Raw genomic sequence first — 115,343 nt, 5'->3', positions numbered from 1 at the left:
CTTCTGTATTATAGTCATATACTGTATATCTTTGATTAAAATTATATTCTTTTTTAGCTTTCTTTTTACTTATCTTTACCTTCGTATCATAAGAATGAATTGGACGTTTACCACATTCTTTTAAATTTAATGCTTTCTTGTGTTTATTCTCATTAGAGTATTTATTAAACCATTCTTTTTCTTTAATCTCTAATTCCGATTCAAGACAATATTCTAAAACTCTAAAATCAAAGTCATATCCGGCATTATATACATTCTGCATATAATCATTACGATGTATAAGGTTAATAAGTTCATACCAATGTCTTTCTTCTCTTTTATCTAATTGTTTGCTACATCCTATATAAAAATGGTATTTTGTCTCAAATACATAAATTCCTGAATTATTCATCTTCTTTTTCTCCATCCTGATTATCATATTTAATATTTTTCTCCTTCTTTCTCATTTCGCTATTTTCTTTACTATTTCTTCATTTGATTGTTTTAAAGGTTTTATCAAATAGCTTTAATATTGTTTCTTCGGTCGGATTAGAGAGATCAGAACAGACTTTTATAAGTGCATTATGAAATATATCTTCATCATTCTGATAGAATATATCTGTAGTTAGATTCTTTACATATTCAGCGTGTAATTTGTTATAATTCTTTTCTACAAAATCCGATATTACTGGATTGAGATATTCTACTTTTGCATTTCTATTTAAACAGGGTTTATTTCAATCTTCAGTTACTTTATCTGATATAACTTTATTTAATTCTATTCTTGTTATTTTTAATAACTCTGCTGCTTTATCTACTCCATAATCATAGATGTATTGTAAAGCTATTTCTTTAGTTAAATCTTTTTTCATAGGTCATATATTAATGTTCTTACTATTACACTTTTATCTTTTTTGTATTTCTTGGATAGGTCTTCTAACATTTGTCATTCATCTGCATTTAGTCTCATTCCTCACCTTTTGTCTCTTAGTTGTTCCATAGATTATAATTTTAAATAGTTATAGTTACCACACAATTCATTATTTAGTGTACGTACATTATCACTGGCTCTATCGTAGAGAGGATAATAATTGTAGAAATTCAATCAAATATATAGAAACACGTTTTAAATGATTTACTGGAAAATAATACAGTTATAATACTTTAGGTGTGTTTTTGATGATAAAAAATCATTGCTTAATTTGATAATACAAAGATAGTGAATCGCTGAAATTAAAAGTATAAACTATTGATAATCTTTATATAACACACCAGAGACACTATTAAACCAGATAATCAAAATATAAAAACACAAAATACAAATATTTAAAGGGAAATGGAATATACAATGAGTAAAGGTCTAACACACCGTACCAGAGACTTTATGAAAAGCGTTTTAGAACAAGTACAGGGATTGGAAGGTATAGATTCCGGTGCGCTAAGTATGTTAGAATATAACTATGACGTATTTATAAGACAATCTGATATTTTGAAAGATGAAGATATGGTTATCACTAATGTACAGGGTAACTTAAATCCAAACCCACGAATTAAAATTATCAAAGATGCTCAAATACAATGCTTATCTATACTTAAAGAATTTGGATTAACACTAAAATCCAGAACATCGGTAAAAGCAAAAACAAAAGATTCAGAAGATTCACCATTAGAGGAATTTATTAAAGGTAAAAAGGAAACAAGATAATGAGTATTATTAACAGTATAAACGGAAAAGATTATTATAATTATGCTGTTGATGTTATTAGTGGTAAAATAGTAGCTGGTAAATTAATAAAGTTAGCAGCACAAAGATTTTTAGATGATCTTAATGATGATAGATTTTATTTTGATTATCAAAAAGTAGATGAAGCTATTGAATTTATTCAGATATTCAAACATTATACCGGATCACATAATGGAAAACCATTTGTATTATTATCGTGACAAAGTTTTATTACTGCTAATTTAATTGGCTTTTATTGGACTAAAGATAATAGGAGAAGGTTTACCAATGCTTACATACAAGTAGCAAGAAAGAACGGAAAGAGTTTTTGGGCGGGTGCGCTTAGTTTGTATTTTTTAATAGCGGACGGAGAACCAGCAGCGGAAGTTTTATTATTGGCAAATTCGAGAGAACAGGCTAAAGAGGTTGATTTTAAAATATGTGATACTCTTACAAAACAAATTGATCCTAAATCTAAAAACCTTAAAGTATATAGAGATTCAATACTATTAAATCTAACTAATTCAAAGTTAAAGGTATTATCCAGTGAATCTAAAACCGGTGACGGATATAACTGCTCTTTTGGACTGATAGATGAGTTCCACGAAGCACCAGACAATAAAATGAAGGATCTTATAGCTTCATCACAAGGTATGAGGGATAACCCGTTATTGGTAGTTATAACAACATCCGGTTTTAATAAGTCTTATCCCTGTTACAAATTACGTGAAGTAGGTGTAGAAATTCTGAATAAACTAAAAGAAGATGATTCATTCTTTATTTCAATCTATGAATTAGATGAAAATGACGAATGGGATAATGAAAATAACTGGATTAAAGCAAATCCATCATTAGATATTACCGTATCGAGAAAATTCCTTAAAGAACAGATTCAAAAAGCAAAGAATAATCCGTCTGAAGAGGTAGGCGTAAAAACAAAGAACCTTAATATCTGGTGTGATTCTTCAGAAGTATGGATACCGGATTTTTACATAATAGAAGCTACTGAATCAATAAACATAGATGATTATAAAAATCATTCTTGTTATTTGGGTGTTGACTTAGGGGCAACTTCAGACCTTACAGCCTTATCTATCTTAATACCACAAGAGGATAAATTATTATTAAAGGTACATTATTATTTACCAGAATCGGCATTAGTAGAAAAATCACTTAAAGAGACATATAAACTCTGGAAAAGATTAGGCTGTTTAACCATAACACCGGGGAATGTAACGGATTATGACTATATAACTAATGATATTATGAGTATTAAAAAAACACTTAATATTCAAAAGATATTTTATGATCCATACAATTCTACACAGTGGGCAATAGATTGTACAGCTAAAGGACTACCATTAGAACCTTATGCACAAAATATAGCCAATTTCAATAGACCTACTAAAGAATTGGAAAGATTAATATTGTCAAAGAAGTGTACAATTGATAATAATGAAATAACCAGATTTTGCTTTAGCAATGTTACCATTAAATCCGATCATAACGGAAATCTTAAACCAGTAAAGTATTTAGATAGTAAAAAGATAGATGGTGTAATATCTATATTAATGGCTTTAGGTGGTTATTTAACAATACCAAAATATTCAAACACAATTTAAAATGAGTAAATGAAGAGATTTTTTCAGGTCTTATAAACCTGAAGAAGATAAACAAATACCTGAAGTACCGGAAACAAGGAACTATGATACCGCTACTGTATCATTAAATTATTTAGGCTCTAATAACAACGGGAATCAGGCACTAAAATTAAGTACAGTATATAGGTGTGTAGAAGTAATCAGTTCTTCAGTAGCACAATTACCTATAGAATTATATTCTGTAGATGAAGAAGGATTTAGAACTAAGAACAGGGATCATCAAGTTGCAATATTATTAGGAACAGAACCTAATGAGTATATGACAAGATATACCTTTTTTAAAGTGATAATTGCTTTAATATTATTAAAAGGTAATGCTTTTGTCAAGATAATAAGAGATAAGAACACACAATTACCTATTAAGTTAGAATTAATAGATAATGATGATGTTACAATAAAATCAGGAAAGTATTATATAGATGATAAACCAATTAATTCATATAATATATTACATTTCTTAAATTATTCTACTGATGGTGTAAATGGCATATCAGTACTTAAACACGCTGCTAATACTATTTCATTATCAGCTAATTCTGAAAAACACGCTTCAGGATTTTTTAAAAATGGTGCTAATCTATCTGGAATATTAAAAGTAGATACAGCCTTAACTGATAAACAGAAAAAGGATATAAAGAATAGCTGGCAAGATACATTTGACCCGATTACTGGTACACCTAATGGAATAGCGGTATTAGAGGGTAATATGGATTTTCAACCGATAACTATTAATCCAGCGGATGCACAATTATTAGAAACAAGGCAATTCAATGTAGTTGATATTTGTAGATTCTTTGGAGTATCGCCTATTAAAGTATTTGATCTTACTAAAGCTAATTATTCAACTGTTGAAGCTACACAATTAGCTTTCTTAACTGATACCTTATCACCACTATTAGAGAACTTAGAACTGGAATTAGAGCGTAAATTATTGTTGCCATCTGAAAGAATGAAGTATGATATTCAATTTAATGAAACAAGTTTATTGAGAGTTGATAAAAACAGTTTAGCTGAATATTACAATAAACTATTTAATGTTGGAGCAATAACAATCAATGAGATCAGAAAAGAATTAAATCTACCAAAACTGGAAAACGGAGATAACAACTTTATTCAAGTAAATACAAGTACGGTAGATAATATTATTAATCTAAAAACAAATGAATAAAGAAAAGAGAAGTATAACATCTGATATTAGTGTATCAACTGATAGTAGATTAGTTGAAGGTTATGCGATTTTGTGAAATACCTATTCTAAAGATTTAGGGGGTTTTATAGAAACTATAGAACCTCATTCATTAACAGGTGTAATAGAAAGATCAGATGTTTTTTGCTACTTAGATCACAATGAAGATAGAGGTGTTTTAGGTAGAAGTAAATACGGTAAAGGATCTTTAGTTTTAGCTGTTGATGATATAGGATTAAGATACTTATTTGAAGCACCTAAAACTGCATTAGGAGATGAACTATTAGAATATCTAAGGAGAGAAGATATTACCGGAAGTTCATTTGCTTTTACAGTTCAGGATGATGAATGAAAACCATTAGATGATGGAATGTATTTAAGGACAATTAAACAGTTTAATCTATTGTTTGATGTTAGTCCTGTATTTAATCCTGCTTATGATGAGACTACTGTAGCTCAAAGATCATTAAAAGCAATTGAAGAATCTAAAGAATTAGCACTTAAAAAAGAGTTAGATAATTATTTTATTAACCTTAGAAATCAAATACAATAATGGAACAATCTTTATTACAGGTTATAGATCAGCGAAATCAAGTGCAGGAAAAACTTAATAATCTTATTAATTCTGCTGAAAAAGAACAAAGGAAATTAACCGAAAAAGAAGATACAGATTTTAAAACACTAACAGATGAATTGAGAAATCTAAATGACACAATTAATCAACTTAATAAAGAAACAAAACAAACAATTATGGAAAAATTTTCATTAATTAAAACTATTAACAACGTAGTTAATAAAAGAAATCAAGATGAGGCTGTAGAAGAAGTTATAAATCTTGGTAAGGAAGAATTAAGAAAAGCAGGACAACCAGTAAACGGGGATGTAGTTATTCCTATGGAATTAAGAGCAGATATTACTGCTGCTTCCGGTGCTGGAATTGAAAAAAATACTGTTGATCTTGTTACAGCATTAAAATCTAACTTGGTTCTGGTAAATGCCGGTGCTACTTATATGGGTGGTTTAGCCGGTAATGTTGGAATCCCCACTTATTCAGGAACTAATGTAGCTTGGGCTGGTGAAACTGCTTCTGCTGCTGATGGTGCTGGATCGTTAGCTGAAGTTATCCTTAAACCTAAAAGATTAACGGCTTATGTAGATGTATCTAAACAATTCCTTATTCAAGAATCGGCTGATGCTGAAGCTGTATTAAGAGATGATATTGCTAAAGCTATTGCCGTAAAATTGGAATCTACTATTCTTGGTTCTGTTGCCGGTTCTGACACACAACCCGCTGGTATGTTTGTAGGTGTGACACCTGAAACAGATCCTGCTGATGAAGAATTAGTAAATGGATTAGATGAAGCATTGGACGAAAAGAATGTACAAAACAAAAAATACATCTTGTCCCCTAAAGCAAAATCTGCTTTCAAAGGAATTGAAATGATTACCGGTAGAGCAGCATATCAAGATAATGAAGTAGATGGTTATCCTGCATTTGTAACAACTGCTGCTGTAAGTAAAGGTGTAATTGCTGGTGATTTTTCTGATCTTGTCATAGCACAATGAGGAGGGTTAGATATTACTGTCGATCCTTATACTGTTGCAAAAGACGGAAAAGTAAGATTAGTAGTTAACGCTTACTTTGATGCTGTAAAGAAAAGAAATTCGTTTGTAGCTAAAATATTGGCTTAATTATGTATCTATCAATTTCTGAAGTAAAACAACATCTTAACATAGATCAAGAATTTACTACAGATGATAATTATATAGAATCTTTAATTTTAGTTGCCAAAGAAGCAGTTGAACATTCAATCAATCAAAATATAGATGATTTAATAGTGGGTGGCAATCTTCCACCTGCTATTAAACATTCTATGCTGCTGCTTATCGGGAACTGGTATCTTAACAGAGAACCTGTAGCTTATTCTTCAGTTAGTAAAATACCATATACATTAGAACTATTAGTATCAATCCATAAAAATTATAATTAAATATGATAGCTGGAAAACTTAACGAGACAATAACTATAGTACGGTCTACTGTTACAAAATCCGATTCAGGAGCAACTACTACTATTTGAAGAGACTATATAACCACAAGATCATCTGTATATCAAAGCACAGGATCACGGACTGTAGAAAATAATGAGATAGTAAATAACTATACGGTTGAATTTGGAATCAGGTTTTACCATAATGTAAACGAATTTGACAGGATCAGATGGAATGATAAACTATATAGGATTGAATCGATAGTTCCAGATAGACAAAAGAATCACAAAACTATTATAGCAAGTTTAATCAATGAATAACATAACCGTAGACGATAAGCAGGTACTTGGTTTGTTTGCCGATTTAACCAGCAAGGAACAGAAGAATGTCTATAGGCAAGCATTAAGAAAAGGTTCTGCTATTCTTATCAATCAGACTAAATCAAATCTAAGGTCTATTATCAAAGGTTCTATTACTAAAAGATCTTCTAAAACGGGAAAATCTTTAGCATCTGGAATAAAAGCATCAATAGATAGGGATGCTACACAATCTACAGTTCATATTATGGGTGATTTTAGGTTGAAATTCTTTGAAAAGGGTACTAAGATAAGAAAGACAAGAAAAGGTTATAATAGGGGCGAGATCAAAGGTCGGTATTTCTTTAGGGATGCACAATATCAGACCGAAAGTCAAATATTTACTGAAATGGATAATATTATTTTAGAATCCATTGTAAGAGTAAGATTAAAACACAAATAATATGATACAAATAGGAAAGACCATATATAATTTATTGTCATCTGATACAGATGTTACTGATGTAGTTGATGATAAGATTTATCCACTGGTAGCTGATATTAATACTACATTTCCTTTTATAGTTTATAGAAAGAATAGCTATAATCCCGATTATACAAAAGATGGTATATCAAGAAAATGAGCAACTGTAGAAATAGTAATAGCTTCGGATAAATATGATGAAAGTGCTGAATTAGCAGAGAAAGCATTCAAAGCTATTTCCAAGAACAGGAATTTCAGGTTAGAAAGTAATACTGAAGATTTTATAGAAGATACATTTATTCAAAATTTAATATTTAACGTACAAAACTAATATGGCAAATAACATAGTAAAAGGAACTGATCTGATGGTGTTTCAAGATGGTAAATCATTAGCCTATGCAACCAGTTGTAGTTTAACTTTAGGGTCTACTACAAGTTCAATCAGTTCAAAAGATCACGGCAAGTGAGAAGCAACAAAACCAGTTAAATTTAATTGGGAGATGAGTTCTGATAACCTTTATACAGAAGAAGATTTTACAGTATTATTCACAGCTTGGAAAGCTGGGACAGCAGTAGATGTAGTATTTGATATTGCAAAAGAAGCACCTGTAGAAAATCCTGATGGTACAGTAGTTCCTTCTGCCGGATGGACTCCAAAAGGTGGAGCAAACGGTAAAGGTTTAAAAGGGAAAGCATATATTACTAATATTAGTGTTAATGCACCGGACGGTGATAATGCTACTTATTCTGTAACGTTCGCTGGATCTGGAGAACTTTCAAAATATACACAAGCATAATATAGAAAGGGATTAAGTTCCCTTTCTTTTTAATTTGAATATTATGATTACAATCAACAATAAAGAATATACCCTGAAATACACGATAAAAGCATTATTCATTTATGAGAGAATAACAGATAAACCATTCAAGTTTGAAGGTCTATATTCTGAATATCTTCTTTTCTATTGTGTGTTACTGGCTAATAATGAATTTAACTTATCATTTGATGAGTTTATTGATGTATGTGATGATGATCCTGCATTATTTTCAACCTTCAGGGAATGATTGGTTAAAGAGTTGAACAAACAAACCTTATTTAAAAGTGAAGAATCTGAAGATACGGATGATTCAAAAAAAAAGAATTAACCATCACGGAACTATATAAGATCGCTGTTATAGAATTAGGTATCAGTCCAGATTATTTTCTGAATAAAATGGAGTTTTACGAAATCCCTGTTATAGTTGAAGGTATAAACCGGAAGTATAAAGAAAGCTGGGAACAAACCAGATTTATTAGCTATATAACAGCACAAGTTAATTCATCAAAACAACTAAAACCCACTGATATATTAAAGTTTGCTTGGGATGTAGATACTAAGGAAACTTATATCAGCAAAGATGATATTGAAAGATTAAAAAACAAAAGCAAGGAAATTGCAAAACAATTAAAATAATATGGCTAAGAAAGGGGATTTACAAGTCACTATAAAAGCTGATAGTAAGGAATTTGACAAGACTATCAGTAATTCAACAAATCAAATTAGAAAGTTCACTAAGGACACTGAACAGACAAACAAGTCCATTCAGGGTTTTCAAAATAATATATCTTCACTGGCTGCTGGTGCTTTATCTAAATTAGCTGGTGGTATTGGTGTAGCAGTAACATCTTATGAAACTTTAATGGGTGTTATTAAAAGTACAGAAACTACACAAGATGCTTTTGAAATGGCTATTGCTAAAACACAAGGTGCTTTAGATTTTTTCTTTACCTCTATTGCTACAGCAGATTTTTCTAACTTTTGAAATGGATTATCTGAATCCATAAGGTTAGCAGAAGAATTTAAATTAGCTTTAGATACATTAGATGATAGGAGGTTAGGATTTTCAATAAAAAATACTGAATTAAGAGAACAAATAGCTGGTGCGAGGGCAACCTTATCTGATCCTAATGCTACTAAAGAACAGAAAGATTCTGCAATGGATATTTTAAAACAATCACAAGCGGAATTAAAGAGACTTACAGAAATAATAGTAAAAGATGCTACCAATGCAAGAAATAAATTAGTATCTGATGCTGCAAATCAAAGAATATCACCAGAAGCAATTGAATTAATTCCAAATGCTTTTGCTGGTGCAAGTCCTGAATTTGATAGTTATGAAAGAGAACGACAAAGATTAGAGAAAGAATCAAAAGAAACTACTTCTTTCACACAAGGAACAAATTATGGATCTGTAACGACAACAGTTAAAACAGAGGGTGCACACCAAGCAGAAAAAGAATTAGAAGCTTTAAATAAATTATATCCTACTCTTAAAGAAGTATATGATTTTAAACTTAAATCATCTGATGAAGAAAAGAAAGCATACAAAGACTTAACACAGGAAGTATCTGGTTATAATTCTTCTTTAGATGAATTAAATAGAACAATTAATAGGGAAGAGAATAAATTTAATAAATCCTCTGGTTCTGGTGGATCTAATAAAATAAAACCTGAAATTGAAATACCGGAAGGATCTATTGCTTATATTGATAAACAAATATCTGATCTTAATAAAAAAATATCATTGTCTATTGATCCTGAAGAACAAAGGAAATTATATCAACAAATAGAAGAATTGAGAAATCAAAAAATATCTATTGAAGTTCAGTATAAACATTCAAAACCGGATGATATAGGTGTAAATACAGATTTTTCTGTTAAACCCTCAATCGATATAGAAGGTGATATTGCTGGAATGAGTGATTGATTCAAGGGTTATCAGTCCAATCTGAAGAAGATGGAAGAAGAAAGTATAACAAGTGCTGATAATATCGGACTTGCATTTTCTTCAATGGCAAACGTATTTGGGACTTTAGGTAGTGTTTCAGATGATACTACTTCCAGAATGTTAGGTGGCTTCCAAACTATTTTAGGAGGTATAGCTACACTTATTCCGGCTATTCAGTCACTTGTGGTAGCAGAACAGGCTGGTGCAATTGCAAGTGCTACTTCTTCCGGAGCGAAAATGCCATATCCGTTAAACTTGGTTGCTATTGCTTCAGGTATCGCTGCTGTAATAGCCGGTTTTGCTCAAATGAGTAAAATTCCGGCTTTCGCTGATGGTGGTTTAGTCTATGGAAATACAATTGCCCAGGTCGGTGAATATCCTGGTGCATCTAATAACCCTGAAGTAATTGCACCATTAAGCAAATTAAAAAAGATCTTATCTGATTCAAATGAAGGTTCATCTTCTGTAGATTTTAGAATATCAGGTAAAGATTTAGTTGGAGTTCTAAGTAATTATCAATCTATTAAAAAGAAAAAATAATGTACAGGGAAATATATAATCTTCCGTTCAAATCGATAAATGAAAATAGTTATAAGGTTGTTATAGAAAAAGATGGATTTACTGGTTCTTCTACTGAACTTATAGGTGCTGAAAGTCCTTTTACAATAGAAACATCACTGGATAATCCTTTATCTCCTTTTCGATTGTCTACAGCTACTCTTAGAATATTTGGTGGGGATTACCTACAGAATTTATTTACATCAAATCCACAAGGTGTAAGGGTAAAGTTATTAAAGAACAATCAAATAGAATGATTAGGTTTTATAACCAATGATACATATAGTCAGGACTACAGCAATATAGAATTTGTGTATGAAATAGAACTGGTAAATCCTATATCTACTCTAAAGTATAAGAAGTTTGTGAAAGCTGGTGAAACGATCACATTCATCAATCTTATAAAGGATGCAATCAGTAATACCAATTCTGAAATCAGTAAGATTTATTTACCTACTTCTATTACAAATGCAACGAATCAAAATATATATAACCTGATTGCCATATCATCATCTAATTTCATAGATGAACAAGGTAAAGAAATGACTTACTATGAGATATTGGAAGAAATAGCTAAATATTTAAGCCTTACTGTTACAGTAGACAAAGATTCTGTTTACTTCATTGATTACATTGGAATCAAGAACGGATTCAACCAATATTATTTGTATCAGGGTAGCACAACTACTACCGTTACTTTATCAGACAGTAAGACAATTCAAAATATAGGGTATAGTGGTGACAGTTCAAGATTATCTATCAATTCAGGAAAAAACAAGGCTAAAGTAACTTGTTCATTATTTGATATTGATGAATTACTACCTGAATTTGATGATGAAAAAGCTACTTATTATAAAGATGTAGATACTACTAATTTAAATGATAATAATTATTATTTAGTTAGGTATTATAATCAACCTAAATTTAAATTTTATTATGATTTAGATAGTAAAGAAGGAGACAGAATACAAAATAATAATGATAATTTAGGATCAGTTTTTGTTAAAACTACAAATTATAATATTAATAATAAACCCTCAAAATTATCTATGGTTAATGAGATTCAAATAAAAAACTATATTAAAAATTCATACGGTTCAATTACAAATTATTTGAATAATGATAATAAAGTTATAACATTTAATTCTAATAAAGGATATACTTTTAATAACAATGTATATTTTTCTTTTAATTGTAGTATTAAGGTTTGCAGAAAAATTATAGAATATGATAATACTATTATCAATTTTGTATTAGGTGATTTTTTTATACCAATTAAATTAAAAATAGGAAATTATTATTATAATGGAACTGAATGGACTACTAGTGAAAGTAAATTTAACATACCCATATCAGTAAATGGAACTCACGATTTAAGTAAATATATTACTATTGAAAATGAAAATTCATTTGAATTAGGATTAAGTAATTTAGAGGGTTTTGTATTTAAAGCCCCTGACTTTCCAATTTCTGGTACTATTGAGTTATCTATATATAATTTTTCAAAAGTAAGTTGATATGGATATTTTAGTAATCAATATAATTATATTAAAGATATATCATTTAATTATGCTATTCCTAATCAAAATGAAATATATGGTGATTGAGTAGATGAAAAAAATGATATAACTTATGAAAATGTTATTGAAGGTGATTATGTTGAAGAAGCTGATGAAGTAGAATTAAAAATATGTACATTTCCAGATGATTATTATAAGCTATGTAATTCAACTACTTTTATAGGTAATAATCTATTATCAACATTAAAATATAAACCTTTAGATATACAACTAAAACCAGAAGAAATAATATTACATAGAACAGTAGATTATTATTCTAATCCAAAATATCAGGTATCAATTCCGGTTAATAACGTTGATTTAAAACCTTACACTTTAATCACAGATAATAATTTAAGTGATAAAACATTTATTTATGCTGGTAATGATATAGATTATGAATATGAAAAAAATAATATAACATTAATAGAAATATAATATGCAAATAATAAGTAGAATAATACCAGCAAAACCTAGAAATAAAGAACTTTATTTTGAACGTGGATATGGTAGTTCAAGTAGTGGAACTACTATAACAGGTGGTTCAGGTGGTGTTTCACATTGGGAACTAATAACTACTGATGAAGAAGGAAATATATTAGATGATCCATATTTATTAGCTGGTTATCCTATAGCTTCATATTCTGATAAAGAAGATGGAAAGAATTTTGCTATAATTGGTGATGCTTTATTATCTTATGAAGATGGAGTATTATTATTAAAGAATAAAAATGATTTAACTCCTATATCATTTGCAGCTACTGGTGAAGTTAGTGCATTTGGTCTTGGATCAGGCGGTGGTTCTGGTGGTGGATTGATTGAGACTGTTTATAAATATTCTGATCTTAGTGGTACTTTCAATGATAATAATTTAACAGATACATTTAATGCTTATACTACTAAGCAATTATATAATAGAATAGTAGCTTTAGAAAATGCAGGAGGTACAGCAGTAACTTGGGGAACAACTTCAAATAATTATTCACCACTTACAGTTAACGGAGTATCAAAAACTGTAGCTCTAAGCGGTCATACACACGATTATATTCCTTTATCTCAAAAAGGATCAAATAATGGAGTTGCAGAATTAGGATCTGATGGAAAAGTATTATCTTCTCAATTACCATCTTATGTAGATGATGTATTAGAATATTTAAGTTTATCAGCATTTCCATCAAGCGGAGAAACAGGTAAAATATATATAGCTATAGATTCAAATAAAACCTATAGATGATCCGGTACAGCCTATGTTGAAATAAGTGCAAGTTTGGCACTTGGGGAAACTTCTTCTACTGCTTATAGAGGTGATCGAGGTAAAATAGCATACGATCATTCACAGAGTTCAGGAAATCCACACGGAACAACCTTTGCGCAATTAACAGGTACAGCTTCTGTAGCACAAATACCTAATTTACCTGCAAGTAAAATAACTTCTGGTATTTTTGATATTGCCCGTATTCCTACCGGAACTACTGGTACAACGGTAGCTTTAGGTAATGACAGCAGAATTAACAACGGTCAAACCGCTTACAGTTGGGGAAATCATTCTTTAGCGGGTTATATTACTATAAATGGTACTCAAACAATTACAGGAGCGAAAACATTCACCAACAATACCAATTTCTTTGGAAATATACAGAGAAGAATGTCACAAGATACCTCCAATGCAATCAGATTATTAAGAGTTACCAATGTAGCGGAAGAAAATGAAATTGCTTATATAGGATACCATAACACAGTACAGAGAATGTTTCTTTCACCTCAGACTAATACTGATTTTTGGGTTGATACAGTAGGAAAGTATCAGTTAGTTTTAACTCCGTCCGAAAGCGGTTTAACTTGGAACACAAGAACGGTTTATCATTCAGGCAATTTAACTTTATCAACATTAGGGGGTACACCATCAACAAGAACAATAACAGCAGGTAATGGCTTATCAGGTGGTGGAACATTGGCAGCAGATAGGACAATTACACTTGGTACACCATCTACATTATCGGCATCATCTACTAATGGTGTGACAGCAAGTTCACACACTCACTCAATTACAACAACATCTACAGGTGCTGCAAATACAATTGTACAAACAAATGCGAGTGGTGGAACTACATTTACAGGTACTGTTACAGCACCCACTTTTTCAGGTGCTTTATCGGGCAATTCAACAACAGCGACAACCCTACAAACAGCCAGAACTATCAACGGAACATCATTCAACGGCTCAGCAAATATAACTACCTCAAATTGGGGAACAGCCAGAACAATAACTATAGGAGGTACAGGAAAATCAGTTAATGGCTCTGCAAATGTAAGTTGGGCGACAAGTGAAATAGCTGCTCAAAGTGCTGTTCAATTAGCTACAGCCAGAACAATTTGGGGACAATCATTTAATGGGACAGGGAATGTAACAGGGGCGTTGTCTGGAGCAACCACTGGCAATTTTAGTTCTACTTTAACCGCTCAAACATTATTATTAAATAATACAACAAATAGGGCTATAAGTTTATCATTAGCTTCATCAAATTATATTGCAGCAACAGCCACAAATGGTTATTTGGGTTTTACTGTTAATGGAACAGAATCTAATTTATCAAATGCACCGATGGTTATTCATTCAAGTGGTAATGTTAGAGTAGGTTTATCCGGTGCAGGTGCAACAGTTCCTACACAAGCTTTGCACGTATTTGGTAATGTCTTAGCAACAGGTGAACTTACTGCTTTTACTACTTCTGATGCAAGATTAAAAGAAGATATTAAGCCAATCAAATCATCTTTGGAGTTAATAAACAAACTCAATCCTGTTTCTTATAAGTGGAATGATAAAGCATTTGAATTAAATTCAGGTAAAACTAAAGATACGGATTATGGATTAATTGCGCAGGAAGTTGAAGAAATATTACCTGAAGTAGTACATAATATGTACGATGGAGAATATAAAGGTATAGATTATATTAAACTTGTTCCATTTTTAATTGGAGCAATAAAAGAACTAAAAGAAAAAATTGATAATTATGAAAAAAATAATTCTGTGATTGGCTAAAATCTTTGATGTAGATTTAGTGATAGAAAAAGTTATAATCAAAGAAGTAATTAAAGAAATTCCAGTTGAAAAGCAAGTAGCTTTATCTGGTACTATTAAAGGAGATGTGACAGTAAAAGGTGATCTTACAGTAGAAGGTTCACTTATAGTAGATGGTGAAGTAAGTTGTTTTAAAATTAAATAATATGGCACTATCAAATAGTAATATAACTGTTTCTATGGTTAAATCTGCCATAGGTTCAGGTAGTAATGATGTGGGTACTCTTTGTACTCATCAAAATATAAACAAGTGGTCGAGGTGAAAGCCAATCAGACTTAATAAAGTAACAGGTATTACCGAATCGGAATTACAAAATGCTAATTGTGGATTATTGGTTTATAATGCAACTACTAATTATAAGTTATTAATTCCTTCATCTTTAATGTGGTTTTGAATAAAACCGAGAGGTGGTTCTTTTAATGAACCTTTTAGATTAGGAGATTTTAGAAACTATAATCACGATGGTACACCGCCTGTTACATCTATGCCGGCATCTACTATAACAGTTAATAAAGCTGTTAATGGGTTGTTAACTATGCAACCAGTTTATAGAACTAAAAATACTGCTCCAATAAATGATCCCAGTATTATCAGAATTGATGATTTAAATACATCTATTGGTAATTTATACTATACCGTAGTATTTGAATGGCTTAATCAGGCTTATATTAAAACAGCACCACAACGTGTTTCAGAATATGGTAATACTGTTACTTTTAATTTCAACAATGAATATCCGCTTAGTAATATGTCACCACAATCACTTGATTTTTATAGTGTTCTTTGTGATACAAGAATAACAGACTTAACATTGTTAGATAACATTACACCGGCAGTATTATTTAGCCCTTTACCAATAGGTGATAATGATAATAATGTAAGTAGAATAATATTAAGAGATGAATCTGGTTTAAGTTTTCGTCCTACAAAAGTATCTGCAAATGATGCTGTTTTTGCAGAATGAGGACCGTTTATTGATATACCTTATTATCCATCTATGGGAACACTTGTTGCAAATAAAGGTTTACAATTTAAAGTAAGAGTAGAAAATTATACAAATCAAAATATTACAATCCCCCTACAAGGTTGGGAAATGAATGCTAATCCCACATATTGGGGAGCAAATACTAATTACTTCTCATTTGGCTTAGTTAATCCTGATACTGGTGGTGTATATATACAAGCACCCGTAGTTCCTGCAAATAACGGAGTTATTGAAATAGGTTTTAGGGTTCAAAATATTTTAGATAGAAATGGAACTAATATACAGAATGTTAATGACAAACGAACTGAAACAGTTTCTATTAACTTTAGAAATGGTATGTACGAAGGAAATACATCTGTTAACGTTACAAGTATGATATAAACGAAATAATTATTATAATGGATTGGGGAAATATAATAACAACAATCATTACTACACTTATTATTAGTGGTGGATCGATCTTTGTCTTTTTTAAATTCTTAAAGCAAAGAACACAGAAAGAAAATTCTGATGTTGTAGATAAAGATGCTTCTGCTGCTAAAAATATGTTGGAGTTTGCAGATAAATTTCAGGACTTTGCAGAAAGACAAACTAATACCTATCAAAAGAAATTAATCGAGTTAGAAATAAAAGTTGATGAACATTCTAAGAAGATCAAACACCTAACACTTCTATTAGTAGGAGAACAACGAAAAAAACAATATGCTGAAAAGCATATCTGTTTAGTTGAAGATTGTAATTTACGACAACCAGATAAGGGGACTTATAAAACTGATGACGCAATAAATAAGGATGAAACAATATAGAATAAATACCGATATTATTGATTTAGAATGAGTAATATTTAGAAAGTACGAATTACCAGAGAACTTTGATGATCCTGATATTATAAGATCAAGTATAAAGTTAGAAGCAAGGCATAGACAAAATAAAAATATAGTAATTGAATTACCTTTTGTTTATAAAGACAATAATAGATTACAGATAAAAATATTAGCCGAAGACCTGAATGTATCTGGTGAATATGATCTATTCTTACAATATCAAATTAATGATGATATAGTTAGAACTTACACAAAAGATTATTGTAAGGCTTTTGAATTGGTTGATAAAAGCTGTAAAATAATTGTTCCTGAAGATAAAGTTGTATATGAGGGAATAATGGAGGAATTAAGAGGTTTATCTGCTTATGAAATTGCTGTAAAGAATGGTTTTCAAGGAACTGAACAGGAATGATTAGATAGCTTAAAAGGTGGTGCTTCTGGTAGTGGTGATGTATCTTCAGTAAATGGAAAAAAAGGAGATGTTATATTAAATGCTACTGATGTGGGTGCTTTACCTGTTAATACTCCTTTGTTTTCCGGTAATTATAATGATTTATCCGATAAGCCAGTTATTCCTACTAAGGTATCTGAACTGGATAATGATTTTGGATATATCGTAGTAGAAAGTGATCCCACTGTTCCAGATTGGGCAAAACAATTAACAAAGCCTACTTATTCAAAGGCTGAAATAGGATTGGGGAATGTAGATAATATACAACAAGCATCTAAATCTGAATTTGATTCACATTCAAATAATAATTCTATTCACGTAACAGATTCAGATAAGAATAACTGGAATAATAAAGCTAATGTTGGTGATATTCCTTCTTCCATAAGTCAATTAGATAATGATGAAGAATTTATAAAGAACACTGTTGGTAATCTTACTAATTATTATTTAAAGTCTGAAACATATACAAGGCAAGAAGTTCAGGATTTAGTAAGTTCAGTTCAATCTGTTCAAATTCAATCCGTAGAAGTATTACCAGCAATAGGTGAATCGAATATAATTTATTTAGTACCTAAAGCGGGAGGAACAGCCAATAATGTTAAAGATGAATATATCTGAATAGATAATAATTGGGAACACATAGGTACTACAGAAATTAATTTAACCTGGGATATTGTTACAGGAAAACCCAGTTGGATTACTGAAAATAAACCATCATATAGTTATAGTGAAATAACTGGTACAAAACCACCCACCAATGCACAGAAAAACTCTGATATTACTAAAACGGAGATAGAAGCTAAGTTAACTGGTAATATTGTTAGTCATTCTCATACTGTTACAAAATCAGATATAGGATTATCTAATGTTGATAATACTTCAGATTTAAATAAACCTATTTCAACGGCTGTACAGGCAGCTTTAGATGGTAAAGCTAATACTTCCCATACTCATAGTATAGATCAAGTAACGGGATTACAGACAGCCATAAACGGTAAATTTGATATTCCTACAGGAACTACTTCTCAATATTTGAGAGGTAACGGAACTGTTGATTCATTTCCTGTTGTAATGGGTGAATCAGAAATTAATACTGGTACATCTACTACAGGTAGATTAGTATCGGCACAAAGGCTAAACAACTGGTTAAATAGTAAGAATATACCTAAACAAGTAGTAGTTTCAGAACTTCCATCTTCACCAGATCCTGATACGTTTTATTTTATAACAGAATAATTATGATATATAAGGGAAATGAAAAGATAAAAAGTATTTACTATGGGAATCAGAAAATAAAAGAAGTGTATAAAGGGAATCAATTAGTTTACAGTGATGAATCTGTAGGTTATTGAATCCATAAAGACACAGGAGTTACAACTCCTATTGGACTAAATGAGCCGTTTATTTCTGGAACTACATTTAACAGACCGTCTTGGTATATTGATGCTTTAGAGATAGAAGTTCCAGAGGGAATAGCAGTATTAAATGGATCATTTAATGGTTGTGATAACTTAAAGATAATAAGATTACCATTAACAATTACAACTATTGGTGATCTTACATTTAATCAAACTCCATACTTGGAGGGATTATATATTAAAGCTACAGTTCCTCCATTTCTTAGTTCAAATTTAGGTGCTAATATAGGTCACATAGGAAATGTGAAGATATATGTACCTGCTACATCTGTAAACGCTTATAAAACTACTCCTGTATGGTCTAATTTTTCATCAATAATATTAAGTATGTAATATGAAAAAATTTAGTGACTTTATATGAAGTGATACCGCTAAACGGTTGAAGATAGATAATAATCCTACTGATCCGGTAATAATTCAGAATATAAATAAAACTCTCCAGTTTATTAATGAATTAGAAATAGACTTTAGAATAACATCTGGATATAGATGTCCAGAACTTAATAAAGCTGTTGGTGGTGTTGATAGTTCCCATCATTTATGAGGATATGCAGCAGATATAACATCTGATAATATTCAGGGATTATTATCTGAATTAAAAGAGAGGATAAACGAAATAGATCAACTAATCTATTATCCTAAACGTAATTTTATACACGTTTCTATTCACTCAAATAATAGAAAAAAATACTTTGAGAAATAATATTTAAAAGACTGGTAATTATTTATCAGTCTTTTTTTGTTGTATAATAATATAATTATATATTTGTAATTATAATTTTTAAAACAAAATATTATGGCTAAAAGAAATCGTTATTCAGAAGAAGAGAAAAAGCAACTTATTAAAGAACATAAGAATGATTACTTAAGTAGGAATAGAGCTAAAGTTAATGGTAAAAATGCTACTGAAGAATTATTTAATAAACTACCTTTAAAAGAACAATGGAGTAGAATATATCTTTTTATAAGACGAAATAAAACAGTCGTCAATAATGAGATTAATAATACACAAATTAAAGATCCATTGAAATCTATCAAATCAATTATTGATAATTTAGATCTTGAACAAATAAAAACGCTATTAGATGAATTTGATTCTTTGAGAAATTATGCTCAAATACATTTACAAAATCAAGTAGAGGTAGAAAAGAAAAAGGTGCAAAATCAGGTTAAAGATATACTTAAAAATCTCGATTTAGAAAAAGATGCTTTTCAAAAGATAGTGGATATAATTAATAAGAAATAATGACTTACATTGATGAAAACTGGGATTTTATGGGAAAGTAGTAATCCGGTAAAAGCCTTTGATTAATTCAGAGGCTTTTATATTTAATCAGAAACACTATGATTATAGGTGAAGATGGAACTGTAGATCTGGAAAACGGGGAATTTGATAATGTTTATATTGAGAATTTCATTTATAAACTAATACCATTTAATAGAGGTACAGCAGAAACTTGGGATTTTCCACAAGTGGAATCAATAATAATTCATTTTGAATATGCAGTTGTTGAGGGTAGAATTAAATTACCTATTTCTTATGAAGACTTTTCAAAGGATCAGGAACTAATAAAGCGGGTAGATAAATTCAATCTCGTTTATAAGAAAGACTATAAATTGAGATTAGAGCCTCTTTATTATCTTACTCTGTTTGTCTATAATCTTGCTACTAATGTTACTGTAGATAGTGTTTATATTGGTGAAAAACGATTGAATCAATTAGCAGAAGCATTAGAATTAACCGAAGAATCAGATTGTGAGATCACAATTAAATCAGGAAAAGGAAAAAAAAAGATTATTGATCGGGAATTGATAAACCTGATTTTTAATATTGATAAGATTAGGGAGAGTTTAACGGATGAAGATAGAAGAATGTTGCGTTCAAGTGATGTAGACCTAAAACGAAAGTCTGATAAATTCTCTTTTACAGATAGAGCAGCCGTTTTTGTGGGTTATCTGTTTGATTACTTTGATAAGGATAATCAATCAAAGGAACTTATTTCTTATTTGACTTATATATCAGAGATCGTAACAAACGATAGTATTATAGTAAGTAATGACTATATGAACATTCTTTTGAGGAACTATAAATCAATAAGAGAGAATGACAAAAAACAATTAAATCCGCTTTTATATGTCTGATTATCAAATAGTATAATTTTTGACTTAAAACTTATACCTGATAGGATTTTAGCCTTTACCATACCTTTGTATCAGATAAACGAAGTTGTTTATCGTAAAAAATATATTATGATTACAAAAAAATTTCTTCGCGAAAGCGAAAAAGTAGAACAGATTGAGTTCTACAAAGCTACTTATCTTAGTAGCAACAGAAGAAAAAAAGTTGATGGTAAACTTATTACCGAAGCACAGTTTGATGCACTACCATTAAAAGATCAATGGAGTATTATCTACATCAACTATGTTAGAAAAGGTGTAAGGACAACCAAAGACACTTTCAGAGTTGCTACGTTGAAGAACAATCTAAAGACTTTTAAAAGTAAGATGGATGATTTGGATGATAAGGACGTAAAAGAGATAATTAATCTATTTACGGAACTTACGGAGTATCACGAAAAGAAAGCTGAACGGACTTATCAGCAGAGATTACAAGCTGCTGAAGAGAGATTAAGAGCGCAAGAAGAAGCTGCTAAAAAGGCTTCTGAAGAGTTAGAGAAGTTACAAAAAGAAGGTAAAACTATTAATAACTAATGATTATGAATCAAAATAAAAAAATTAATCCTAATGGTATTGGTTGTTATCCAGTAAACACAGCAGCAGTTGATAAAAATAGTGCAGACTTAAAAAATTTATTTAGTAAGCTTGATCCAGCGGAATGTTTAGCTTATGCCTATGAATTAAAATATACTGCTGAAAAGTATGGTTATAAATGGTTCTATGATAGAGCAAATGATATAACTGAAGAAGAAGATGAATTAGATGGAAAAGAATATCAAGCAGTATTAGATAGAGTAGATACAAACCACGCTAATATTTTAGACTACTATAATAAGGAAGCCAAAGAGATACTTAATAGAAACTTTAATTGGAATCTAAATGATGATGATAATCTTTGGGAATCTATAAATGAGAAAGCAATTTGGTAATAATATAAGTTTGAAAGTACCGGCAATAGTCGGTACTTTCTTTTTTATTATTCTTATCTGTAATTGAAAATAAAGCTATATATTTGTGGTTAAACATTAAATATATAGAGTTATGGAAGACGAAGCTAAACAGATAATATCAACACAGTTGTGGGATTTATCAAAGAATAACAAATTAGAATTTGATGATCCTTTTAAAAAGAGAGACAAAGAAAAATCTATTGGTCTAAGTGAAATTAAGGAAATAAATCAGGTTGCAATAATTAAACCTCAAGAAGAAAGTATTTATTCATTTACAGGTCGGGGAAGTATAAAATTTACAGATAAAATATCTGGTGGATATACTTATGATATATGTGATTTTTTTGGTTTAGCTAAAATAAAAACAAATATCGATAATGAAATTGAAAGTATGGAAATAGTAGATAAAATAATTCTATTATCCTGATTTATAGCTATAAAGATTTACTCCCGCTTAAATATTTTATCTATGAAAACTTTTATTCTTAACTCCATCAATCGGCTAAAGTCTTATAGTCAAAACTTAGATGCAGAAAGCACCTTATATAGTAAATCTTGGGAAGTATTTAATGAAACAGGAGATAAAGAGCTATTTATTTTCCGACCAAATAATGATTTACTTATTTCCAGAAATGGAATAGTACAGAAAGGAAAATGGGAATTATTAAATATAGCTACACTATTAATTGATATAGGTGAAAGATCATATCTTTTAAATGCTGCATATATAGAAGATCAGTTTTTAGCTTTAAACTTAGACGGAACCAATGAATTTATGGTAATGATTGAAACGGATATGAAAGATCGTTTCTCATTAAACACTATTGGATCAATAGAAAACTATCTGGAAGATCGATATAAAAGGATTGAGCAGGAAAGAATAGATAAGGAACAAGCGGAACAGAAGATATTAGAAGATGGAAGAATAAGAGAAGAACAGATAGAGAAGGAGAAAGAGAGAAAAGAATTATTTAGGTTATTTGAAGAAGAGAGAAAGAAAGAAAAGAAACAAATAGAACAAGAAAAAAAGGAGGGAGAGAACAGAACAGAGAAACTGTATTATCTTAAATATAAAATGAAAAAATATAAACAATATACAATTGGGAGTTTGATATTTTTTATTTTATCAATACTTACATTGATATTTATTGCAGTATTATTATTTACCCCAGTGAGTGATAACTATAGTTTTTTGATTTTCCTTGCGATTATTTTCATAATAATAACTATGGTATTATTAAAAAAAATGAAATCATATAGTGATGTATATGATGAATATGAAAAATTAAAATCTAAACAAAATCAATCGTAGTAATTGTTTAGGCTGTTAATCAACTTTCAATAATAATAATTTATATATAATTAACTATAAGGTTATCAGAATTTTAATTAACAAGAGGGATAGGGGGATGAAATTGTTTTTAAGAGGGTGAGTTAACCTCCCCCCTCCCGACTTTCCGCAAAATGGAAATTTTTTGAATCTGAAATGTTCTGAATATTCCTGTTCACATATTCACCAGACCGATTTTAAGGCTCTTTGTTGATTTTAAATAATTAATTGATAGCGTGTTTGAGAAGTATGAGTGTGCAAGTATTAAACATCGGTTAAAGGAAATTCATCTACATATATTTTGACGTTGCGAATACCAAATGGAGACCGGATCAGACTGCCACGCATTGTCAGCCGGTAACTTCCCGGCGAACGCTCTTCCATACGAACACCGGCTACCATATTCAACGCCGGTAAAAGTGTAGTGGTCTGTTGTGTTTCTATAAGGTTTGAAGAAACGGACTGTGCCGAAGCAGTTAATCCTAAAATAGGTTGCTGGTTGAAATAGGCAATTATTTCTACCGGTTCAAGCGTAAGTGCTTCATTTTGATATATACTGTCAGTCGTTTGTCCATAAAGCGTTGAGGAAACAGCAACGCAAAATGTAATAAGCAGAAGTATAACGATACGGGTCATGTAGTCTTATTCTTACCGGATAAATCCTTTATGGACAGGCATTGTCCGTATTTTGTATAAATAAAAAATTGAAAGAGTCTGATGAAATCGACTAATTTTAATGAAGGGTTTGTCTCTGTTTTTTATAGTTTACCTCCAATTTTCAAAGATAAGTAAAAAAGGTTTGAAATCAATCTTCGGTGATGTGAAAAATAAACTCAGTAGATTAAGCAGTGCCGTTAGTCATTATATTCCAATCACGCATGGGGTGTTTCTTTTCTTTATATTTTTCAAAAGTCTGAATGTTAAAAAGATTATTTTGTCAATGTAAATCGATTTTTATTGATAGAAATGATTTACTTTTGCACTATTATATATCAAAAAGACGATTGTTTTGGTTTTTGGAGAGAAGAAAGATATTCGTATTTTCTTTAAATCATTTAATTTAAAAAAAAGTAGAGTATGAAAAGAAAGCTAATGATGTTATTGGCCCTGTTCTTTGTTGGAGTAGGGATTGTTGTGGCTCAGACACAAGTGAGTGGTACGGTTGTAGATGAAGCAGGTGATCCTGTGATCGGTGCTACCATCCAGGTGAAGGGTACTTCACAGGGAACCGTAACCGATGTGGACGGAAATTTCAACCTGTCTGCTCCTGCCGGCGGCACTCTGGTGGTCTCTTATGTGGGAATGCGGACAGAGGAAGTGCCTGTCAGTACCAATGTGCGGGTAGTGTTGGCATCGGATACGGAGTTGCTGGATGAACTCGTGGTAACGGCATTGGGTATCTCCCGTGATAAAAAGGCGTTAGGGTATGCCGTAAGCGAGGTTGCTGGAGAGGAGATGATCAGGGCGCGTGGCGGCTTATCGAATCCGGTAAATGCTTTGCAGGGTAAAGTTGCCGGATTACAGATATCCAGCGGCTCAGGCTCTATGGGTGGATCGTCTAAGATCCTGATTCGCGGGGTAAGTTCCATTTCAGGAAATAACCAGCCGTTGTTTGTGATTGACGGTGTGCCGGTGGAAGGTACGGATTATAATTCTACCAATACGCAGCGTGGTGCTGGTGGATATGACTATGGTAATCTTGTGCAGGATATTAATCCCGATGATATTGAAAATATATCTGTATTGAAAGGGGCTGCTGCTTCGGCGCTTTACGGTTCCCGTGCAAACAACGGTGTTATTATGATCACGACCAAGAAAGGTACGAGAGAGGAGGGATTGGGCGTTTCGTTCACAAGCTCCGTCGGCTTTGAGACGGTCAACAAATTGCCGAAATTGCAAAGGCTCTATGGTGGCGGAGCCAGTTCATCATTTGAACAAGTGATCATTAATGGCAAAACATATAATTATCCGGATTATGCTACGGATGAAAGCTGGGGACCTAAGCTGGAAGGACAGGAGGTGCTTTCCTGGTACGATCTGGCAAAATGGGAAGCCGGAGGAAAAGTAGGGGATCCTACCACCTCCCGATGGGTAGCCCCCACGCATGATGTGGAAGATTTCTTTGAAACAGGGATATCCTATACGAATAATCTCTCCATTTCACAGGCTACGGACCGGGCATCTTTACGGTTGTCATTCACGAACACCGATCTAAAAGGGTATCTGCCGAACAGTTCAATGTCCAGAAACGTATTCAGTATAGCGGGAACGACAACAAGTGCCGATCAGAAACTGGAAGCCTTTACCAATGTAACTTATTTTAATTCGCGTGCTAAGGGACGTTCGGAAATAGGTTACGGCGATAATAACGTGATGGTGAAATTTGTACAATGGGGACATCGTGAACTGGATATGGCTCAGTCTAAAGATCTCTATATTATGCCTGATGGCTCGCAAGCTACATGGAACCGTGCGGCATGGGATGATCCGGCTCCCGTTTACAGCAATAACCCGTACTGGAGCCGTTACATGAACTACCAGAATGATTCGCGCAACCGTATATACGGAAATGTGGGACTTTCATACAAGATACTGCCGGAACTTAAATTCCAGTACAAGACGAATCTGGATTTCTTTGTTGACAAGCAATACGAACGGAATGCCATTGGTTCTCAGGAACAATCCCGGTATATGGAAATTTCCCGTCAGCAATATGAGTTAAACCATGAGTTTATGCTGATGTATAGCAATCATTTCGATGATTACTCATTGAATGCCAACGTAGGGGGCAACATTATGAATCGCCGCTATGAATATGTATATGGAGAAACGGAAGGCGGGCTTGCCATCCCTCTGTTTTATAATTTAAATAATTCCATCTCTCCTGCGGCCGCTTATAATCTTTTGAGCAAGAAAGGAATCCATTCCATCTTCGGGAATGTGAGCGCCGGCTGGAAAAATATGCTCTATCTCGAAGCTACGTTGCGTAACGATAAATCGTCCACGTTGCCGGTAGGGAATAATTCATATTGGTATCCCTCATTAACCGGAAGTTTCATTTTTTCTGAACTGTTGAAAGAACAGTCCGGATGGCTTTCTTTCGGAAAACTGCGTGCCGGCTGGGCAAACGTGGGGAATGACACGGATCCTTACCGGGTGCTTACCACATATACCCAATACACGAATATCGACTCATCAACACCCGGTTATCGTTTGCCGAACACTTTGAATAATTCAGAGTTGAAACCGGAATCCACCACTTCCTTCGAAGTTGGTCTGGAAACCTCTTTCTTTAATAATCGGCTGGGATTTGATGCCACCTATTATGCAACGGAAACGAAGGATCAGATTATTCCATTGTCCGTATCGGGGACGACCGGTTATATTTATCAGGTCATTAATTCGGGAATCATTACGAATAGAGGAATCGAACTGGCATTTCATGCTACCCCCGTACAGACCCGGAGCTTTAGTTGGCAGACATCGTTGATGTTGTCTTCTAATAAGAATAAAGTCAAAGAGTTGATCGATGGAGTAGATTATTACCGGATTGTTGCCGCTCCGTTCAGAGTGGAAATCGGTGCGATGAAAGGCGATGCTTACGGCGTGATTATGGGAACGAATTATGTATTTGATGATCAGGGAAACAGAATGATCGATCCGGAATCAGGATTGTATCTGGCAACAGATGGCAACGAAAATCTGGGAAGTATTTATCCCGATTTCAGCGGTGGTTGGACAAATACATTCAAGATAGGGAATGTAGATGCAAGTATCCTGCTCGATTTCTCCAGAGGTGGACATTATTTCTCCACGTCATATATGTTTGGAATGTATTCCGGGATGTTGGAAGAGACCGCTGCCAACGGTATCCGTGAAAATGGAATTATATTGGATGGCGTGATCGATGAAAATGGCACGAGAAATACAACTGTTGCCGATGCACTGGATTATGCCAGTCACTTTTATACGGGGCCGGCGGCACAATCTGTTTTCAAATCGGATTATATTAAGCTTCGTGAAATAAATGTAGGATATACTTTTCCTCTGAAGAAAGACAAGTTTGTAAAATCCCTGCGTATTTCCGCTTATGGCCGCAATCTGGCGGTGTGGGGGCCGGATACAAAACATTTTGATCCCGAAATGATCGTCACCAGCTCCGGAAATATACAAGGGATAGAGGGAGGAGCCATTCCTTCCGTAGCTAATTTTGGCGCGAGCGTAAGTTTAAAATTTTAATTGGGAGGATTAAAAATGATGAGTAAAATATATAAATTTCTGCTCTTAATAGCATTAAGTTTCTCTATTGTATCCTGTGAAGATCTGGATACATTGAATCAGGATCCGAATAACCCGGAAGAAGTGCCTTCACATATGCTGATGAACGGTGCGCAGAAATGGATCATGGATAACGTTTACGACAACTGGTTCAGTGGCCGCCAGAATCTGGTTTATGCGCAATATTGGGCACAAAGGAACTATACGGAGGAAGACCGTTATCAGATCCGTGAATCCACCAATAATAACTATTTCAATTATTTGTACATGGGAATTGCGAATCTCGAAAAGGTGGAAAAACTGAATAGCGATGAGACAACTGCATCCGAAAATGCGAAATACGGGGCGAATGTCAATCAGATAGCTGCTGCCAAAATATTGAAAGTGTGGCTTATGAATGTCATTACCGATACATGGGGAAATGTACCCTATACTGAGATTGCAGGGTTGGAAGATGGCGTATTGTACGCAAAATACGATGATCAGAGCGATATTTATGCAGGTATGTTAGATGAGTTAAGGGAAGCGGTGAATATGATCGACGAATCTCAAGTGGCTTTTGTTTCAGGGGATGTCATTTACGGAGGCGACGCATCTAAATGGAAAAAATTCGGGAACTCGTTGAAATGCCGTCTGGCCATCCATCTCTCTAAGGTTGATCCCAACTGGCATACCTATATAGAGGAGGCCGTTGCCGACGGAGTATTTACAGATAATAGTGATGCCGCTACATTCAAATACTCCACCACAGGATCGGATTATTGTCTGTTTTATTCCGGTTTCTTTGTTGACGGACGGAATGATTTTACGATCACCAAACCTTTTGTCGACCTTCTTCAGGGAACGAAAGACGATCTGAACAGTAAATCTCATCCGTGGGAAGGAGTTGTGGATCCGCGGCTGGAGATGTATACTACTGCGATAGACGGGGTTTATAGGGGAATTCCTTATGGTATCCCGAATGCGAGAACCGCAGCACTTCGTGTCGGAACCCCTAACTGGTACAACGATCCTCCGATGTTTCTGGAAAAAGACTTTGCTGTTCCGCTGATGACCTATGCCGAATTGAAGTTTATTCTGAGCGAATACAACGGTTATTCCGTCAGCGATTACAGAGAAGGGGTAGAAGCTTCCATCACTTATTGGGCTTCACAGGCAGGAGTTACGGTTTCAGGAGCGGCTCTGAATACTTATGTGGATGCCGTTTCCCAGAGCGTGGATGCCGAGGCTGTTGCCGTGCAGAAATATATCGATCTGTTTATGAACGGTACCGAAGCCTGGACGGAGATCCGCCGCACAGGTTACCCTGAACAGGTCCTCCGGCCCGGAGAGATTTCCGCAGTCGTCGACGGTACCCAAATTCCATTTACACCTTTGTCCGATGTGAAAGGAGATATTATCGCCCGGGTAAAATATCCTACCAATGAAAGTACGTTGAACGGGGCTAACTGGGAAGAAGCGGTTTCAAAATTAGATGACGGAACCAATAATTATTATACGAAAATGTATTGGGATGTGCGTACTTCCACATACGACCATCCGGCCAATCAATAATCAATCAGTACCTTTTTAATGGGTTTATCATACAATTCTGTATAAACCCGGCACTATTGAAAGGGAATGGGACAGGGAAGGGAGTTATTCTCTACCCTGTCTTTTTTTATACTGGTCAATGGGGAAATGCGATAACACAAGGAATAAACAAAGAGCACGATAAGTTGAGAATCGGAGCAAATCAAGAACAGGATAAATAAAAGCCAATATAAATTTTACATTGGATCAGGCTGTTTCTTTCTGTATGCGGACTACACGTGCAATGGCATCGTTCATTTGTGCGGTGCTTTGAAATCCGAGTGTCATGCAGTGTATATTTGATTCTGTCAGGGCGTAACGCAGCGATTGTTCACGCTCTTCATCTTTCACGCGACTGCCTTCACCGAATATTTTCATGCCGATCACACCTTTCCCGTTCTGGCGTGCTCTTTTTAATATCTCCCGTATTACTTCGGGAGTTCCGTCCATATGCGATTGGAATGGATTAATACGGGCAAGTATTACATCTACCCAGGGCGATTCGACGGCTTCCTGAAGCGCTTCAAGATTGTGTGCGGAGATACCGACCGCTTTTATAATGCCGTCTTCTTTGGCACGGGTCAACCCTTCCATAGTTCCCTGGCGGCTATTGGCCCAACCTCCTGAAGTCATGCAGTGCATCAGTATAATGTCGATATAATCTGTGCTGAGTTCCCTGCGATAGGTGTCGATCTTGGTTCGTGTGTCTTTTGCTGAAATCCCGTCGGTTTTTGCTATTTTGGTAAGAAGTGTCAGCTCTTCGCGTGGCAGACCTTTCATTGCTTCAGCAAAAAAAGGATGAGAACCGTACGATTCAGCCATCTCATAGAATTTCATTCCCCTGTCGTAGGCATTTTTCGCCAGCCTGACAAACTGCTCCATTCCCATCCGCGTCTGATTGGAAGAGTTGTTCCAACCGGAAGTGCCGGATCCCATGGCCATAAGAGATACGGTAAGTCCGGTAGATCCCAGTGCTACTTCACTATCCAGGTAGGCGTCATCATGAATGTTGTTTTTACTCTTTATGTCAAAGGATCGTGCATAACTGACATTCAGCATATCTGCACCTATCAGTGTCCCTGCTGCGATTCCGGTCTTTATAAATTTACGCCTGTCCATATTTATCTCCTCCAGTTAATACATTATTGATACAAAGATATTTTCTTTTGAATAAAAATAAAGCGATTATTATACTTTAACTTGTTGCAGGATTAATTGCCTGACGAAATAGTTCAATTTCATTAGACTATTCTTCGCCATGACATAGCTCAAGCAAGCTTGGCTCTGGGCATTTGGCTTAACAGAATAGTTCAATTTCATTATTCAAACTTATTTCACATTTAGTTATGATTTTGTAGGATCACTTCATGACGTTATATCCATACAGACATATTATTTCTTTTCAGGGACTATCCAGAGATAAACAGTACTGCCATTCACCGAAATCTGCTCGTCGGGCTTCCAGTTGCCCATGTCGAATGCATGAGAAACCACCCGGCTACCGGGTTTCATCTCAGACAAGATTTTCGGCATCAACTTTAGATTCACGTCCGGAAGAAGATATAGCGTCAGTACAGAAGCTTTACTAAAGTCAAAATTAAAAAGATCACCTTCATAGAATGTTACCTTGTCTTCTACTCCAGCCTCCCTGGCGTTCTGGCTGGCTTCTTTTATTCTTTCCGGATTGAGGTCTACACCTATTCCGGTCGCTTCGTATTTTTTCGCTGCAGTGATCACAATCCGTCCATCCCCGCAGCCGAGATCATAGACAACATCTCCTTTGCCCACGTTGGCAAGGTCGAGCATACCTTCTACCACGTTCTGCGGTGTGGGTACATAAGGTACATCCAGTGTAATTTGCTGTGCATTCAGTTGTAGTGCTCCACACAGGAATAATAAAGCAAATAAGTAATTGATTGATTTCATAGGTTCTGTAATTTAGAATTTTACATGTTTGGCGTGTTTCTGTTTTTTATTTAATATATAATTCAGTTACATAGTTATTTGTTCACTATGTTCACGTTATTTAGCTTCATTGTGATTTACGCTTTGCCTGTCAATATACAAAATTGGCCAACCTGTCTTTTTTCTTATTTGCCAGAAAACTCAAATTATTTTGCTGTGAGACTCACAGCCTCCGTTATTCGATATACGCAACGATGATCACCGGAAACAATATGCTGCACCCTTTCAATTTCAAATTCATTGCCAATCAATTGCTTAAAACTGGATAACTCTGCTCTGCAGAATTTTTGACATTCGGTAGCCGCAGCGCAGATAGGGCAGTGGTTTTCAGTAAAGTAGTATACTCCGGCTTCTTTTGTCCATTCAGCTAGATATCCTTCATCGGTCCGAATTTTACTCAATATGTTTAAACGCTCCTCCAAAGAAGAGGCATTCTTCATTTCTTTTTCATAACGCTCATAAACTTGCTTTTCCCTCTCACCTATCAGTAAATCCAATGCATTGTCTCCCAGCAGTTTTTTTATGGAACGCAATAGTTCTACTGTAACAAGCGCATGTGTATCCGGAAATTTAGACAATCCTTTTCGGGATAAAGAGTAATAGGTTATGGGTCTACCGACCCCTTCGATTTTAGTATCACTCTTTACTAGATCTTCTTCTTCTAATTTCAAAAGATGTAAACGAACCCCTTCTTTAGTTATTCCTAACTCGGTTGCTAAAGTTGCGGTGGAAATCTTGCCCCGCATTTTTAAAATCATCAAAATTCTATCAACCGTAGTTTTTTTCATTTTACAATCATTATATTGGTTTATTATCTGTCGCAAAGTTAAATAAATATATGAAACAAGCATAATATAGTTCTCATTCCAGTAAATAATTAAAAGTAAATTATTTAAATACATTTAAATCAATAATTTAATCATATGAAAACATGCTGAAAATATAGTTTAATGATTACAGAGAATGATGCTGATTTGTTAAATGAATGAAATAAAACAACAAAATAATTGTTTTATTGTTGATTGGTATATGTATTTACAGAACTATATAATAGTAAACATCTAAAAAGTAAAATTATGAGTTACACATTACCTGAACTGCCTTACGCTTATGATGCGTTAGAGCCTCACTTTGATACCGCAACGATGACTATCCATCACCAACGTCATCATCAAGCGTATGTTGACAATCTAAATAAGGCTATTGCAGGAACCGACGCAGAGTCTAAAGAGTTGAAAGAAATTCTGAAAGAGGTAAGTAAGTATGCTCCTGCTGTCAGGAATAATGGAGGTGGACATTACAATCACTCTCTTTTCTGGAAAATTTTGTCGGCAACACCAAAAACTGCTCCTGAAGGAAAATTGGCGGAAGAAATAAATAAATATTTTGGAAGCCTCGACGAACTCAAAGCGCAGATCAAGCAAGCCGGTTTAGGCCAGTTTGGATCTGGTTGGGCCTGGTTAATAGTAAAGGGGGACGGATCTCTGGCTGTTGTTGCAACTCCTAATCAGGATAATCCCTTAATGGATACCAACCCGGCTAATCAAGGCTGTCCGATCCTGGGTGTAGACGTTTGGGAACATGCGTATTACCTGAAATATCAAAACAAGCGCGCCGATTATCTCGATGCTTTCTGGTCTGTTCTCGATTGGGCGGCAGTTGAAAAGAATTACGAAGAAGCACTTTCAAAGGTGCAGTAATCTTTTGTCTCTTTTTTCAATTGGTTTCGTCTTCTCCTTAACCCAAAGGGGAAGACGAAACTGTAATTATGAGCGAAGATGATAATTTGTAAAAACAAGCACAATAATAATTAATGAAAGCATTGATATTTACAGGTGCATTGGAAAGAAGAGAAGATTCTACATCGGAACGTCTTTCCAATTATCTAAGTGAACAACTCAAAGCACTTGGAGTTGAAACCAATATATTTAAAATTGCAGATTCAGGTATACCGTTATTTGATATTACACTGAAAAATAAACCTGCTGCAGTAGAATTAATGAACATACAGTTTCTCGAAGCTGATGTCCATATCTGGCTTACACCTCTCTATCATGGAAGTATGACAGGTGTGATGAAAAACTGTTTGGACTGGTTGGAGTGTACGGCCACATTACCTAAGCCTTACCTGACCGGAAAGAAAGTCGGTCTGGTATGTTGGGCAGACGGAGTGCAGGCTATGCAAGGCATCAACGCCATGGATGCTGTCGCTAAGTCGTTAAGAGCATGGACACTTCCTTACAGTGTTCCTATCCAGCGCTTTGAGCTTTTTGATGAAAACGGGAATATAAGCGACAATTATAAAAGTCGCTTAGCAATACTTTTGCAACTTCTGGTACAGTAATTTTCACTATAAAAAATGTCGGACCGATGATTTATCAATCCGACATTTATTCGCATCTTTCAAAAAATATTGATTTCCAGGTAATTTGTTGTCTTACCAGGACTCGAACCTGGACAAACAGGACCAGAATCTGTTGTGCTACCATTACACCATAAGACAATTGGACTGCAAAGGTATAAAAAATTGTCACAACAAAAAAAGTTCTACAAAAAAATAATTTGGCTTACGTCGTTATTCATTCGCTTCGCTCACATTGTTCGGCTCCGCTGTTGTTCTCAATTTGTGCGTTGTTCACTCACTTCTTTCGTATTTTACCATTGAATAACTACCGAACAACTACCAAATAACTATCCTTTTCCTTGTAAAAATCGAGTAGGGCAGTATAGACCGGGGATTCACGCAGGACAGTGGCATTGCCGACAAGAAAAAGTTGCCGGCGTGCACGGGTAATCGCTACGTTGAGTTTCCTGTCCACCGTTCCGTCATGGTTCGGATTACAGAGAAAATCCATCTGATAGGGTTTATTTGCACAGAACGAAATCAGGATTACATCGCGCTGGCTCCCCTGATACCGTTCTACTGTATCGATCATGATTTTCTCCCAATGAGGAATTCCTGCTAATGACAGCTTGTGTTTGATTAAGGCGATCTGGTTCCGGTAGGGGGCGATAATCCCCATTGCCTGAGTGTCGAATACATTTCCATTTGCTTCATATACATTACGGATAGATGTCAGAAGTGTTATGATCAGATCTGCTTCGGTTTCATTGATCTTGTCGGACGGAGAGGCACGATTAATCTTTTCCGTCGAAAAAAAGGCGGTCCGTTTGGCGGCTATCCACCGGTCGAAGAGGTTGTCTGACGGGCTGTGCAGTTTCCACTCTTCCAATTGCCAGTCGAGTGCAGGGAAAAGGTTTCCGGAATAAAAACTGGTTGCCGGAAAAGCGGCGATATCGTTGTGCATCCGCCCCTGATGGGTGAGTTGCGCATAGGCATGATGCCATCCTTTCGCTTTGCAGAGGCGCAACAGTCGTTCAAATAAAGAATCACGGCAATCAATAAATCCCGCTTCACACAATACCGGCTCATCGATGCCTGAAAATTGACGATCCTGCAATACGATGGTAGATAGCTGATGGTGATCACCGATCATGATAAACCGGTCGAACCGGGGGAGAAGTCCGATGATCTGTGGTTCCAGTATCTGTGAAGCCTCATCAATGATGGCTACATGAAAATGTTTGAGATTGAAAAGCTCCATCCGTCCGTTGATGGAAGCGAGGGTAGAAATGTATATACGTGTCCGCTCTATCTCATGCCGTAACGACTCCCTATCTTTGGCTTTCTCCGAAATCCTTTGCAGTAATCGGTGTCGGTAGGTTTCGGTACAAGAAAGCTCCGTCCCTACCCGGATATAGGCGTCACATTCTCCCTTTTTACATCCAAAAGCAGCGTTGATGGCTTCACACAACTCGTCCACAGCACGGTTGGTATAAGCCAGTACCATGATATTTTTTCCCGGTTGTGTGTGATATTCTTCGATAAGTCGTCGGGCAAAGATCGAGGTCTTCCCGGTACCGGGAGGACCCACGATCAGGAAATAGTCCTGGGCGCTCATCGCTTTCCGAATGATATTTTCCGGATAACCTGCCTCTTGAGAAGTTTCTATTGGATGATTTTCTTCTCTACAAGCTTTACTTTCCTCCGATGCGTCATTACTTGTTCCCGGAAGTGCCAATCCCATCAGTATCTTTTTCTTTTTCGGAGATGCACCCAGAAAAGAGAAGAGACTTTTGTACATGCTGTTGTAACTGGAGTCCAGCGAATCGTGCTCTATAGCCCAGAGCCGGTTTTCTTCAAAAAAACGGCGGTTTTTCTGCTTATAGCGAAAACGCACCTCTACTGTCTCCACTGTGATCCGTGCGATAGCACCTTTCAGTATCTGCCGGTTCAGTACCGTATCATTGTCATCTTGTCTTGGATAGACAATACATATCTCACCTTCCCTGAAATTGACAATATCGTTTTCTGTATGGTTACGGGTGAATAAGATCGTCATATCATGTCCCGAATCATCTATGGTCAGGATAGTAAGATTGAAAAGTACGTCCAACGCCTCGGCCCGTTCGCTGAAAGCACTATTCCATAATGATGCCGTACCAGTCGGCGTTTCATAGGCTATATCACCGATTTTGTGATGATACAATTCCCTTGAGATAAACCGGATATAGCGATAGAAAAAGGTGAGTTCCGTTTCGCTGCAACCTGACAACAGCGTGCGTATCCGTTCAATTTTCCCGGTGAAGAATTCAGGCAGTTTTTTTTCTGTCTGGAGAAGATTGATCAGTGATTTGAACAACGCCTCCGTATCTCTATTTTCTCCACGGATCAGAATCTGCTCATTGGCCACGATCAGGTTACGGATATTCAGGATCGACTTTTCCAATTCGCCATTTACCGTCGCAGTACGAAGGTTCTCTCCCGGACGGGATCCCGTTGAATAGAGGATGGAGGCATCTATTCCCTGTACCTTCTTTCCGAAAACAGTCTCTATCATCAGACGGTACACGGCGGTCTGTACTTCATGATTAAGTGTGATTTTATTGCTGTCGGAGGAAGGGAACGGTAACCTGCCCGATTTCAATTCCACAATCCGGGCATCTGTCTCTTCGGATTGGGGTTGTAGCAGGTCGAGTCGCCCCTGGAATCCGAACCGTTCGCTAAAGAATGAAGGTTCCAGCGTACAGTAATGTAGATTGATACCCCGACCGGGGAAGTCCTCACGAATTACCCGTTTGATATTTTCAAACTGACTTTGCGCTTTTTCCATGAATGCCCGGAAATCACTGTCGGAACGGATATCTTCACAACTGGTATATTCGAAAGGCGATTGTTTAAACGATCGCAGGAATACATCCCTGAAGGAAACCTCTTCGGGATTTTCAGCAAATACCAGTTCGTCGAGGAAGAAGTTCGCTAAATTCCCCAGTAGCAGATAAGAGCGGTTTTCCTTTTCTTCAAATTTGTTGCGGAAATAGTGAAGCGGGGATATCAAATAATCCTGAAAACACTCTGCGATTGCGGAAGCATCGATCAGATAATCAGGCTCAAGGATGATATAGTTAGGGATAAGGAAACCATCCCCGTCGATAATACAATCTATCAGGTTCAGGTTGGCTCCCTCCTGAAATCTATCTACCGAACTGTCAAAAACGCTGTTCTCAGGCGAAATCCCATATCTGGCAATCAGTGCCGTACCCGGATTCTCCATGGTCATGCAGATAAGTAATTTCCTCTCACGATCAACTTTAAGTAGTTGAACACGGATAGCATCAGTGGAAATACCTGCAGGAAAAGCGGAAGATTCGGTCATACAATATCAGAAGATTTTAGGTAGAAAGATGATAATCCCCACTGCCAATGCTGCCAGAGCGGCGATCAAAACTGCTGCGGCTGAAAGGTCTTTCACTTTTTTGATAGCGGGATGGATCTCTTTGTTACAAGTATAATCAGATAATCTTTCCAGGGCGGTATTTATGGCTTCCATAGAAAACACAGCACCGATAACAATGATAATGGCAAGCCATTCGTTGTTGGATATATTGTATATGAATCCTAACGAGATCGCAATAAATGTCACTATCAAATGTATCAGCGTATTAGGCGTCTCTTTGAATAAAAAACGCAGACCACTGAAGGCATATGCAAAAGATTGGATTCGTTTTTTTATATAGGACATTTTGTTGATTGGCTGCTTTGTTGATTAGCTGATTTACTGATTGCTAATCTACAGATTAGTTGATTTACAGTCCACTTTCATATTGGAAATCTGTACTCAAATGTACAAAAAATGTCTGTTTTGGCAAAACAGTCTCATTTATTATGATGAACGGTAAAGTTTATAAGCAGATAGTTCTATACTTATAGAAATAATTTGTAACCGTCTTTCTGATTGATTATTTCTGTTTTTTGATTTTATTGTACTTATTGAAAAAAGTAGTAATATTGCGTCTGTTTTAAAATTGGTAACCGTGCTGTAAAAAACTGGACAATGAAAGGTAAAATAGTTTTACTTCTATTAATCATCGGTTTTATTGTAAGTTGTAAACCTGACAAATCCATCCCGAAAGAATTAAAAATCATACACGCAAATTCTACGCAAGTGGATATTAAAGAGGATGATGTCGTTAGAAAGAATGCATGGCGAATTGTTCCCGAAGAAAATCCTGATATTTTCAGAACGTCAGCCAAAAAGGTCACTTTCTATACAGATGTAGACTCCATTTCATTTGATATAGAGCCAAATGAACAATATGATTTTGTGATATTGCTCAATGGGAATGACTCTGCAAGGACACGAATTGTTTGGGAACTTTCGAAACTGGAGATTCTAAGGCAAGGAAAAAAATATAACTATTCGGATAATCGTCCTATTCCAACCTTTAGTTATCAATCGCAGGATGATCCGAATCTTATCAGGGTAAGAAAAGAGTTGAAATTGGACTCTATTGCCGGAAATGGAAGTGAACTTTCCCAAATTTTCAATTTAATGCATTGGATTCACAATCTGATAAGACATGACGGAAGCAGTGATAATCCAACGTCGAAAAATGCGATTGATTTGATAGAGATTTGTAAAACTGAAAATCGGGGCGTGAATTGCAGGATGTTGGCGACGATATTGAACGAATGTTATTTGTCAATAGGGATAAAATCCAGATACATAACCTGTATGCCAAGAGACACAGAATTTGATGATTGTCATGTTATCAATATGGTATATAGCAGTGAATTAGATAAATGGATTTGGATTGACCCAACCTTTGATGCTTATGTGATGGATGACAAAGGACGCATACTTGGTATTCAGGAAGTCAGAGAAAGACTTGTCAAGGGAGAACCTTTGGTGCTTAATGCAGATGCTAACTGGAATAGGACGATGTTGCAGACAAAAGAATACTATTTAGACTATTATATGGCGAAAAATCTTTACAGACTTCAAACGCAGTTAGTAAGTGAATATAATACAGAAACCCGGGAAAATGGAAAAGAGGTGATATATGTAGAGTTATTGCCGTTGGATGGCATTGAGCAAACACCTCAAAAAAGAGAATGGGGAAATGAAAAAACCGGAGTGAAATTTATTTATTACAAGACAAACAACCCTGATTTATTTTGGACAAGACCAGAATAATAGTACGACAAAGGTATTTTTAGAAGAGAATCAACCATGAGTGGAATACAGTAATGTGATAAATGGAAGAATAAAAAAATGGTGGTGTAACGTCTAAGGGTGATAGGAATTATGCCGGTTTCAAAAAATCTTGTAAATTTGTAGATAAGTAAGAGTTCCCATTAATTCTGGAAAAATATGTCTCAATCTTGTCCCCTTTGTGGAAAAACCAAGCCGGAAGAAGCGCTTTTTTGTGATGATTGTACGAGGAAGATCCATACTGAATATGAAGTAGAGATTCCGAAGGAAATTGAAGAAAAGAATACTTCTGCTGCTGAAAATTTGCTTATGCAGGAACAACTGGAGGATAGGACCGGCAATTCCGCGTTATCCCAAAAAGAAATAGTCAATCAGGATCATAACGGTTTAAATCATCCTGATGAAGAGGAAGAGCGTGAATGGGAAGTGGAATCAAAAATAGGGGCAAATGAGGAGGAAATGGAGACGGAAAAAACGCTACCGAAGAAGAAAAAGAAGGTAGGGGCGCCGGTTTTATTTGTACTGGTGACTGCTCTTCTGGCAGGAGCCTTTTTTATGTATAACGCTACCATACGGAAGAGTAACCTGGATCGCAGCGGATGGGATGCAGCTGTAAAAGTAAATTCGGTAGAGGGATATCTGGCTTATATGGAAGCACATCCGCGGGGTGCGCACTTTGACGAAGCACAGGCCGGCCTGCGCAGACTGAAATCGGAAGAAGCCGCCGCATGGGAAAAGATGAAAGAAACTGACAACGTTACCGAGTTGCGTGATTTCTTAGACAGGCATACCGATAGTCCTTACGCCCCGTTAGTAAGGACAAGACTCGATTCACTTATATGGATAGGCACTTTGCAAATGAATACGCCAGAGTCATACTCTGATTATATCATGTTGGCTGAGAACGGTGGTATTGCAGGCGATTATATTGCAGAAGCACGAAAGAGATATGATTTGCTTTCCCGGCCGCAATCGACCGATGCCGTTACATTGGATAGTATACGTGCTACAGTAGGCGGATTTTTTATAGCCCTTTCTGCCTTAGATCATAATGGTATGGTTCGCTATCTGGCACCTACTGTGTATCGCTTCTTCAATTCAGGTGCCGCTACCCGTGAAAGAATTGCCGGTGAGCTGCTTGTGACGGGTGCACAGACAGAAGGTGCCACTCTGAAATTTACTCCGGATCTGGAGTCACTACAATATGAAGTGACGAGCAGCAACCATTACAAAATCAATGTCCCACTTCGGAAATCTTATCAGAAAGATGGTGCCACGGAAGAGGTACATGGCTATATTGCCCACATTGAGCTGGATACACTGTTTCAGATTGTCAGCATATTTGAAACAAAGCCTTATCCTGAAGCGCCTTAGTGGTAATGGTTACAGGCGTTGTCCAAGACAGCAATCCCGAAAACTAAATTCAATTCTGTTTGTTAAAGAATACCTATGGATTTTCAACTTACATCAGCATATCAACCTACCGGAGATCAACCGGAAGCAATCGCGGCACTGGTAGAGGGACTCCGGCAGAAAGTCCCTTATCAGACCCTGTTAGGTGTTACCGGATCGGGTAAGACTTTTACGGTGGCCAATGTGATTGCACAGATAAATAAACCCACCTTAGTGCTGAGTCACAATAAAACACTTGCAGCACAACTTTATAGCGAGTTCAAGAGTTTCTTTCCAAATAATGCGGTGGAATATTTTGTATCCTACTACGATTATTATCAGCCGGAGGCTTATATCCCTACGACCGATACCTATATAGAAAAGGATCTTTCCATCAATGATGAGATTGAAAAACTGCGGCTCGCAGCCACCTCCTCACTGCTTTCGGGAAGAAACGATGTGATAGTGGTTTCTTCAGTTTCCTGTCTGTATGGTATCGGGAATCCCGAAGATTTTAACAAGACGACTATCGATATCCGTGAGGGGCAGGTGATGGAGCGCGACCAATTATTGCGCCTGCTGGTAAACAGTCTTTATTCACGTAACGAAACGGCCGACTTCAACCGTGGGAATTTCCGGGTGAAAGGCGATACGGTAGATGTTTTCCTGGCATACCACGATTATATCATCCGCGTTATCTTCTGGGGGGATGAGATAGAGAGTATTGAATCGGTAGATCCCCTCAGTGGGATCACCATTGAACGGTTGGATTCTTACCGGATATTTCCAGCCAACCTTTTTGTCACCACGCAGGAACGTATTAACAGGGCGATAGATGAAATACAGATCGATCTGGGAAAACAGGTGGAGTTCTTTCAGTCTATCGGAAAACCGTATGAGGCCAAGCGACTTTACGAAAGGGTGACCTATGACCTGGAGATGATCAAGGAGATAGGTTATTGTTCCGGGATAGAGAACTATTCCCGCTATTTCGACGGCCGTGCCGCCGGTACACGTCCTTTCTGTCTCCTCGACTTCTTTCCCGAAGACTATCTCACTGTTATTGACGAAAGCCATGTCACCATCCCGCAGATCCGTGCTATGTACGGGGGCGATCACTCCCGCAAGATCAATCTTGTAGAATTTGGGTTCCGGCTTCCGGCAGCGATCGATAACCGTCCGCTGAAGTTCGAAGAGTTTGAAGCGATTACCCCTGAGATTATTTTTGTGAGCGCCACCCCTGCTGATTATGAACTGGAAAAATCGGAAGGGATTGTGGTCGACCAGTTGATTCGTCCTACAGGGTTGCTCGATCCGCCTATAGATGTGCGTCCCAGCCTGAACCAGATCGACGACCTGATGGAAGAGATCCGGCAGCGCGTGGAGGTCGATGAGCGGGTATTGGTGACTACCCTCACCAAACGGATGGCCGAAGAACTGACCGATTACCTGACAAAGAATGGTGTACGGTGTAATTATATCCACTCCGATGTAGAGACATTGGAGAGGGTGAAGATCATGGATGAATTGCGTAGCGGGTTGTTCGACGTGTTGATCGGTGTGAATCTGTTGCGTGAAGGGTTGGATTTACCCGAGGTATCGCTTGTGGCAGTACTGGATGCCGACAAGGAAGGATTTCTCCGCTCCCATCGATCCCTTACCCAGACAGCCGGTCGTGCGGCACGTAACGTGAACGGAAAGGTGATTTTCTATGCCGATAAAATGACCGATAGTATGCAGATGACTATCGACGAGACCAATCGCAGGCGTGAAAAGCAGATAAAATATAATGAAGAGCATGGCATCACACCGCAGCAGATAAAGAAGGCACGCTCATCGGTATTGACCAGAGAATATAAAATAACAGCTGAAGCAAAAGCATATATAGAACCGGATTATTATGCTTTGGCGGCGGAACCGATACCTGAGTATGCTTCGACCGACGACCTGAAGAAAAAAATTGAGCAGACGAGGAAAGCAATGATGGCAGCAGCAAAAAAACTGGAATTCTTAGAGGCGGCACAATTGCGTGATCAGTTGATCATGCTGGAAGAAAAACTGAAATAAGGTGGGAAAGTGGGAAGGTGGGAAGGTGAAAACTAAAGAGGGAAGGATGATGTGATGATTTGTTAATCAGTAAATCGTTAAATCAACAAATAAGTAAATCAATTTTAGATGAAATCAGACATTCAAATTGCGAGGGAAACACCCCTGAGAAAAATTAAAGATATAGCAGAGAGTATAGGGATCGATCGCGAAGAAGTGATCGGTTTCGGAAGACATATGGCAAAGATACCTCTCCATCTTATCGATCAGGAAAAAATTAGCCGTAGTAATCTTATATTAGTGACGGCGATTACCGCTACCAAGGCGGGTATCGGTAAGACAACCGTTTCCATAGGGTTGGCGTTGGGATTGAACAAGATTGGGAAGAAAGCTATCATTGCATTACGTGAACCCTCATTAGGCCCTGTATTCGGGATGAAAGGCGGTGCTGCGGGTGGAGGATATGCCCAGGTGCTTCCTATGGAAAACATCAATCTCCATTTTACTGGTGATTTCCATGCTGTGACCACAGCCCATAATACCATTTCTGCGCTGCTCGACAACTATATCTTTCGCGTGCAAGGTACTGGCGAGGCGATCAAAGAGGTGCTCTGGAAACGGGTACTGGATGTAAACGACCGAAATCTGCGTTATATTGTTACGGGACTCGGACCGAGTAACGGGATACCTCAGGAAGGAGGTTTCGATATTACCGCTGCATCAGAGCTGATGGCTATCCTTTGCTTAGCAGAAGATGAACCCGATCTCCGCAGACGGATAGAGAATATACTCCTGGGATACAGGATCGACGGTGAACCATTCACTGTAAAAGATCTGGGCGTGGCAGGCGCTATCACCGTATTGATGAAAGATGCCATCCATCCTAACCTGGTGCAGACTACTGAAAATACAGCTGCTTTTATACACGGTGGTCCGTTCGCCAATATCGCGCATGGATGTAACTCGGTCCTGGCTACCAAAATGGCGATGTCATATGGTGATTACGTGGTGACTGAGGCAGGTTTCGGGGCTGATCTGGGTGCAGAGAAATTTTTCAATATCAAGTGCCGTAAGAGCGGATTGCGTCCCAAACTGACCGTCATTGTTGCTACAGCGCAGGGGTTGAAGATGCACGGAGGCACACCGGAGAAGATGATCAAAGAGCCCGATATGGAAGGTTTGAGAAAAGGATTGGAGAATCTGGGGAAACATCTTGAAAACCTGGCTGGTTTTGGTCAGTCGGTCGTGGTGGCATTTAATAAATATGCTTTTGATACCGCTGAAGAGATCGATATGGTACGTACCTTTTGTCATGATCGTGGAGTGTCGTTTGCTGTCAATGAGGCGTTTACCGACGGAGGTGCAGGTGCCGTGGAGTTGGCCGAAGCGGTAGTAGATGCCGTCGAGAACAGACCATCAGGGGATTTGAAATTTACTTACGACGATGAGGATGATATCGAAACCAAGCTTACCAAGATTGCCACGCGGATTTATGGTGCACGCGATGTGGTAATGGGTGAGAAAGCATTGAAAAAACTGAAACTGGTTGAAGGAACACCCCTCGAAAAGATGCCGGTATGCATCGCTAAAACACAATACTCTTTCTCAGCCGACCCCAAATGGTATGGAGTAGCTAAAGATTTCCGGTTTAAAATCAATGATCTGGTGATTAACCGTGGTTCGGAGTTTATCGTTGCCATCGCCGGTGAGATGATGCGTATGCCCGGATTACCCGCCGATCCGCAGGCCAAACGGATAGATATCGTTAACGGAGAAGTGGAAGGATTGAGTTGATATCATTTTTAGGTGTAATATTTTTTGGTATATCATCTTTTTTTTCGATATTTGCAACAAACAGGGGTGAATACCAAAATTTTTTTTATTGCACTATCGATCTAATCATATTATCTTCAAAAAAGATAAGATAATTTTTATTTTAACTTTATTCTTTTGTCTCTCTTCATGTAATTTGAAAAATAAAGAGAGTATATCTACTTATACCGTTTCCAAAACGGATTTTGAGAATTCGATTTTAATTGAAGGTATAGTCGAGCCTATCCGGTTTACAACCTTGGCTTGTCCGGGTAATGTAGACGGGATAGTCACCTTCCTGATTGATAATGGTACATATGTCAACGAAGGAGATATAGTATGTATTATTGAGGATAATAATCAACAGAACAACTATGACAACCTGCAAATTGCATTGGAAAATGCTACGGCTGAATTGAACAAGGTCAATGCCGATTTGAAGATGCAATACGCTCTCTTGGAAGCACAGGTGAAGAATAACGAGGTCGATACGGACATCGCCCATCTTGATTCCTTGCAACTCAAATTTGCCACGCCAACCCAGAGAAGAATCAAGGAATTAGAACTTGAAAGGGCATACATAGAAAAAGTAAAATTCGAACAGAAACTGAATGCCCTTGATATCATTAATCAGTCCGAAATAAGAAAGTTGGAAATAAATATCCAGCAGTTGACCAACCGTTTACAATCAGCAGAAAAAATTCTTGAAGAGTTGACTATCAGGGCTCCTAAAAAAGGATTGGCTATTATTGCCGATTCCCGCATGACAGGCGCCAAGTTAAAAGTGGGGGACAATGTCTGGAATAATATGCCGGTGGTTATTATCCCTGAGATGTCGGAAATGAAGGTGAAAATGGCTGTCAATGAAACAGATTTCAAACAGATCAATGAAAACGATTCTGTGGCTTACACCTTTGAGGCCATGCCGGGGAACAGTGCATATGGAAGAATAACCAAAAAATTACCCGTCGGACAACCCTATAAAAGAGATTCAAAAGTGAAGTTTTTTGAGGTAGAAGCATCTATCGATAGTGTGATACAGCTTCCCGAACCGGGATTTACAGCAAACAGCCGTGTAATTACAACCTATATCGGAGATACCATCGTAATTCCCCAGATTGCCATTTATGATGTTGATTCGATGAAGGTCGTGTATGTCAGGAATAATAATAAATATGAGATGCGCCAAATTGCAACCGGCCCGTCGTCAATAAAAGAATCGATAGTTACCACAGGTTTAAGAAAGGGAGAAGTAATTTCTCTGATTAAACCGCCCGCTTCATTTATAAGAGGGAAGAGGTTCCTCTCGGACTCAATTCGTTAGGGTGTGATATTGCTTCAATGATTTTACAACAATAAGATAAATACTGATAAAATGAGGAACAAGTTTAATACGCTTTTTTTTCTCCTTTTTTGTTTGATATTCTTTGCTGCATGCGGCCGGAAAGAAACTCAGCAAGTACCTGTAGGAAAAGTGGCAAAAGGAACTCTTTTTCTTGATTTGTATGAAGAAGGAGAAATAGAAGCTGTACAATCTATCAATATTGTGGCGCCTCTTATCTCATGGAGATATGGTAATCTGAAAATTACCGAACTGGTAAAAGATGGACAGGAGGTGAAAGCAGGAGACACACTCATCGTTTTCGACCCGTCGGAAGTTCTTAAAGGCATTGTAGAAGCGGAGTCGAGTCTGGAAATAGCCAAGGCTGAGTTTGAGAAGATGATCGCTCAGCAGAAATCCGATCTGGAAGAACTGAGAGCCGGCTATGAGGTGGCGCGAATTTCCCATGAAATATCTAAAATACGATTTGAGTCGGCAGAGTATGAATCGGAGATAAAGAAAAAAGAGATACAACTGAATCTTGATAAGGCAGATATTGCTTTGGAAAGAGCCAAAGAACAGATAGATAACCGGATAAAAATACAGAGGGAAGAAGTGAAGCAAAAAAATCTTTCCATCATGCAATTTCAATCCCGGCTTGATGAAGCGCATGAAACACTGAAAAAATTGTCTGTGGTTACTCCTTCATCCGGAATTGCCATCATCTCACGGAACTGGAGCAGTAACAATAAATTTCAGATTGGCGATCAATGCTGGGGTGGATTTCCCATTATCCAGCTCCCCGATCTGGCCGTGTTAAAAGCAACGGTAAGGATTAACGAAGTGGATGTAGCGAAAATCAGTAAAGGTCTGAAAGTCGAGATAAAGCCGGATGCATTTTCGGATAGTATCTTCACCGGGACAGTCAACTCAATTGCCAATCTTGCCGTGAATAAAGACGGATCATCGAAGATAAAAGTATTTCCGGTTGAAATATTGCTGAACGAGTCGGACAAGCACCTGCTCCCCGGCCTTACCGTGAGTTGCAGAATTATTATAGACAAGATAGAAGATGTGCTTTATATTCCTTTGGATGCGGTGAGACCAGAGGGAGATAAGAACTTTGTCTATAAAAAAAGTACAAGTGGTTATGATAAAATAGAAGTTGAGACCGGCCAGAATAATACCGATTACGTGGTCGTTGTCAATGGACTCAAAGAAGGGGATGAAATTGCACTGGTGGATCCCTTTGCAGTAGAACCCGACGAGAAGAAACCGGAAAGCAGTGAGGCGGGATAATTGACAATTGTCAATTAATAAAAAATGATTGTATGAAAAAAAGCATTATATATAGTCTTTCGGTAGTGTTTTTCCTGCTGTTGTTTTCTATTTCCTGTAAAAAGGGAGTTTGGTCGGAGGGTAATGAAAGAAGAACATCGGATGGAAGTACCATTATAGAAACGGGAGAGCTTGCTGCCGTCAATTCCATATCCTTTGTCATACCGAGGTACGGGCGGCATTGGTATCAAATGAAGATCATCGGGCTGCTGAATCATGGAGAAATAGTGAAAAAAGGAGATTCGATTGCTCAACTGGATCCTGCAGATATCAATAAATTTATCCTGGATCAGGAGAGTAATCTGGAAACACAATTAGCCGTGTTGGAAAAATTGTATGTGGAACAGGAAAACAGGGAACAGGAAAGCGAATCGAGAATCAGAAACGAACTGGCGTCATTCGATTTAAAAAAGATCGAATTGGAAGCATCCCGTTTTGAATCGGAACGGTTACGACGGATAAAAAAACTGGAGTTTGACCAGGCAGAGATCAATCTTGAGAAAGAGAAAAGGATCTATGAGTTGAATAAGGTCATCAATGCTAACGATTTAAAAATTCAGGAGATCAGGGTCGAACAGATTAGAAAAGAGATAGAAAATGCAAAAGCATTGCTGCCGACACTTACTTTACGGACACCTGTATCAGGCGTATTTCAGATTGAATTGAATCGGCAAAATATCAATCCTACTTTATACAAAATAGGGGATAATATTTATGCGGGAAATAATTTGGCCAAAGTTCCCGAACTGGAGTTTATGAAAGTGAATACCCAGGTGAATGAGACCGACTTTCTGAAAATAGAGGTCAACCAGAAAGTATCAGTTCGTTTAGATGCATTGCCAAAGGTGGTCTTTGAAGGTGAAATAGCCTATATCGGGAAGTTATGCAGGTTGAAAGACCAAAAATCCCGTCAAAGAGTTTTTGATGTGGAAGTCAGGATATTAGAGCCGGATGAGAGATTAAAGCCGGGGATGACAGTGAGTTGTGAATTTTTATAAAACAGCATATGCAATACGGTGAAAATATTCGCTTGGCACTTCAGGGACTGGTTGACCACAAATTTCGCTCTTTCCTGACAATGCTGGGAATCATATTTGGTGTGGCATCGGTGATTACTATGTTATCGATCGGGGAAGGTGCAAAACGCGAGGCTATTGCGAAATACCAGGATTTGGGGGTAAACAATATCATTGTCAGGGAAAAATCACTCTCCGATGAAGAGCTGGAAGAGGTGCGGGCTAAATTCTCCCAGGGTCTTTCCATTCAGGATGCCAATGTCATTAAGGAAATTGTCCCGGGAGTTGAAAGGGTTGCATCGCAGGCAGAAAAAAATACCGAAGTGAAGTTTGATGACAAATCGGTAAAATCTACTGTTATAGGCATTACACCCGATTTTCTCAGTTTGATGAATTATAAAGTCCAACAAGGCTACTTCATCAATGAAAAACATTACAACGAACGATTAAAGGTCTGTGTCCTGGGTGCGGGTGTGGCTGCCAGTTTTTTTAAAGGTGAAGATCCTATCGGTAAGCTGGTAAAGATAGACGACCAATGGCTGGAAGTGATTGGCATACTGGCATCGAAAAGTCTTTTTACTGAAACCGTAGGTGAACTGGCTGCAAGGGATCTGAATACGGATGTCTATGTGCCGTTATCTTTGTTCCTGAACCGTTTTACACGGGATAATATCCTCTCCAGTGAAATACAGCAGATCACGGTGCAGATCAATAATTCGGATAAATTGATCGAGGCTTCCAAAATTATTGATGAAATATTAAAGAGACATCACTTTAATAATGACGATTACAGTATTGTGATCCCTTACGAGCTTCTTAAACAGGAAGAAAAAGAACGGCAGATCTATAACTTCCTTTTGGGAGCCATTGCTGCCATATCGTTATTGGTAGGAGGCATAGGTATTATGAACATTATGCTGGCAACTGTAATGGAGCGTACACGCGAGATAGGGATCCGAAGATCGGTAGGAGCCCGGAAGATCGATATTATGAGCCAGTTTGTCACCGAATCGGTGGCAATCAGTATTACCGGTGGATTGATAGGTGTGCTGATCGGTGTAGTATTGTCGTTGATCGTTACCCTGTTTACGGATATAACCACCTTTATCAAACCCTACTCCGTTTTTATCGCATTCTCCTTTTCGGTAATCGTGGGGGTGAGTTTTGGCTATCTGCCGGCAAAGAACGCCGCCAATTTGAAACCTGTAGACTCTATCCGTTACGAATAAAATAAAATGATATGTTGATAGAAATAAAAAACCTGAAGAAGAGTTATTCCCTCGGAGAAAGTGAAATCCCTGTCATACACGGTATCAACCTCTATATCGAAAAAAACGAATATGTGGCGATCATGGGGCCTTCCGGTTCGGGTAAGTCGACATTAATGAATATCCTCGGTTGCCTGGATACCGCATCGAGCGGGCATTACTATCTGAACAATATTGATGTGAATACTTTGGATGATGATGCCCTTTCGCTTACCAGAAACAGGGAAATAGGTTTTATTTTTCAGAATTTTAATCTGCTGCCTCGGTTGAATGCCATTCAGAATGTGGAATTGCCGTTAGTTTATGCGGGAATACCGGGTATTGAGCGCCGGGAAAAGGCATTGAAAGCTTTGGAAAGGGTAGGGTTGTCTGACCGGTTGCATCATAAACCTTCGGAATTGAGTGGCGGACAGCGACAGAGAGTAGCTATTGCCAGGGCTCTGGTAACCAATCCCGGGATATTGTTGGCGGATGAACCTACCGGAGCGCTCGATTCTAAAACAGGGGTAGAGATCATGAGGTTGTTCGATGAATTGCACAAAGAAGGAAACACCATTATTTTAATTACGCATGAACAGGAAATAGCAGACTATGCCCATCGGAATATTTATCTGAAAGACGGGATGATCCATTCCGATAAGCCGAATCTTAAAAGAAAACAATTAAGTTGATAATTAGAATTAAGAAATTAGAATTAAGAAATTAGAATTGGGAAGTGAAGAAGTAAAGAAATTTAAAAGTCTTGATTTTTGGTCCTTGACTCTTGGTTCTAATATTTACTTTTCACTTTTAGTTTTTCACTTTTCACTTTTTATTAATTCCCAAATCAATAGAATCTTATGAAAAAATTGTTTTTAATCTGTACATATTTATGTGTCTCTTCACTGTTATTGCATAGTCAGTCGGTGCATACCCTTACTTTGGAAGAAAGTATCGAGATAGCTAAGAGCAAAAGTTACAGTATGTTGAAATTAGGAGAAGACCTTAAAATTGCCGAATATAATTTGAAGTCCGCTACCAGCCGGTTGAAGACGCATATTGATATGACCATTGGAGCTCCTCAATACACTGAAACTATTGAAAGCTGGAAAGATACCACGGGTATTACCTTTTATTATCCTGTGAAAGAGCTGGGTTATTCCACCATATTGACTATCAACCAGCCTTTGCCGACAGATGGTAATATATTTATTCAGAATATGTTATCAAGTGGAGAAAATTTAAATAGCAATTTCCGTTCTTCCCGTCTGCGTTCCCGTATTGGATTTAGTCAGCCGCTCCATTCTTTTTATGCATACAATAATATCCGGTCGACACTTAAAAGAGCGGAACTTGATTACGAACGCTCCAGCAAACAGTATAAAAGGGAAGAATTGAATCTTGTATATCAGGTAAGTAGCGCATATTATAATTTATTGTCGCTCCAAAGAAGTACGGAGATCGCCCATCTCGACCTGGAAAGGCAAATGGATGCACATGAAATATCGCAGAATAAATATGCTGCCGGATTGATACGTGAAGTAGATGCTTTACAGATGGAGGTCGATTTGGCCGAAGCGCAAAATAATCACGATATTGCGGTTTTAAATGAAGTGTCTGCCAAAAACTCCTTCAAAGAATTGTTAGGGTTGAATTTGGATGATAGCGTGACATTGAACAACGAGTTAAACTATCAGATTATAATAGTCGATCCTGAGAAGGCTATTGAGATGGCACTCAAAAACAGGTTGGAGGTCAGAGAGCAGGAGATACAGATAGAATTGCAGAAGTTGAACATAAAGCAGCAGAAATCAAACGGAATGATCAGAGGGAGTATCGACGCTTATTTTGAAAGGGCCGGTATAGATCAGCAAACCGATATTGGTCTTTTCCCTTCCATTAGAAATTCATACAGAAACCTGATAGATAGAAATTCCAGTTATGGTGTGGGGTTGACCATTACAATACCCATCCTCGATTGGGGAGAAAACAAGGCTTTGGTAAGAGCTTCCGAATCTCGGTTAAAACAATACAATTATCGGAAAGAAGAGGTTGAAAGGGAAATAGAGACCGAAGTGAAAAATCTTATTGCCAGCATCAACAGCAATTTAAAAAGATTGCAGGTGCTGGAAAAAAATGTGGTGGTTGCCGAAAAAAGTTTTGAGATAACACGCCAGCGGTTTTCTGACGGGGACATTGACAGTCAGGGGTTGGCGTTGGAGAGGAATCGTCTGAACAATGCTTATACATCCCACCTGAGAGCGTATATCAATTATCAACTGTCATTGGCTGATCTGATGAGGAAAACCTTTTATGATTTCCAGAATCAGTTGGAAGTAGAGTAATCACTTAACCGACCCACATCAGGTCGCTCATAATACCGTCAGATATAAAGATACCGTCGCGGGTCAGTTTCAACCTGTCGTCTTCGGTTTTGAGCAGATTCCTGTCAAGGTACTTTCGTGCATTTTGTAAGCAGTAGCGGTAAAATTCATCACCAAAGCGGGTTATAAGTTCCCTAAGATCGAGTCCCCACATAGTACGCAGACCAGTAAGCACGGTTTCATTATATTTTTCACTGAGGCTCAGATATTCTGTTTCACGGTTCAATATGCCCGATTCTATACCTCTGATATACCGGATAAGTGACGGCACATTCAAGGAACGGTTGTCACCATCGAACGAATGGGCTGCCGGCCCTAAACCGAGGTATTTCTCGTTCTTCCAATAAGAACTGTTATGTCGTGAAAAGTAACCCTCTTTCCCAAATGCTGAAATTTCATAGTGGATATATCCATGCGAGGTGAGCTGGTCAATCAGCATAGTGAACATGGTGGTGCTGACCTCTTCACCTATCGGTTTTATTCTGCCGGCTTGTAAAAGCCTGTACATTTTTGTTTTCTCTTCATAGATAAGATGGTAGGAGGAGATATGAGGGATATCGAGGGCAATGGCCTGTGCCAGATTATACTGCCAAATCTCCTCTGTCTGTTGCGGTAATCCATACATCAGGTCGATGCTTATATTCCCGAAACCATGTTGCTGGCATCTCTTCACGGTGTCGATGGCCTGCTGTGCTGAATGCCGCCGACTCAGGAATTTCAACTCTTCGTCGTCAAAACTCTGTATGCCGATGCTGAGGCGGTTGACAGGTAATTGGGAGAGCATCTCCACATACGCCTCCGAAAGATCGTCGGGGTTTGCTTCCACCGTGATCTCCACCTCCGGGGCAATGAAATAATGGTGCTGTAGTGCATCGAATATCTTGTCGAAATGTTCCTGCCGGAGTCGTGAAGGGGTTCCACCGCCAAAGTAAACGGTCTTCACCTGTTCCGGAATCTCATCTTTTCTTATCCTGGCTTCGGCACAGAGTGCATCGACGAAAGCATCCATCTGCGTTTCGTTGGTACCGGTGTAAAAATCACAGTAAGTACACCGGGTTTTACAAAAAGGAATATGGATATATATGCCCGCCACTTTTTTACTCTTTTGCAGTCCGTTTCAAAATCATTGTGCCTGTAGTATCTCTTTTACCAGCAAAGGTTCATCGGTGGTAATATAATCTACTTTCAGGTCAATGATCTTTTGGATATCTTCTGGTTTGTTCACCGTCCATACATTTACTTTTTGCCCCAACGCGTGTGCTTCCTTCACCCATTCTGGTTTTTGATACAACACGTTGAAGTGATAGTCGAATCCGCTCAACCCCATTTTAGCAAGCACACGTGGTGACAAATCGCCATTGAGATAATAGACCGGTGCGTCCGGATCGAGTTTTCTGACCTGCTGTACAAAATTAATTCCGAAAGAAATATATTCCACTCTATCCTGCAGTCCGCGTTCATGTATCATATCGATCACTTTCTTCGCCAGATCATCCTCCATCTCTTTTGATCTGTGCGTTTTGAACTCAATGATCAGTTTGGTGTGCTTGCATTGGGAGAAAGCATTCAGGTACTCTTCCATTGTCGGGAGTGGTTCTCCGTTGGCAAGTTTTACCTTTCTGAGCGTAGCGGCCGGTGTGTCCTGTACAATCAGCTTCTTTCCCTCCAGAGTGACATCAGCATCGTGATTTACCACCGGAATACCATCAGAAGAGAGCCATATATCTACCTCAGAGCCATATACATGGATGGAATCGGCTTTCATCAGGGCTGCAATGGAGTTCTGTGCCGAACCGTCGGTCTTCCAGTAACCACGGTGGGCGATGATCTCAGTTTGTGACCAGCCATAAACGGCAATAAATAAGATAAATAAGAGACTTAGATAAATTCTTTTGTCCATACTGGTAATTGTTTGTAATATTATTAAAACAAATATACATTATTAAATCCACAAATCCGTTACATTTCTGTGAATTTGGAGAACTATAGATTGATTTTAGCTGAGAAATCCCGGCTCTAAAACAACCTTTATTCCTGACCCTTGATGTTTTACTCTTGATTCAGAGGAGTGTTATTCAATAGAAAAACAAAAAGGTTGAAGGTAAGGTATGTTGTTATATAAATGAGGTGAAACTCTTTTTGTTCTTATTAACGATATAGTGTTAAATTTTGTGCAAGGCAAAGAGACGGTGATTAAAATGGAAGAAGTATGCAATTATTATTCGAAATAAATCCTTTCTTTTATATTATTGAATATTAATATTATATATAGGGGTTGTATTTTTTATTTTTAGAAATAAGAACCTTGATTAAAAATTAATGCATTTTTTATTTGCATAAATTGATTAATATATTTATTTTTGTTTTAATTAAAAATGTAAATTTGTACCAAAAGGTAAAACAAAATGACTTATAGCGTGAAAATATCAGCCTCTTATCCTTTCGTTTTCTGTATGTTAACGAATATTAACGGACGGGGGGGGTATTTTACACTATTTAACCAATTTGAAGAGATTTTTAAATCCTTCCCTTATCGTTTAAAATCAACAAATCCTTACTTCGAGACGGCGAGAGCCAGGTTATTTCATTTCCGGCTTGTTATCCGTTATAGATACCATTCGCATATTCCCCGAAAAAAAGAGGATTGTTCTATTTTCATCAGGCTCCGTAAAATATTTCGGGACATTTATTGGATGTTCCGGATAATATCATATTGCCGTGATTCAAAGGAATACGGCAGGTGTTTGTCATGTCTCTGCTTATCTGCTGTCTGTTTCGAAAAACTGTTCGGAACAGGTTTTGTAATACTGTTATTCACTTATCTAATTTTTTAAATTATGCTTAAAAACCATTTGATACTCTTGTTTATCAATAAACCAACTTAAAGCTGACTGGCTGATTTATCCTCTGTTCCACAGGTAATCTTGATGTATTGTCCGGTTTTGTGGAGAAGGGAGAATTAATAGAATGAAAGCATTCAATATCAGCGGAATGAATATTGAGGCAAAACTATTTTGCCTGGTACCTAATCAAATACACATTTTTAATTATTAATTCAAACAACATGAAAGTATGAAACAAAGAATGTTAAATCTAATGAGAGGGTGGTTATTCGCATCTGTGTGGATAATATCCCTGGGAATGTTTGCGCAAACACGTATTCAGGGTACGGTTACTGATGTCGGCGGCACTCCGATGATCGGGGTGAATGTCGTCGAAAAGGGAACCCTGAACGGCACGGTTACCGATTCCGAAGGGAATTTCACATTGAATGTGGCTTCCCAAAATTCGGAATTGGTCTTTACCTATGTGGGTTATATTACGGAAGAAGTGCTTGTAGGGAGTAACCGCTCCATCACCGTAGTGATGGTAGAAGATATGGAGAGTCTTCAGGAAATTGTAGTGGTCGGTTATGGAACGCAGGCCAAGAGAGATATCACCGGTTCGGTAGCGGTTGTGGATACGAAAGAACTTCTCGCTTCCTCCGGCGCTTCGGCTGCGCAACAGTTGCAGGGTAAAACGCCGGGGGTATATATCGGACAGACCGGTTCTCCCGGTTCGGCTACTATGGTACGTATCCGTGGAATTAATACGGTAAATGATAACGGGCCGCTGTATGTGATTGATGGAGTTTCTACCCGTAATCAGAATCTGAGCAGTCTGAATCCGAATGATATAGAGAGCATGCAGGTGTTGAAAGATGCTTCTTCGGCAGCTATTTACGGTGCACAGGCCGCGAACGGTGTGATCCTGATCACCACGAAAAGAGGAACCGGATCGGGACAGCCGAAACTTACCTACGACGCCTATTATGGTGTGCAAAAGACAGGGAAAAGGTATGACCTGCTGAATTCCATGGATAGGTTAGCTATAGAGTGGGAATCGCAACAAAATTCGTTTGACCTGCGCGGTGAGACAGGTGTTCCCGAGCATGCCCAGTTTGGTTCAGGGGCTCAACCAAAAATTCCGAATTACTTGACTACAACAGGTGCCCAGGGAAGCCAGAACATCAATATCAATAATTATAATTTCCCCGATAACCAGATTGTTCCGTTCTCAGATACCGACTGGTGGGATGCTGTGGACCGGGTAGCACCAATGCAAAATCATCAGTTGACGCTCTCTGGTGGAGGAGCAAAAGGTCGATATCTGATGGGATTGAATTATTTCGATCAGAAAGGGACGGTTATTCATTCTTATTATACACGTTATCAAACCCGTCTCAATACATCTTTCGATGTGCGGCCGTGGTTACGCGTAGGTGAAAACCTGCAATATACATGGACGAAAGATCAGGGACTGACCAGCAATTCATCCGAAAGCACCCCGTATTCATGGGTATATCGTGCCTCGCCCTGGGTTCCGGTAAAAGATACTTTCGGTAACTGGGGTGGTTCGAAGATCACCGGTACGGGTAACTGGCAGAATCCTGTAGCGATACAGGAGAGGAATAAGGATAATTACTGGAGTAATTCACGTATCTTCGGAAATATATGGTCGGAAATCGATTTGATGAAAGAACTGATGTTCCGCACCAGTTTCGGATTGGATTATACCAATGCTTACAGTTATTATATCAGTAAGAAAAATCTTGAATTCTCTGAAAGTCCCGGTAACAACCATTTTCAGGAGGCAGCTTCTTTCAATTTCCGGTGGGTCTGGACCAATACCCTTACCTATAACAAGGTATTGGAGGATGTCCATTCGTTGAACGTGGTGCTGGGAACGGAAGCCATTCGTGACGGATTGGGAAGGGGTATGGAAGCGCGCCGTTATAATTATCTGTATGAAGACAATCCCAATACATGGGTGCTGGCAATGGGTGAAAACGACAATCAACGGACCAATAACTCCTGGTACAATGGGGAATTCGCCCTATTTGGTGTTTTTGGACGTGCTGATTATGCTTTTGCAGATAAATACCTGTTCACCGGGATCGTTCGTCGTGACGGTGTATCACGTTTCTCAAAAAAGAACCGTTATGGAACATTTCCTTCCATGTCTGCCGGTTGGCGTGTATCGGAAGAGGAATTTATGGAAAATACTAGAAGCTGGTTGGATGACCTGAAATTGCGTGTTGGTTACGGTCATACCGGTAATGCCGAAATACCCCGTGCGACTAATTACGCGATGCTTTTTGGTACAACTCCCGAGAATACGAACTACGATTTGGGTGGTGCGAATACCGGGTCGAATCTGGGATACAGATTGGCTACTTATGGAAATGAAGACACCCGATGGGAGGCAACCAAGATGACCAATATCGGTGTGGATGCTACTTTCGGAAGAGGGCGGTTTTCCTCCACATTCGAATTTTATAATAAGATTACATCGGATATGTTGATCCAGGCTGCTTACTCGGCATTAGCCAATACGGAGATCGGACGACCCTATATCAATTATGGGGATATGCAGAACAGAGGGTTCGATTTCAGTTTCAACTACCGTGATAGAGCCGGCGATCTGGCCTGGGATCTCGGATTAAACCTTTCCACCTATAAGAATAAAGTACTGAAGTTGTCCGATGCTGATGATTATGCATTATATGGAGATGGATTCCGTCTTTCCACTTCTGCAACCAGAACTATTAAAGGGCGTGCAATCTCTGAATTTTTTGGTTACAATATCATTGGTTTTTATGAAAACGAGGATGATGTATTGAATTCGCCGGTACCATACGGAACGGACAAAGCCAGTATAACCGGTAATCCCGGGTCCTATGTCGGTAAATTTAAGTTTGAAGATGTAAGCGGCCCCGATGGCGTACCTGACGGAGTGATCAATTCGTACGACCGTACGGTAATCGGAAACCCGCATCCGGACCTGGTAGCCGGCCTGAATGCTTCATTGACCTATAAAAACTGGGATTTTACCATGTTCTGGTATTCTACCATTGGGAATGATCTGTTCAATAATACCAAATATTTTACCGATTTCCCGTTGTTCGGAGGAAATCGTTCGACCACGATGAGGGATTATTCCTGGCGAGAAGGAGCGGACAATTCCAAAGCTAAACTGCCGGTGCTTGACTCTAAAGATAACTGGGGTGGCGCCGTTGCTTCATCTTATTATGTGGAAGACGGTTCATTCCTTAAATTGAAAAATCTCGTACTGGGATATACTTTCCCGAAACTTTTACTGGAGAAAGCAACCATTTCCAACCTTCGGTTGTATATTCAGGCGGAAAATCTGCTTACATTCACCAAATACAGCGGTCTGGATCCCGAGATCACTAATATGGAAACGGGAACAGGTAGTGGTTCGGACCTCCGTAGAGGACTTGATGCCGGTGGATGGCCTACGACCATGAGGTTCCTCTTTGGTGTTAATTTTGAATTTTAATCACATTAAATTACAGAGCAATGAAGTACAAAAATAAATTATATATACTGGTTATTTCGGTAATCGTTTTACTGGGTTCTTGTGGGGAAGACTTTCTGTACAAAGATCCACAGGGAAGTATTAATCATGAAGCTTTGAAAAACCAGACGGGTATTGACCTTTTAACGGTGAATGCCTATGCAAATCTGACTGAAAACGGATGGGGTGCTACCCCGTTTAACTGGACATTCGGAGGAATGTACGGTGGAGATGCCAATAAGGGATCTGATGCTAATGACCAGTCGGTATTGAATGAAATGGAGATGTATAGTACATTGCCTACCAACGGATATATTAATGAAAAATATCAGTGGGTATATAAAGGGGCAAAACGGGTGAATATTGCCCTACAGACAATGGCAGAGGTGGAAGAACTTCCCGAGGCTTTCCAGAAATCAAGGAATGGCGAATTATATTTTCTCCGGGCATTGTTTTATTTTGAAGGAATCAAGGTTTTTGGACCTTATATCCCCTGGGTAGATGAAACCATTACCGACAATGATCCCAAGGTGCATAACGATATTGATATTTATCCCAAGGTAATTGAAGATATTGACATTGCCATTCGTGACCTGCCCGCCACACAGGATAGCCCTGGCCGGGCCAATCATTGGGCTGCCAAAGCATTGAAGGCGAAGATTTTAATGCATAAGGGTGACCTGGCAGCTGCCAAGCCTATTTTAAAAGATGTGATAGATAACGGGGTGACATCCAATGGGCTGAAATATGCTTTGGAAGATGACCTGAGTGCCAACTTTGAAAGTTATCGCGATAATGGAAGAGAGTCCATATTTGCAGTACAATTCTCATCCGATTATAATAATGCAAATAGTGGATTGTCGCTTTGTTATCCTCACGGAGGAGATGGATCGCCCGGTGGTTGTTGTGGATTTTACCAGCCTTCCAACGAACTGGCCAACTCTTTTAAAGTGGGAGCGGATGGACTACCGTTGCTGGATAATTCATACAGAAGCGTACCCTATGTAACCGTGAGAAATATATCGAGCGATGAAAAAGCCCCGATATCGGTGAACAATAATGTTCCGGTAGATCCCCGTCTCGATTTCGCAGTTGGACGCTTCGGTATTCCATACAAGGATTGGGGGTTACCCCAAAATAACTGGGTGCGGGATGTGGCCAATGGCGGATACTTTCTGCCCAAGAAACATGTGTACACCAAAAAAGAACAGGATGAGGGTTTAGCCGGAGGAGCTTTGCACGACGGATGGGCACCGGGATCAGCTATCAATCTTCAGTATTTGAGCCTTCGGGATATGATACTGTTGTATGCTGAATGTCTGGCCAATGACAATGAACTGGCAGCAGCAATGGATCTGGTGAATCAGATACGTACCCGTGCTGCATTAGAGGTGAATATCATTAAGATAGATGGTGCACCTGCTGCCAATTATAAGATTGAAAACTATCCTTCAACCCATGCGGCATTCAGCGATAAGGAAACCTGTATCAAGGCTGTTCGTATGGAACGTAAGCTGGAGTTGGCAATGGAAGGGCAGCGTTGGTTTGATCTGGCTCGTTGGGGTGGAGAATATATGAGTAAAGAGCTGGCTGATTATATTCAGTTTGAAAGGAATTTCCTAGCCAAATTTGCTACGGCTTCCACACTGAGTAGTGCCAGGACCATGTTCCCATTACCGGAAGGGCAAATACAGACCATGGGAGAAGATGAGAGTGGTAACCCGTATTTGGTGCAGCCGGCTCCCTGGAGATGAATAGGATAATTTCAAAAAGAGGGTATTGTCACATTGGGATTGTACCCTCTTTTTAATCGTTATTCAGTCTGATTGTAGTTTAAGTGAATTTATTATTAGTATTTTGGTCTCTTTTTAAGGCGACTTCCCAATATAAAAGAAACAATGATGTCAAAAATATTCAACCTGTGTCTATTTGTTTTATTTCTATCCTGCCTAATCGGTTGTAGTCACTCTTCCGGCCTGAAAGATTTCACCTATAGATATAGTATGGAGAGTATCAATAATTTTAAGGTCGAATTCCAGTTGAATCCGGATTCCACTTACCGAATCGGCCGATATAACTATTTCTTTGATAAGTATGAAGGAAAGGCAAGGCCTCTCATTGAAGAAGGTAAGCTGACACAGGAGGAGTTTGATATATTTGCCAAATTGATAGCCGGAAGTAAGTTGGAAAAGATGGACGATTCGTATGGTTTCGACCGGGAAGATGATACCGATAATAATATCATTTACGTGATCGAATTAAAACGGGACGATCAGAGCAAGTTCATTTCAGTCAATAACAACACTGATGAACATCTACCGGATGGTTTCAAGCGTCTGATCGCATTTACCGGAGAGTTCATCAGTGATAAAGTAGAGATGTTGGAGTAGTATTTACAGGCTTTCTCCGAAATCTTCCTTAAATTTGGCAATCAGTTTCTGAGGCCAGTCACTTACCGGTTCCAGTCCTCCCATAAAGAAACGGAGTACGGGTGGCTCGTATACGAAACGGAGTCCGCCGATCAATGCACGGTTTTCGTATAACCAGGTCATCCGGTCCTCTACATATTTGATCTGCGATAAGGTGAAGACCCGGCGCGGTATTGCCAGTCGTACCAGTTCCATATCGGCATAGGTTTCGTTGCCATACTCGTCACGTTGGTTGGAGATAGAGCCTCTTTCCATCCCTCGGATCCCTGAAATAAGAAAGAGCGCTGCGGCCAATGCTCCTGCGGGATATTCTTTTTGCGGGATATGCTCGCATACCTTCATCGCATCTACGTGGGCGCCCAATACGCCGGCCGGTTTTACTACCGGCACACCGTGTGCATCGAGTGCATTCACCAGGTAAGCAATAAAGTCGGGACTTTGACTAATCATCGTTTCGTCGAGTGTTTCATATAGCCCTACTGCCATTGCTTCAATTTCACGAACAGAGATACCTCCATAGGTCAGAAATCCTTCGAACAGAGGGACAAGTGCTTCCAGCTCACGGTAAATGTCGGTATTATCTGTGCAGATACCACCTCCGCGGGAAGAGCTAAGTTTCCGCGCTGAAAAGTAGACAATATCGGCCAGCCCGGTCATGATCTTCATCACTTCACCCATTGAACTTCCTTTAAATTCTTCCTCGCGCTGTATCACTAAGTAGGCGTTCTCGCCCAGTAAACTGGCATCGAGCACAAGCCGGATATTGTATTTATCGGCAATAGCCCTTACATCTCTCAGATTCTGTACAGAAAAAGGTTGTCCCCCGATAAGATTTGTAGAGGCTTCCATGCGGATGAACGGGATGTTCTTGGCGCCATGTATTTTAATAACTTCTTCCAGTTTTTCTATATTCATATTTCCCTTGAAAGGGTGGGAAGAGTTGATTACGTAAGCTTCGTCGTACAGTAGTTCAGCGATCTTGCCCCCATACTGGGTGATGTGTGCCATGGCAGTGGTAAAGTGGTAGTTCATCGGAACCAGATTGCCCTTCCGTACATAGGCGTTCGACAGGATGTTCTCTGCGGCGCGACCCTGGTGTACCGGAAGATAATATTTCTTACCCAGTACATCTTCTACCGCTTTCTGCAGGCGGAAGAAACTTTGTGATCCGGCATAGGCGTCATCGGCCTGCATCATGGCGGCCATTTGATTGTCACTCATCGCATTGGTGCCGCTGTCGGTAAGCATGTCGAGGAATACATCCTTGGTATTGAGCCGGAAAGTGTTGAATCCTCCTTCCTGTAATGCTTCTAATCTTCTCTCGATAGGTACTAAATGCAACTTCTGCACTACACGTACTTTGTGCAACTCCAACGGAATCTTCTCTCCGTTGTAAAATTTAATTTCATTCATGGGTTCTGTGTGTCTGTCTTATAGTTAGTAATTATTTAATAATTCTTGAAGATTGTTGTTAATATCAGGTTTTTCCTGATAAATTTAAATTTGAAGCTGCAAATATAGTGAAAGCCGGGAGAAAAGCCAAGCTCGCTTGAGCTTTTCCGAGGTGTATCCTATATTATTTTTCGAAATATAATGAAAGCCGGGAGAAAACCAAGCTTGCTTGAACTATTTCGTTAAGAGAGAGCAGAACGAGTTTACTCGTTTTGCCGAGCGCAGAATTGAAAATCGAGGAGCGAAGGCGACTCAAATAATCTAACTTGTTGAACTTTTCCGAGGCGCATTTTATATTCTTCGTAAATAAAACGAATACATCAAATAATAAACCATATCTTTGCCGAATGTACGAATACTACGACAACCAGTTAGGACGTATTCTGATTAAACCCAATGTGAGAGCAAAGAACATCATTGCCCGAAGAAAAGAGGGTAAAATACATCTGACTGTCCCATATGGCTTTGATTTTAAAAGACTTCCTCGGGTATTGGATGAGATGCGTCCGCGGATGATCAAAGTTGCAATTACCGCTGAACCGCTGATTACTGAGGAATCCGTTATCGATACTTTTACGTTTCAAGCCCGAATATCGAGAACCGATAAAATGAAAAACGTTCAGATGAGATTGAGGGATGGAGAGTTGATGATTTTCATTCCTGATGGATTGGATATGATGAGTGGGCAACTGCAGGATACGGTCAAGGAGATGATCAGGCACGTCCTGCGGCATGAGGCAAAACGTGTTCTGCCACAAAAGGTCGCCTTTTGGGCAAAAAAAATCAATTTACAATTTAGTCAGGTAAAGATCAACAAAAGTACAACCCGGTGGGGAAGTTGTTCCCGCCAAAAAAACATCAATCTCTCGTTCTATCTGATGTTATTACCTGAAAAACTGATCGATTACGTTGTGCTTCACGAACTGGCACATACTGTCGAGATGAATCATGGTGAGAAATTCTGGGAATTGTTGGGCAAATTATGCGGGGAGGACGCCAGGGCAATCAGCCGTTCTGTTCGGAAATTCAATTCACCGGATTACAATTTGATAAAACCATAATCAGGATAAGTATGATCCTGTTTTGCCTATAAAATACCCTCTCGGATAAAGCATGACAAAAATGAAATAATTCTGCGAGTATGAAATCGGTTTAATGAAAAAAGCCTATATTTGTGCGCATAAAATTCTAATAATCATCATTGACTAACTTTTAATAAACAAATCTATGGATAAACCCTATGTAATAGGTATTGATGTAGGCGGTACGAACACCGTTGTGGGCATCGTGGACAAAAGAGGACAGATTTTAAAGAGCGGCAGCATCAAGACAGCTAAACATTCCCAGGTGGAAGATTATCTGGATGAACTTACCAACCTGATCGAAGATCTTATCACGGGAACAACGACCAAAGATCAGATCAAAGGGATTGGTGCCGGTACACCCAACGGTAATTATTTTACCGGAAGTATTGAGTTTGCTCCTAATCTCCCCTGGAAAGGAGTGATCCCTTTTGCCCAACTGCTGGAAGACCGGGTAGGTATTCCTGTAGCACTTACCAATGACGCGAATGCGGCGGCTATCGGTGAAATGACCTACGGTGCGGCCCGAGGGATGAAAGATTTTATTGTGATCACACTGGGGACAGGTGTGGGTAGCGGTATTGTGGTGAACGGACAATTGGTGTACGGACACGATGGTTTTGCCGGTGAACTCGGGCACGTGATCATGCGTCGGCACAATGGCCGCTTGTGCGGATGCGGCAGAACCGGTTGCCTGGAAGCCTATGCATCGGCCACCGGTGTGGCGCGTACAGCACGTGAATACCTCGAACTGAAGCCTGATACCCAGACACGCCTTCGTAATATCCCGGCCGAAGATATAACTTCCAAAGATGTGTTCGATGCAGCTATGGCCGGAGATGAACTGGCGAAGGATATCTTCAAATTTACCGGAGAGATGCTGGGTGAAGCATTTGCCGACTTTGTGGCTTTTTCCAGCCCCGAGGCTATTATCCTCTTCGGAGGGCTTTCCAAAGCGGGAGACCTCATTATGAATCCTATCCGTGAGAGTATGGAGAAAAATATGTTACCCATCTTTCAAAATAAGGTGAAACTAATGTTCTCCGACCTGAAAGAGAGCGATGCCGCCGTATTGGGCGCCAGTGCACTCGGTTGGGAAGTGAGAAATTGACCGGGTACCGGAAGTAAGAGTCATTTTTTGACATATAAGAGGGGCACTGCTAATAAGGCAGCGCCCCTTTTCGATTTTGCTTTTTTGTTTCGGACAAAATAAATACGTATAGATCGGTCGCTACATTGCGGAGTCAGGATCAGCAGCTTGAATTGTAATTTTTTTGTAGTAAAAACTTCATTTTAACTTAACCCGAAAAACGCCTTTATGTCCGGTTTTCAGTGTATTTTCGCAGCGTGAAAAAAGATAGACAACATCACAGCATGACGAAATATACGACATTCGCTCAAAAAGCCAGGATAGGCATTCTCACCGACCTCCACTACACTCATCCATCCCTCATCGTGGAAAAGGGGAAAGCGCTGGAAGATTATCTCAACCGGGACAGGAAATTACTGCTGGAAAGCGATGCTATTCTCCGTCAAACCGTGAAACAGCTATTACAAGAGAACGTAGATATTGTGTTTATCCCGGGTGACTTGACGAAAGACGGAGAAAAAGTAAGTCATCACGGGGTGGCACAACTCTTACACCCTCTGCGCAGGCAAGGGATAAAAGTGCTGGTGATCCCTGGAAATCATGATATAAACAATCCTGACGCCGTCAGTTTTCACGGTGATGTTACCCACAGGGAGGCGACCGTTTCGGCTGATGATTTCGAGATGATATATGCCGATTACGGATACGGCGATGCCGTCAGCCGGGATGCGCATTCGCTCAGTTACGTCAGCGAACCGGTAGAAGGATTCAGGGTACTGTGCATCGATTCCAACAAATATGACGAGAACAGGTTTATTTCGAATGGCGATAAGACCGATTTTTGTGTGACACACGGCGCTATCAGATCCGGAACTATGGCGTGGATTCGCAATGAGATGCGGGTCGCAAAAATACTCGACAAGCAGATAGTGGCCATGATGCACCACAACGTGGTAGAGCATTTTACGCATCAGGGCCTGTTTGCCGTACCCTATATGGTGGATAACTTCACAGAGGTACAGAAAAGATTCTTAGAGTATGGAATCAACGTATTATTCACCGGGCACTTCCACTCGTCTGATATTGCAAGGGTTGAAGATTCATTCGGTAACTATCTCTACGAAATAGAGACCGCCTCACTAGTCACCTATCCGTGTCCCTATAGGATTGTGGAGGTTGCAGGAAGAAAGCTCGATATCGAAACGAAATATATTGAGGAGATCGACTATCCGCTTTCCCACGGAAAAAATTTCCAGATTCATGCCCGACAGACTATTGAGCATGGAATCAATGCGATGCTGACCGGTTTTGTCAGCGAATATCGTCATAGGTTCGTCGATTATCTGCCCGTATGGACAAGATCATTCATCACTATTCCCGACGCCCGGACACTAACAAACCTGTTGATGTCAAACCTCTCAGCCCAGATAGTAGATCTGATGCTTGCACATTACAGCGGCAACGAAGAGTTGTCGGAAGATGCGGCCGGACGCAAGGAGAGCTTACTTGCCGGGCTCGACAATTTTATCCGTGCCCTTACCCGGGCTTCCGCCGGAAAGTTCGCCTACATCGTGGAGGGATTTATCCAGCGAATGGCCGTTATTAAAAAAGCAAAAGAAGCTGTGACCGGTATCTGGGATAATAAAGCTGTCCATCGGCACGAAAAAGGACTTACTTATAGTTTGGAAGCGGTGAACGACCTCCGGATGACAATAGAACTGAATCCCGTTAAAGAAACTCAGATTACTGAATATACACATTTTTCATTCTCTCTATTTGGCGGGTAAAATACTCCTTTTACCCGTATATGGTTCAGCCTGCAAGTGATTGCCGGCTGTTTTTTTCAAATTTATGCAAAACTAACAAGTCGATTGACAAAAAAGAGCGATAGATTTTATACCTTTGTACTCATTTTATAAATAACGACTTAAACGGACGCATAATGTCAAAAAAAATTCAAACAGCCCTTATTTCGGTTTACCATAAGGATGGGCTGGAGGAAATACTTCGGGAATTACATAATTTACGGGTCAAATTTATTTCTACCGGCGGCACGCAGGAATTTATCCAGTCATTAGGTTATGAGTGCGAGGCGGTGGAAGATGTCAGCGGCTATCCCTCTATTCTGGGAGGTCGGGTAAAAACTCTTCATCCGAAAATCTTCGGAGGGATACTTTACCGGCGCGATAACGAAACCGATAAGAAACAGGTGAAATCATATGATATTCCTTCTATTGACCTGGTTATTGTTGATCTGTACCCTTTTCGGGAGACGGTTGCTGCCGGTGGTTCGGAAGAAGAGATCATTGAGAAAATAGATATAGGAGGTATTTCGCTTATACGTGCTGCTGCAAAGAATTACAAAGATGTGCTTATCGTTGCTTCGAAAGATCAGTATAAACCTCTGCTCGATCTCTTAAAAGAAAAGGGAGGACTTTCAAACATAGACGATCGTCGCCGGTTTGCCAAAGAGGCTTTTATGGTCTCCTCCGGTTATGATTCGGCGATATTCAGTTATTTTGATGGTGATGATAATTCGGCACTGCGTATAGCCCAGGACGGTGGAAAACAGCTTCGTTACGGTGAGAACCCTCATCAGCAGGGAGTATTTTATGGCAATTTCGACGAAATATTTGAGCAACTTCATGGCAAGGAGATTTCCTATAACAACCTCCTTGATATTGATGCGGCTGTTTCATTGATCTCAGATTTCAACGAAACGGCTCTGGCTATTCTCAAACATAACAATGCCTGCGGCATGGCTTGTCGTCCGACAGTGAAAGAAGCATGGGATGCCGCATTGGCTGCTGATCCGGTATCGGCTTTTGGTGGTATCGTGGTGACCAACGGACGGGTGGACAAAGAAGCAGCCGCAGCCATTAACGAGATCTTCTTCGAGGTGATCATTGCACCGGAATACGATACAGATGCGCTGGATATTTTGTTCCAAAAGAAAAATCGTATAATTTTGGTATTGAAATCGAGTGAGAAAGCTACACAACGTTTGCAATATCGTTCGGTGTTGAATGGCGCTCTGGTGCAGGATAAGGATCTGAGTGTAGAGACTGCTGCCGGTTTGCAGGTGATGACAACCAAAGCTCCTACGGCAAAAGAAACCGAAGATTTGCTGTTTGCCAATAAGCTGGTGAAGCATACCAAGTCGAATGCCATTGTGCTGGCAAAGGATAAGCAACTGATCGCGAGCGGTACGGGGCAGACTTCGAGGGTTGACGCATTGAACCAGGCAATAGAGAAAGCAGGCACATTCCATTTCGACCTACAGGGAGCAGTGATGGCCAGCGATGCTTTCTTCCCCTTTCCGGATTGTGTGGAGATTGCACACAAAGCCGGGATTACAGCCGTTATACAACCCGGCGGTTCAGTCCGTGATGGGGAATCAGTAGATTACTGCAATCAAAACGGCCTTTCGATGGTGAAGACCGGCGTAAGGCATTTCAAACATTAAACACAAAACATAGTTACTATCGAATAGCTTAATATTATACATTATGGGCTTATTTTCATTTACACAGGAGCTGGCAATGGACCTTGGTACCGCCAATTCCGTCATTGTGAACAACGCGGGAAAGATACTCCTGGACGAACCCTCTATCGTGGCGCTGGATCGCAAGACCGATAAGATGATTGCTTTGGGCGAAAAGGCAAGACAGATGCACGGTAAGACACATGAGAATATTCGTACGGTGAGACCGTTGAGAGACGGTGTGATCGCCGATTTCAACGCTGCGGAGCAGATGATCCGGGGTATGATCAAAATGGCGAACAAAAACAGAGGAGGGTTGTTCTCTCCTTCGCTGCGTGTGGTCGTCTGCATCCCCTCGGGAAGCACCGAAGTGGAGATCCGTGCCGTGCGTGACTCGGCAGAACATGCCGGAGGCCGCGATGTCTATATGATCTTTGAACCGATGGCGGCAGCCCTCGGGATCGGTCTCGACGTGGAGGCCCCTGAAGGCAATATGATTGTGGATATAGGTGGCGGCACCACTGAGATCGCCGTGATCTCGCTCGGAGGCATCGTTTCCAATAAATCGATCAAGATTGCCGGTGATGATTTTACCGAAGACATCCAGGATTATATGGGACGTCAGCACAATATCAAGGTGGGGGACCGTACTGCCGAACAGATCAAGATCAATGTGGGATCTGTACTTACTGAGCTCGACAATCCGCCTGAAGATTTTATCGTGCACGGACCTAACAGGATGACCTCACTGCCCATGGATGTGCCTGTATCTTATCAGGAGATTGCACATTGCATCGAGAAATCGGTATCCAAGGTCGATTCGGCTGTGCTGAGCGCACTGGAGCAGACGCCTCCCGAATTGTATGCCGATATTGTACGCAACGGTATCTACCTGACCGGCGGTGGTGCTTTGCTGAGAGGGCTCGATAAAAGGTTGACCGAGAAAATTGGTATCCCTTTCAGAGTGGTGGACGACCCGCTGCATATGGTAGCCAAGGGAACCAGTATCGCACTGAGGAATATTGATAAATTTACCTTTTTGATGCGGTAATTTACCGTGAGTTCTTAGCTGGTAGCTAAGGGAAGGGAATAAGACATAAGGCATAGGTTTATATGCGTAATCTTTTTAACTTTATCATTCGGAATAGTCACTGGTTGCTTGCCGCACTGCTGGTAGCATTCAGTTTCTATCTCGTTTTTACGCATAATTCCTATCAACGCAGCGTCTATCTTACTTCAGCCAATCAGGTAACAGGATGGTTTTACTCGCTCTCCAGGGATGTTACATCGTTCTTCCATCTGAAGAAAAATAATCAGTTGTTGTTGGAACGAAGTGCTGAACTGGAGAAACAGATCCTTGCACTCAAAGACCGGATTAATATCCTTACCGCTGTCGATTCCTCGGAAGTGAATGCATTTGTAAGTGATTCCGTTCCGATGCCACAATTCGGTTATATCCCTGCCGAAGTAGTCAACCTGAGTTTTTCGGGTGTAAATAATTTTATCACGATCAGTAAAGGATCTCAGCACGGCATCAAACCCGATATGGGGGTGATCTCAACAGGTGGTGTGGTAGGTGTGGTGTCGGTTGTGTCGCCGAACTTCTCAGTGGTAATTCCGGTTATTAATCCCAAATTCCGGTTAAGTGCCAGGCTGAAAAATTCTGAAAATTACGGTTCTGTCTCCTGGGACGGGACAAGTATCGGGGAAGCGCAATTGCAGGAGTTGCCTAAGCATGAAGATTTTCATAAGGGTGATACTGTGATGACCAGCTTTTCCCGCATCTTTCCCAGAAATACTATCATTGGTTTTGTGAGTAGTGAGGGACAGTCGAAGGATGATAATTTCAATACATTCAATATTCAACTGGCCACCAATTTCTATACGTTGCAGGACGTGCTGGTGATCGATGACACCTATTATGAGGAGCAGAAACAGCTTGAAGAGACGTTACAGGAATGAAATTGAGTTATATATACGAAATAGTGCTTTTTGTGGCGCTGATCCTGCTTCAGACGTTGCTGCTGAACCGGATCAGCCTGTTTGGTATTGCCACTCCTGTTCTGTATATCTATTTCCTGCTGAAGCTGCCGGTAGGCAGAAACCTCTATTATGTGATCACTTCCGCCTTTTTGATGGGGTTGATCATCGATATATTTTTAAATACACCGGGAATGAATGCGGCTGCAATTACTATTGTGGCGGCTCTTAGAAAGAATATCCTAGGACTTTTCTTTGAAAGAGAAGGATACGATGATTTCGTACCCGGTATCAATACTGCCGCCGGCCCTTTCGTGCGATTCACTATTTTCATGGTACTCCTGCATCTCACGTTGTTATTTTTTATCGAATCGTTCACACTCTTTAATCTGAAGAATACTCTGTTGCGGATCGCGACCTCATCTGTCATCACGATTCCGTTGATTATTGCGTTAGATAGTTTAATGTTTAGGAGAAAAGCCGGTGAACAATAATGCTAATCCCCTTGCCAAAAGACGATATGTTATTGCCGCAGTAGTGGTAATAATCGTATTGGTGTATGTGGCTCAACTCTTCAAGTTGCAGTTGATGAGTCCCCAATACAGGGAGTATGCCGACAGTAACGCTTTCCTCCGTAGAACTCTCTATCCGGCAAGAGGTGCCATATACGACCGGAATGGTAAACTGCTGGTCTATAACAGGCCTACATATGATGTGATGATGGTGGTCCGGGAGATGAAACAGTTCGATACGCTCGATTTTTGCCGTACACTCAATATCGATATGGAACGGTTTTATACCCTGGATGCCGATATGAGAGACCGCCGAAAGAACCCGGGTTATTCATCCTATACCCCGCAACTGTTCATGACACAGCTTAATGTGGAGGAGTATGGGCTATTGCAGGAGAAACTATATAAATTTCCAGGAGTTTATATCCAAAGCCGTACGGAGCGGCAATACAATTACCCCAACATGGGACTTATCCTCGGTTACGTAGCCGAAGTTGATAAGAATAAGATGGCAGCCGATCCCTATTATGTGAGGGGTGATTATGTCGGAAAATCGGGTATTGAGTTGTCGCATGAAGAAGATCTTCGGGGTGAAAAAGGGGTAGAAATACTTCTCCGCGATGCACATGGGAGAGTGCAGGGAAAATATGAAGATGGAGCGCATGATAAAGCGCCGGTGTCGGGGAAAGACCTTACTCTGGGTATCGATATCGATCTGCAGGCATACGGTGAGAAGCTGATGCACAACAAAGTGGGAAGTATTGTGATGATCGATCCAAAAACGGGTGAGATACTCTGCATGGTATCGGCCCCTACCTACGACCCCGTACTTCTTACCGGAAAAAGTTTCAGCGCGAATTACCGGCAGCTTGAAAGCAATCCGTTTAAACCGCTTATCAACAGGGCTATTGCCGGTACATATCCGCCGGGATCAACCTTTAAACCTACACAGGGACTCATCTTCCTGCAGGAAGGTATTATCACGCCCGAGACACGATATGCCTGTTATGGCGGATATCCTCCGCTGGGAGGACGTCCCGGCTGCCATCCTCACGCTTCACCGTTATCTCTTCAGTATGCCCTCACTACCTCCTGTAACTCTTTCTTCTGTTACGGATTGAACGGCATGTTGAGTAACAGGAACAAATATGCAACGGTAGGGGCAGCTTTCGACGTATGGCGCGACCATATGGTGGATATGGGCTTTGGTTATCCGTTGGGAGTAGATCTCCCTTCCGAGAAAAGGGGATTTATTCCCAACAGCAAGTTCTATACAAACGTCTTCAAAACGGAACGTTGGAATGCACATAATATAATCTCCATCGCCATCGGGCAGGGTGAGATCCTTGCCACGCCTTTGCAGATCGCCAACCTGGGTGCTATGATCGCCAACAGGGGATATTATTATACACCCCATGTGGTAAAAGAACGCAAAGGAGCGGCACTGGAGGGAACCTATACTACGAGACATGACTCAGGTATCAACAGGGAGTATTTCGATATAACTGTCGAGGGGATGGCTGATGCGGTGACGATGGGTACCTGTCGTGGTATTAATCTGGCACCGTTTGTGGAAGTATGCGGTAAGACCGGTACGGCTGAAAACCCGCATGGTGATGACCACTCGCTCTTTATGGGCTTTGCGCCGAAAGATAATCCGCAGGTGGCTATCGCCGTCATTGTGGAGAATGGACGGTTTGGTGCGACAAATGCTGTCCCTATCGCAAGGTTGATGATGCAGAAATTCTTCAGGGGAGAGATACCGGAGAGTGATCAATGGTTAGAGACCACTATCATGAACCGTGAAATACTACCCTATGTGTACACCAGAAATCTGCCTGTCAGTAAGTCTCCTAACAATTAATAAAGAATAAGATATAATGATCTATCAGGGAAGAAACGAAATAGAAGAAAAGGGGAAAGTAGACAAGCCGACTGTCATTTTCTACCTCGTTTTCGTGCTGCTTGGATGGCTCAATATCTATGCGGCCAGTTTCGATCTGGAAAATGCTACGGGACTGTTCGACCTTTCTTCCAGGGCAGGGATGCAGTTGATCTGGATGGGTACTTCATTCCTCCTGGCTTTTGTACTGCTGAAAATCGATACGGCTTTCTACGAAACTTATGCATTTCTATTTTATCTGGCAGGTATTCTATTACTGGTAGTCACACTTTTGGTGGCGGAAGAAATCAATGGCTCCCGTTCATGGCTGATTATCGGGCCGGTGCGGCTGCAACCCGCAGAATTTATGAAATTTATTATTGCCCTTACATTGGCCAGGGTATTCAATTCATATAGCTTTCACCTGATGGAACGGAAGAATCTCTGGTTGGTAAGTGCTATCATCCTGTTACCGGTGATCCTGGTAATTGCACAGAGCGAAACGGGTACGGCGCTTGTCTACCTGAGTTTTATCCTGGTGTTATACAGAGAAGGGTTACCCGGTGGATTCCTTTTTATGGGGATCGCAGCTATCCTCTATTTTATTCTGGGTATCCGATTCTCTGATGAACAGATGGGTGCCCTTTCCGAAGGAGAGTTCGTCACAGTCATTCTCATTATTATTTTCTCGGCAGCCATGATATGGAATTATATCAAACGGCGTAACACGTTCATCACTCTTCTGCTGTCGGTAGCTGCTATTTTTTTACTGGCTTTTGTGGCTTCATTTTTTTCCGTAAATGTAGACTGGGGAATAGTTGCTATCATAGCATTATCGTATACTGCCCTTTATCTGTTGTTCCATTTTTTCAGGTACGGAAAAAGAACATATCTCTATATTTTTCTGTTTCTGATCGGCTCTTTTGCCTTTCTTGAATCGGTGGAGTATGTGTTTTACGATGTGCTTCAGCCGCACCAGCAAATGCGTATTAAGGTGACTTTGGGAATGGAACAGGATCTGAGTGGAGCGGGATATCATGTGGGACAATCCAAAATCGCCATCGGATCAGGAGGGTTGACAGGAAAAGGATTCCTCAATGGTACACAGACGAAGCTCAAGTATGTTCCCGAACAGGATACCGATTTTATTTTCTGTACTATAGGTGAGGAACACGGATTTATCGGCTCCTCCGTTGTACTGTTGCTCATGATGTTCTTTGTGCTCCGACTGTTCCGTCTGGCAGAGCGGCAGACAACAGTTTTTGGTCGCACTTATGGTTATGGTGTGGCAGGCGTCTTCCTGTTTCATATGATCGTCAATATCGGTATGGTAATCGGTATTATGCCCGTTATTGGAATTCCGTTGCCTTTTTTCAGTTACGGAGGATCTTCGTTATGGGGATTTACTATTTTACTCTTTATTTTTCTTCGGATCGATAAATCGAGAAAACGGAGTTGAAATAAACAGTGAGCGTATCCTGATTATCACAACCTGAATACGCTCCATCAATTAGAACCCAATTTAATTAATATTGCAGAGTGTTTGCGATGGAAAGCTGGATTGTGGCCTTCCTCTCTGCAATGCCTTGCCATTCAATTTTCCTGACTTTCCACACCTTCACTTCTATCTTTTATCGTGCGAAGCATACTATCCTTTATCCATCTCCATTATCATATCATTACATCATCACATCAATTTATCCTCCATATTTGACAGGTAAGCAAAAAAATAGTTTAATTTTGCCATAAATTGGATGGAGTAAAATAATCGTATGAATAAAACGGCATTGATCACGGGAGCATCCAAAGGGATAGGGAAGGAATTGGCTTTCCTTTTTGCAGAGAACCGGTGCGATCTGATCCTGACCGCCCGTAGTGGTGACAGGTTGCAGTTGTTGAAAGAACAACTGGAGAGCCGGTATGATATTTCCGTATATCTGTTGGTGAAAGACCTCTCCCGTCCCGGTGCTGCAGGAGAACTTTTTCAGGAAGTGAAGGGAAAAGGTTTCGACGTGGATTATCTGGTCAACAATGCCGGCTTCGGTGATTACGGAGCATTTTCCGATACGCCCTGGGAGTGTTACGAAGAAATGATAACCCTGAATATAACTTCGCTTACACACCTGACCCATCTATTTGTACAGGAATGGAAAGGACGAAAAGGGGGGAGGATATTAAATCTTTCTTCCACAGCAGCTTTTCAGCCCGGACCTATGATGGCGGTATACTTTGCCTCTAAAGCATTTGTCCTTCACCTGTCGGAAGCGATTGGAAATGAACTGAAAAAAGATCAAATTACTGTTACCACTCTTTGTCCGGGACCTACCAGCACCTATTTTGGTGAGGTGTCGAAAATGAATGCATCCCAATTGGTGAAGAACGTGAAGATCGCTGATGCGAGGGCGGTGGCCGAACTGGGATTCAGGGCTATGATGAAAGGCAAACCCATGATTATCCATGGTGCTATGAACAAATTGGCTCCTTTCGGTATTCGCTTCCTGCCAAGAAAATGGGTTACCCTGCTTTCCGCAAAAGTGATGCGGAAATAAACAGAGCCGGCTTACCCGCGAAATGAAAATGAATAAGCTGTTACCTAAATCGTAAAGCAATGAAAATGCTTACAGGCATATTGTTTACGGGTCTGTTCTCTATGATCATGACCGTACAGGCGTCGCACTATCCTGCGGACTCGCTCTTACTCTACTTCCGACAAGTGGAGGAAGCCACCTTTCTGCATCAGGGGTTGTGGGATAAAGATATTTACGGTCCTATCCTCCTTGTAGATACCGCGACAAGAGAGGTTTATGCCAACTTGCCCGATGCACGGGGTGTCTTGAAATTCGATAAAGGCATTTACAAGGGCATATTACCCAAAGAAGTAACCTTTTCCAATACCGATATCCAATGGAGCGGTACTCATTGGGCGATGATAACATTACCATTATCTGCCAACGAACATGATCGTGTTGATCTTATTACCCATGAGTTGTTTCACGTAGCCCAACCTTCACTTGGTTTTCAGATCAGGAGGGAAGAGAATAACCATTTGGATATCAGAGAAGGGAGGATATACTTACGTCTTGAAATGGCAGCGCTGGAAGCGGCATTAAAAGCCCGAAGATTTAACCGGGCAGAGGAGCATCTGAGAAATGCATTAATTTTCAGGAAATATCGTCAAATGCTATACCGGGGATCCGAAACAACAGAAAATAGTCTCGAATTACTGGAAGGATTGGCTACATACACGGGGCAGATAATGAGTGGACGTAATAAATGGCAGTGGAGAGAATATCTTATCCGGCGGATCGAACAGTTTGAAAAAGTACCCTCATTTGTACGCTCATTTGCCTATGAAACAGTACCGGTGTACGGATTTTTCCTCTATCAGAAGGATAACCATTGGAATAAAAAAGTGGATGGAGAAACACAACTCACCGAATTCTTCTCAGAAGCATTCGGAGTAGATAGGCGCATCCTGTTGCAATCGTATGTAAAACAGGTTGCCGAAGATTATCGGGGCCGCACAATTGCCGATGAAGAGAGCAAACGGGAAGTATCCAATAATTTGCTACTTGATATGTATCGGGAGAAATTTTTCGAGGAGCCGCGTCTCGAAATACGATTGGAAGAGATGAATATGTCTTTCAATCCGCAAAATCTCATTCCTCTTGATGAGGATGAGGGAACAGTTTATCCTACCATCACGCTTAGTGATAATTGGGGCGTCCTTACCGTAGAGAAAGGAGGGGCATTGCTCAGAAATGATTGGCGATGGGTAATTGTTTCGGAACCGTTGGAAATAACCGGTAAGAGGATTGTCGGAGAGGGATGGGTGATTGAACTCAATGAAGGATATGAGGTAAATAGAAATTCGCAGGGCGATTATCAAATTTTAAAAAAGACAACAGTGAAACCACCGCCGGATAAAGAGGACTCTTTTTATTAGACTATCGATTTGGTTGCGAAAAATAATATGGTTAATTTTACACTTTAATTCTATTAGTCGTTTTCAAGTTTATTGCACTATTTCTACGCTTGACATAGTCAAAACAAGTTTTGCCTCTGTGCTCGCTTATAGAAATAGTTCTCGCAACGGCATAATCCGAGTAAACTCGTCTTCTACTCGTATTGCTTAACGAAAACGTTCGTTTTGAAAAGGAGTATAGATGAACGAAGGAGAGAAAAAAGTTGTCAGCAGGATGATTGCCATTTACTGCCGTTCTAAACACAGTTCAGGTAAGGAGTTATGTGCAGAATGCAGGTCATTGCAAGAGTATGCCTTGCAGCGATTAGAGACTTGCCGTTTTGGGGAAGAGAAGCCCACCTGCGCCAAATGTCCTGTCCACTGCTATAAGAGCAGCATGCGCATGAAAATCAAGGAAGTAATGCGTTTTGCAGGGCCACGGATGTTATTTGTGCATCCTGTGGCAGCTATTCGTCATCTTTATCGTGAACACAGGCATGATCGCGATTTTACCGCAAAAGTCAAATCAAATCAAAACAGATAGTGGCTTTATTGGACCAATATAGTGTTATGGCCGATGTGCTGATGGAGCACAATGAGCTTGTCCCTGTACTGAACCGTTTCGGAATACGGCTTGGCGTGGGAGATAAGACTATTTTGGAACTATGCGATGAACATACTCTCAACCCCGACTTCATTCTTACTATCCTGAATGTCTATCTCGATGAAAACTACCTCCCTGAGGCTTCGCTGGCTCTGTTTGATGCCCAATCGATTGCCGATTATTTTCAGTGTACGGTGGAAAGTTATATTCACGAACTGATACCTAACATCGGAAAACACCTGAATGCTTTTATTGCCATCAGTGGTTCCGAAAATGAAGAACTGCAAATACTTAATAATATCTTTCAGAAATTCAAAGAGAAAATGACGGAACATCTTCAGAATCAAACTCTATTCGATGATGATTTCCCTTATGAATTGCTACATGATCTGAAGAATATTTTAATCAGGCATCTCTCCAAAGAATTCAATCAAAATCTTATTTATGCAATTATCTTCTCCGTCCATTCTTTTGAAAAAGATCTTGCCATCCACAATAGATTACGAGAGAAAGTACTTCGACCCAAACTTAACGAATTGGACTCAACCGGTATCCGACACCTGCATCATGCCATTTCCGGAGATCATGCGCAGCAGCAACCCGACCGGCATGTTCATCAGCTTACCAACCGCGAAGAGGAAATCCTGCGGCTTATAGTGAAGGGATATCTTAATAAAGAGATAGCGGAAAAACTACACATCAGTCATAATACAGTCCTCACGCACAGAAAGAATATCATTTCAAAAACAGGAATTAAAACCGTGTCGGGACTCACTTTTTATGCTATCCGTAAAGGGTTGATATCCATGTAGTCATCTCTCAAATAACCCTGGTGTGTTTCAAAATGATTTTCATCGTTTCTTCATCAATCATAATGGAGGAACAGAGGAGCATTAAAAAGATGGAATAAAGCCGGTAAATACTTTTAAAAGAGAATAAAAAGAATTATTTTTGTTCTCTTTTAGAGCCGGAGGATACGGTTAATTACAACCTGTCAGAATAAATAGGGAAGGAAGTTTTCGTTAAGCAATACGAGATGAATGAACCTCAAAATAATAAATAAAATAGTGAATTATGAGTAATCAGAGAGAGAAACTTTTCACAGGTTTTCCTCCCGTTTCCACTGAAGAGTGGATGGAAGTCATCACAAAAGACCTGAAAGGGGCCGACTTCCAGAAAAAACTGGTATGGAGAACCAACGAAGGGTTTAATGTGAATCCTTTTTATCGTGTAGAAGATATAGAAGGATCCCTTGCAGCCGAAAATCTGCCGGGGCAGTTTCCTTATGTGCGCAGTACCAGAAAGGATAATAAGTGGTATGTGCGTCAGGATATCAATGTGAAAGACTTTGCGGAGGCTAACAGGAAAGCGCTTACCCTGCTGGAAAAAGGCGTTACCTCTTTTGGTTTTCGTCTGCCGAAGAATGCACTTTCGGCTGAAAACGTAGAGATACTCCTTCAGGGGATTGCCCCTGACAAGGTAGAGTTGAACTTCAGCACCTGTATCTCGCGCACCATCGATCTGGCTCGCCTGGTCACAGAGTATGTCCGTTCACAGAATCTCAATGTGATGGAATGCTTCGGTTCTATTGAATTCGACCCTTTCAGGAAAATACTGAAAAAAGGAATTGACGAACCCAATTGGGTGGAAAAGGCAGTGGAGATGGTGAAAATTACGGCACCGCTTCCCCGCTATCGTGCTATTACCGTGTCAGGTGACAGGATGAACGATGCCGGGGCTTACAGCTATCAGGAGCTTGGATACAGCCTATCCTACGGAAACCAGGTATTATCGGCCTTGATCGGGAATGGTATCGATCCTTCTATGGCTGCAAAAAAGATAAAGTTCGAAATGGGGGTAGGAGCCAACTACTTCATGGAGATCGCGAAATTCCGTGCGGCACGCTGGCTGTGGGCCGAGATCGTGGATGCCTACAAACCGCCCTGTGCACATGACTGTGATAACAAAGCGCCCGACGGTACCTGCCGCTGTGCTGCGAAAATGAATATCCATGCCTCCACTTCACGATTCAACCAGTCGTTGTATGACCCCTATGTGAATATGCTGCGTACCCAAACAGAGGCGATGTCTGCTACCATCGGCGCAGTCGATTCACTTACCGTGCGTCCTTTCGACGAGGCATTCGAGACACCTACTGCTTTTGCGGAACGTATTGCCGTAAACCAGCAACTACTGCTGAAAGAAGAGTCTCATTTCGATAAGATCACCGATCCTTCATCAGGATCATATTATATTGAAACACTCACATCTGCACTGGCCGAACAAGCCTGGAAGTTGTTCCTCGAAACCGAAGAGACCGGTTTCTACGAAACGCTTAAGGCCGGCACTGTACAGGATGCCATCAATGCTTCTGCCAATGCCCGCTTCAATGCGGTAGCCAATCGGCGGGAAATCCTGCTGGGTACCAATCAGTATCCTAACTTCGGGGAGGCCATGAGCCAAAAGATAGAAGATACCGCAGCTCACTGTGGTTGCGGAAGTGATGAGGGCCAAAACAGCCCGCTCAAGCGGCTCAATACACGTCGTCTTTCCAACGCTTTCGACGAATTGCGCCTGGCTACCGAACGGAGTGGTAAACGCCCCAAAGTATTTATGCTTACCATCGGTAATCTGGCCATGCGTTTGGCACGCTCACAGTTCTCAAGTAATTTCTTTGCTTGTGCCGGTTACGAGATCATCGACAACCTCGGATTCAAAACTGTAGAAGAGGGTGTCAATGCAGCCCGTGCCAAAGGTGCCGACATAGTGGTGCTCTGCTCTAGCGATGATGAATATGCTGCTTTGGCTCCTGAAGCTTATAACCTTCTCAAAGGAGGAAAAGAGATTTTCGTGGTGGCCGGTGCTCCCGCCTGTGCGGACGATCTGAAAGCAATCGGTATCGAGCATTTCATCAATGTGCGTAGCAATGTACTGGAGACGCTGAAAGCGTTCAATGAGAAAATTTTGCTATAGAACAAAGAATAAAGAGTTGGGAAAACTAAAAAACTGGATCATCGTAGCGCATCCGTGGGCGTTCCCTGCATCGGCATCGCCGGCGCTGATTGCCATATCCTATGTCTTTTACCTCTATAAAAGAGGGGAGATCGCTGGATTAAACTGGACATATGGTATTTTGGCTTTTTTCGGCGCGGTCATTTTCCATATGGCGGGAAACCTGATAGGTGAGTATCATGATTATGTGAGTGGAGTAGACCGCAAAGAAAAGACCGGACCGCCACGCCTGATCGTGATGGGGATTTTCAAACCGGAAACGATACTCTATTATGGCTATACGGTGCTCTTTATCGGTATTTTATTAGGAATTTATCTCCTGTTAAATACCGGTCTTCCACTGCTGTTTATAGGGATTATCGGGATCATCAGCTCTACGCTTTACTACAAATTCAAGTATATAGCGTTAGGAGACCTGCTTATCTTTATCTGTTATGGCTTGTCGATTGCATTGGGAATGGCTTATGTCATGACCGGGCAATTGTTGTGGCCTATACTGCTCGTAATAACGCCTGTGGGGTTACTCATCGTAGCCATATTGCATGCCAATAATACGCGCGATATGTTACAGGATAAAGAAGCCGGTATACGTACTCAGGCAATGAATATGGGACTGGAAGGGTCTCAGATTACCTATCAGACATTGCTTTTGGCCGCTTACCTGCTGGTTGCGATCATGGTGATGATAGAGATGCTGGATACCTGGGTGTTCATGGTACTTCTTAGTTTTCCGCTTGCTATCAAGAATATTAAACTGATGAGAAAAGCGACAATGGACGATCTGGGGATTATCCGCTTTCTGGATACCCACACAGCCCAATTGGTGCTGTTATTCAGTCTGCTCATGGTGGCCGGCAATGTAATAGCTTCTTTTATATAAAAACAAAGGTGATTTAAAATAAAAATGATCGAACCAAGTCCAAAAGTCCTGATTCTTGGTTCTTGATTCTAAAAGTCTAAAAAAATGAAACCAAATTTTAAAGATATTGATATTCACTCAACCGGTTTCACATCGACCGATGTGGCCGGATGGGCTGAAAAAAACGAGATCAAAGCCGATTGGCTTACGCCGGAACAGATTCCGGTGAAGCCCGTCTATACGAAGGAAGACCTTCAGGGCATGGAGCATCTGAACTATGCCGCCGGCTTGCCACCTTATCTGCGCGGACCCTATTCCACGATGTATGTAATGCGTCCGTGGACTATCCGCCAGTATGCCGGATTCTCCACGGCTGAAGAGTCCAATGCTTTCTACCGCCGCAACCTCGCATCGGGACAGAAAGGGCTTTCCGTGGCGTTCGACTTGCCTACGCACCGCGGTTACGATGCCGATAACGAGAGGGTAGTGGGCGACGTGGGAAAAGCCGGTGTCTCCATCTGCTCGGTGGAAGATATGAAAATATTGTTCGATGGTATCCCGCTCAACAAGATGTCGGTATCCATGACCATGAACGGTGCCGTGCTGCCTGTCCTTGCATTCTATATCGTAGCAGCACAGGAGCAGGGAGCACAACTGGAGGAGATGGCCGGTACCATCCAGAACGATATCCTGAAAGAGTTTATGGTGCGTAATACCTATATCTATCCGCCGGAATTCTCGATGAAGATCATTGCGGATATCTTTGAGTTTACCTCGCAAAAGATGCCCAAATTCAATTCCATCTCCATCTCCGGATATCACATGCAGGAGGCGGGTGCCACCGCCGATATCGAGTTGGCCTACACTCTGGCTGACGGTATCGAGTATCTGCGAGCCGGTATTAATGCCGGTATCGATGTGGATGCCTTTGCACCCCGTTTGTCGTTCTTCTGGGCCATCGGCATGAACCATTTTATGGAAATAGCCAAGATGCGGGCCGCACGCCTGTTGTGGGCAAAGATCGTAAAGAGTTTCGGCGCCAAAAATCCCAAATCGATGGCATTGCGTACCCACTCACAGACATCGGGCTGGTCGCTCACCGAACAGGATCCGTTCAACAACGTGGGACGTACCTGTATCGAGGCGATGGCTGCCGCGCTGGGACATACCCAGTCGCTCCATACCAACGCGCTCGACGAGGCTATCGCACTGCCGACCGATTTCTCGGCACGTATTGCCCGTAATACACAGATCTATATACAGGAAGAGACGCAAATCACCCGCCAGGTTGACCCGTGGGCAGGCTCCTACTATGTGGAATCACTCACACAGGAACTGGTAGATAAGGCATGGACACTTATTCAGGAGGTTGAAGAATTGGGAGGGATGGCTAAAGCCATCGAGACCGGTATCCCCAAGATGCGTATCGAAGAGGCGGCGGCACGTACACAGGCGCGTATCGACTCGGGTGTGCAGGCTATCATCGGTGTGAATCGCTACAGGCTCGATCAGGAAGATCCTATCGATATTCTTGATATTGATAATACTGAAGTGCGTAAACAACAGGTAGAACGCCTTAACCAGTTGAAGGCTAATCGTGATAACGAAGCAGTACAAAAAGCGCTCGACGCCATCACCCGTTGTGTGGAGACCAAACAGGGCAACCTCCTCGAACTCTCGGTGGAAGCTGCGCGGGTGCGTGCCACGCTGGGAGAGATCTCCGACGCATGTGAAAAAATAGTTGGACGTTATAATGCAGTAATCAGAACAATTTCAGGCGTGTATTCATCAGAATCGAAAGAGGCGCCGACGCTCGAGAAAGCACGTGCCCTCACAGACCAGTTTGCCCGGAAAGAAGGGCGCAGACCGAGGATCATGGTGGCCAAGATGGGGCAGGACGGCCACGACCGTGGTGCCAAGGTGGTCGCTACCGGTTATGCCGACTGCGGCTTCGACGTGGATATGGGACCCCTGTTCCAGACGCCGGCCGAGGCAGCCCGTCAGGCCGTGGAAAATGATGTGCATGTGTTAGGGGTGTCTTCCCTGGCTGCCGGACACAAAACACTTGTGCCGCAGGTGATCGAAGAACTGAAACGGCTGGGCCGTCCCGATATCGTGGTGATTGCAGGCGGTGTGATCCCTGCGCAGGATTACGATTTCCTTTACCGTGCCGGTGTATCGGCCATCTTCGGGCCGGGAAGCTCTATCACCGAATCAGCTTGCCAGATCATGCATGTATTGATGAATGAATAAGTAAGCCTGCACTTTTTTATATTTACAGATCCGCTCTTCAAGCCTGTCCTGACCAGACAGGGTAGGGAGCGGATTATTTTTTTTAATTAATTTGTAACCAAATGAACCCATGAGATGTCATATTTCCAAAAAACGATTATGAGTTGGAAATTATTTTTTTCGTTATTACTTTGTAGCTTCGTGCTACCGCTCAGTGCGCAAATAAAAGGAATCGTGACAGACACCGACAACAATCCGATAGGGTATGCCAATGTGGCTCTCTATTCTCTGCCCGATTCGGTATTGATAGCCGGGACAATCACCAATGAAACAGGACAATTCTCACTTACCAACGAGATAAATTCGGACGCTATTGTAAAGATATCCTTCATCGGTTACCAACCCCAAATACTGCCTGCCCGTCCGGAACAGCAGATATATCTACAGCCTGATACGACCATGCTCGATGAATTGGTGGTGAAAGGAACATTACCTCAGGTCAGGTTGAGAGACGATGCCCTGGTCACATCGGTACAGAATAGTGTGTTAAGTAAAGCCGGTACCGCCAACGATGTGCTCAAGCGACTTCCGGCCGTGACCGGTGATAAAGGCGATTTTACCGTTTTGGGAAAAGGTAAAGCCAAGATTTATATTAATAACCGTGAATTACGTGACGAGTCGGAACTCGATAACCTTAGTTCGGCCGATATCAAAGAGGTGGAGATCGTACACAATCCTGGTGCACGATATGATGCTTCGGTAAAAGCTGTCATCCGGATATATACCGTACGAAAAACGGGTGACGGATTCGGTTTTGATCTGCGTTCTACCTACCTTCAGACGCAAAATACCGATCTCAGGGAACAACTGAACCTGAATTACCGCTATAGGGGATGGGATATCTTCGGGACACTCAAATATGAGAGATACGCCTATATACAAGACAGTAGAATAGAGCAAAAAACATTCGCCGATACGCTCTGGACACAAAATAATAAATTGGATATCGACGGAATAGGAAATATCCTGACAGGGATCGTGGGGGTGAATTACGAAATCTCACCTTTGCATTATGTGGGAATGAAATATACTCATACATCCTTCCCCGGTAAAAACGGCATGAAGTCAACCACCCATAGTGATGTATATGCCGACGGGGCCTTTTATGATAGATGGCTGAGTATTGATGATAACCGTTCGGCGAATATGCCTGCGCATAGGATGAATCTATATTACAACGGTTCGGTGGGAAAATTGACAGTCGACCTTAATGCCGATTATTTCAGGAGAAAACAATCCTCTGAGTCGATCATTACGGAAACCAGCCAGGAATTCGACAATCGGACAATCTCCTCGGAAAACAGGCTGGATAATCGCCTGATTGCTTCCAGGCTGGTATTGTCCTATCCGGTCTTAGGTGGAAAAATCTCTTTCGGCAATGAATATACCAACACACGGAGGGATGACGAATATATGACCGATATCAGCATGATACCTTCATCATACACCACAATCAGGGAGCAGAACGGAAGTTTTTTTGCAGAATACTCCCGACCGGTGTCTGTAGGACGGTTTACCGCCGGACTGCGTTACGAGAATGTGCGTTCCGACTATTTCAATAACGACGTGAAGATCGATGAACAGAGTAGGAACTATTCGCAATGGTTCCCCAACTTTTCCTTTGCAACAAGCATCAAAGATGCACAGTTACAACTGAGTTATACGGCGAAAACCGCACGTCCCTACTATCACCAGCTTCGAAGTAATGTACTTTATGTGAACCGTTTTACCCTGGAATCGGGAAATTCTTTTCTCAGGCATACGGTCATTCACGATGCCACATTGACAGGATCATGGAAGTTTATCCAATTAATGATGAGCTACAAGAATGAAAAAGATGCTATTATTGTCTGGACTGAGCAAATGGAAGAGAATCCAGCCGTAAGCCTTGTTACCCTTCGTAACCTGGAGAAATTGCCTTCGCTTACCGCTTTCCTTACGGTCTCTCCAAAATTTGGAATCTGGAGTCCGCAAGCCAGTGCCGGATTTATCAAACAATGGCTTACTATCAGCAGTAATAGCAAACCCGTAAATATGAGCAGCCCCATGCCGGTAGCTTCGCTAAATAACTCTTTCACGTTACCGAAGGGATTTATACTGACATTAGATACACGCTTTCAGGGTAAAGGACATAATCAAAATCTTTATCTTTCCGAAAACCAGTTTATAGTGAATGCCGGAATAACCAAATCGTTCATGAATGATCAGTTATCCGTTGTACTGAAAGGACATGATCTGCTTAACAGGCAGATAACCGGAGTTACTTTCTATAACGAAAAAATGGAGATATACCAGTTCAATCGTTGGGATACAAGGGAACTGGAACTCACTCTCCGGTATAAATTCAATACGGGCCAGAACAGGTATAAAGGTACGGGTGCCGGTGAGAACGAGATTAACAGGATGAGGTAGATGAAAGTTGAAAATTGAGAATTGAAAATTGAAAATTGAAAATTGAAAGAGGAAAGTGGATAATGGTTAGTAATGAGGAGTTTACCGGAATGTTGATATTTGTACATTCCGGTAATAACCAATATTTGTGCCAAGAGTTGTACGCAATTATTTCAGTAACCTCGCATTATGAAAAATAATGACTGTCAGATAATCCTATGAAATATTTTCTTTGTTTATCCTTTCTGATTCTGATTAACGGATGTGTTGATTCATATAACGGTGAACTGATATTTGTCGAACCCGGTGTAAATAATCAATTCGAATACCCCTATTTTTTATTTATTCCGAATGGCATTTCTGAATACGAAGAGAATTATCTGATTATTGAACCGAATAATTCAGGTTTTGTCGATGACGACTTACAAAAACATATTGAAAAAGCAAAAAGGATCGTGACTGTCGATTTTTATTTGGGAAACTGGGTCGCACAAAAATTAAAATACCCGTTGATTGTCCCTGTATTCCCTCGTCCGAAATCAGAATGGAAAATATATACTCATGCTTTAGATAGGGATGTGATGTTTCAGAAAGGTAACTCTTTGGAAAGACTCGATATTCAGCTTCTTGAAATGTGCGTGGATGCTCAAAAGAGGTTGGAAGGTAAAAATATCCGGATTGGGAATCGGTATCTTCTGACCGGATTTTCTGCATCGGGAACTTTTGCGAACAGATTTACCATCATGCATCCGGAAAAAATACTGGCTGTAGCAGCAGGAGGATTAAATGGCTTATTAATGCTTCCTATGGATAGTATTAATAATGAAATAGTGAAATATCCGGTAGGTACGGGTGATTTTGATGAAATAACAGGTAAAGAATTTCAGAGAACATCATTTTTAAAAACACCTCAGTTCTATTTTATGGGAAGATTTGATGATAACGACGCAGTTCCTTATGAAGACGCATTCGATCCGTATGAAAGGGATCAGATCTTTAATCTTTTAGGAGAACAAATGCTACCGGATCGATGGGACAGATGCAGGAGTATATATTCAGCCAATAATGTAAATGCTGTTTTTAACACCTATGATAATATCGGACATGAACATCCGGAACTGATTAAGAATGATATTATTAAATTCTTTGAAACCTGCATCCATCTGGACAGAAAACGGTAGTGTTTTATTTTTCTTCATATAGGCTGTATGCGGCACGCAGGGTATCTGAAATTCTGTGTCTTAACCGTGAAGGAGAAATTACTTCAATGCAGTCGCCGAAGCCCAAAAACAGGCGTTCAAGTTCTAAGTTGAGTTTTACTTTAATTTGAAAAACCGTACCGTTTTCTTGCTCTTGCACAATACGTTGAGAAACATGAAATGGTTTTGTAATCACATAAGGTGTATTTTCTTTATTTACCCGAAAAACCACATTCTCGGCCCTATTGCCCCTGTTTACGGTCACACCGATCACATCTTTATAATACTCGTCTGCATTGATATTCTCTTCGTGATAGGGAACTTGTAAGTCGTAGTCGATGCTGATGATACGGTCTAAAGCCAATGTAATCAGGGGAGAATGTGGTCGGTGTTTTCCCAGTAAGAACCAACGGTTGTTGTATTCTTTTAACAGGTATGGATGAAACAGGTGGGTTTTGGATTCTTTCGATTTGAAAGATCGATACTCTATTTTCAACACGATCTTCTTTAGGATAGCCTGATAAAGCGTGTCTAAGAAGTGGATGCCTTTCAGATGTTCATTTTTATCGAGATGGATGATCGGCTGATTATTGGTTTTCTCCACATAAATTTTGTCTTCCAATCGCTGAATAATATCCGATACTTCCGAAAACAGCGAAAAGTCCTTGAATTGCTTTAATACTTCCATCGTCTCCGTAAGTACATTCATATCGGTTTCCGTCAATGGAATATCGATAATCGTGAAGTCTTCATCTTCATACCGGTAATATTTCTTGTCATATACTTCGATGGGAGCATTGTATCCCAGTTTTTCGCTACGCATGGTCTGGATATCGAGTTGGACGGTACGTTTGCTTACATTGACCTTTCGGCCTTCATACTCGTAAAGCGCTTCGGAGCAGGCCTCTATCAAATCTTCCAACGTCCATTGGCGGTATCGGTTTTGCAGGCATTTATCGATGGTACGGTAACGGATCAACGCATTTTTGTTTTGTGGCATCTGGTTCCAATTTATTTATAATCAGAAAATAACCACAAATATAAAAATAAATTTTAACTGCGCAAAATGGTTGCGTAGTGCTGTGATTATCTTTGCAGAGTAAACAAGAAATGAGGAGTTCATTAAAATATCAGGCGGGTCTTGTTGGGCGTTTCTGTATGGCGCTATTGCAGGATAATTTGCCCGTTAGGGTATCATTTGTTTCTGTTCAGCTTGACTTGAAGGTTTCGGTTGTTTCCCAAAAAACGGCCATCAAGCGCTAAGTGTCGCGGGTTCGAATCCCGCTCCCGGAAACGGGATAACTCAGTGGGTAGAGTATTAGCTTTGTCGCAGGTTCGAATCCTGCACTTGCCTGTGGAGCAAGTTAGCTCAATGGTAGACCGCTACACTCGTAGTGTAGTAAATCAGATCTTTGAAAATAATGGTTTTAGCCGGTTTATGATGTTTTCCCCGGAAAACGGACTGAACGATCTGGTGTTTGCCTGTGAATTGAATCATGTCTTATTTGTAGGCCGGAAAAGAGGTTGGCTTTCTCTGGTTCAATCCTTGTGAAGTGTTTCATGATGAGATGAATCAGGAAAAAAGATTTTCTATCCTGTAGACAGTATGGCTCATTCTTTTCCCGCGAATACCGGATGGCGAAAAACCATTATTTTCATTTAAGATGAAAATCGTTAAAACAAGATATTATGATGAAGAGAGTAAAAATTGAAGCCTACAAAGTAGGTTTGGTCGTGAAAAACGGATCAGTTAAAAGAGTACTGGATGAAGGTGCGCATTGGTTGTGGGGTGGAGAAGTGAAGATATTCGACACAATGGTTCCATTCAGGAGTGAATTGGATTTGGATATTGTATTGAAAAATGAGGATGTGATTTCCCGGCTGGAGGTGATCACCGTAAAGGAAAACCAATTATTGCTGGTGTATGAAAATTCGATCCTGAAAGAGGTTTACATAACCGGACGTTATGCTTTCTGGAAAGGTGTAAAAGCGTATGAATTTTTACTTGTCGATACGGATAGCCTGACTATTGATGAGCGTATCCCTAAATCGTCTTATGAGAATGCTAAATTGCGGGTAGTTCTGCGTAAATTTACGGTAGGAGCTTTTGAGAGAGGACTGCTTTTGATTGATAATCAGTTGAAAGAAGAATTGAAGTCCGGTACCTATTATTTTTGGAATAATAGCACACCCGTTGAGATAAGGGCAGTAGATCTGCGTGTACAGCAGATGGAGATCTCAGGCCAGGAATTGTTGTCGAAAGATAAGGCAACGTTGCGTATCAGTTTCTTTGTAAAATATCAGGTAGATAATATCCGGAAAGCGCTGATCGATAACAAGGAATATGACAAACAACTGTATGTGTTGATGCAATTGGTGTTGCGCGGATTTGTAGGTGCGTTGACGTTGGATGAACTGCTTACGCGGAAAGATACGCTGAGCAAAGAGATTCTGAACGAGAGTGTTGCCAGGGCAGAGGCGCTTGGTGTAAAGGTTTTGGATGCAGGTGTGAGAGATATTATTCTGCCCGGTGATATGAAAGAGATCATGAATCAGGTACTGGTTGCAGAAAAGAAAGCGCAGGCAAATATCATTATGCGTCGCGAAGAAACAGCTTCCGTACGGAGTATGCTCAATACTGCCAAATTGATGGAGGAGAACGAAATGTTGTGGAAACTGAAAGAGATGGAATACGTGGAGAAAATTGCCGACAAGATCGGTGAGATTACCATATCCGGAAGTGGAAATATTGTAGGGCAGTTAAAAGATATCTTTTCGAAGTAAATGATTAAAGCAAGAAGGTAAAACCGCTTTGGCATATGTCAGGGCGGTTTTTAATTTATAAGGGATTTTACTTTTCAAATAAATACTGTATATTTGAATCCCTCAGATTATCACTAAAGACGATTATGAATAAACATCAGGATATACACATTCATCCGGGAGAAATTTTACTTGAAGATGTAATCAAACCCGCCGGAATAACTATCAAAGAAGCTGCTGGTATGTTGAAGGTTAGCCGTTTGACATTATCTAAAATACTGAATCGGCGGGGAGGTATTACCCCTAATATAGCATTGAGGATAGAAGCTGTTTTCGGAGGAAAAGCTGACTTCTGGTTACGTTTGCAAAGGACTTATGATTTGGAGGAAGAGCGTCGGAATTTGCTTCTCCATCCTGTTCATTTGGAGAAATTCCGTTATGCTTAAACGCAAAGAAGATATAGGACTCTCGCCGTACGAACTGAAGTTTCGTGGCCGGCATCGTTCCGGAGAGATCCGGATGACACTTTTTGAGATCGATTTTGAGAAAGTGAACGAGTCGACAATCCGGTCGGTAGAAGAACTCCTGCCTTATAAAAACAGTGAAACACTCATTTGGTTGAATATCGACGGATTGCATGATGAGAAATTGATGGGAGAGTTGGTAGGTACCCTGCAAATCCCGGCCGATATTTTATCAGATGTGATGGAACCGGGTACACGTCCTCAGATGGAAGAATTCGATAAGGGCCTTTTTGTTTCCATAAAGATGATGGAACTCAACGAAGGGAAAAACCGGGTATCTGTCGACAACCTGAGTCTTGTGGTAATGGATAACCTGCTTGTCACTTTTCAGGAAGAGAAGAGCGACTTGTTTAATCCGGTCAGGGAGCGGATCAGGAAGCATTCCAAGAGATTCAGGACATTGGGCGCCGATTATCTGGCCTTTGCCCTGCTGGATGTAGTAATTGATAATTATATCTTTATTTTGGGAGGACTTGGCGAAAAGATTGAAAACCTGGAAAACGAGATGATTATGGATCCCGGTAGGGAGACACTCAAAATAATTAATCTTCTCAAGCGTGAACTGAGTAATTTAGGGCGTTATATAAGACCTGCAAGGGAGATGATCATAGGGCTTGTGAAATCGGAAAGCGATTATATTGCCCCGGTAAACGGGAAACACTATAAAGAACTTCAAGATAATATAAACCAGGCTGTAGAACTGCTGGATTACTATCGTGAACTATTGTACGATGAGTTAAATATTTATCATTCTTCCATGAGTACCAAACTGAGTGATATAATGGCGCTGCTTACCATCTTCTCGGTAATATTTATCCCGCTCACATTTGTAGTGGGTGTCTATGGAATGAATTTTGACAATATACCGGAACTACATTGGCGGCATGGTTATTTCATAGTCTGGGGAGTAATGTTGTTGATCGCCATCGGGATGCTTTGGTATTTTAAAAAAAGAAAGTGGTTTTGACAACCACTTTACATTTTTCCTCCGCCGCGTGAACTCACATGATCAATAACGGGAGCAATATTGAAATATACTCTCTCTACGCCGAATCGGTTATCTCCGAGGGTTAGATAATTTATCTTTTTGCTTGAGATAATTTTATCATTACCACCAAAGTTGTAACCCAGAAAAGGAAGGATGTCATATTCATGAGCCACCTTGATCACGTAAAACGGAGTTTTATCCGACATCCCGTCACCGGTGCCCGCAATAGCATTCTGCACTACTCGCCGTTGTTGTGCCACTCTTTTATACTCTTCGGTATTGTTCTGTTGTGCATACACCAGCAATTTCGCGTTCAATGCACGCAGGTTGAACGGATCTTCGAGCAACAGTGCATTTGAGTATTCCAGGATATTGGTATAATCATTTGAAGTGAATGACTTTTTGGATAATACTTCTGCCAGTTTATTGTTATATGAGGAGGTGTCAACCGGCATGTATTGCGGCTGATAGATAAAACCGAAATAGAGATGTCGTCCTTCCTCGAGGGTCATTTTCTCGTCTCCGGCCATATATTTCTCCATCAATTTGGGATAATAGTAGGTAGAAGTCGGCTCTTTTATGTTTCTTTCGATCTGCGCAAAATCGGGAGCGCTGAAAAACTCTTCCTGTGCGTGTGCCGAAAGTGTCACAGACGCAATGAGTGTAAATATGAACAATAATTTTTGCATAGTTTTCTGTTTTCTGTGTTAGTAATCGCGTTACAATACAAATGTATTTTCTAAATTCGATTTTAACAAAAAAAATTAGATAAGAAACCTTAATGGACATTGAAAAACCGGAGTAAGTACTATATCCTACTCCGGTTCAAACTCATTTAAATACCTGAAATTTATTGTTTTCCTGAGACGGTAACGTTTCTGTCGATCTTGGAGATAAGTCCTTGCAACACGCTGCCGGGACCAAGTTCTACAAACTCCGTGGCGCCGTCGGCAATCATCTGTTGTACCGATTGTGTCCATTTTACCGGTGAGGTAAGCTGTGCAATCAGATTCTGCTTGATTGTGTCGGGATCTGTTTCGCCTGTGGTGGATACATTCTGGTACACAGGGCAGACGGGAGCCGAGAAACGGGTCGATTCAATGGCATCCGACAATTCTACACGGGCAGGTTCCATCAGCGGTGAGTGGAAAGCACCGCCTACCTTCAGGGGTAAGGCACGTTTAGCGCCTGCCTCTTTCATCAGTTCGCAGGCTTTTTCTATTCCACTATTGGAACCGGAGATCACGATCTGTCCCGGGCAGTTGTAATTGGCGGGAACAACCACATCATCAATCGATGCGCAGATCTCTTCCACCTTTTCGTCGGGAAGCGCAAGAATGGCTGCCATGGTGGAGGGATTGGCTTCACACGCCTTTTGCATGGCCAACGCGCGGGCATATACCAGTTTTAGGCCATCTTCGAACGATAAGGCTCCCGCAGCTACCAATGCTGAAAACTCTCCGAGCGAATGGCCGGCAGTCATATCGGGCTGGAACTCTTCTCCCAGCGTTTTTGCCAGAATCACCGAGTGGAGAAAGATAGCAGGTTGTGTAACCTTTGTCTGTTTCAGGTCTTCATCCGTTCCGGCAAACATCAGGTCGGTGATCCGGAATCCCAGTATTTCGTTTGCTTTTTCAAATAACTCTTTCGCTAAGGGCGATGTTTCGTACAACTCTTTGCCCATACCCACAAACTGGGCTCCCTGACCGGGAAATACGTATGCTTTCTTCATATAATTAATTTATTTTTAATTTCAGATTTGACTACGTCGATTTGCAATTCAGATTCAATATTCCAGATTTAGCTACGCTGATTGTTAATTGACTACGCTGATTTGCTATTTAGATTCAAAATCTTAAATTTTAAATCTTGAATCTTGAATCTATTTCACAAAATTACATCTTTTATACGAGATCACTCCTGTTTTCCCGTTCTTTCGCGTATCTCCACCCGTCGGATCTTTCCGCTGATCGTTTTGGGTAGTTCATTTACGAATTCAATCAATCGCGGGTATTTGTAGGGAGCCGTTACATTTTTTACATGCTCCTGAATCTCTTTAGCCAGTTCATCGCCCGCTTGCGCTTTATATTCTTCTGCCAGCACGATGGTTGCCTTGATGATCTGCCCCCTGATCTCATCGGGTACGCCGGTGATGGCGCATTCCACCACGGCAGGGTGGGTCATTACAGCGCTTTCCACTTCAAACGGGCCGATGCGGTAACCGGAACTCTTGATCACGTCGTCGGTACGCCCTACAAACCAGTAGTAGCCGTCCTCATCACGCCAGGCCATATCGCCCGTATGATAAATATGATCCGCGTATACTTCCCGGGTAAGCGTTTCATCACGATAATAGCCTTTGAACAGAGAAAGAGGACGCTTTCCGTCGGTATAGAAGACGATCTCTCCCTGTTCCCCATCTTCGGCCGCACGTCCATCGTGGGTCAGAAGATCCATCTTGTAAAGAGGGTTGGGGACACCCATCGCGCCCGGTTTGGGTTCCATCCAGGGGAAAGTGATGATAGTAGGGGCTGTCTCAGTCTGCCCGAATGCCTCCATCATCTTAATACCGGTCAGTTTATAAAAAGTCTCGAATACTGATGGGTTGAGAGCTTCTCCCGCGGTGGTGCAGTATTCCAGTGCCGAAAGATCATATTTGGCCAGGTCTTCACGGATCAGGAACCGGAAGATGGTCGGGGGAGCACAAAACGAAGTGACTTTGTATTCCGATATCATCCGGAGCATATCGTGTGGAATAAAACGGCCGTCGAAGTCGTAGACAAATATGCAGGCGCCCACAATCCATTGTCCATATAGCTTTCCCCATACCGCTTTGGCCCATCCGGTATCTGCCACGGTCAGGTGTACGCTATCCTCATGCAGGTTATGCCAGTATTTGGCGGTAGTGATATGTCCTAAGGGATAGGTGAAATCGTGTATCACCATCTTGGGTTGCCCCGTAGTACCGGAAGTAAAATAAAGGAGCATGATATCGTCGTTATCGTTTACCTTTTCCGGTCTGATGAACGGAACCGCTTCTTCCACTCCCCGGTGAAAGTCGATCCACCCTTCGGGAATGGGATCACCCACCATAATACGGTGTTGTACCGTAGGCGATTTAGCCATTGCCAGATTCACATGCTCAATCAGGTTTTCATCCTGTACGGCTACAATCGCCTTTATATCTGCCGCATTGTTACGATAAACGATATCTTTATCGGTCAGCAGATGGGTTGCCGGGATCGCTATGGCTCCGATCTTGTGTAGCGCCAGGATGGCCGGCCAAAACTCGATGCTTCTTTTCAGGATAAGCATTACCATATCTCCTTTTCCGATGCCGAGCGATTGGAAGAATGAGGCTGTCTTGTCTGACAGCGTTTTCAGTTCGCCGAACGTAAGATCCCTGTGTGCCCCTTTGTCGTTAGTCCAGCAGAGCGCCCGTTTTCCGGGGTTTGTTCGCGCCCATTCATCTGTCACATCATAAGCAAAATTGAAGTTTTCGGGAACCGAGATATCGTAATGGTCGATAAAATCCTGATGCGAACTGAATGAGGTTTTCTTTACAAATTTTTCTAGCATGATAACCGTATTATGACGTCACGATCTTTGATTGTGGAAAGATTTCGACGGTTGAAGGAAAATATTTTGTTTCTCGATTGATTATGGGTATAGGATGACGGCAAGAAATTTCACCGGTTTGTCGTTAAGCGCCTTCATACCGTGTGGCAGCGACGAATCGAAATAGATGCTGTCGCCTTCTTCAAGTACCAGGTTCTTGCCGTTGATATGCAGCATCATACTTCCTTCCAACACCATGTTGAATTCCTGTCCTGCATGGATATTCTGGTAAAAATCGATATCCAATGGCTTGGGTTCTACCGTGACGACAAAAATCTCTGCCACATTATTGGTGAAGCCGGAGGTGAGTGATTGGTATTTATAGGCTGAAACCCTTTCCACACTTACACCTTTGTCTTTCCGGGTGATAAAGTAAGAATTCATCCGAGGCTCCGTGCCAAACATTAAGGTACCCAGATCCACATTGAACTCCCGCTCTATGCGCTGTAAAAATGAGACGGAGATATCTTTCTCTCCTGCTTCGAATTGCAGGTAATCGTCCGTATCTACTTCCAGTCTATGAGCCATCTCACCGGGGGACAGGTTGATCGCATCGCGCAACCCTTTAATCCGTTCACCTATTTGTCTAATATCTGTAGTCATCGCTGTTTGTGTATGAGTATTGATGGATCTGTAAAAACGTGAAACAAAAATAATCTTTTTTGTTTAGATGAACAAATAGAGGCTCAGTGCCATAATCGCCATGCCAATCATCAACCCGATAATGGAGAGATGGTGTTTACCGTATTTTTCTGCGGTGGGTAATAACTCATCCAGAGAGATAAAGACCATTACCCCGGCAATGGCCGAGAGAATAAACGCATCCAGCACCGGATTCCAGAAAGGAAGCAGAAACAGGAAAGCGATGAACGCACCCAGCGGCTCCGCCAGCCCTGAGGCAAATGAAAGCCAAAATGCTTTCTTTTTGCTTCCGGTAGCGTGATAAATAGGAACCGATACTGCAATCCCTTCGGGAATATTGTGGATGGCAATGGCCGCTGTAATGGGGATGGCTACTTCGAAGGAGTTCATAGCCGACATGAAAGTGGCGATCCCCTCCGGGAAGTTGTGGATGGCGATGGTAACGGCAGTGATGATACCGGTCTGTTTCAATCTGTAGTTTGTCTTCATCTCTTCCACACCATGTATTTCGTGTGGGTTTTGGGATTTGGGAACCAGGAAGTCAATCAGTGCGATCAGTGCGATACCTCCGAAAAAACCAAGGATCATATAGAACATACCTGTTTTCTGGCCAAATATGCCGGTGAGCGACTCCAACGAATTAGGCATCAATTCCATGAAAGAAACATAGATCATCACACCTGCGGAAAGTCCCAGTGAGAGGCTAAGGAAATTGGTGTTGGTGCGTTTAGCCAAAAGCGATCAAACTGCCAATACCGGTTGATAAGCCGGCAAAGAGGGTCAGCAGGAATGCTATTAGAACAGTCTGGTTTTCCATTAGTTTCCCTGTATGATGGTTTCCATAATTTCCTGATGAATAATACCGTTTGAAGCGACCAGTTCTTTATTGAAAATGTAATTGTCACCTCCGGAAAAATCGCTGCATTTTCCACCGGCACATTGCAGGATAAATGCTCCGGCAGCTACATCCCATGGTGAGAGGCCGCTATGAAAGTAAGCGTCACATACACCTGCCGCTATGTAACAGATTTCCAGTGCTGCCGATCCCTTGATGCGGAAACTGCATTTGCGAAACTGCTTCATGGCATTTCTGAGGATCTGTTCACCCCTCTCATCTAGGCTGTACGGAATGCCGAAGCCTATATAGCCGTTTGTCAGGGTGGATTGGCCGCTCACTCTTACCGGATTATCGTTTAGAAAAACTTTTCCCGCTCCGGTGGCAGAATACATCTGTGCAGCCAGCGGATCATATACCACACCCAGGATAATTTCATTTTCTTTCATCAAGGCGATACTCACCGAGAAAGGAGAATCGCCGTGCACGTAATTGGTAGTGCCGTCCAGCGGATCGATGATCCATGTGTACTCTTTCTGTTCAAACCCCACTGTTTCCTCTTCTGTGAGGAATCCCGCTTCGGGAAGTAACCGGCTTAATCCCTCTACTAACCGCCTCTCTGCTTCTTTATCGATATATGTCACATAGTTGCGGGTACTTTTTAACTCAATATCCCTCTTACGCAGGACAGTTTGTTCTGTTTTCAGATATTCCCCCGTAGAGCGTGCAAGTTCTTTTACCTCATTACAAAGTTTTTCCAGATTCATATTTTAGAATTACTAATTACCAATTACCAATTCTTCATTTTCAATTTTCAATTATCCATTATCAATTATCCATTATCAATTGTCCATTATCAATTGTCCATTGTCAATTGTCCATTGTCAATTGTCAGGAAACATCGAATCCCACCAGCGGGAGTCATCTTTCAGCCATTTGGCAAACCAGGCATAGATAGCGTTATTCCAGGCGATCCGCTTGTCGTAATCATAGATAGCATGGTTTTCACCTTCCACCTGGATAAATTCTGCCTCCTTGCCGAGCAGTTTCAGGGCGTTGTACATCTGGATGCTTTCACCGATAGGCACGTTGGTGTCGGCCGTTCCGTGCAGTAGTAGCAACGGTGTATTGATCTTGTCGGCAGAAAAGAGCGGGCTTTGTTTTACATAGAGATCCGGATTGTTCCATGGATAACTTCCTGCACTTGCTCCTGCGCTGTAAGAATAACCCCAAAATCCTTCACCCCAGTAACTGGTAATATTGCTGATACCGGCATGCGATACCGAAGCGGAGAACAAATCAGTTTTCGTGATAAGGTACTGCGTCATAAATCCGCCGTATGATGCACCGATATTACCGATCTTTGTTCCGTCCACAAAGGGGTGGGAGGCTATGAACGCTTTGGTTCCTTCTATGATCTCCTCGGCAGTCTGGTCGCCCCAGGCATTCACATGGCGGGCAGAGAACTCCTGTCCGTAGCCGGTAGTACCGCTCGGTTGCAGCGTATAGACCACATAATCCTGCGCGGCATAGACATGTAACGGATAAGTGCTCTCAAATGTTCGTGATGTAGGGCTGGTTCCGCCATAGTAATAAACGATCAGCGGATATTTTTTCTTCGGATCGAAATTGGGAGGCAGGTAGTAACGTCCTTCGATCACATCGCCGAAAGAACTGGTGAATTGCCAGTCTTTCACTTCTCCTAATTGCAGTTTACTCAGTCGTTCCGCATAAGGATCGGAGATCAGGGTCGATTCCATCGTCTTCAGGTTCAGCAGGTAACTCCGATTCGAATTCGATGTGCTTACCCCTGTATAAGTCGCCCATGCGGCATTTTCGGCAATATTGAATGAGCGGATCACATCCTCTTTGAGCGGTAGTTTGTCGAACTTTTTCCGTCCCGGATCATAGCGGTACATATTTGCACGGTCACCCTCTTCTACGCGGTAATAGATATATCCGTCCTGCGCATTCCATTCCTGTGCGCTAATGGTAGGATCGAAGTTTTTGGTGACCGATTCCACCTGCCGGGTAGCCAGATTCATGATAAACGACTGTGTATCGTAGCTGTTGGCAACCTGCCCCTCTTTGATATTAAGCCCGATACCTCCGAATGCTTCGGGAGCGCCGTGGATCAACAGTTGTTTTCCGTCGGGTGAAAACTGGGCGGAGTAGGCGTACGTTTCATTTTTCCAGATCGTATCCACCTCCATGGTCTCCAAATCCAGCATATAGAGCGAACTTCTGCGGAAAGGGCGTTCCAGAAGATATTCTTCAGAAGTGGAAAAGAGCAGTCTCTTTACATCGCCAGTCACATCATTGAGTGAAGCGGTTTGGCGTCCGAAGGTGAGTTGTTGGGTGAGGCCCGTATCGAAGAAATGCCGGTATAAAAAATAGCGGTCACGGTAACCCGGCAGCCTGTCGTCGATCCCGAGCAGCCGTTTCAACCCCCCGGGATTACTGATGGTAATGCTTTCCTTTGTGGAGAAGAAAACCGATTGTTCATCGGGCGCCATATGGAAATTCTCTTTCGGTAATCCTTCGGCAATAATTTTAGTTTCTGCTGTGAGCGGATCCAGTGTGTAGAGTGTCCGTCCGCTGTTGTCATCGGCCACATAATAGAGCAGGTCTGATTTTGGCATCCAATTCAGTTGTGCTCTGCCGCCCGGTTCCGAAAGGATCATCCGTTTCTGCTTGGCATCATATATCTCTGTATAACTCCGGCTATTCCCACCGGACAACGTCTCCCGCAGGCTTAGCAGCACGAATCGTCCACTGGGTGAAACTGAAGAGCTATTCACCCTTTTTCCTTCAAGAATATCTTTGATATTGATCCTTCGGTTGTCTATGTTATTAAATGTATAGACGAGCAGGGAGTCTTTCTCATCGGGTTTCAGTTCGATCTTCACAGCGGGATCTGCCTTATATTCTGCCGAGGTGAGCATCTTAATGACAATACGCACATTGTTCGCCGGCCCGTTCAGGTTCGTATCTACTGATCCCGACTGGTGCAGGCTATCGTTTACCTGTGTTTTGGTTGCCCGTTTCACATTATCGATCCACAATTCCAGCGGGTTGGGTGATGTTATGGTGAGTTTCCCTTTACCATAGCGGTCACCGGTGACAAAGAAAGAGAATAGTTGCAATGCTTCTCCCTGTTGTGGTTTTGTCAGGTTGAAAAATCCGGCCGTATCCGGAGTCAGCTCTGTGGTAAACCGTTCCTGTGCCGGAAAGGAGACCGGATAGGCGAGTAGCTTTTCATCCGAAAAGGTGGATTTGTCGAGGTTTGTACTATCCAGCATTACCGGTCTCTGTACCGGAATCGGGTCAAAAGAATAGATCTTGTCCGGCATCAGCGGCTGTTGCGCCTTTGTGCTTATTACCAGCAGTAACCCGCTAATGATGTAAAAAAAAGAATATCGTTTCATATTTTATAAACTAAAAATCACCTTCCCACTTTCCTACTTTCCCACTTTATCACTGTTCCAAACGAAATGACCGCCGAATGCTCCCCGCCAATCAGGTTCCTTTTCAAAGAGGCCGAAGACGGACGAGCCCGACCCGCTCATGGAAGCATATACCGCCCCCATTTCATAAAGTTTTTGCCTGATCCTGCAAATTTCGGGAAATTTTTTGAAAACAGGAGGTTCAAAATCATTTTTCAGTAGCTCTCTCCATGTTTCAGGTGGTTTCCGGATAATCTCTCTCAGCGGTAGATCCGGTTTTCGCGGGGTGATCATCGCGTAAGCCTCTTTGGTCGAGACCATTATATCGGGCTTTACAAGTAAAAGTATGTAGTTGCTTAGGTCTAACTCTATGGGTTCCAGTTTGTCGCCGGTACCTGTAGCAAAAGCAGGCCGGTTCAGGATGAAGAAGGGGCAATCGGCTCCCAAACGGGCAGCACGAAGCATCAGTTCCTCTTTTGAATATCCTAAATCGAAAGTCTCGTTGAGTAAGTTGAGCATGAAAGCTGCATCCGAAGAACCGCCGCCTAATCCAGCACCGGACGGAATCTTTTTGAGCAGGTGAATATCTATTTCCGGCAGTTTTTTCTCAGTGGCTATCAGGTACAGCGCTTTGATCACCAGGTTATTTTCCGGTGCTCCCTCAATCGGAATGCCGGTTGGGAAAAAACGGTATTTACGGGGAGAAAACTCATCCACAGTTCCCGTTGATTCCCCGGTTACCGTAAATTCCTCTATCTCCGCATCTCTTTCTGCCAGGGGTATTATCTCCAGGGCGTCTTTTAGTCCGATAGGATAAAAAATAGTCTCCAGGTTGTGATAGCCATCTCTGCGGCGGGAAACAACGTGGAGCCCTAAATTAATTTTTGCGTTGGGAAAACAGATCATTCGCAGTTTAACTTTTGTTCTTGCAAATATAGTGAAACTTATCCGAGACGTATCCTATATTCCGGAAATATACGGATTTTATTTTTAACTTTTTAATTTGTTCTTATCACAGGGATTATCTCATCGTTAAATCATCAAATTACCACTACTTCCCGATAGATCAGGACAAGTTGTCCCGATTGGTTGGGATCAACCTTTCCACCTTTCACTTTAATCACCTTCTACAGTTCAAACGCCGCCCGTACTCCTACCTGTCTGAATCCGGTTTTGTGGAATGAGGTGAAGAATCCGGCATTGAAAAAACGGTTGCCGATACCATATCCGAGTTCGGTATAAGAGACGATTTGTGGAGTATATAACTGACTCAGGTAAATTCGTTCATTCTCTGCAAAGTCAGAGATAAACGGAATATTTTTCAGTATCAGGAAAGGAGCTTCAAACATGGTATGCGCTTGAATGTATGAGTCGGAGGCGTTATACAGATCACGGCTCAGCAGGTTGAAAATGCCGCCCAGACCGTCATTCCAGTTTTCGGGGAAGTTGCTTTTGGAGAAATAGACAAAGTCGGCGAAATACTCGGTTTTCTGGTTGATAAATTTACCCGCGCCTACATGATATTGAAAAGAGTGTCTCAATCCGAACTGAATATTCTGGCTGATATCGAACTCAATACGGTCGTATTCTGTTGTGCTCCCAAGGATATGCTGGAAACTTCGGGATAACTCCAGTTTGAAAGTGGGGAAGGGTGACCGTTCATAGATCTTTTGTCGTCCGTCATACCGGTAATATTGTCTCGGAGTCCAACTGATGCGGATAAACGGGGCAAATGATTTCCGGGTACCGAACATGTCTTCTATCGGTTCACTATCAGGGGTGGTAGAGCGTAGTTTGCTCATGTTGTCCTTACTTTTTCTGATATGGTAATCGATTCCAGTGTGTAAAAGTAATCCGTTGGTCACTTCGTAGGTATTAAAGAGTTTCAGGTAATAATCCCTGTAGTAATTCACAGAGATATCCTCGAAGTTGATCCCCCGGTTATTGAGGCTGTCTTGTATCTGGTCGACGAAGAGTGAACTGTAAATCGGATTACCGTTCCCGATGGAGATGGTGGCGCTTCCCAGCCGGTAAGGATCATAATTCCACGTAGTAGTCACGTCGGTAAAGAATTCCTTGCGTCGGAACATATATCCTGCGAAAGCATTCATCTTTACTGTACGGTTTCGTTTCAGGTCAAAATTAAAAGACAGTTTCTGGCGGTAGGTCACACCATCTCGTGAGGTATATCCGACCATCAGCGGATTCAACAGTCCCGAATAACCTATTGCCGTCGAACGGTACTTATAGTTGGAGTTCATCACCATCCGCTGGGCTACTTGTTGTGCAATATTCGGGCTTCGGAGAGAATCTCCGTTGGCCTTCCGGACAGTTTCCTCTGCCTGCCGCTGCAGATGTTGTGCCATCACATCCTTTTCTATGGCTTGCAGAGGTATGGGACGGCGCTCATTCCAAAAGGCAGAGTCACTCTGTAATGGCACCGAGTCCAGCCTTATCTTATAAAAGTCGCTGATGTTGAGAGAACGCGCCGGTTCCATAGTTCTTCTCAACTGTATTTCCTTATAGTCGATCGTGGCAAGGTGCCTGCTTGCCAGTACATTTCCTAAATATGAAGATGTTTCATAAATAGTGAGCTGCACCGGTAAATAATGAGTGACCCAATCGTCTCCCATAGTTATCTCGAACGAAAAATTGGAAAAAATATCAATCCCTTCACCCATGAAAAAAATCACGCGCCAGGTTCCCTTCTCAATAATAAAATTGCCTTTCAGGAGTTTGCTGTTTTCATAAATGGGACTATAGTTGATGCTGTAATAGGTTTTTTCATTTTCGATAAAGGTGCGTGTCAGGCTGTAGCGGTAGTATTTCGATGTTTTGAACCTGATGGGCATGAAAAAACTCTCATCATTGGTCGTTTCGCCGTAAATATTGATATTCAATAACTCGAAAGGTATCATGTCTATGTCTTTCCTGCTGGTAAGCGTGCCGGTCACATGCCGTACATCTTGTACATAATTATTCGGGTAATCGAATCGTAAATCGCTGATAGTCTCAATTAAAGCTGTCTCATTGTGAGGATCGTGCAGTACAAAATCGGGAATAAGATGAGTATGTTTATAGAGAAAATTCTTTTTCAGGGTTTCTACATAAGTGCGCGTATATACTTCCGCTGAAAAACTTTCTACCAGATCGTTATATTTTTCAGCGGCACTCATTGCCCTCCTCATAATGGTGTCCACCGGCAGCTCGGTCGCTAAGGCGAAATTCTTGAAGGAAGCAATTAACAGAAACAGGATGTATAGAGTGACTTTCCCTTTCATTTATTACAAGTTACAAATGTAATGAAAGCCGAGAGAAAAACCAAGCTTGCTTGAATGTTTTCGATAAGCGAGCACAGAGGTAAAACTTGTTTTAACTATGTCGAGCGTAGAATTGAAAATCGAGGAGCGAAGGCGACTCAAAACAACTAAGTTCACTTGAACTTTTCCGTTAAGTGAGAGTAGAACGGGTTTACTCGTTTTGCCGAACGCAGGAAAAGTCTAACTCGTTGAACTTTTCCAAGACACATCCTAATATTCTCCAAACTTACATTTTTTTTAACCATTGAAAATTTTTATAAGAAGGATGATGTAGATAAACCGGTTTTTTTACTGAAAAAAGATTATTGCAGAACCCTTCTGATAGTAAAAAAGATGTTTTTTACGGTTATTTATAAAAAAAACCGGTATATTTGTGTTTTAGAACATAGTTCTATAACATTCATGGCCGGAAAGAAGAAAGATGTAATCGATATATCCTCCTCATTACCCGATATTTGGAGGATGTTGACGGACGCTGAACGCGAAATTTTGCGTAGTAACGCCCGTATAGTTCATTTTAAAAAGAATGAACTGATTTATCTTGAAGATGATACGCCTAGAGAACTGATGTGTCTTTTTTCAGGAAAAGTAAAAATTTTCAAAAGCGGAGTAGGCGGGCGTAGTCAGATTATCAGAATTATACGTCCGATACAATATTTTGGTTACAGGGCTTATTTTGCCCGCGAGAATTATGTGACTGCCGCCATGGCTTTCGAATCCTGCACTGTCTGTATGATCCCCATGGAGTTGATAGAGAAGTTCCTGCGGGAAAATGGTAATTTGGCCTTTTTCTTTATCCAGATGTTGTCGGTCGACCTTGGTATTGCCGATCAGAGGGTTGTAAATCTTACACAAAAACATGTACGGGGAAGACTGGCAGAATCGCTGCTGGCTTTGAAGGAAAGTTATGGCCTGGAAGAAGACGGTGCTACCATTAACATCTATCTGGCGCGTGAGGATCTGGCCAGCCTCTCTAATATGACCACTTCCAACGCCATCCGGACCCTTTCCAATTTTGTAAATGAACGCATCATCGCCATCGACGGAAGAAAAATAAAGATTATAGATGAAGAGCGGCTCCACAAAATAAGCCGCATGGGATGAACTGTTTTTTAATTAAATTGTGACTTTGTTTTTCCTATTTTCGAATCTCGTGCCTACCTTTGCGATTCAATTCATTATAGAATGATTCAGAAAATAACCCGCTCTATACTCACCGGCTATTATAGGCCGGTGAAAAAATTTGTAAAAGATCCGCTAGGAACACAACAACGAACCCTTGACTACTTGCTCGGGCATGGGCAGAATACACTTTACGGAAAAGAAAACAACTTTCACTCTATTCGAAACAGCAGTGATTTTACTACCCGGGTGCCGGTTATCTCGTACGAAGAGTTGCGCCCCTGGCTCGATAAAATAATCATCCATAAGCAGCAGGATGTGCTCTGGGATACTCCGGTGAAGTGGTTTGCCATGTCGTCGGGCACTACCGAGGACAAGAGCAAATATATTCCTGTTACCAGAGAGTCTTTATACAATTGCAACTACCGCGCCGGTTATCATATGCTGGGAATCTACGCACATCATCATCCTGATACCGCATTTATATTGGGTAAGACATTGGTATTAGGTGGAAGCCAGCAAATCAACCGTATCGGCGGCGATATCTATACAGGCGATATATCAGCAATTCTGATGAAGAATCTTCCGGCAGCAGCGAAGAGAAGAAGAACACCCGAAAGCATTGCCTTGTTGCCCGACTGGGAAGAGAAATTGCAAAAGTTGGTGGACTATGCTGTGAAGGCTGACATCCGAGCTATGGTGGGAGTACCCTCCTGGATATTGGTGTTGTTGAAAAAGATCGTGGAAGATACCGGCTGTGCCATCTCCGAGCTATGGCCCCACCTCGAGGTATTCTTTCATGGTGGTGTCGGCTTTCTCCCGTTTCAGGAACAATATGAAAAACTAATACCGTCTGAGAAGATGCGATACTGGGAAACCTATAACGCTTCGGAGGGATTCTTCGGTGTGCAGTTTTCACCTGCTTCCAAAGATATGTTATTATTGCTCGATAACGAAGTGTATTATGAATTTATTCCTTCCGGGGAGTGGGATAAGAATAATCCGGTTGCCGTGCCCCTGAGCGGAGTGGAGATAGGTGAGCAGTACGCCGTAGTAATTTCGACCAGTGGAGGGCTTTGGCGTTACAGGATAGGAGATACTATTCAATTTACCTCCGTCGATCCTTATCTTTTCAAGATTACAGGTCGTACCAAGCAGTTTATCAATGCTTTCGGTGAGGAGCTGATCGTTGATAATGCCGACAAAGCCATTGATGAAGCGTGTCGCCGTACCGGAGCAAAAGTGACTGAATATACTGCGGCGCCGGTCTATTTTGGAGAACATAGCAATGGCGCCCATGAATGGCTCATTGAATTTGAAATCCCGCCCGCCGGCGATCCTGACGAATTCACCCGTATTCTCGACGAGAGCCTGAAGCGGCTTAATTCCGACTACGAAGCAAAACGTTCTTATAATCTCTCATTGGGTATGCCGGTTGTGAAGGTCATGGAAAAAGATACTTTTTACAACTGGATGAAATACAGGGGGAAAGCAGGAGGTCAAAATAAAGTGCCCAAGCTCTCTAACGACCGGAAATATGTAGACAGTATCCTCGATTTTATAGTAAACAACACTCAATAAATGGCAATTTCTAATTAGTGATTGGTAATTTTTTAATTGTATCAAATCCTAAAATAGAATAAAAACTCCCGATCTGTTATCCATTAATGAGAAAGATTCAGTAAATTTGCATCCTAAAACCCACATGTGACGTAATGAGAATAAAACTGTGCTACTTTTTACTGCTCGCTTTGGTATTGAGTTCCTGCAACGAGTACAATAAGATTCTGAAAAGTACTGACAGAGACTTGAAATACAGTTATGCCAAAAAGTATTTCGAGGAAGGAAAATACAACCGTTCCATCACATTACTTGAAGAGCTGGTCACCTTTATGAAAGGGACGGCCCAGGCCGAGGAATCACTCTATCTCCTGGCTCAGAGTCATTACAACTCAAAAGATTATTATTCGGCCACACAGTGGTTTACATCTTACTATAACACCTATCCCAATGGTGAATACGCCGAGCCGGCTCTTTTCTATTCAGCTTACGGCATGTATCTCGATTCGCCCGAACCCCGTTTGGATCAGACAAAGACTTATACAGCCATAGCCGAATTTCAGAAATATATCGAACGCTATCCACAGACAGAAAGAGCCGAGCAGGCGAAGAACTATCTTTTCGAATTGCAGGAAAAACTGGCATATAAAGAATTGCTGGCTGCTCAACTCTATCTGAACCTTGGTAATTATATGGGTAATAATTACGAGTCGTCTGTTATCACTGCCCGTGAGGCGATGAAGAGCTATCCTTTCTCAAAATATCTGGAGGAATACCAGATGACTATCCTGCGCGCCCGCTTTGAATATGCACAGAATAGTACGTTACGGGCACAACCCGAGCGTTACCGTTTGGTGGTCGATGAATATTTCAATTATAAAAATTCATTCCCCGAAGGTAAATATATGGCTGAAGCCGATAGGTATTACCGTGAAGCACAGCAGAAAATAGATGTGCTTCCGACTTCCTGATCTATTAAACTATTTCGTTAAGTGAGTGCAAAGTGAATTTATTTACTTTGCCGAACGCAGAATTGGAAATCGAGGAGCGAAGGCGACTCAATTAACAATCGAGGAGCGAAGGCGACTCAAATAGTCTAAATGTAATTGAATAAAATAGAAAAAACAAGACATATAATAAAAATGGATTACAAGAAAATTGCTGCAAGCACCAACACCGAGACGCGCGATGTAATGAAAATGTCGGATCCGGTGGGTAACGTATATGAAATGGTGATGATCATCAGTAAGAGGGCAAACCAGTTGGCCGTTGAAATGAAACAGGATCTCGATGCCAAACTGCAGGAATTCGCTTCTTACAGCGATAATCTGGAAGAGGTGTTCGAAAATCATGAACAGATAGAAATATCCCGTTTCTACGAAAAATTACCTAAACCCTCTCTGTTGGCTATAGAAGAGTGGAAAGAAGGAGAGATTTATTATCGCAATCCGTCCAAGGAAAAAGAAATGTTCGGATAATATGTTGCAACGTGTCCAAACGGTTTTTCTCCTTTTGGCAGCAGCAGCTATGCTGATTGCCTCCGTAACGCCTTTGGCGCTGTTCCTCTATAATGCCGACCAGGCAGTGTTTGAGGCAATGGGTGTCTATCTGAACGGTCAACTCAACGACTCTACATGGGGACTGTTTGCCATAGGTGGCGCCAGTTCGGTACTGGCACTTTTTACGGTCTTTCTCTACAAAAAAAGGATGTTGCAGATACGCTTCTCCATCTTCAATATTATCCTCATGATAGGGTTTTATCTCTATTTCGGATTTATTGTATACCAACTCGCATCAGTAGAGAGTCTCCACTTTCAAAAAGTGGGTATAGGAATTATCATGCCTGTGATTGCTATTATTCTCACCATCCTTGCTATTCGAAGAATAGGCGCCGACGAAGCACTGGTGCGGTCACTCAACAGGCTTAGGAAGTAAGAGCGAAAATCTCGCACAATACCATATTGTAAGGATAGCTTGTCAACTATTTATTGACGGGCTATCCTTTTTTATGGGGATTCACACCATTTTAAATTGGATTTTTTTATACTTTTGCCAAAATTGATTTAATGATTTAATGATTTGTTGATTTGATAATTTTGAATCTTGAATTTTTGAATCTTGAATCCAAAAATGAATAGTATGGAACAAAAGAAATTACAAGGAACAATAAAATTCACGCTCGTGATATTTGTGGCGGCGCTGTTCTTAGAGTCATGCGGGAGCGTACCGTTTACCGGAAGAAGGCAGCTCCAGTTAGTATCCAATGAAGAGGTGATGGCATTGAGCCTGCAACAATATCAGGAGTTTATGCGCACAGCTCCTGTTGAAAGAGGTACACCCAATGCACAGATGGTAAGCCGTGTCGGCACCCGGATCGCCAATGCGGTTAAAACTTTTTATACCAATAACGGTTATGCATCGGAACTCGATAATTATGCATGGGAGTTTAATCTGGTGAAAGAGAATAGTGTGAATGCCTTTGCTATGCCGGGCGGTAAGGTGGTCGTTTACACCGGCCTGCTCTCCGTCACCCAAACCGAAGAAGCATTGGCGGTGGTTATGGGACATGAAATAGCCCATGTGCTCGCCCGCCACTCCAATGAGAGATTGAGTCAACAAGTGGCTCTGCAATATGGAGGTGCCATTGCAGGAGGACTTTTGGGTAATTCGCAGGTTATGCAACAACTTGGAAGTACCGTCTTTGGTCTGGGAGCACAATATGGAGTGATGATGCCCTATGCACGGAAACATGAGTATGAAGCCGATGAGATCGGGCTCATACTGATGGCTATAGCCGGTTATGATCCCCGGGTTGCAGTTCCTTTCTGGACAAGGATGGCGCAACAATCAGGCGGATCCCAGATCCCTGAAGCCTTGAGTACACACCCTAACGACAATAATCGCATCACACGTATTGAGTCTATCATGCCCAATGCATTGCAGTACTATAAAGGTGCGGGAGTGCAGAATAATACCAAAGAGCCCATTAAAACCAACGTAACGGTACCGGCGGAAACCGGTAAGGCGAAGACATCCGAAGAGTGGACTTTCTAATTTGGCAATTCTTCTTAAAATTGTTATCTTTGAGCAATAATTTAATATGCCGATGTGCCAATCCTGACAAGTCGGGACAGGTAATGACTAATGTGCCAATGTGATTAACAGGCAAGGGATTGTTGGCTCTGCCGGTTTGTAATTTTTGGCATATTCGCATATTGATAAATTAGCACATTATAAAAATATATGTCTCCCAAATTACCTAACGACGACGATATAAAAGAGAGAGAGGAAAGTATGGAAGAGGATGAAACCCTTCTTTCCTCCGAGTCTTTCTCCGGCTCTAAAGTGCCGGTAAGGCTGGGCGACGACAGTTCGCTCAACCTCTCCAAGATGTATCAGAACTGGTTCCTCGATTACGCTTCCTACGTGATCCTCGAACGTGCTGTGCCGCATATCTTCGATGGTCTCAAGCCGGTGCAGCGCCGTATCCTACACGCTATGAAGCGGATGGATGACGGTCGCTACAACAAGGTCGCCAATATCATCGGGACGACCATGCAATACCACCCGCACGGCGATGCTTCTATTGGCGACGCTTTGGTACAGCTTGGACAGAAAGATCTGCTGATCGATTGTCAGGGTAACTGGGGAAATATCCTTACCGGTGACGGTGCTGCCGCACCTCGTTATATCGAGGCACGACTCAACAAATTTGCCCTTGAAGTGCTCTTCAATCCGAAGACTACCGAGTGGAAAGCATCTTATGACGGCCGAAATAAGGAACCGGTCACGCTCCCTGCCAAATTCCCTCTCCTTCTGGTGCAGGGAGCTGAAGGGATCGCTGTAGGTCTCTCTTCCAAAATATTGCCCCACAACTTCAACGAGGTATGCGATGCCGCCGTAAATTACCTGCAAGAGGAAGAGTTTACATTATATCCTGACTTCCAAACCGGAGGATATATCGACGTTGAGAAATACAACGATGGTGAAAGGGGTGGTTCGGTGAAGATCCGTACTACCATCTCAAAGATAGATAACAAGACGTTAGTCATAAAAGATATACCTTACGGAAAGACTACTGCAGGGCTGGTGGACTCCATCCTTAAGGCTAACGACAAAGGGAAGATCAAGATCAGAAAGGTGGATGACATCACGGCGCAAAACGTGGAGATTCAGGTACAACTGGCGCCCGGCGTTTCTTCCGACAAGACGATCGATGCCCTCTATGCCTTTACCGATTGTGAGATCAGCATCTCTCCCAACTGCTGTGTTATTGACGACAACAGACCACATTTTCTTACTGTGAGCGACGTATTACGCTCGTCCGTCGATACTACACGGGAACTGCTGCGTCGTGAACTGGAGATCGAAAAAAGTGAAAAACAGGAAGCGCTGCTTTTTGCATCACTCGAAAAAATATTTATTGAAGAAAGGATCTATAAGGATAAGGAGTTCGAGAACGCAAAAAACATGGATATTGCCGTAGTACATATCGATCAACGTCTCGAGCCCTATAAACCCTCTTTTCTTCGTGAAATCACCCGAGAGGATATCCTCAGGCTGATGGAGATCAGAATGGGACGTATCCTCAAATTCAACTCCGACAAGTCGGATGAGTTGATTGCCAAACTTAAGGAAGAGATCGGGGAGATCGATCATAACCTCAATCATTTGGTTGATTACACTATCGCATGGTTCCTGATGCTCAAAGAAAAGTATGGAAAGAATTTCCCGCGCCGCACCATCATCCGCAGTTTCGAAAATATCGAAGCCACCAAGGTGGTCGAAGCCAACGAAAAACTCTATATAAATCGTGAAGAGGGTTTCATTGGTACCGGCATGAAGAAGGACGAATTTGTCTGCAACTGCTCCGATATTGACGATATCATTGTCTTCTTCAAGGACGGCAAATATAAGGTAGTGAAGGTGAGTGATAAGATGTTCGTCGGTAAAGGCATCCTCTATGCAGGTGTCTTTAAACGGAACGATAAACGTACCATCTATAATGTGGTGTACCGCGATGGCAAGAAAGCGCCGCACTACATTAAACGGTTTGCTGTTATCGGCGTCAACCGCGATAAGGAATATGACCTTACCCGTGGTAAACCGGGTTCGCGCATCGCTTACTTTAGCGTTAATCCCAACGGAGAGGCCGAAACTATCAAGGTAATCCTCAAGCCTAAGCCGCGTATGCGTATCCTTCAGTTCGAGAAAGATTTCAGTGAGATAGAGATCAAGGGGAGGCAAGCTATGGGGAATATCCTTACTAAAGCCGAAGTATACCGCATTCAGCTTAAACAGAAAGGGGTATCAACGCTCGGCGGTCGCAAGGTGTGGTTCGACCCCGACGTCTTCCGCCTCAACTATGAAGGCAGTGGTAAATTCCTGGGTGAATTCCAGGGTGACGACATGATCCTGGTGATTACTACCGTAGGCGAATACTATATCTGTAATTTCGACCTCACTAATCACTTTCCACATAATATACTCCATATCGGGAAGTTTGATGAACATAAGGTATGGACGGCAGCACTCTTTGACGCCGACCAGGGTTATGCTTATCTTAAACGGTTTACCTTTGAACCGTCTGAGAAACCACTTCACTTTGTGGGCGATAACACCAACTCCCGCTTGTTCTTGCTGACCGATACGGTTTACCCCAGGGTAAAAGCCATCTTTGGAGGACATGACGATTTCCGGGAACCACTGGAGATCGACGTGGAGGAATTTATCGGTGTGAAAAGTTATAAGGCAAAAGGTAAACGCATCTCCAATTATGAGGTGGTGGAGGTGGAGGAACTGGAACCGCTCCGTTTCCCCGAACCTGAAGAGGAGCCACAACAGACAATGAAAGTGGAGATCGGTGAGGAGAATGGTGAGAATGGTGAGATTGGTGAGACGGGGGAGAATGATATTTCCGACGCCGATTTACGTGATGAGATTACCGGCCAGATGAAGTTATTTTAATTGACTACAATGAAGAAAACAGCGCTACTGCTTAGTATATGGATCGGTATTCTTTGCGTGACGGTTTCACAGGAGAACCGCTCACCTATACTTCCGGTAAGCCCTGTCAACCAAGCTACCCTTTTGGGTGTCGGGAAAGCGTTTCTCAACGACAGCTACCTCTCACCACTTAAATATAGCGGAATTAGTATATCTCTTATGCATGACCGGATTAAGGGAACTTCCTGTTTTAACGGTAACCTGCTCCTGCAGCAACAGTTCCTTATACAGACGGCCATCACCAAAAATCCTACAGCCTCGGCTTCGGAGTATTACGGTGATCTCGATTACCGGCTTACCGGGTTTTATCCACTGTTTGCCGGCTCCAATCTAAGGCTCTATGGTGGCGGAGGATGGGAAGCCTCACTGGGTGGTATATACAACGTGCGAAATTCCAATAATCCCGGTTCACTGAAGGTGTCTACCAATCTCAACCTTTCGGCTATGGCTATCTACAACTGGAAGATATTTACCTTCCGGTGGCAACTCGCTACGCCTTTTGCCGGTATGTTCTTTTCACCTGAGTACGGACATTCTTATTACGAAATATTTACGCTCGGAAATAACAAAGGAACTATCCATTTCGGATCTTTCCATAATCAACAGGCTTTGCGCAACTATTTCTCGGTCGATGTACCTGTATATAATATGACCATCCGTGCAGCCTATTTGGGTGATTACTATAACACTCACGTGAATGAACTTACCACCAGGATTATATCCCATCAGTTCATGATCGGTCTTGCAGTGGAATCTCTCAATTTCGGAGGGAAAAAGGTGCGTAATAATCCCTCGCTTCCGTCCGTTTACTATTAGTGGATATGTGCTGCGCACGATAGAGTATAATATGAAGAGAAGATGATAATTGACAATGGATAATTGACAGTTGACAATGGACAATGGAGAGAATTGGTAATTCCTAATCAGTCTTGGATCTTGATTCTTGGCTCTTGGCTCTAAAAATAGAAATATGCAATATAATTTTGATGAAATAGTAGACCGTTCGGGCAGTAATGCCGTCAAACTGGAGAAATTGAAGCCTGTCTTTGGGTATGAGGATCTTATCCCATTCTGGGTAGCCGATATGGATTTCAAGTCCCCGCCCGCTATCATAGAAGCGTTGAAACAACGTGTAGAGCATGGTGTCTTTGGTTATACGCTTCCTTCGGATGCGTATACTTCTTCTATTGTCAATTGGCTCGAAAGACGTCACCGTTGGCAGGTAAAAGAGGAACATATCAACTTTGTACCCGGTGTGGTCAAAGGATTTGCCTTTGCCATCGATGAATTTACAGAGAAAGGTGATAAAATCATCATCCAGCCGCCTGTGTATCATCCATTCCGTATTGTCACCACGTCTCTTGGGCGTGAGGTGGTCAACAATCCGCTTATTCTCGAGAATGGGCAGTACAAGATGGATTTCGAAGGTTTACGCAGGATCGTTTCAGATAGCGACTGCAAGATGTTAATCCTTTGTAATCCTCATAACCCCGGTGGCAGGGTGTGGTCACCCGAAGAGTTGGAAGAGTTGGCAGATATCTGTTACGAAAATAATATACTGGTTGTTTCCGATGAGATACATGCCGATATGGCGTTACCGGGATACCAGCATACACCTTTTGCTTCAGTTTCTGCAAAGGCAGAAGAGATCTCGCTCACACTTATGGCACCCAGCAAAACATTCAATATTGCCGGCATTGTCAGCTCATTCGCAGTCATCACCAACAAAACGATCAGGGAAAGATACCTTGCCTATCTCGAACCGCGTGAATTGCAGCAGGGCACCATCTTTGCTTTTACAGCTACCCGTGCCGCCTATGACGAATGTGAGGAGTGGCTCGATCAGATGCTTGATTATGTGCAGACCAATATCGATTTTGTAAATGATTATCTAAAAGAGAATATCCCGGAGATAAGGGCGATTATGCCCGAAGCCTCTTTCCTGGTATGGCTCGACTGTCGTGCACTTAGCCTGTCACAACAGGAACTTGTAAATCTTTTCGTGGAAAAAGCCCACCTGGCGTTGAACAACGGTACTATGTTCGGTCCGGGCGGAGAGGGTTTCATGCGTCTTAATGTAGGATGTCCGCGAACCATCCTTGAAAAGGGATTAAATAATTTAAAAAAAGCAGTACACCCCTAAACATCGATGCCGTTCAGTTGTTAGAAAAAGATGGAAAGGTGGGAAGGACTGGGAGAGTGGGAGACTGGGGAGAAAGGGAGAGTGAAAAGGAAAAATTGAAGGATAATGAATAATTAGTAATTCCAAAATCCTAAATCCAAAATATTAAATTATAATTTATAAATAAGAAACAATGCAAATCTCAGACAACAAATATGTTACCGTTACCTATGACCTTAATGTAGGTGAAGGTGAAGAACGGGAATTGATGGAACGGGCAACAGCCCAGCAACCGCTGGAATTTATTTTCGGCACTAACTCCATGCTCGAAGCATTCGAGAATCAACTAAGAGGGCTTTCCCAAGGTGATAAATTCTCTTTCCGGCTCACTCCTGAAGAAGCTTATGGTGATTACGACGATACCAAAGTACTTGAACTGCCCAAAAATATCTTCGAAATTGATGGGAAAATCGATGAAGGAGTGCTCTTTGAAGGGAATACCCTTCCTATGATGGACTCCTCCGGAAACCGCCTTGTCGGGTCTGTAGTTTCAGTCGGCGATGATGTGGTTATTATGGACTTTAATCACCCGCTGGCAGGTGAAATCATGCATTTCGAAGGAACCGTTATGGGCGTGCGGGAAGCCTCTGTCGAAGAGATCGCTGCTCTTTTTTCCGGTGGCGGTTGTGGTTGTGGATCCGGAGGTTGCGGTTCGGGAGATGAAGGTGGCTGTGGCTGCGGTTCTTCCGACGAAAGTCAGGCCGGAGGCTGTGGTTGTGGTGCAGGTGGTTGCGGAAGCTGCTGATTCCGCTTTAATCACTTATCGAGATAGTGCTGGCTATGGCAGGGGATTAGTTTATCGAAAACGCTCGGCCTACCTGGACTGCAAGTAGAGTCAATTTATACAACCCAATGTTATTATCATTAGATTTATCACTACCTATCACTAATCCTACGGTGCAGTTTCTGATCCTGTTCGTGATCGTATTATTTGCACCTATCCTGTTCAATAAGATCAGAATACCTTCTCTGATCGGACTTATTATTGCAGGGGCTGTTATCGGTCCCTATGGGGTAGGGCTGATGTTACGAGACAGTAATATGATCATGTTGGGTAATGCAGGGTTGCTCTATATCATGTTCCTTGCCGGCATAGAGATTGACGTAGCCGAATTTAGGAAGAACAGCTCAAAGAGTTTGGTATTCGGAATGCTCACTTTCTCTATTCCTATGATCATCGGTACGTTTGCGGGCTTGTACCTGCTCAACCTCACACTTATTTCATCTATACTGCTGGCAAGTATGTTTGCTTCCCATACGTTGGTGGCATATCCTATCATCAGTAAACTGGGAGCGGGAAAGAATAGGGCCGTTACTGTTGCGGTAGGAGGGACAATGATCACCGATACGCTGGCACTGCTGGTACTGGCCATTATTGTTAGCATGAACGAAGGACAGGTTACCTCGGCCTTCTGGACACAGATGACCCTCTCGTTGATCCTTTTTTCACTGGTCGTCGTTTTTCTTTTTCCCGTTGTCGGAAGATGGTTCTTCAAGAAATTTCATGACAGCACGTCGCAATTCATTTTTGTGATGACGATGATATTCCTTGGCGGGTTTCTTGCCGAACTGGCCGGAATTGAAGCGATTATCGGGGCTTTCCTCGCCGGACTTTCCATGAACAGGCTTATCCCTCATGTTTCTTCATTGATGAACAGGATCGGCTTCGTGGGAAACGCCATCTTTATTCCCATATTCCTTATCAGTGTGGGAATGCTTATTGATTACCATGCCTTTATCACTGGATTCGAAACTCTTAAAGTGGCAGTGGTAATGACAGTGGTAGCCATTCTTGCCAAGTTTCTGGCTGCATGGGCTACACAAAAGATTTACGGCTATACCAAAGCCGAACGCATGCTTATCTTCGGACTCAGCAACGCTCAGGCAGCTGCTACCTTAGCTGCAATAATGGTGGGACACAGAGTGGGGTTACTCGATGATAGTATCCTCAACGGTACTATTGTCATGATCCTTGTCACATGCACTATTGCCTCTTTCCGTGCACAAAAGGGGGCTGTGGAAGTTTCTCTCTCAGAGGGGATGGTAAAAGAGGAAGAAGGGAATCCGGATGAACGTATCCTTATTCCTGTCGCCAATAAAGATACGCTCAGAGACTTGATCGATCTTAGCCTGATTATAAAATCCAAGGCTAATGTCGACAACGTTTATGCACTCAATATCATCAAAAGTAATGAGTCTACACCTGACACGGAGAAAGCTTCGGAAAAATTACTTGAAGAGGCTGTTGTTCTGGGTGCCGGCGCCGACACAGTCATTCAGCCTCTGCAACGTTACGATATGAACATACTCAATGGAATCCTTGGAGTAGTAAAAAAATATGCTATCACCGATATTGTGATGGGACTTCACGTAAAACAGGAGATATCGGAGTCTTT

Annotated in this window: 101 protein-coding genes, 1 tRNA gene and 2 pseudogenes (2 of these 104 cut by a window edge); 82 read left to right on the top strand and 22 right to left on the bottom strand. The window is 41.0% G+C overall.

The window, feature by feature from the left end; genetic code table 11:
* Together F597_RS0111085 and F597_RS22985 are read right to left on the bottom strand one after the other, a co-directional pair.
* Positions 1-406 carry the 5' portion of a GIY-YIG nuclease family protein gene (locus F597_RS0111085; RefSeq protein ID WP_157279095.1) on the bottom strand. 86 nt of this gene lie to the left of the window's left edge, so 406 of the gene's 492 nt are visible here — the first part of the coding sequence; it begins with the start codon at positions 404-406; the stop codon falls past the left edge of the window.
* A 310-nt stretch (positions 407-716) separates the two neighbouring features.
* Positions 717-851: a hypothetical protein gene (locus tag F597_RS22985; protein ID WP_019539810.1), complete on the bottom strand. Its 135-nt coding sequence runs from the start codon at positions 849-851 to the stop codon at positions 717-719.
* 476 nt (positions 852-1,327) lie between these two features.
* On the opposite strand from F597_RS22985, the gene F597_RS0111075 reads away from it, so the two are divergent.
* The 32 genes and pseudogenes from F597_RS0111075 (at position 1,328) to F597_RS0110925 (ending at position 23,404) form a co-directional block, all read left to right on the top strand.
* Positions 1,328-1,684 (top strand): P27 family phage terminase small subunit, encoded by a 357-nt coding sequence (locus F597_RS0111075; RefSeq protein WP_026327364.1) that lies wholly within the window; start codon positions 1,328-1,330, stop codon positions 1,682-1,684.
* Complete coding sequence (locus F597_RS23040; RefSeq protein ID WP_019539808.1) at positions 1,684-1,923, top strand: hypothetical protein; 240 nt, start codon at positions 1,684-1,686, stop codon at positions 1,921-1,923. Before F597_RS0111075 ends, F597_RS23040 begins: the two co-directional genes overlap by 1 nt.
* A 9-nt stretch (positions 1,924-1,932) precedes the next feature.
* Positions 1,933-3,324 carry a terminase large subunit gene (locus F597_RS20640; protein ID WP_342662291.1) on the top strand — a complete coding sequence of 464 codons (1,392 nt, stop codon included), beginning with the start codon at positions 1,933-1,935 and terminating at the stop codon, positions 3,322-3,324.
* Positions 3,325-3,379: 55 nt separating this feature from the next.
* Positions 3,380-4,531 carry a phage portal protein gene (locus F597_RS20635; protein ID WP_044060236.1) on the top strand — a complete coding sequence of 384 codons (1,152 nt, stop codon included), beginning with the start codon at positions 3,380-3,382 and terminating at the stop codon, positions 4,529-4,531.
* An 88-nt stretch (positions 4,532-4,619) separates the two neighbouring features.
* Positions 4,620-5,102, top strand: a pseudogene (locus tag F597_RS21975) (HK97 family phage prohead protease); the annotation flags it as partial.
* A complete protein-coding gene (locus F597_RS20625) occupies positions 5,102-6,115 on the top strand; it encodes a phage major capsid protein (RefSeq protein ID WP_019539805.1) in 1,014 nt (337 codons plus the stop codon). The pseudogene F597_RS21975 and the gene F597_RS20625, both read left to right, overlap by 1 nt.
* A 128-nt stretch (positions 6,116-6,243) precedes the next feature.
* The gene (locus tag F597_RS0111050; RefSeq protein WP_019539804.1) at positions 6,244-6,540 is read left to right on the top strand and encodes a head-tail connector protein; all 297 of its coding nucleotides are present in this window, start codon (positions 6,244-6,246) and stop codon (positions 6,538-6,540) included.
* 98 nt (positions 6,541-6,638) lie between these two features.
* Positions 6,639-6,860 carry a phage head closure protein gene (locus tag F597_RS23115; protein WP_081624370.1) on the top strand — a complete coding sequence of 74 codons (222 nt, stop codon included), beginning with the start codon at positions 6,639-6,641 and terminating at the stop codon, positions 6,858-6,860.
* On the top strand, positions 6,853-7,299 hold the full coding sequence (locus F597_RS0111045; protein WP_019539803.1) for a hypothetical protein: 447 nt from the start codon (positions 6,853-6,855) through the stop codon (positions 7,297-7,299). The genes F597_RS23115 and F597_RS0111045 overlap by 8 nt, the downstream gene beginning before the upstream one ends.
* 1 nt (position 7,300) lies before the next feature.
* Complete coding sequence (locus F597_RS20620) at positions 7,301-7,480, top strand: DUF3168 domain-containing protein (RefSeq protein ID WP_019539802.1); 180 nt, start codon at positions 7,301-7,303, stop codon at positions 7,478-7,480.
* 340 nt (positions 7,481-7,820) lie between these two features.
* Positions 7,821-8,117: a phage tail tube protein gene (locus F597_RS21635; RefSeq protein ID WP_019539801.1), complete on the top strand. Its 297-nt coding sequence runs from the start codon at positions 7,821-7,823 to the stop codon at positions 8,115-8,117.
* Positions 8,118-8,160: 43 nt separating this feature from the next.
* Positions 8,161-8,385, top strand: a complete 225-nt coding sequence (locus F597_RS20610) for a hypothetical protein (RefSeq protein ID WP_019539800.1) — start codon at positions 8,161-8,163, stop codon at positions 8,383-8,385.
* 149 nt (positions 8,386-8,534) lie between these two features.
* Positions 8,535-8,774 (top strand): hypothetical protein, encoded by a 240-nt coding sequence (locus F597_RS0111025; protein WP_019539799.1) that lies wholly within the window; start codon positions 8,535-8,537, stop codon positions 8,772-8,774.
* Position 8,775: 1 nt separating this feature from the next.
* Entirely contained in the window at positions 8,776-9,123 is a 348-nt protein-coding gene (locus F597_RS0111020; protein WP_019539798.1) for a hypothetical protein, read from the top strand.
* A gap of 174 nt (positions 9,124-9,297) precedes the next feature.
* Positions 9,298-10,068, top strand: coding sequence for a hypothetical protein (locus F597_RS0111015; protein WP_019539797.1), 771 nt, complete (start codon positions 9,298-9,300; stop codon positions 10,066-10,068).
* Between the two features lie 30 nt (positions 10,069-10,098).
* Positions 10,099-10,629 (top strand): hypothetical protein, encoded by a 531-nt coding sequence (locus F597_RS0111010; protein ID WP_019539796.1) that lies wholly within the window; start codon positions 10,099-10,101, stop codon positions 10,627-10,629.
* Positions 10,629-10,904 carry a hypothetical protein gene (locus tag F597_RS0111005; RefSeq protein WP_019539795.1) on the top strand — a complete coding sequence of 92 codons (276 nt, stop codon included), beginning with the start codon at positions 10,629-10,631 and terminating at the stop codon, positions 10,902-10,904. Before F597_RS0111010 ends, F597_RS0111005 begins: the two co-directional genes overlap by 1 nt.
* Positions 10,905-10,958: 54 nt before the next feature.
* Complete coding sequence (locus tag F597_RS0111000) at positions 10,959-12,164, top strand: hypothetical protein (protein WP_019539794.1); 1,206 nt, start codon at positions 10,959-10,961, stop codon at positions 12,162-12,164.
* A gap of 481 nt (positions 12,165-12,645) precedes the next feature.
* Positions 12,646-13,440 carry a hypothetical protein gene (locus tag F597_RS22705; protein WP_019539793.1) on the top strand — a complete coding sequence of 265 codons (795 nt, stop codon included), beginning with the start codon at positions 12,646-12,648 and terminating at the stop codon, positions 13,438-13,440.
* 33 nt (positions 13,441-13,473) lie between these two features.
* Positions 13,474-15,246: a tail fiber domain-containing protein gene (locus F597_RS22380; protein ID WP_019539792.1), complete on the top strand. Its 1,773-nt coding sequence runs from the start codon at positions 13,474-13,476 to the stop codon at positions 15,244-15,246.
* Positions 15,239-15,430, top strand: a complete 192-nt coding sequence (locus F597_RS0110985) for a hypothetical protein (RefSeq protein ID WP_019539791.1) — start codon at positions 15,239-15,241, stop codon at positions 15,428-15,430. The genes F597_RS22380 and F597_RS0110985 overlap by 8 nt, the downstream gene beginning before the upstream one ends.
* Before the next feature lie 340 nt (positions 15,431-15,770).
* Complete coding sequence (locus F597_RS0110980) at positions 15,771-16,250, top strand: hypothetical protein (RefSeq protein WP_019539790.1); 480 nt, start codon at positions 15,771-15,773, stop codon at positions 16,248-16,250.
* Positions 16,251-16,283: 33 nt separating this feature from the next.
* Positions 16,284-16,652, top strand: a complete 369-nt coding sequence (locus F597_RS0110975) for a hypothetical protein (RefSeq protein ID WP_019539789.1) — start codon at positions 16,284-16,286, stop codon at positions 16,650-16,652.
* A gap of 17 nt (positions 16,653-16,669) precedes the next feature.
* Positions 16,670-17,077: a hypothetical protein gene (locus F597_RS0110970; RefSeq protein ID WP_019539788.1), complete on the top strand. Its 408-nt coding sequence runs from the start codon at positions 16,670-16,672 to the stop codon at positions 17,075-17,077.
* A gap of 520 nt (positions 17,078-17,597) precedes the next feature.
* Positions 17,598-18,164, top strand: a complete 567-nt coding sequence (locus tag F597_RS0110960; RefSeq protein WP_019539786.1) for a hypothetical protein — start codon at positions 17,598-17,600, stop codon at positions 18,162-18,164.
* Positions 18,165-19,343: 1,179 nt separating this feature from the next.
* Positions 19,344-19,508 (top strand): D-Ala-D-Ala carboxypeptidase family metallohydrolase, encoded by a 165-nt coding sequence (locus F597_RS21960; RefSeq protein WP_081624364.1) that lies wholly within the window; start codon positions 19,344-19,346, stop codon positions 19,506-19,508.
* A gap of 252 nt (positions 19,509-19,760) precedes the next feature.
* Positions 19,761-20,210 carry a hypothetical protein gene (locus F597_RS0110950; protein WP_019539784.1) on the top strand — a complete coding sequence of 150 codons (450 nt, stop codon included), beginning with the start codon at positions 19,761-19,763 and terminating at the stop codon, positions 20,208-20,210.
* A gap of 98 nt (positions 20,211-20,308) precedes the next feature.
* A complete protein-coding gene (locus tag F597_RS0110945; protein ID WP_019539783.1) occupies positions 20,309-21,106 on the top strand; it encodes a hypothetical protein in 798 nt (265 codons plus the stop codon).
* A 108-nt stretch (positions 21,107-21,214) separates the two neighbouring features.
* On the top strand, positions 21,215-21,676 hold the full coding sequence (locus F597_RS0110940; protein ID WP_019539782.1) for a hypothetical protein: 462 nt from the start codon (positions 21,215-21,217) through the stop codon (positions 21,674-21,676).
* A 5-nt stretch (positions 21,677-21,681) separates the two neighbouring features.
* Positions 21,682-22,071: a hypothetical protein gene (locus tag F597_RS0110935; RefSeq protein ID WP_157279093.1), complete on the top strand. Its 390-nt coding sequence runs from the start codon at positions 21,682-21,684 to the stop codon at positions 22,069-22,071.
* 112 nt (positions 22,072-22,183) lie between these two features.
* Entirely contained in the window at positions 22,184-22,519 is a 336-nt protein-coding gene (locus F597_RS0110930) for a hypothetical protein (protein ID WP_019539780.1), read from the top strand.
* A gap of 42 nt (positions 22,520-22,561) precedes the next feature.
* Positions 22,562-23,404, top strand: a complete 843-nt coding sequence (locus F597_RS0110925; RefSeq protein WP_019539779.1) for a DUF2207 domain-containing protein — start codon at positions 22,562-22,564, stop codon at positions 23,402-23,404.
* Between the two features lie 282 nt (positions 23,405-23,686).
* Here the strand turns inward: F597_RS0110925 and F597_RS0110920 are convergent, their stop codons facing one another.
* Positions 23,687-24,058 carry a TonB-dependent receptor plug domain-containing protein gene (locus tag F597_RS0110920; RefSeq protein WP_019539778.1) on the bottom strand — a complete coding sequence of 124 codons (372 nt, stop codon included), beginning with the start codon at positions 24,056-24,058 and terminating at the stop codon, positions 23,687-23,689.
* A 441-nt stretch (positions 24,059-24,499) separates the two neighbouring features.
* Here F597_RS0110920 and F597_RS0110910 point away from each other — a divergent pair, with 441 nt between their 5' ends.
* Both F597_RS0110910 and F597_RS0110905 read left to right on the top strand, forming a co-directional pair.
* A complete protein-coding gene (locus F597_RS0110910; RefSeq protein WP_026327362.1) occupies positions 24,500-27,661 on the top strand; it encodes a SusC/RagA family TonB-linked outer membrane protein in 3,162 nt (1,053 codons plus the stop codon).
* A gap of 15 nt (positions 27,662-27,676) precedes the next feature.
* Positions 27,677-29,254, top strand: a complete 1,578-nt coding sequence (locus tag F597_RS0110905) for a SusD/RagB family nutrient-binding outer membrane lipoprotein (protein WP_245542026.1) — start codon at positions 27,677-27,679, stop codon at positions 29,252-29,254.
* Between the two features lie 225 nt (positions 29,255-29,479).
* On the opposite strand, the gene F597_RS0110895 is transcribed toward F597_RS0110905, so the two are convergent.
* From F597_RS0110895 to F597_RS0110885, 3 genes are all read right to left on the bottom strand, one after another.
* The gene (locus tag F597_RS0110895) at positions 29,480-30,391 is read right to left on the bottom strand and encodes an aldo/keto reductase (protein WP_019539774.1); all 912 of its coding nucleotides are present in this window, start codon (positions 30,389-30,391) and stop codon (positions 29,480-29,482) included.
* 273 nt (positions 30,392-30,664) lie between these two features.
* The gene (locus tag F597_RS0110890; RefSeq protein ID WP_019539773.1) at positions 30,665-31,198 is read right to left on the bottom strand and encodes an SAM-dependent methyltransferase; all 534 of its coding nucleotides are present in this window, start codon (positions 31,196-31,198) and stop codon (positions 30,665-30,667) included.
* Between the two features lie 185 nt (positions 31,199-31,383).
* A complete protein-coding gene (locus F597_RS0110885) occupies positions 31,384-32,025 on the bottom strand; it encodes a helix-turn-helix transcriptional regulator (RefSeq protein WP_026327361.1) in 642 nt (213 codons plus the stop codon).
* 288 nt (positions 32,026-32,313) lie between these two features.
* On the opposite strand from F597_RS0110885, the gene F597_RS0110880 reads away from it, so the two are divergent.
* Positions 32,314-32,937 (top strand): superoxide dismutase, encoded by a 624-nt coding sequence (locus tag F597_RS0110880; RefSeq protein WP_019539771.1) that lies wholly within the window; start codon positions 32,314-32,316, stop codon positions 32,935-32,937.
* A 113-nt stretch (positions 32,938-33,050) separates the two neighbouring features.
* The gene (locus tag F597_RS0110875; RefSeq protein WP_019539770.1) at positions 33,051-33,581 is read left to right on the top strand and encodes an NADPH-dependent FMN reductase; all 531 of its coding nucleotides are present in this window, start codon (positions 33,051-33,053) and stop codon (positions 33,579-33,581) included.
* A gap of 88 nt (positions 33,582-33,669) precedes the next feature.
* Here F597_RS0110875 and F597_RS0110870 read toward each other — a convergent pair.
* The 3 genes from F597_RS0110870 to F597_RS0110860 form a co-directional block, all read right to left on the bottom strand.
* Positions 33,670-33,740 (bottom strand) — tRNA-Gln (locus tag F597_RS0110870).
* Positions 33,741-33,906: 166 nt separating this feature from the next.
* The gene (locus F597_RS0110865) at positions 33,907-36,954 is read right to left on the bottom strand and encodes an AAA domain-containing protein (protein WP_019539769.1); all 3,048 of its coding nucleotides are present in this window, start codon (positions 36,952-36,954) and stop codon (positions 33,907-33,909) included.
* A 6-nt stretch (positions 36,955-36,960) separates the two neighbouring features.
* The gene (locus F597_RS0110860) at positions 36,961-37,320 is read right to left on the bottom strand and encodes a diacylglycerol kinase family protein (protein WP_019539768.1); all 360 of its coding nucleotides are present in this window, start codon (positions 37,318-37,320) and stop codon (positions 36,961-36,963) included.
* A 312-nt stretch (positions 37,321-37,632) separates the two neighbouring features.
* Between F597_RS0110860 and F597_RS0110855 the strand changes: the two genes are divergently transcribed.
* The 10 genes from F597_RS0110855 (at position 37,633) to F597_RS0110810 (ending at position 51,310) form a co-directional block, all read left to right on the top strand.
* A complete protein-coding gene (locus F597_RS0110855) occupies positions 37,633-38,775 on the top strand; it encodes a transglutaminase domain-containing protein (RefSeq protein WP_019539767.1) in 1,143 nt (380 codons plus the stop codon).
* A gap of 177 nt (positions 38,776-38,952) precedes the next feature.
* Positions 38,953-40,167 (top strand): hypothetical protein, encoded by a 1,215-nt coding sequence (locus F597_RS0110850; protein ID WP_019539766.1) that lies wholly within the window; start codon positions 38,953-38,955, stop codon positions 40,165-40,167.
* 75 nt (positions 40,168-40,242) lie between these two features.
* Positions 40,243-42,252, top strand: coding sequence for an excinuclease ABC subunit UvrB (gene uvrB / locus F597_RS0110845; RefSeq protein WP_019539765.1), 2,010 nt, complete (start codon positions 40,243-40,245; stop codon positions 42,250-42,252).
* Between the two features lie 108 nt (positions 42,253-42,360).
* A complete protein-coding gene (locus F597_RS0110840) occupies positions 42,361-44,025 on the top strand; it encodes a formate--tetrahydrofolate ligase (protein WP_019539764.1) in 1,665 nt (554 codons plus the stop codon).
* A 175-nt stretch (positions 44,026-44,200) separates the two neighbouring features.
* Complete coding sequence (locus tag F597_RS0110835) at positions 44,201-45,367, top strand: efflux RND transporter periplasmic adaptor subunit (protein ID WP_139224088.1); 1,167 nt, start codon at positions 44,201-44,203, stop codon at positions 45,365-45,367.
* 51 nt (positions 45,368-45,418) lie between these two features.
* Positions 45,419-46,663, top strand: coding sequence for an efflux RND transporter periplasmic adaptor subunit (locus F597_RS0110830; protein WP_019539762.1), 1,245 nt, complete (start codon positions 45,419-45,421; stop codon positions 46,661-46,663).
* Between the two features lie 32 nt (positions 46,664-46,695).
* Complete coding sequence (locus F597_RS0110825; protein WP_019539761.1) at positions 46,696-47,700, top strand: HlyD family secretion protein; 1,005 nt, start codon at positions 46,696-46,698, stop codon at positions 47,698-47,700.
* Between the two features lie 8 nt (positions 47,701-47,708).
* Complete coding sequence (locus tag F597_RS0110820) at positions 47,709-48,947, top strand: ABC transporter permease (RefSeq protein WP_019539760.1); 1,239 nt, start codon at positions 47,709-47,711, stop codon at positions 48,945-48,947.
* Positions 48,948-48,958: 11 nt separating this feature from the next.
* The gene (locus tag F597_RS0110815; protein WP_019539759.1) at positions 48,959-49,657 is read left to right on the top strand and encodes an ABC transporter ATP-binding protein; all 699 of its coding nucleotides are present in this window, start codon (positions 48,959-48,961) and stop codon (positions 49,655-49,657) included.
* A 291-nt stretch (positions 49,658-49,948) separates the two neighbouring features.
* A complete protein-coding gene (locus F597_RS0110810) occupies positions 49,949-51,310 on the top strand; it encodes a TolC family protein (protein WP_245542025.1) in 1,362 nt (453 codons plus the stop codon).
* Positions 51,311-51,314: 4 nt separating this feature from the next.
* Here the strand turns inward: F597_RS0110810 and hemW are convergent, their stop codons facing one another.
* Both hemW and F597_RS0110800 read right to left on the bottom strand, forming a co-directional pair.
* Positions 51,315-52,442 (bottom strand): radical SAM family heme chaperone HemW, encoded by a 1,128-nt coding sequence (gene hemW / locus F597_RS0110805; protein ID WP_019539757.1) that lies wholly within the window; start codon positions 52,440-52,442, stop codon positions 51,315-51,317.
* A gap of 30 nt (positions 52,443-52,472) precedes the next feature.
* Entirely contained in the window at positions 52,473-53,249 is a 777-nt protein-coding gene (locus F597_RS0110800; RefSeq protein WP_019539756.1) for a glycerophosphodiester phosphodiesterase, read from the bottom strand.
* A 1,196-nt stretch (positions 53,250-54,445) separates the two neighbouring features.
* Here F597_RS0110800 and F597_RS0110790 point away from each other — a divergent pair.
* The 3 genes from F597_RS0110790 to F597_RS0110780 all read left to right on the top strand — a co-directional run bounded on the left by F597_RS0110790 (position 54,446) and on the right by F597_RS0110780 (position 60,099).
* Positions 54,446-57,691 (top strand): SusC/RagA family TonB-linked outer membrane protein, encoded by a 3,246-nt coding sequence (locus F597_RS0110790; protein WP_019539754.1) that lies wholly within the window; start codon positions 54,446-54,448, stop codon positions 57,689-57,691.
* Between the two features lie 20 nt (positions 57,692-57,711).
* The gene (locus tag F597_RS0110785; RefSeq protein WP_019539753.1) at positions 57,712-59,463 is read left to right on the top strand and encodes a RagB/SusD family nutrient uptake outer membrane protein; all 1,752 of its coding nucleotides are present in this window, start codon (positions 57,712-57,714) and stop codon (positions 59,461-59,463) included.
* 144 nt (positions 59,464-59,607) lie between these two features.
* On the top strand, positions 59,608-60,099 hold the full coding sequence (locus F597_RS0110780; RefSeq protein WP_157279091.1) for a hypothetical protein: 492 nt from the start codon (positions 59,608-59,610) through the stop codon (positions 60,097-60,099).
* Positions 60,100-60,102: 3 nt separating this feature from the next.
* Here F597_RS0110780 and F597_RS0110775 read toward each other — a convergent pair whose 3' ends face one another.
* Positions 60,103-61,551: a tryptophanase gene (locus tag F597_RS0110775; RefSeq protein WP_019539751.1), complete on the bottom strand. Its 1,449-nt coding sequence runs from the start codon at positions 61,549-61,551 to the stop codon at positions 60,103-60,105.
* A gap of 386 nt (positions 61,552-61,937) precedes the next feature.
* Between F597_RS0110775 and F597_RS0110770 the strand changes: the two genes are divergently transcribed.
* The 18 genes from F597_RS0110770 (at position 61,938) to F597_RS0110685 (ending at position 85,923) form a co-directional block, all read left to right on the top strand.
* Positions 61,938-62,651 carry a M48 family metallopeptidase gene (locus tag F597_RS0110770; RefSeq protein WP_019539750.1) on the top strand — a complete coding sequence of 238 codons (714 nt, stop codon included), beginning with the start codon at positions 61,938-61,940 and terminating at the stop codon, positions 62,649-62,651.
* A gap of 166 nt (positions 62,652-62,817) precedes the next feature.
* Complete coding sequence (locus F597_RS0110765) at positions 62,818-63,783, top strand: ROK family protein (RefSeq protein WP_019539749.1); 966 nt, start codon at positions 62,818-62,820, stop codon at positions 63,781-63,783.
* 263 nt (positions 63,784-64,046) lie between these two features.
* Complete coding sequence (locus F597_RS20600; protein WP_019539748.1) at positions 64,047-65,549, top strand: metallophosphoesterase family protein; 1,503 nt, start codon at positions 64,047-64,049, stop codon at positions 65,547-65,549.
* A 155-nt stretch (positions 65,550-65,704) separates the two neighbouring features.
* Positions 65,705-67,228 carry a bifunctional phosphoribosylaminoimidazolecarboxamide formyltransferase/IMP cyclohydrolase gene (gene purH, locus F597_RS0110755; protein ID WP_019539747.1) on the top strand — a complete coding sequence of 508 codons (1,524 nt, stop codon included), beginning with the start codon at positions 65,705-65,707 and terminating at the stop codon, positions 67,226-67,228.
* Between the two features lie 43 nt (positions 67,229-67,271).
* Entirely contained in the window at positions 67,272-68,297 is a 1,026-nt protein-coding gene (locus F597_RS0110750; protein WP_019539746.1) for a rod shape-determining protein, read from the top strand.
* A gap of 62 nt (positions 68,298-68,359) precedes the next feature.
* Entirely contained in the window at positions 68,360-69,208 is an 849-nt protein-coding gene (mreC, locus tag F597_RS0110745) for a rod shape-determining protein MreC (protein ID WP_019539745.1), read from the top strand.
* Positions 69,205-69,720, top strand: a complete 516-nt coding sequence (mreD, locus tag F597_RS0110740) for a rod shape-determining protein MreD (protein WP_019539744.1) — start codon at positions 69,205-69,207, stop codon at positions 69,718-69,720. The genes mreC and mreD overlap by 4 nt, the downstream gene beginning before the upstream one ends.
* The gene (gene mrdA / locus F597_RS0110735; RefSeq protein ID WP_019539743.1) at positions 69,710-71,602 is read left to right on the top strand and encodes a penicillin-binding protein 2; all 1,893 of its coding nucleotides are present in this window, start codon (positions 69,710-69,712) and stop codon (positions 71,600-71,602) included. Before mreD ends, mrdA begins: the two co-directional genes overlap by 11 nt.
* Positions 71,603-71,618: 16 nt before the next feature.
* On the top strand, positions 71,619-73,079 hold the full coding sequence (rodA, locus tag F597_RS0110730) for a rod shape-determining protein RodA (protein ID WP_019539742.1): 1,461 nt from the start codon (positions 71,619-71,621) through the stop codon (positions 73,077-73,079).
* Positions 73,080-73,392: 313 nt separating this feature from the next.
* On the top strand, positions 73,393-74,169 hold the full coding sequence (locus F597_RS0110725; RefSeq protein ID WP_019539741.1) for an SDR family NAD(P)-dependent oxidoreductase: 777 nt from the start codon (positions 73,393-73,395) through the stop codon (positions 74,167-74,169).
* Between the two features lie 59 nt (positions 74,170-74,228).
* On the top strand, positions 74,229-75,566 hold the full coding sequence (locus tag F597_RS20595; protein WP_019539740.1) for a hypothetical protein: 1,338 nt from the start codon (positions 74,229-74,231) through the stop codon (positions 75,564-75,566).
* A gap of 220 nt (positions 75,567-75,786) precedes the next feature.
* Positions 75,787-76,128, top strand: a complete 342-nt coding sequence (locus F597_RS0110715) for a nitrous oxide-stimulated promoter family protein (protein ID WP_019539739.1) — start codon at positions 75,787-75,789, stop codon at positions 76,126-76,128.
* Positions 76,128-77,000, top strand: a complete 873-nt coding sequence (locus F597_RS0110710) for a response regulator transcription factor (protein WP_139224086.1) — start codon at positions 76,128-76,130, stop codon at positions 76,998-77,000. Before F597_RS0110715 ends, F597_RS0110710 begins: the two co-directional genes overlap by 1 nt.
* A 262-nt stretch (positions 77,001-77,262) precedes the next feature.
* Positions 77,263-79,161, top strand: coding sequence for a methylmalonyl-CoA mutase family protein (locus F597_RS0110705; protein ID WP_019539737.1), 1,899 nt, complete (start codon positions 77,263-77,265; stop codon positions 79,159-79,161).
* Positions 79,142-80,080, top strand: a complete 939-nt coding sequence (locus F597_RS0110700) for a prenyltransferase (protein WP_044060234.1) — start codon at positions 79,142-79,144, stop codon at positions 80,078-80,080. Before F597_RS0110705 ends, F597_RS0110700 begins: the two co-directional genes overlap by 20 nt.
* Before the next feature lie 84 nt (positions 80,081-80,164).
* Positions 80,165-82,312: a methylmalonyl-CoA mutase gene (gene scpA / locus F597_RS0110695; protein WP_019539735.1), complete on the top strand. Its 2,148-nt coding sequence runs from the start codon at positions 80,165-80,167 to the stop codon at positions 82,310-82,312.
* A gap of 138 nt (positions 82,313-82,450) precedes the next feature.
* Entirely contained in the window at positions 82,451-84,763 is a 2,313-nt protein-coding gene (locus F597_RS0110690) for a TonB-dependent receptor domain-containing protein (protein WP_019539734.1), read from the top strand.
* A gap of 197 nt (positions 84,764-84,960) precedes the next feature.
* Positions 84,961-85,923 (top strand): hypothetical protein, encoded by a 963-nt coding sequence (locus tag F597_RS0110685; RefSeq protein ID WP_019539733.1) that lies wholly within the window; start codon positions 84,961-84,963, stop codon positions 85,921-85,923.
* Positions 85,924-85,927: 4 nt separating this feature from the next.
* Here the strand turns inward: F597_RS0110685 and F597_RS0110680 are convergent, their stop codons facing one another.
* Positions 85,928-86,941 carry a helix-turn-helix transcriptional regulator gene (locus F597_RS0110680; RefSeq protein WP_019539732.1) on the bottom strand — a complete coding sequence of 338 codons (1,014 nt, stop codon included), beginning with the start codon at positions 86,939-86,941 and terminating at the stop codon, positions 85,928-85,930.
* Positions 86,942-87,247: 306 nt separating this feature from the next.
* Between F597_RS0110680 and F597_RS20590 the strand changes: the two genes are divergently transcribed.
* The 4 genes from F597_RS20590 (at position 87,248) to corA (ending at position 90,195) form a co-directional block, all read left to right on the top strand.
* Positions 87,248-87,493 carry a hypothetical protein gene (locus F597_RS20590; RefSeq protein ID WP_157279089.1) on the top strand — a complete coding sequence of 82 codons (246 nt, stop codon included), beginning with the start codon at positions 87,248-87,250 and terminating at the stop codon, positions 87,491-87,493.
* Positions 87,494-87,630: 137 nt separating this feature from the next.
* On the top strand, positions 87,631-88,725 hold the full coding sequence (locus tag F597_RS0110670) for a slipin family protein (RefSeq protein ID WP_019539730.1): 1,095 nt from the start codon (positions 87,631-87,633) through the stop codon (positions 88,723-88,725).
* A 125-nt stretch (positions 88,726-88,850) separates the two neighbouring features.
* Positions 88,851-89,150, top strand: coding sequence for a HigA family addiction module antitoxin (locus F597_RS0110665; RefSeq protein ID WP_019539729.1), 300 nt, complete (start codon positions 88,851-88,853; stop codon positions 89,148-89,150).
* Complete coding sequence (gene corA, locus F597_RS0110660; RefSeq protein ID WP_019539728.1) at positions 89,143-90,195, top strand: magnesium/cobalt transporter CorA; 1,053 nt, start codon at positions 89,143-89,145, stop codon at positions 90,193-90,195. The genes F597_RS0110665 and corA overlap by 8 nt, the downstream gene beginning before the upstream one ends.
* An 8-nt stretch (positions 90,196-90,203) precedes the next feature.
* Here the strand turns inward: corA and F597_RS0110655 are convergent, their stop codons facing one another.
* The 9 genes and pseudogenes from F597_RS0110655 to F597_RS0110615 form a co-directional block, all read right to left on the bottom strand.
* The gene (locus tag F597_RS0110655; RefSeq protein ID WP_019539727.1) at positions 90,204-90,905 is read right to left on the bottom strand and encodes a DUF4919 domain-containing protein; all 702 of its coding nucleotides are present in this window, start codon (positions 90,903-90,905) and stop codon (positions 90,204-90,206) included.
* A 161-nt stretch (positions 90,906-91,066) separates the two neighbouring features.
* Complete coding sequence (gene fabD / locus F597_RS0110650; RefSeq protein ID WP_019539726.1) at positions 91,067-91,948, bottom strand: ACP S-malonyltransferase; 882 nt, start codon at positions 91,946-91,948, stop codon at positions 91,067-91,069.
* Between the two features lie 182 nt (positions 91,949-92,130).
* Entirely contained in the window at positions 92,131-93,795 is a 1,665-nt protein-coding gene (locus tag F597_RS0110645) for an AMP-binding protein (protein ID WP_019539725.1), read from the bottom strand.
* Between the two features lie 81 nt (positions 93,796-93,876).
* Positions 93,877-94,437: a helix-turn-helix domain-containing protein gene (locus tag F597_RS0110640; protein WP_019539724.1), complete on the bottom strand. Its 561-nt coding sequence runs from the start codon at positions 94,435-94,437 to the stop codon at positions 93,877-93,879.
* A gap of 63 nt (positions 94,438-94,500) precedes the next feature.
* Positions 94,501-95,293 (bottom strand): annotated as a pseudogene (gene zupT / locus F597_RS20585) (zinc transporter ZupT).
* A complete protein-coding gene (locus F597_RS0110630; protein ID WP_019539722.1) occupies positions 95,293-96,078 on the bottom strand; it encodes an inositol monophosphatase family protein in 786 nt (261 codons plus the stop codon). Before F597_RS0110630 ends, zupT begins: the two are co-directional and overlap by 1 nt.
* Before the next feature lie 117 nt (positions 96,079-96,195).
* Complete coding sequence (locus F597_RS0110625) at positions 96,196-98,739, bottom strand: S9 family peptidase (RefSeq protein ID WP_019539721.1); 2,544 nt, start codon at positions 98,737-98,739, stop codon at positions 96,196-96,198.
* Positions 98,740-98,772: 33 nt separating this feature from the next.
* Complete coding sequence (gene ispE, locus F597_RS0110620; RefSeq protein WP_019539720.1) at positions 98,773-99,663, bottom strand: 4-(cytidine 5'-diphospho)-2-C-methyl-D-erythritol kinase; 891 nt, start codon at positions 99,661-99,663, stop codon at positions 98,773-98,775.
* Positions 99,664-99,884: 221 nt separating this feature from the next.
* Positions 99,885-102,038, bottom strand: coding sequence for a DUF5686 family protein (locus F597_RS0110615; protein ID WP_019539719.1), 2,154 nt, complete (start codon positions 102,036-102,038; stop codon positions 99,885-99,887).
* A 441-nt stretch (positions 102,039-102,479) separates the two neighbouring features.
* On the opposite strand from F597_RS0110615, the gene F597_RS0110610 reads away from it, so the two are divergent.
* The 11 genes from F597_RS0110610 to F597_RS0110555 form a co-directional block, all read left to right on the top strand.
* Positions 102,480-103,181: a Crp/Fnr family transcriptional regulator gene (locus tag F597_RS0110610; protein ID WP_026327358.1), complete on the top strand. Its 702-nt coding sequence runs from the start codon at positions 102,480-102,482 to the stop codon at positions 103,179-103,181.
* 81 nt (positions 103,182-103,262) lie between these two features.
* Positions 103,263-104,780: a GH3 auxin-responsive promoter family protein gene (locus tag F597_RS0110605; RefSeq protein WP_019539717.1), complete on the top strand. Its 1,518-nt coding sequence runs from the start codon at positions 103,263-103,265 to the stop codon at positions 104,778-104,780.
* A gap of 134 nt (positions 104,781-104,914) precedes the next feature.
* Positions 104,915-105,730 (top strand): outer membrane protein assembly factor BamD, encoded by an 816-nt coding sequence (locus F597_RS0110600; RefSeq protein ID WP_026327357.1) that lies wholly within the window; start codon positions 104,915-104,917, stop codon positions 105,728-105,730.
* A gap of 171 nt (positions 105,731-105,901) precedes the next feature.
* Positions 105,902-106,237 (top strand): DNA-directed RNA polymerase subunit omega, encoded by a 336-nt coding sequence (locus F597_RS0110595; RefSeq protein WP_019539715.1) that lies wholly within the window; start codon positions 105,902-105,904, stop codon positions 106,235-106,237.
* 1 nt (position 106,238) lies between these two features.
* On the top strand, positions 106,239-106,694 hold the full coding sequence (locus tag F597_RS0110590; protein ID WP_019539714.1) for a DUF4293 domain-containing protein: 456 nt from the start codon (positions 106,239-106,241) through the stop codon (positions 106,692-106,694).
* 204 nt (positions 106,695-106,898) lie between these two features.
* Complete coding sequence (locus tag F597_RS0110585) at positions 106,899-107,813, top strand: M48 family metallopeptidase (protein ID WP_019539713.1); 915 nt, start codon at positions 106,899-106,901, stop codon at positions 107,811-107,813.
* A gap of 189 nt (positions 107,814-108,002) precedes the next feature.
* Entirely contained in the window at positions 108,003-110,726 is a 2,724-nt protein-coding gene (locus F597_RS0110580) for a DNA gyrase/topoisomerase IV subunit A (protein ID WP_019539712.1), read from the top strand.
* 9 nt (positions 110,727-110,735) lie between these two features.
* On the top strand, positions 110,736-111,581 hold the full coding sequence (locus tag F597_RS0110575) for a DUF3316 domain-containing protein (protein ID WP_026327356.1): 846 nt from the start codon (positions 110,736-110,738) through the stop codon (positions 111,579-111,581).
* Between the two features lie 154 nt (positions 111,582-111,735).
* Positions 111,736-112,908, top strand: a complete 1,173-nt coding sequence (locus F597_RS0110570; RefSeq protein WP_019539710.1) for a MalY/PatB family protein — start codon at positions 111,736-111,738, stop codon at positions 112,906-112,908.
* Positions 112,909-113,080: 172 nt separating this feature from the next.
* Positions 113,081-113,692 (top strand): FKBP-type peptidyl-prolyl cis-trans isomerase, encoded by a 612-nt coding sequence (locus F597_RS0110560; RefSeq protein ID WP_019539708.1) that lies wholly within the window; start codon positions 113,081-113,083, stop codon positions 113,690-113,692.
* 107 nt (positions 113,693-113,799) lie between these two features.
* Positions 113,800-115,343, top strand: partial view of a cation:proton antiporter gene (locus F597_RS0110555; protein ID WP_019539707.1) — the 5' portion only. It continues 541 nt past the right edge of the window; the window shows 1,544 of its 2,085 coding nt (coding positions 1-1,544); its start codon is at positions 113,800-113,802; the stop codon falls past the right edge of the window.

It is taken from the genome of Proteiniphilum acetatigenes DSM 18083 (assembly GCF_000380985.1).
GTDB classification, from domain to species: domain Bacteria; phylum Bacteroidota; class Bacteroidia; order Bacteroidales; family Dysgonomonadaceae; genus Proteiniphilum; species Proteiniphilum acetatigenes.
This window is presented reverse-complemented; position numbering and strand designations above follow the sequence as displayed.

Bases quoted from the DNA above. Each gene is read 5' to 3' on its own strand.
- F597_RS22985 (WP_019539810.1), bottom strand. From the start codon at position 851: ATGAAAAAAGATTTAACTAAAGAAATAGCTTTACAATACATCTATGAT.
- F597_RS0111075 (WP_026327364.1), top strand. From the start codon at position 1,328: ATGAGTAAAGGTCTAACACACCGTACCAGAGACTTTATGAAAAGCGTT.
- F597_RS23040 (WP_019539808.1), top strand. From the start codon at position 1,684: ATGAGTATTATTAACAGTATAAACGGAAAAGATTATTATAATTATGCT.
- F597_RS20625 (WP_019539805.1), top strand. From the start codon at position 5,102: ATGGAACAATCTTTATTACAGGTTATAGATCAGCGAAATCAAGTGCAG.
- F597_RS0111050 (WP_019539804.1), top strand. From the start codon at position 6,244: ATGTATCTATCAATTTCTGAAGTAAAACAACATCTTAACATAGATCAA.
- F597_RS0111045 (WP_019539803.1), top strand. From the start codon at position 6,853: ATGAATAACATAACCGTAGACGATAAGCAGGTACTTGGTTTGTTTGCC.
- F597_RS20620 (WP_019539802.1), top strand. From the start codon at position 7,301: ATGATACAAATAGGAAAGACCATATATAATTTATTGTCATCTGATACA.
- F597_RS21635 (WP_019539801.1), top strand. From the start codon at position 7,821: ATGAGTTCTGATAACCTTTATACAGAAGAAGATTTTACAGTATTATTC.
- F597_RS20610 (WP_019539800.1), top strand. From the start codon at position 8,161: ATGATTACAATCAACAATAAAGAATATACCCTGAAATACACGATAAAA.
- F597_RS0111025 (WP_019539799.1), top strand. From the start codon at position 8,535: ATGGAGTTTTACGAAATCCCTGTTATAGTTGAAGGTATAAACCGGAAG.
- F597_RS0111020 (WP_019539798.1), top strand. From the start codon at position 8,776: ATGGCTAAGAAAGGGGATTTACAAGTCACTATAAAAGCTGATAGTAAG.
- F597_RS0111015 (WP_019539797.1), top strand. From the start codon at position 9,298: ATGGATATTTTAAAACAATCACAAGCGGAATTAAAGAGACTTACAGAA.
- F597_RS0111010 (WP_019539796.1), top strand. From the start codon at position 10,099: ATGGAAGAAGAAAGTATAACAAGTGCTGATAATATCGGACTTGCATTT.
- F597_RS0111005 (WP_019539795.1), top strand. From the start codon at position 10,629: ATGTACAGGGAAATATATAATCTTCCGTTCAAATCGATAAATGAAAAT.
- F597_RS22705 (WP_019539793.1), top strand. From the start codon at position 12,646: ATGCAAATAATAAGTAGAATAATACCAGCAAAACCTAGAAATAAAGAA.
- F597_RS0110980 (WP_019539790.1), top strand. From the start codon at position 15,771: ATGCCGGCATCTACTATAACAGTTAATAAAGCTGTTAATGGGTTGTTA.
- F597_RS0110975 (WP_019539789.1), top strand. From the start codon at position 16,284: ATGGGAACACTTGTTGCAAATAAAGGTTTACAATTTAAAGTAAGAGTA.
- F597_RS0110970 (WP_019539788.1), top strand. From the start codon at position 16,670: ATGGATTGGGGAAATATAATAACAACAATCATTACTACACTTATTATT.
- F597_RS0110950 (WP_019539784.1), top strand. From the start codon at position 19,761: ATGGCTAAAAGAAATCGTTATTCAGAAGAAGAGAAAAAGCAACTTATT.
- F597_RS0110945 (WP_019539783.1), top strand. From the start codon at position 20,309: ATGATTATAGGTGAAGATGGAACTGTAGATCTGGAAAACGGGGAATTT.
- F597_RS0110940 (WP_019539782.1), top strand. From the start codon at position 21,215: ATGATTACAAAAAAATTTCTTCGCGAAAGCGAAAAAGTAGAACAGATT.
- F597_RS0110935 (WP_157279093.1), top strand. From the start codon at position 21,682: ATGAATCAAAATAAAAAAATTAATCCTAATGGTATTGGTTGTTATCCA.
- F597_RS0110930 (WP_019539780.1), top strand. From the start codon at position 22,184: ATGGAAGACGAAGCTAAACAGATAATATCAACACAGTTGTGGGATTTA.
- F597_RS0110925 (WP_019539779.1), top strand. From the start codon at position 22,562: ATGAAAACTTTTATTCTTAACTCCATCAATCGGCTAAAGTCTTATAGT.
- F597_RS0110920 (WP_019539778.1), bottom strand. From the start codon at position 24,058: ATGACCCGTATCGTTATACTTCTGCTTATTACATTTTGCGTTGCTGTT.
- F597_RS0110910 (WP_026327362.1), top strand. From the start codon at position 24,500: ATGAAAAGAAAGCTAATGATGTTATTGGCCCTGTTCTTTGTTGGAGTA.
- F597_RS0110905 (WP_245542026.1), top strand. From the start codon at position 27,677: ATGATGAGTAAAATATATAAATTTCTGCTCTTAATAGCATTAAGTTTC.
- F597_RS0110895 (WP_019539774.1), bottom strand. From the start codon at position 30,391: ATGGACAGGCGTAAATTTATAAAGACCGGAATCGCAGCAGGGACACTG.
- F597_RS0110890 (WP_019539773.1), bottom strand. From the start codon at position 31,198: ATGAAATCAATCAATTACTTATTTGCTTTATTATTCCTGTGTGGAGCA.
- F597_RS0110885 (WP_026327361.1), bottom strand. From the start codon at position 32,025: ATGAAAAAAACTACGGTTGATAGAATTTTGATGATTTTAAAAATGCGG.
- F597_RS0110880 (WP_019539771.1), top strand. From the start codon at position 32,314: ATGAGTTACACATTACCTGAACTGCCTTACGCTTATGATGCGTTAGAG.
- F597_RS0110875 (WP_019539770.1), top strand. From the start codon at position 33,051: ATGAAAGCATTGATATTTACAGGTGCATTGGAAAGAAGAGAAGATTCT.
- F597_RS0110865 (WP_019539769.1), bottom strand. From the start codon at position 36,954: ATGACCGAATCTTCCGCTTTTCCTGCAGGTATTTCCACTGATGCTATC.
- F597_RS0110860 (WP_019539768.1), bottom strand. From the start codon at position 37,320: ATGTCCTATATAAAAAAACGAATCCAATCTTTTGCATATGCCTTCAGT.
- F597_RS0110855 (WP_019539767.1), top strand. From the start codon at position 37,633: ATGAAAGGTAAAATAGTTTTACTTCTATTAATCATCGGTTTTATTGTA.
- F597_RS0110850 (WP_019539766.1), top strand. From the start codon at position 38,953: ATGTCTCAATCTTGTCCCCTTTGTGGAAAAACCAAGCCGGAAGAAGCG.
- uvrB (WP_019539765.1), top strand. From the start codon at position 40,243: ATGGATTTTCAACTTACATCAGCATATCAACCTACCGGAGATCAACCG.
- F597_RS0110840 (WP_019539764.1), top strand. From the start codon at position 42,361: ATGAAATCAGACATTCAAATTGCGAGGGAAACACCCCTGAGAAAAATT.
- F597_RS0110830 (WP_019539762.1), top strand. From the start codon at position 45,419: ATGAGGAACAAGTTTAATACGCTTTTTTTTCTCCTTTTTTGTTTGATA.
- F597_RS0110825 (WP_019539761.1), top strand. From the start codon at position 46,696: ATGAAAAAAAGCATTATATATAGTCTTTCGGTAGTGTTTTTCCTGCTG.
- F597_RS0110820 (WP_019539760.1), top strand. From the start codon at position 47,709: ATGCAATACGGTGAAAATATTCGCTTGGCACTTCAGGGACTGGTTGAC.
- F597_RS0110815 (WP_019539759.1), top strand. From the start codon at position 48,959: ATGTTGATAGAAATAAAAAACCTGAAGAAGAGTTATTCCCTCGGAGAA.
- F597_RS0110810 (WP_245542025.1), top strand. From the start codon at position 49,949: ATGTTGAAATTAGGAGAAGACCTTAAAATTGCCGAATATAATTTGAAG.
- F597_RS0110800 (WP_019539756.1), bottom strand. From the start codon at position 53,249: ATGGACAAAAGAATTTATCTAAGTCTCTTATTTATCTTATTTATTGCC.
- F597_RS0110790 (WP_019539754.1), top strand. From the start codon at position 54,446: ATGAGAGGGTGGTTATTCGCATCTGTGTGGATAATATCCCTGGGAATG.
- F597_RS0110785 (WP_019539753.1), top strand. From the start codon at position 57,712: ATGAAGTACAAAAATAAATTATATATACTGGTTATTTCGGTAATCGTT.
- F597_RS0110780 (WP_157279091.1), top strand. From the start codon at position 59,608: ATGATGTCAAAAATATTCAACCTGTGTCTATTTGTTTTATTTCTATCC.
- F597_RS0110775 (WP_019539751.1), bottom strand. From the start codon at position 61,551: ATGAATGAAATTAAATTTTACAACGGAGAGAAGATTCCGTTGGAGTTG.
- F597_RS0110770 (WP_019539750.1), top strand. From the start codon at position 61,938: ATGTACGAATACTACGACAACCAGTTAGGACGTATTCTGATTAAACCC.
- F597_RS0110765 (WP_019539749.1), top strand. From the start codon at position 62,818: ATGGATAAACCCTATGTAATAGGTATTGATGTAGGCGGTACGAACACC.
- F597_RS20600 (WP_019539748.1), top strand. From the start codon at position 64,047: ATGACGAAATATACGACATTCGCTCAAAAAGCCAGGATAGGCATTCTC.
- purH (WP_019539747.1), top strand. From the start codon at position 65,705: ATGTCAAAAAAAATTCAAACAGCCCTTATTTCGGTTTACCATAAGGAT.
- F597_RS0110750 (WP_019539746.1), top strand. From the start codon at position 67,272: ATGGGCTTATTTTCATTTACACAGGAGCTGGCAATGGACCTTGGTACC.
- mreC (WP_019539745.1), top strand. From the start codon at position 68,360: ATGCGTAATCTTTTTAACTTTATCATTCGGAATAGTCACTGGTTGCTT.
- mreD (WP_019539744.1), top strand. From the start codon at position 69,205: ATGAAATTGAGTTATATATACGAAATAGTGCTTTTTGTGGCGCTGATC.
- rodA (WP_019539742.1), top strand. From the start codon at position 71,619: ATGATCTATCAGGGAAGAAACGAAATAGAAGAAAAGGGGAAAGTAGAC.
- F597_RS0110725 (WP_019539741.1), top strand. From the start codon at position 73,393: ATGAATAAAACGGCATTGATCACGGGAGCATCCAAAGGGATAGGGAAG.
- F597_RS20595 (WP_019539740.1), top strand. From the start codon at position 74,229: ATGAAAATGCTTACAGGCATATTGTTTACGGGTCTGTTCTCTATGATC.
- F597_RS0110715 (WP_019539739.1), top strand. From the start codon at position 75,787: ATGAACGAAGGAGAGAAAAAAGTTGTCAGCAGGATGATTGCCATTTAC.
- F597_RS0110705 (WP_019539737.1), top strand. From the start codon at position 77,263: ATGAGTAATCAGAGAGAGAAACTTTTCACAGGTTTTCCTCCCGTTTCC.
- F597_RS0110700 (WP_044060234.1), top strand. From the start codon at position 79,142: ATGAGAAAATTTTGCTATAGAACAAAGAATAAAGAGTTGGGAAAACTA.
- scpA (WP_019539735.1), top strand. From the start codon at position 80,165: ATGAAACCAAATTTTAAAGATATTGATATTCACTCAACCGGTTTCACA.
- F597_RS0110690 (WP_019539734.1), top strand. From the start codon at position 82,451: ATGAGTTGGAAATTATTTTTTTCGTTATTACTTTGTAGCTTCGTGCTA.
- F597_RS0110685 (WP_019539733.1), top strand. From the start codon at position 84,961: ATGAAATATTTTCTTTGTTTATCCTTTCTGATTCTGATTAACGGATGT.
- F597_RS0110680 (WP_019539732.1), bottom strand. From the start codon at position 86,941: ATGCCACAAAACAAAAATGCGTTGATCCGTTACCGTACCATCGATAAA.
- F597_RS0110670 (WP_019539730.1), top strand. From the start codon at position 87,631: ATGATGAAGAGAGTAAAAATTGAAGCCTACAAAGTAGGTTTGGTCGTG.
- F597_RS0110665 (WP_019539729.1), top strand. From the start codon at position 88,851: ATGAATAAACATCAGGATATACACATTCATCCGGGAGAAATTTTACTT.
- corA (WP_019539728.1), top strand. From the start codon at position 89,143: ATGCTTAAACGCAAAGAAGATATAGGACTCTCGCCGTACGAACTGAAG.
- F597_RS0110655 (WP_019539727.1), bottom strand. From the start codon at position 90,905: ATGCAAAAATTATTGTTCATATTTACACTCATTGCGTCTGTGACACTT.
- fabD (WP_019539726.1), bottom strand. From the start codon at position 91,948: ATGAAGAAAGCATACGTATTTCCCGGTCAGGGAGCCCAGTTTGTGGGT.
- F597_RS0110645 (WP_019539725.1), bottom strand. From the start codon at position 93,795: ATGCTAGAAAAATTTGTAAAGAAAACCTCATTCAGTTCGCATCAGGAT.
- F597_RS0110640 (WP_019539724.1), bottom strand. From the start codon at position 94,437: ATGACTACAGATATTAGACAAATAGGTGAACGGATTAAAGGGTTGCGC.
- F597_RS0110630 (WP_019539722.1), bottom strand. From the start codon at position 96,078: ATGAATCTGGAAAAACTTTGTAATGAGGTAAAAGAACTTGCACGCTCT.
- F597_RS0110625 (WP_019539721.1), bottom strand. From the start codon at position 98,739: ATGAAACGATATTCTTTTTTTTACATCATTAGCGGGTTACTGCTGGTA.
- ispE (WP_019539720.1), bottom strand. From the start codon at position 99,663: ATGATCTGTTTTCCCAACGCAAAAATTAATTTAGGGCTCCACGTTGTT.
- F597_RS0110615 (WP_019539719.1), bottom strand. From the start codon at position 102,038: ATGAAAGGGAAAGTCACTCTATACATCCTGTTTCTGTTAATTGCTTCC.
- F597_RS0110610 (WP_026327358.1), top strand. From the start codon at position 102,480: ATGGCCGGAAAGAAGAAAGATGTAATCGATATATCCTCCTCATTACCC.
- F597_RS0110605 (WP_019539717.1), top strand. From the start codon at position 103,263: ATGATTCAGAAAATAACCCGCTCTATACTCACCGGCTATTATAGGCCG.
- F597_RS0110600 (WP_026327357.1), top strand. From the start codon at position 104,915: ATGAGAATAAAACTGTGCTACTTTTTACTGCTCGCTTTGGTATTGAGT.
- F597_RS0110595 (WP_019539715.1), top strand. From the start codon at position 105,902: ATGGATTACAAGAAAATTGCTGCAAGCACCAACACCGAGACGCGCGAT.
- F597_RS0110590 (WP_019539714.1), top strand. From the start codon at position 106,239: ATGTTGCAACGTGTCCAAACGGTTTTTCTCCTTTTGGCAGCAGCAGCT.
- F597_RS0110585 (WP_019539713.1), top strand. From the start codon at position 106,899: ATGGAACAAAAGAAATTACAAGGAACAATAAAATTCACGCTCGTGATA.
- F597_RS0110580 (WP_019539712.1), top strand. From the start codon at position 108,003: ATGTCTCCCAAATTACCTAACGACGACGATATAAAAGAGAGAGAGGAA.
- F597_RS0110575 (WP_026327356.1), top strand. From the start codon at position 110,736: ATGAAGAAAACAGCGCTACTGCTTAGTATATGGATCGGTATTCTTTGC.
- F597_RS0110570 (WP_019539710.1), top strand. From the start codon at position 111,736: ATGCAATATAATTTTGATGAAATAGTAGACCGTTCGGGCAGTAATGCC.
- F597_RS0110560 (WP_019539708.1), top strand. From the start codon at position 113,081: ATGCAAATCTCAGACAACAAATATGTTACCGTTACCTATGACCTTAAT.